This is a genomic window from Variovorax paradoxus (assembly GCA_016806145.1).
Taxonomy (GTDB): Bacteria; Pseudomonadota; Gammaproteobacteria; order Burkholderiales; family Burkholderiaceae_C; genus Variovorax.
Genome location: CP063166.1, coordinates 3,890,796 through 4,006,138 on the forward strand (window position 1 = coordinate 3,890,796; position 115,343 = coordinate 4,006,138).

Consider the following 115,343-nt stretch of genomic DNA (forward strand, 5'->3'; position numbering starts at 1 on the left):
CACCTCGGCGGCCATCTCGAGACGCAGCAGCGCCTCGGCGGCCTCGTCGGCACGTGCGGCCGGCGAAGCGCCGATCGCCTGCGACCAGCTGCTGCGCACCGCGGGCGTGACCGCGCGGCCAAGTTCCTGCACGCTCGGCAGGCGCGCGGCATCGCGTTGTTCCCAGGCGCCGAGCACCTGGGTCAGCGCTTCGCCGTGGGCCTGGGCCGCCAGCTTGCGCAGCGCCATGTCGGCACGCTCGAGCGCCTCGCGCTGGGCGCGGAAGGCGGTGTCGCCCAGGCGCGGACCGCGGTCCTCGCGCGGCGGGTAGTCGCCGAAGCGGCCGCCCGGTGCGCCACGGTCGCCACCGCGATCGCCACGGCCATCGGGGCGCGGACCGCCACGGTCGCCGCCCGGACGGCCAGGGCCGCCGGGACCGCCAGGTCCGCGCCGGTCGCCGAAGCGGCCGCCGCCACGCGTCGCGGGTGCCGCGGGTTCGGACTTGCGGTTGCCCGGACGGTCGTCGCCGCGCACGGCCACCACCGGACGGGGCGCGGGCTTGGGCGGCGCGGCCGGTGCCGGAGGTTCGGCAGCGGCGGCTTCGCCGGCATCGTGCGCTTCGCTGTCGGCGCGCGCCGAGGCGTCGGCGCCATCGGCCGGTGCCACGAGGTCGGCGGCCGGTGCGGATTCATGGGCCGGCACGGCCGCGGGCGAAGCCTCGGCATCGCTGGGCGACGGCGCCTGCTCGGCGCTCTCGCCGAATTCGGCGGCGGCCTGGTCGGGCCCGGCCACCTCGGTCGCGCCGACCGCCGGGCCGTCGCCCGATGCGGTGCGCTGCGGGGCCGGCGCCGGTGCCGGGGGCGGCACCTCGCCGCGCAACGCGGCTTCGAGCTGGGCGATGGCGGCGCGGATCTTCTGCGCGTCGCCGCTGGCATTGGCCGCGTCGAGCGCCTTCGAGGCGTTGAGCACGTGGCGGTCGCGGTCGCTCATCGCGGCGGACGCCTTCTCGCGTTCGGCCGACTTGCGGTTGAAGGCTTCGTCGATGGGCGCGCGGAAGGCGTCCCAGAGCTTCTGTTCCTGACGGCGGTCGAGCGGCACGCCCTGCGCCTCGGCCTGCCAGCGCTGCTGCAGCGCCTTGACGGCGTCGATGCGCAGCACGGGCTGGGCACCGAGCTCGGTGGCTTCGCCGATCATGGCCTGGCGGCGTTCGATGCTGGCCTTCTGCGCGGTTTCGAACGGCGCACGGGCGGCACCGAAGGCTTCGTTCCATTGCGGCTGCAGCTCGGCGAACACCTTCTCGCCCACGTGGCCGGCATCGCGCCAGCGGTCGGCGAACTGGTGCAGCGCGCGGTTGTGCGCCTTCAGGTCGGTGGCGCCCGCGTGTTCGGCGGCCCAGGCCTTGACCTCCTCGATCAGGGCCACGCGCAGCGCGCGGTGTTCGGCCGCGTCGGCGCGCACCTTCTCGAGCCAGGCCTCGACCACCTTGTGGGCCTCGTTGCAGGCCTCGTCGAAACGCTTCCACAGCGCGTGGTTCGGCACGCCGCCCTGGTCGGCCTGCTTCCACTGGTCGCGCAGCGCGCGCAGGGTTTCCTGCATCTTGCGGCCGCCCAGGGCCTGACCCTCGGGGCGCTTGAGCAGGCCTTCGGCCTTGGCCACGAGGTCCTCGCGCACCTTGTCGGCGCTCCAGCGCTGCCAGCCTTCGAGTTCGCCGGCCGCCACCAGCGCGGCATGCACGCGCGCCTCGAGCGGGGCCTCGACCAGCTTGCCGTGTTCCTTCAGCACCGCGCGCAGCGCGGCGGCGGCGCCGGCGCTGGCCTTGCCATGGCCCTCGGCGGTTTCCTGTTCGAGCTTGGCCAGCGCGGCCTGCACGGCGTCCTGCGCGGCGGCACGCACCGCGGGATCGACCTTGGGTGCCGGCGGGCGCGCGGGTGCCGCGGCCTTGGGCGCGACGGCCTCGCCGCGCGCGGCGCGCAGTTCATCGGCCCAGACGGGCACCGGCGGCAGCGGCGCGGCGGCGTCGGCCGCGGCGGCAATGGCCTGCGCCAGCGCGCTGTGGAAGGCATCGGACACCACGAGCAGCTGTGCCTTCGAGGCTTCGAGCTGTGGGGCGAACTTGGCGTCGAGGCTGGTCCAGTTGGCGTCGGCGGCGATGTCCGCGGCCTGCTGTTGCCAGTGCGTCACGTCGGTGCGCAGGGATTCCTCGGCGACCTGGGCATCCTTCCAGCCCTTGGTCGACAGCACCTCGAAGCGCTGCGCCAGCAGCACGGCGGCCTCGCGGTGGACCTGGGCACGGTGCTGCAGGTCCTCGATGCCCTTGATGCGCTCGGCCAGCCGTGCCTTGAGGCCGGCCAGCGGCTCGCGCGACAGCGGCGCGCCGGCCTTGGCGGCATCGCGCTGCCAGGCGAGCGCGTCGGCGATGTTGAGCTTGGACTGGCCCAGCAGCCCCTCGGCCTTCTGGGCCCATTCGGCCGCGATGGCCTCCTGGCCCTTGGCGCGCTTGAGCTCGTCGAGTTTCTCGCGCAGCAGGCGGGCGGCACCCTTGTCGCGGCCGCTCAACTCCTTGAAGACTTCCTGCATCTGCTCGGGTGCCGGGTTGCTCGCGAGCCAGTCGCGGATGCGCGAGGCACGCTCGCCCGAGGTCGGCGCGGTGAAGGCGCCGCCGGTCAGCGAATCGAGGGCCTGAAGGTCGTGTGGCTTGGAAGAATTAGAGGTCACGTGCGCGAGATCGTTGTCTGAAGAGAGAAAGCGAAGGCGCCGGCAGAGGCCGGCGCAGACCGCCATTTTGACCCACTTGCCGCGCGCCGTCGAAATCCACCTTGCGGCGCGGCCCGGCGATGCGGCGAAACGACGCCGGGGCCGGTCGCGCCGCAGGGGGAAACGGTGCCTGCATATATAGCAGTGCACGCTGAAAAACCAAGGGGCGCCGCGCGGCGCCCCCGGGACGGACGCTCAGCGCATCGCGAGCTTGAGTTCGGCGCCCGGCTTCCAGTCGTCGCCGCTGGCCGTGGTGCGCACCGCGCCCAGGAACAGCCGCTCGCTCGTGAGCTTCTGCGACAGCAGGTAGTCGCGCACGGCGGCGCCGCGCTCCACCGCCAGTTGCCGCATCGACTCCTCGTCGACCGGCACGCTCGCGAGCAGCAGTTTCTCCATCTCGTTGAGCGGCAGGTCCTTGGCCAGCCCGACCATGTTGCGCGGCTTGGTGATGTCGGCGCGCTTGTAGACGGCGGTCAGCAGCGCGGGGTACTCGGCGTCGGTGACCGGCGGCACCTCGGTGCCGGCCTGGCCGCCGCGCACGGCGGCGCGGCGCTTCTCGGCCAGGGCCATCTGGCGCAGGCGCTGGCGCTGGTAGGCATCGCGCTCCTTCTCGAGGCTGGCGGTGCCGATCACGGTCATCTCGAGCGTCGGCCGGTCGACCAGCGCCTTCACCACCTTGTCGAGGCTTTCCTTGGCCGAGGCGCTCAGCGCCGAGCTGCCGGGCTCGAAGGTGATGGTGCTCGACTCGCTGCTCCCGCCGCCGCCCAGGCCGCCGGTCAGCAGGCTGAACGGCGCGGTCACGGCCTTCACGATCAGGTTGACCACCGCCTTGAAGATCAGCGGCCCGATGCTGAACTGCGGGTCGTTGAGCGAGCCGCGCAGCGGCAGGTCGACGTCGATCACGCCGTTGCGGTCGGCCAGCAGCGCCACCGCGAGCTTGACCGGCAGGCTGTTGGGCGCGCCGGCGACCTCCTCGCCGAACTGCAGCTGGTTGAGCACCAGCTTGTTGGTGGCGGTGAGCTGGCCATCGGGCGCGATCTTGTAGTTGACGTCCATGCTCATCTTGCCGCGCTCGATGCCGTGGCCGGCGTAGCGCACCGAGTACGGCGACAGCGGCGCGAGGTCGAGGTCGCGCATCTTCGCGGTGATATCGAGCTCGAGCGGCTTGGCCAGCGGATTGAGCTTGCCGGTGATCTCGAGCGCCGCGGTCTGCTGCGCCTTGCCGCGCAGTTCGAGCTCGGCCAGCGCGGGCCGGCCGCCCTGCCCGTTCGGCGGGTTCGACGAGAACGAACTGAGCTTGCCGGTCAGCTCGCTGAGGTCGGCCGAGTAGTTGGGCTTGACGAACAGGTCGGTGAAGTCGATCTTGCCGTTGACCAGGCTCATCGGGCCGAAGTTGATGACCGGCGCCGGGCCGCCCGGCGCGGCGGGCGCGGCCTGGGCCACCGCGGCGGGCGCGGAGGCCGGCGCCGCCGGCGTGGCGGCGCCGCCGACCATCAGCTCGGCCGGCACCGGGGCGCCACCCGTGGGCCGCTCCGGTCCGCGCGTGGTGGTGGTCGTGCCGCCCAGGTTGCGGCGCGAACGGGTCTCGGCCGTCGTGGCCGCGGCGGCCTTGGACTCGGCCTCGCCCTTCTTCGTGAGGCTCAGCAGGTTGAGCTGGCCGCTGGGGTCGATGATGACCCGGGCGAAGAAGTCGGTCAGCGTGGTCTCGCGCACGTCGACGGTGGGCGCGGCGTTGGGCGCCAGGCCGACCTGCAGGCCGCGCAGGCTCAGCGTCTTCCAGCTCAGCAGCTGGTTGTCGCCGCGGTCGAAGCCCGGCGACTGGGTCAGCGAGACGCTGTTGGCGCGGAAGTCGTCGAGCGCGGTGTCGCCCGCGAGCTTGACGGTCATGCCCGCCGGAGCCGTCGCGTAGTTCACGCTGCCGCGGTAGCTGACGAAGGCCCGGCGGATGTCGACGTTGAGCGCGTCGGCGTAGTAGGCCTTGAAGGCATGGGCCGGGAACGAGGCCACCTCGAGCCGGCCCTCGGCGGCCAGCGGCTTGAGCACGATGTGGCCCTTGTAGTCGAAGCGGCCCGGATCGGCGCGGCGGCCCGATCCGATGCGGCCCGACACCTGCAGCGGCGACTTGGTGGCGGTCTCGGGCGCGAGCTTCTCGGCATTGAGCTTGAAGGCCGTGATCTCGACCGCGACCGGCGTGGCGCTGGCCTTGTCGGCATACGAGAGGCTGCCGTTGTCGACCGCGAACGTGCCGACCGTCAGCGCCCAGGGCTTGGTGTTGGCGCCCGGCGGTGCCGATTCGGGCCCGCTGCCGGCCGGCTTGGGCGCCGCCACCTTGGCTTCGGTTTCGGGCTTGCCGCCCGCGGCGGCCGGCGTCTTGAGCCAGCGCTCGAACATCCAGCGCTTCTCGCTGTCGCGCTCGATGCTGACCTTGGGATTGGTGGCGGTGAACGAGCCCACGGCCAGCGTGTGCTTCGCCATGTCGACCTCGGTATCGCGCAGTTCGAAGCGGCCGACGCTCGCGAGCGCGGTCTTGGCCTGGGTCAGCGCGAGGTTGTCGGCCGCCACCCGCTTGGCCTTGAAGCGCAGGTCGGGCGGAGCCCAGGCGATGCCGATCTCGCCGCTGAGCTTGCCGTCGAGCGTGGGCTCGAGGCTGTTGGCCAAGTAGGGCGCGGCCAGCGAGAGCGGCAGCGCCTCGACCTCGGTCTGCACCTCGGCCGCCTTGTCGGTGCCGCTGCCCTTGAACTTGAGCGTGGCGCCGCCGACCTCGGTGCTGCCGCTGAACTGGGCCGGCTTCTCCATCGGCCAGGTGAGGGCCGTGACGTCGAGGCCGAGCGCGCTGACGTCGATCGCCGCGCCGGGCTGCACGGTCTCGTCGCGCCAGCCGATGCGCCCGCCGCTCAGGGCGATCTTGTCGACCTGGACCTTGAGCGCGGGCTTGGGTGCCGCCGCGCCCGCGGCGCCGCTGGCGGCACTGGCGGATGAAGCGGGCGGTGCCGGCGGCTTGGCCGCGACCACCTTCTCGGTCTTGCCCGTGGCCGGATCGCGCGCCATCAGATTGAGCTGGCCCGAGGCATCGCGCGCCACGATCAGCTGCGGGCTCGCCAGCGCGACCTCGCTCAGATGGAACACCGATTCGAGCGGCCGCACGTCGGCCAGCGCGAGCTTGAGCGAGTCGAAGGCCAGCAGGTCGCGCCCGCGCGCGTCGGCGAGCTTGGCGCCGTGCGCCTCGACCGTGCCGGTGACCTTGAGGCCGACCGTGCTGGCCTGCTGGAAGTCGATCTTGAGGTCGGCGTCGAGGCTGCCGGCCTGCAGCTGCACCGGCAGGCCGCCCGGGATGTAGCCCAGGTACGGCGCGAGGTCGAGCCCATTGAACTGCACGTGGGCGTCGGTCTTGCGGCTGGCGGCGAAGGGCGTGGTCAGCGCGGCCGAGTCGAACTTGCTGCCGTTGAGCGCGAAGGCCAGCTTGGGCTCGGTGTTGACCTCGCGTTGCGAGGCCAGGTTGCTGAGGAACGGCACCTTGAGCACGAAGTCGCGCAGTTCATGGCGGCGCTTGACGGTCTGGTCGTCGAAGTCGACCGCGCCCTCGGTGATCGCGATGTTGTAGATGGCGAAGCGCGCGGGCTCGGCCTTGGGGTCGGGCGGCGGGCCGGAGGCCAGTCTGGCGAGGATGTCGTCGATGTCGTACTTGCCGTCGGCCTGGTGGGTCAGCAGGATGGCCGGCGCTTCCACCGTCACCGCGTCGATCACCGGCGCGAGCCGGAACATCGACTGCAGCTCGGCATCGGCATAGATGCGCCGCACCACGACCTGGTTGCCCTTGCCGTCGGCGGTGGCGATGCGCAGGTTGTTGAGCGTGAGCTCGAGCGTCCAGGGCTTGAAGCCGATGCGCTCCACCGTGACCTGGCGGCCCAGCTTCTCGCTGGCGATCCTCTGCAGCTGGCTCTTGGCGATCGGCGGCACCGCCAGCCACGCCAGGACCCAGAGGCCCAGAAGCACGAGCAGTGCCACGATCCCGCGTCGCACCCATTTGTTCTTTCTTAAGCTTTGTATCGAGGCGGCAGCATTCATTCGCGCGAGTGTGCCCCAAACAAGTGGCATGCCAGAAGCAAGAAAGCCCGGCGACGCGACGAATGTCATGTCACCGGGCTTGATGGCGGGCATACGACCCATTGCCATCGTTTCGCTCGACCGGAAGTCGATGGTTCCGGTCGTGCTGGCGGCAAGAGATTGCCGCCGTGGTTCCTCCGCCGTTCGGGCCCCGGCTCGCACCGCGACCGCCTGGCTTCGGAAAGCACCTGAAAACCTCAGGCCCGTTCAGCTTAGGCGGCCCGACGCGGCTTTTCAAACCCGAAATCGCAAGGGATTTCCCTTAAGAAAGACGCGGTCCAAGTGGTCGGTTTGAAACATTTGTTCGACACTTTTAAGAATTAAGACGGAATTCCTTATGCTTGACCGGGTATTTAGCAACGATAGAATCCCGCCTGCTCCGGACGCCCGACGGGACGGAGCCACCCTGTATCCGCTGCCGACTCCCCCCGGCTTGATCAGGCGGCCGCGCACCTTATCCCTCCAGCGCGGAACCTGATTGGTACCAATCCAAGCGCCGCTGCCTCCATCCCACCGCCCTTCCCGGCGCTGCGACAGGTGCCGCACAGAAAGGAAGAGCGATGAACAAGGCGTTTGATGCCACGGCCCGCGGGCTGAGGACCTTCGTGTCCGATGTGGCAGACGGCTTTTTTGAAATCACGCACAACGGTTTCGCCCTGCTGGGCCTGGCCATCGTGTTCGCGGCCCTCGCCCTCGTGGCGCGGCCCGACCTGCGCCATCAAGGCGAGGAACAGCTCATGGGCTGGCTGCAGTCGCGCAAACCCGCGCCCGAAGCCACCGACCTCGAGCCGACCGCGATCGAGCGCACGACGGCCGCGAGCCCCGGCGACCTGCCCAAGCAGCAGGCCGCCGTGGCTTACTGGCTCAGCAAGAAGTACCGCGTCGCGGCCGAGCCGCTGAGCGTGCTCGTGGCCGAGGCCTACAACATCGGCAAGCACACCAAGCTCGACCCGACGCTGATCCTCGCGATCATGGCGGTCGAGTCCAGCTTCAACCCGTTCGCGCAGAGCCAGGTCGGCGCGCAGGGGCTGATGCAGGTCATGACCCGCGTGCACGGCGACAAGTACGAACCGGCCGGCGGCACGCTGACCGCCTTCGACCCCGTGACCAACATGCGGGTCGGCGTGAAGGTGCTGCAGGAATGCATCGCCCGCGCCGGGTCGCTCGAAGGCGGCCTGCGCTACTACGTGGGCGCGGCCAACCTCGAGGACGACGGCGGCTATGCCGGCAAGGTGATGGCCGAGCGCGAACGCCTGCTGCAGGTGGCCAGCGGCCGCGCGCCCTCGCCGTTCGCGCCGACGCCGCCGGTGCTGCGCCCGCAGCCGCTGCCGCTGCCGGTGGTGGCCCCGGCCAAGCCCGACGAGGCGACCGAGCCGGCCAACGGCCCGACGCCGCCGAAGGTGGCGCTGCTGTCGGCCGTGTCCTGAATCTCCTTTCGCCCGCCGCCGGGCCGGCCCGATCCGCTACACTCGAGCGGGTACGCGACTGGCGATAGGCGCGGTGCCGACAAGGCGCCCGCGCTGACGTGGACTACCACTGGGAAGCGTACCGCCCGCGACGTCGCTCCAGACGCGCGGGCGATCAGCCGTTCGCCTGGGCAGCCCTTGTTTGGTTGAAGAACAAGGACCTCGTCTTCAAAGGACTGCCATGTACCAACGCAACAATCTGGTCGAACAGACCGATCCCGAAATCTGGGCTGCCATCCAGGCCGAAAACGCGCGCCAGGAACACCACATCGAGCTGATCGCGAGCGAGAACTACGCCTCGCCGGCCGTCATGGCCGCGCAGGGCTCGCAGCTCACCAACAAGTACGCCGAGGGCTATCCGGGCAAGCGCTACTACGGCGGCTGCGAGCACGTCGACGTGGCCGAGCAGCTGGCCATCGACCGCGTGAAGCAGATCTTCGGCGCCGAAGCGGCCAACGTGCAGCCGCATTGCGGCGCCTCGGCCAACGAGGCCGTGCTGCTGGCCTTCCTCAAGCCCGGCGACACCATCATGGGCATGAGCCTGGCCGAAGGCGGCCACCTGACCCACGGCATGCCGCTCAACATGAGCGGCAAGTGGTTCAACGTGGTGAGCTACGGCCTGGACGCCAACGAAGCCATCGACTACGACGCGATGGAACGCAAGGCGCACGAGCACCAGCCCAAGCTGATCATCGCGGGCGCCTCGGCCTACTCGCTGCGCATCGATTTCGAGCGCTTCGCCAAGGTGGCCAAGGACGTCGGCGCGATCTTCATGGTCGACATCGCCCACTACGCCGGCCTGGTGGCCGCGGGCGTCTACCCGAACCCGGTGCCGCACGCCGACATCGTGACCTCGACCACCCACAAGAGCCTGCGCGGCCCGCGCGGCGGCATCATCCTGATGAAGTCGCAGCACGAGAAGGCGATCAACAGCGCGATCTTCCCCGGCCTGCAAGGCGGCCCGCTGATGCACGTGATCGCGGCCAAGGCGGTGGCCTTCAAGGAAGCGCTGTCGCCCGAGTTCAAGTCCTACCAGCAGCAGGTGGTCAAGAACGCCCAGATCGTGGCCGAAACCCTCACGCAGCGCGGCCTGCGCATCGTGAGCGGACGCACCGAAAGCCACGTGATGCTGGTCGACCTGCGCGCCAAGGGCATCACCGGCAAGGAAGCCGAGGCCGTGCTGGGCAGCGCCCACATGACCATCAACAAGAACGCGATCCCCAACGACCCCGAGAAGCCGATGGTGACCAGCGGCGTGCGTGTCGGCACGCCGGCCATGACCACGCGCGGCTTCAAGGACGAAGAGGCCCGCATCACCGCGAACCTGATCGCCGACGTGCTCGAGAACCCGCGCGATGCCGCGAACATCGACGCCGTGCGCGCCAAGGTCCACGCGCTGACCAGCCGATTCCCGGTCTACCGCTGAGCCCGAAGAAGAAGCCCTGACCGCATGAAATGCCCTTTTTGCGGTCATCTCGAAACGCAGGTCGTGGAGACCCGCGTTTCGGAAGACGCCGACTTCGTGCGCAGGCGCCGCCAGTGCGGTGCCTGCGACAAGCGCTTCACCACCTACGAGCGCCCTGACGTCAATTTCCCGGTCGTGGTGAAGAAGGACGGCAGCCGCGCCGACTTCGACTCGACCAAGGTCCGTGCCTCGATGATGCTGGCGCTGCGCAAGCGCCCGGTGAGCATCGAGCAGATCGACAACGCGCTGCTGCGCATCGAACAGAAGCTGCTCGCCAGCGGCCTGCGCGAAATCGAGTCGACCAAGGTCGGCGAACTCGTGATGCGCGAACTCAAGAAGCTCGACAAGGTGGCCTACGTGCGCTTCGCCTCGGTCTACCGCAGCTTCGAGGACGTGGACGAGTTCAGGCAACTGCTGCGCGACATCTGAGCGGCGGGCGCTACCCGCCGCTGCCGGCTGCTACTCGCCGCCCTTTCCGCACACCCCCGTTCCGCATTCCCCCTTCCGATCGGGGTCGCAACTTCGAGGCCGCCCCGACGCCGAGAGGACGATGGCCGCGCGCCGCCCCGTCTCGGCCCTGAACGCCACGCAGCCCGCGCCGAAACCGGCATTGCGCAGGCGCCGCGAGAAGCCGTTGCCGTCGTAGTGCACGCCTTGCGCCAGCCCGTCGCCCAGTTCCTTGTCGATGGCGACGCCCGGCGGGAGCTGGTCGAAGCGGCGCAGCACGCGTGGCGCGCCTTCGCCGCCGGGATCGACGACGATCGCCCAGCCCCCGTCCCAGCCCGCGCCGCCTTCGGGCAGCACGCCGACCGGCTCGCCGCGCCGGATCGCCTCGATCCGCGCCATCGCGAGCGCGCTCATGAAGGCCTGCGACGCGGCTGCCAGCCGCTGATGCAGCAGCAACGCGCGAAAACCCGGCACGCCCACGGCGGCCAGGATGGCGACGATGGCGATCACGGTCAGCAGCTCGATCAGCGTGAGCCCGCGCGGCCTGCCGCAGCGCTTCATTGCCAGCACCGCGCCCGCTGCGCGCCATCGCAGCCGCGTCCGCCCGTGCTGTCCAGCCACAGGTTGCCGACCGGCGGGTCCGAGAAGCCGGGCTTGAGCCGCGCGGAAAGCCGCAGACAGTCGTCGAGGCTGCGCTGGCCGTCGCAATGCTCGCTGCGCACGAGGTACTTGCCGCCCTGCCCGCTCTCGGCGGAATCGCCCTCGTAGCGCCGGTAACGGCCGTCGACGGTGAAATGGCGCTCCTGCTGCTGCATCTGCGCGAGCAGCGCCGAGCGCGCCTCGGCGCGCCAGCCACGGTGCACCGCATCGACGTACGAGGGAAAGGCGATGGCCGCGAGGATGGCGATGATCGCGAGCGCGATCAGCACCTCGATCAGGCTCCAGCCGAGGGCCGTGCCCGCTCGCTGCACGTGGCGCGCGGTCATGGCCGCGTCCCTTGCGGATCCGGCACCTGCCGCCAGCTGAGACGGCCGGCCCGGCGCGAGACCGTGGCGTCTTCGAGCGGCCGGGTGAGCGACACCGCCTTGCCTTTCATCAGCGTGCCGGGGCTGAGGACCGCGAGCCGCCGGGTCTCGGCGCGCCGCCCCGTCGGATCGGCGGCACCGTAGGCGGCGTCGCCCTGCTGGACCACGAAGGGCGCGCCCGGCAGCCCCGCCTCCGAAGGCACGCAGGTGCCGCCCATCGACAGCCCGGTCATCGCGTCGACGGCGCAACTGCGGCCACCGCCTTCGCCGCAGGCCGCCTGCGGCGGGATCAGCGTGTTGAAGAACAGGCGGCCGTCGGCCAGCACGGAGCGCTCGACCTGCCGCTCGCCCTGCTCGCGCGAGGCCGGCAGGTCGAGGTACCAGCCACGCCGCCGTGTCGTCGTGCGATCGAAGGCGCCGTAGACGAAGGACGGGCCTTCGATGACCGTCAGCCCGCCCTCGACGGATCGCGCCTGCCGCGCCATCAACTGGGTGCGCGCCTCGCCGGCGCGGATCGGCGTGCCCGTGTCCTGCACCGCATACACGGTCTGGAGGCCGCGGCGCGCGGCACCGAGGTCCGCCGGCTCGATGAACTGGCCGGTGCCGAACAGCACGACGCTGCCGCCGCCGGGCCCGAGCCCCACCTCCGGCGGCACCGTGATCGGCTGGCGCCGGCTGCCCGCGCCGCCATCCATCGCGACCATCAGCGGCGCCCCGCCGAAGCCCAGTGCGTTGGCTTCGCTCCACGGCGCATCGCGCTCGAAGTCGAACTTCCAGAGATGGCCCTGGGTATCGCCCGCATAGAGCCAGCGGACCGTTCCGTCGTCGGCCGCATGGTCGCCCGGTGCGCTCGCGAGCGCATTGAGCAAGCTGGCATCGGCGGGCCGGGGCAGCAGGATCTTGTGATAGTCGACGCCGCGCCGCCACGGCGTGCCGGCCGGCTTGTCGAGCGACAGCAGGAACAGCGCGGCACGCTTGTCGGCATTGCGGTTGTTGAAGCCCGAGGGCACGACCGCGAACCAGGCATGGGTGGCCGGGCGCCCCGCGGTCGCCGCCCTGGTACGGAACTTCAGGATGCGCGGCGGCTGCATCAGGTGGCCTATGTCGGGGTCGTCGGCGCTGCCGAATTCCCACAGCACCTTGTCGGCCGAGAAGGCGCGCGGGTCGCTGACATCGAGCGCGAAGACACCGGCCGCGCCCGCGCCGAGGCCGGAGACCAGCACGCTCTTCCACTTGCCGCTGGCCATGCGCGCCTCGGCCACCGTGGGCGTGCCATCGACGTAGGCGCGGTGCGGGCCACCGGCCTGCGCCAGCTGGCCCAGCGCGGGAAACACCAGGCGCGGGACATAGCCGAACAGCTCCTCGCCCGTGCGCGCCGAGAAGGCATGCAGCATGCCGTCGTTGGCGCCCTGATAGACCACGCGCTCGCGCTGGCGGTGTGCATCGAGGAACGCCGGGTAGCCCGCCTCGCGCAAGGCGGGATCAGGCGCGCCGACGTACAGCGGCGCCGCATGCGCGATGTCGCCCATCACCGAGTCGCGCACGCGCAAGCGGCCGCCCGCGAACGAGGCTTCGTTGCGGCGTTCGCCGCGCAAGAAGTTCATGCGGTCGCGGGCCAGGACATCGACCGATGCCGCCGACGCAGGCTCGGCCGCCGGATCGGGGTTCGCGCGCAGCGAGCGCCGCAACGGCTCGTCGAGCGCCTCCCATTCGAAGGGGATGCCGAGGCCGGCGCTCGACAGCGTGAAGATCTTCCGCGACGCCGCTGCACCGGGCTTCTCCATGCGCGCATCGAGCAAGGCACCCGCGTCCCACGACGGCGCGTCGGCCACGCGCAAGGCGCCGGTCTCCGGGTCCACGAACAGGCGAAACGCCTGCAGGGTGCCGGACCAGCGCCGGCTGTCGGAACGCGAGCGATAGACGCTCGCGCCGGCCGCGCCCACCGTGTCCGAGGAGATCGCGGCGGTGGCATTCGCGCCCAGCGACGGCGCGGTGGCACGGCGCAGCACGCCGCGCAACGCCTGCGCCGTCGATCGCGCATCGCTGGCCAGGACGTAGTTGGCCGGCATCGGCTGCCCGTCGCTGTCGAGCCCCTCCGCCCATTCGGCGTTGCCGACCCATGCCGACCTGCCCGCCGTGTCCGGGGCACCGAACAGCGCGGCCGTTCGGAACGGATCGCCATCGCCGTTGCGGTCCACGAATCCGCCGTACTTCGCGGCCAGGTAGAGCGCGCTGCCGCGCTCGCGCTTGCCCACCGACGCGCCGCGGCCGGCATCGAGGTCGATCGCGAAGGTCTGCACGCGCAGATCGGGGTGGTCGCTGCGGACCCGCTGGGTGCGCGCCCAGTAGGCCAGTCCCGCCATGGCGAAGGAGCCAGGGGCCGCGGCGGCGTCTCCATGCTCGAACGCAGCGACAAGGCGAGCCCCGTGCGCGGCGCCGGGCTCGAAGGCCGCGCCCGGCCATGGACGCTCCTCGCGGGCGGCGAGGCCGCCGATGCTCACGATGTGCTGGCGCTGGCAGTTGCCAAGCACCGGATCGGCTGCCGTCGACGGTCTGCCCTGCAGGTAGCGCAGCGATTCGTGGAACAGTTCGCCCGCGGCGCCGAGGCGCGCGTATGCGCCCGAACGTCCGAAGCGATTGACCGCCAGGACGATGCCCTGCGCGGCGCCCGCGCCGCCGTCACGGAACACGCCCGTGCGCGCATCCCACTCGGCCCGCGGGTTCGCGACCCGATCGAAGCGGGCATCGATCTTCTCCGGCCCGATGGACTTCATCGCTTCGCGCGGCAAGCCGCCAAGGCGCACGGGATCGCCGCCGAACACGGCGAAACGCGCGTCGCCCGCATGGATCTGCAAGGCGCCCACGGGTTTGTGATGCCCGCCGGGATGGGCGGCGCACAGATCGCGGCGCGCGACGGCCTCGTCGGCGGTGCAGACCTCGACGCGCGCGAAGTGGAGATCGGCACCGGCCGCCGAGGCGCAGCCACGGTCGGCCTCGGCGCGCATGTCCGTATCGACGACCAGCCGCTCCCCGCAGTTGCGGATGCGCAGCGCACCGCCCGCGCGAAGCCTGCCGCGCGGAACCAGCCACTCGAGACGCCCGCGCACGGTCTTCACGGGAAGCTCGAGACCGGCATCCACCGGCCAGGTCGCGCGCTGCAGCACGGTCCGCTCGGGCGTGTCGACCACGCGGTCGCCGCCGGTCAGCGCCATGCGCAGATGGTCGAGCGGCGATGCCGTGGCCCAGTTCAGCAGATTGCCGCTCCATTGGTCTTCGCAGACGATCTCGCCGCCGGCAAGCGTGGTGGCGGTTTCCGTGCGGCGGAAATAGCCGTCGACGCGCAGGTAGTCGTAGCAGCCCTTCGCATCCCAGTAGCCGCCGTAGACCTTGGTGGGCTCGAAGTCGCCGAGGTACGCCGGTCCCGCGTTCGAGGCCTGGATCGCCAGGTCGATCACGACGTTGGGCTCGGGCTGGCCGGCCAGCGCATGGAGCGGCACGTCGGTCAGCAGCGCGTCGGGCGGCATCGCGGAGGACGCACCGGCCCATGCCGGGCCCTTCGACGTCATGCAGAAAACCAGGGCGATGCACACGATGAATGTTCGAAGCAAGGGCATGGCAGTCCGATCAGGAGGACGAAGAGGAAGCGCCGGCACAGCCGGGACTCGCCGACGGCTTGGCCAGCGTGGTCTGCAGCAGCACGCGCGTCTCCTCGCGCGGTCCGTAGCCGATGGCGGTGACGCGGAAGACATGCGTCGCGGTGGCCGCGCTCGCGCTGTGCAGCACGCCCTGCGCTCCGCCGCCCCGGCTGCGCAGGGCTTCGACGACATAGCGCGGCGCCCGCACCGACAGGCCACCGGCACCGGTGGCATAGACCTGCCCCGTAAAACGGCCATAGGCCACCGACGGCCCGGCATCGGCGTTGAAATCGACCTGCGTCCACGCCGGCTTCGCGCCCACCGGTGCGGCCGCGCAAAGCCCCAGCCGTGCACCGGTGCCGGCGCAATCGGCAACGAAGGCCGAGACATCGCGGCCATCGAACAGGCACAGCCGCCGGGCCGCATGATCGTTGGGCCCGAGCAAGTCGCGCTCGGCATCGAGCAGCGCGGCCTCGGCCGCCTGGAACGCCACCTCGGTGTCGCGGTCGTGGCGCGCGATGCGTTCGCCGAGCAATGCGTTCTGTGCCGCGGCAAGGCCGAGCACCGACACCACGAGCAGCAGCATCAGCACGACGATCAGCGAGAAGCCGCGCGAGGCACGCACGCGCGGGCTCATGGCGCGTCCTCGCGCTGGCTGTTGCGCAGCGCCACCGTGAAGCTCGCGACACGCCGCAGCCGCCCGTCGGCCGCCGGCCGGAAGCGGACCGCCGGGAACTCGGGGCCGAGCGGATGCAACTGCGTCTCCTCGGGCCGGGGCCAGTGACCCGGCCGTGCGCTGCGCGCCACCATCCCGATGCGCAGCGCCACCACCTGGCGCCAGGCCGCATTGCCGAGCGACGACGCGGCCGCCGCCGCATCGAGCTGCGCGGCATCGAGCCACTGCTCGGGCGTGCCGTCGCCATCGAGGTCACGCCCGAACAGCACGCGGAACACCTCGATGCCGCGCGCCAGCGGCTCGGAGCGGAAGCTGCCGCGCCGGTCGCCGCGGTATTTGCAATAGAGCTCGGGCTCCCCGTCGGCCGCCTCGGCGACATGGAAGATGCTCCAGGCCCGATCGGCCGGCGTGGCGGTGCCGGCGCTCGGCGCGGGCTGCGCGAAGCCCATGCAGTCGACCATGGTGCCGTCGGCTTCCGTGGCATCGCCTTCGTCGTCGGTGCGCGAGCTGCCGGCGAAGCGCACCAGCAGCGAATCACTGTCGTTCACGCCGCGGGTGTGGTGCCGCCCGTAGCTTTCGCCGCTGGCGCCGACGCGGGTGTTGCGCGCGCCGACGATGTCGAGGTCGAGGGGATCGTTCCCGGCGGACGTGGCCGCAGCGCCGGTCACGCGATCGGCATAGCCGGCCTGCCGCACCGTGCGCCGCACGACGAAGGCCGCGAAGCGCAGCGACTCCTCCACCGTGCGGGCCTCGGACTCGGCGACGAACAATTGCCGGCTGCCGCCAAAGGCGAGCGTGGCCGCGAGCACGACCACCAGGCCGAGCGCCAGTGCGACCATCAGCTCGACCAGCGAAACGCCGCGCTGCCGCGCGCGGCCTCCGAGCCCGGCATGCTCAGTCACCGCGCGCCCCTTCGCTGGCCGGCTCGGCCATCAGCGGCATCACAAGCCGCGGCGGTGCCGACGCAGCCGCGCGGCGCTGCGCCTCGCTCGCATTGCGCGGCAACCAGCCGAGCTTGACGACCAGCAACGGTCCATCGGCCTCGCAGACCCAGGCATGGGCGCCCGATGCCTCGTTCCATGGATTGCCGTCGAAGCAGACCGTGACGCGCGCGCCCGGCAGGGCCTTCGCGGCGCGGTGCTTCCAGGCCTGCATGTCCCAGTGCGCGAGCGCCTCGGGCTTGCAGGCGACGCCGGCCGCCGCGCAATCGGTGCCGCCGGTCTCGCCCATGGCGGATGCTGCGGTCCAGCTCGCCACGAGGTAGCCATTCGCCGCATCGCGCCGCCCGGCCAAGGCCCGGTTGAGCCGCGTCTTCTCCGACAGCTCGCGCACCAGGTTCAGCGCCGCGCCGAAGTTCGCGGCCTCGCCACTCGCGCGCACCGCCTGCAGCAGCATGGCCGCCGCGCCGAGCAGCCCCAGGCTCAGCAGCGCGATGGACACCAGCACCTCCACGAGCGAGAAGCCCATGCCGGCGCGCGCCGATCGATTCGACATTCCCATATCCGTCCTCCCCCGTTCTCTTCTTGTGTCGCGTGTCTCGCGATCGAGCGGCAAGCGTACGAGCGCTCCGCGCGCAGGCAACGCTCCGTCCATCCGCATTCGCGCGCCGCTCGTATGATCCCGGCGCACCCGTGTCAACTTTTCCTCGCGAAGCCTCCATGCCCTCCCCCGAACACGACGCGCAGCACATGACGAGCGCCCTGCGCCTGGCCGCGTCGGCGCTGCTGATCACCGACCCGAACCCGCGCGTGGGCTGCGTGATCGCCGATGCGCAGGGCCGCGTGCTCGGCCAGGGCCACACGCAGAAGGCCGGCGGCCCGCATGCCGAGGTGATGGCGCTGCGCGATGCGGCGGCACAGGGGCATTCGGTCGCGGGCGCCACCGCCTACGTCACGCTCGAACCCTGCGCCCACCATGGCCGCACCGGTCCGTGCTGCGACGCGCTGATCGCGGCCGGCATCGGCCGCGTGGTCGCCTCGCTCGCCGATCCGAATCCGCTGGTCGCGGGCCAGGGCTTCGAGCGGCTGCGCGCGGCCGGCGTGGCGGTCGAGGTGGGTCCGGGCGCCGAGGAAGCGCGCGAACTCAATATCGGTTTTCTCTCGCGCATGGTCCGCAAGACACCCTGGGTGCGCATGAAGGTCGCGGCTTCGCTCGACGGCCGCACCGGCCTCGCCAACGGCGTGAGCCAATGGATCACGGCCGAGGCCGCGCGCGCCGACGGCCACGCCTGGCGCGCCCGCGCCAGCGCGGTGCTGACGGGCGTCGGCACGGTGCTCGAGGACAACCCGCGCCTCGACGTGCGGCTGGTCGAGACGCCGCGCCAACCGCACCTGGTGATCGTCGACAGCCACCTGCAGACGCCGCCCGACGCTCACCTTTTCATAGCAGGCCGCGCGGTCTGGATCTACGCGGCGGCGCGCGACGAAGCCCGGGCCGCGGCGCTCGAGGCCCGCGGCGCCACGGTCAGCTGCCTGCCGAATGCGCACGGCAAGGTCGACCTGGGGGCGATGCTGCGCGACCTCGCGGCGCGCGGCGTCAACGAGCTGCACGTGGAATCGGGCCACAAGCTCAACGGCTCGCTGCTGCGCGAGGGCTGCGTCGACGAGTTGCTGGTCTACCTCGCGCCCAAGCTGATCGGCAGCGGCCTCGACATCGCGAGCCAGATCCACGCCGACGGACCGCTGGTCTCGCTGGCGGGAGCGCTGCCGCTGGAATTCCGCTCGGCCGACCGGATCGGGCCCGACCTGCGGATCGTGGCGCGCGTGGCCGGCCGGGACGCCTTCTGACGCCGCCCGCGGCGCGCCGGCTGCCGTCCACAGCCGCCCGCCGAGACGCCCGCGCGACCGCGCCGCCGGTCCCGAAGTGCCAGGAAATGCCGCGGGCCTTCCGGACCTGCGAAAATGCGCGGATGTTCACCGGAATCATCACCGGCGTGGGGCGTATCGCCGCCATCCACGACCTCGGCTCCTCCTCCTCCCACGGCAAGAGACTCGGCATCGCGGCGCCCGACGGCTACCTCGACGACGTCGGCCTCGGCGACAGCATCGCGCTCAACGGCGCCTGCATGACCGTCACCAGTTTCGACCCCGCGCAGAGGCTCTTCACCATCGACATCTCGGCCGAGTCGCTCGATAAAACAGCGGGCCTGACCGAGGAAGGTGCGCGCATCAACCTCGAGAAGGCGCTGCGCGCGAGCGACCGCCTCGGCGGCCACATCGTCTCGGGCCACGTCGACGGCATCGGTACCGTGAGCCGCTTCGAGCCCGTGGGCGAGAGCTGGGAGTTGCGCGTGGTCGCGCCGCAGGCGCTGGCGCGCTTCCTGGCCTACAAGGGCTCGATCACCATCAACGGCGTGAGCCTCACGGTCAACACCGTCGCCGACGCGGCCGACGGCAGCAGCGAGATCAGCATCAACCTGATCCCGCACACGGTGCAGAACACCTCGCTGGGCGACCTGCGCGCCGGCTCGCGCGTGAACCTCGAAATCGACACCGTGGCGCGCTACGTGGAGCGCATGCTCCAGGCCGGCGTGCTGCAGCCGGCCCGGCCGGCCACCGACTGATTGACCGACATTCCCCGCATCCAAGGACCCCGCCCCATCATGAACGCATCCGTCACGCCGATCGGCGCCTCGCGCGCCAATCGGACGCCCGCGCCGATCTCCCCGGTGGAGGAGATCGTGGCCGAACTGGCCGCCGGCCGCATGGTCATCCTCGTCGACGAGGAAGACCGCGAGAACGAGGGCGACATCGTGGTCGCCGCCGACCACATCACGCCCGAGGCCATCAACTTCATGGCCCGCCATGCGCGCGGCCTGATCTGCCTCACGCTGTCGCGCGAGATGTGCGAACGCCTGCAGCTGCCGCCGATGGTGGCGCGCAACGGCACCAAGCACGCGACCGCCTTCACGGTCTCGATCGAAGCCGCCGAGGGCGTGACCACCGGCATCTCGGCCGCCGACCGCGCGCGTACCGTGCAGGCCGCCGTGGCGCGCAACGCCGTGGCCGCCGACCTGGTGCAGCCGGGCCACATCTTCCCGCTGCAGGCGGTCGACGGCGGCGTGCTGATGCGCGCCGGCCATACCGAGGCCGGCTGCGACCTCGCCGCCATGGCCGGTTGCTCGCCCGCCTCGGTGATCTGCGAGGTGATGAACGAGGACGGCACGATGGCGCGCCTGCCCGACCTGCAGCTGTTCGCGGCCGAGCATGGCCTCAAGATCGGCACCATCGCGGCGCTGATCGAGCACCGCAGCCGCACCGAATCGCTGATCAAGAAGGTCGGCTGCCGCGAGATCCAGACCGCCTGGGGCGCGTTCACCGCCCATGCCTTCGTCGACCAGCCCAGCGGCGGCGTGCACCTCGCGCTGGTGCGCGGCAAGTGGGCGCCCGAGGACACGGTCGACGTGCGCGTGCACGAGCCGCTGTCGGTGCTCGACGCGCTCGAGGTCAACCGCTCGCTGCACTCGTGGAGCCTGGACGCCAGCCTCTCGCACATCGCGCAGCTCGACCGGGGCGTGGCCGTGCTGCTGAACTGCGGCGAGACGGCGCACGAGCTGCTGGCCCAGTTCGACGGCACCGCGCGCCCCGCGCAGGCGCCCGAGCGCGGCCGCATGGACCTGCGCAGCTACGGCATCGGCGCGCAGATCCTGCGCGAATGCGGCGTGCAGAAGATGAGATTGCTCGGCACGCCGCGGCGCATGCCCAGCATGGCGGCCGGCTACGGCCTCGAGATCGCCGGCTATCTGGCAAAGGACTGAACGACATGCAAGGTGCAAACCAGGGCGCGGCCGACAAGCCGCTGGACGGCAACAGCGGCAAGGGACTGCGCATCGGCATCGTGCAGGCGCGCTTCAATGCCGACATCACCGATGCGCTCGCCCGCGCCTGCCTCGACGAGTTCGCGGCGCTGGGCGTGGCCGCCAACGACATCCACCACGTGCGCGTGCCCGGCGCGCTCGAAGTGCCGGTCGCGCTGCAGGCGCTGGCCGAGCGCGGCGGCTACCACGCGCTGGTCGCGCTGGGCTGCATCATCCGCGGCGAGACCTACCACTTCGAGCTGGTGGCCAACGAATCGGGCGCGAGCGTGAGCCGCGTCGCGCTCGACTACAAGCTGCCCATCGCCAACGCCATCCTCACCACCGAGAACCTCGAGCAGGCCGTCGCCCGCCAGACCGACAAGGGCCGCGACGCGGCCCGCGTGGCGGTCGAAATGGCGCGACTGCTGGCCGACCTTTCATGACCGACGACACCACCCAAGAAGACCAGGGAGGCGCTGCGCCGCAGCGTTCCGCACGACCGGACAAGGCGCGCGCGACGCGCACCGGCCTCACCGCCACCGGCGCGCGCAAGGCCTCGGCCAAGTCCAACCGCACCCGCGCGCGCGAGTTCGCGCTGCAGGCGCTCTACCAGCACCTGGTGGGCCGCAACGAGCCGGCCGCCATCGACAGCTTCACGCGCGACCTCGCCGGCTTCCACAAGGCCGATGCCGCGCACTACGACGCGCTGCTGCACGGCTCGATCGAAGGCGCCGAGCAGCTCGACGCGCTGATCGTGCCGCTGCTCGACCGCAAGCTGGCCGAGATCTCGCCGATCGAGCATGCCGTGATGTGGATCGGCGTCTACGAGTTCCAGCATTGCCTCGACGTGCCGTGGCGCGTGGTGCTCAACGAATGCATCGAGCTCGCCAAGGAGTTCGGCGGCACCGACGGCCACAAGTACGTGAACGCGGTGCTCAACGGCCTCGCGCCCCAGCTGCGTCCGCTCGAGGTCGAGGCCGACCGCGCGACCGGCAAGGCGCGGCCCTGATCCCCTCGCCATCTCCTCTTCCTCCTTCTTCTTTCGCGAAGCACCCCGCATGAGGATTTCGACCCGGGCCGAGCGCATCGAGCCCTTCTACGTGATGGAAGTGGCCAAGGCCGCCGGCAAGCTGGCGCGCGAGGTGGCCCACACCGACCGGCCGATGATCTTCCTGAACATCGGCGAGCCCGACTTCACCGCGCCGCCGCTGGTGCAGGAAGCCGCGGCGCGTGCGGTGCGCGCCGGTGCCACGCAATACACCCAGGCCACCGGCCTCGACCATTTGCGCGAGCGCATCAGCCAGTGGTATCGCGACCGCTTCGGCGTGGACGTGCCGGCGCGCCGCATCGTGGTCACGGCCGGCGCCTCGGCCGCGCTGCAGCTGGCCTGCCTCACGCTGATCGAGGCCGGCGACGAGATCCTGCTGCCCGACCCCAGCTATCCCTGCAACCGCCACTTCGTGAGCGCGGCCGAGGGCAAGGCGGTGCTGATCCCGACCACCGCCGAGGAGCGCTTCCAGCTCAGCGCCGACAAGGTCGAGGCCGCCTGGACCGACAAGACCCGCGGCGTGCTGCTGGCCTCGCCCTCGAACCCGACCGGCACCTCGATCGCGCGCGACGAACTGCGGCGCATCCACGAGGTGGTGAGTTCGCGCGGCGGCATCACGCTGATCGACGAGATCTACCTGGGGCTGTCCTACGACGATGCCTACGGGCAGACGGCGCTCGCGATCGACGACAACGTGATCAGCATCAACAGCTTCAGCAAGTACTTCAACATGACGGGCTGGCGGCTGGGGTGGCTGGTGGTGCCCGATGTTCTGGTGCCTGTGGTGGAGCGGCTGGCGCAAAACCTGTTCATCTGCGCGAGCACGGTGGCGCAGTACGCGGCGCTGGCTTGCTTCGAGCCTGCGAGCATTGCGGAGTACGAGCGGCGTCGCGGCGAATTCAAGGCGCGGCGCGACTGGTTCATTCCGCAGCTCGAGGCGTTGGGGCTACCGGTTCCGGTGGTTCCCGATGGCGCTTTCTACGCCTGGGCCGATTGTTCGGGGCTGGCTGCTCGACTCGGGATTTCGGGGAGCTGGGATTTTGCGTTCGAGGCTATGAAGCGGGCGCATGTGGCTGTGACTCCTGGTCGTGACTTCGGGACTGCGGATACTGCTCGCTTTGTTCGGTTCTCTACGGCCAGTTCGATGGCGCATCTTGAGGAAGCTATTGGTCGGTTGCGTGGTTTGGCTGGATGAGGGGTTCGGCTTTCTGGTTTGACGCTGCTTTTTTGTTAAGGCTGTTGGCCGGGATTTCGCCCCGGCGGGCGAGTCACTTTCTTTTGCTTCGCCAAAAGAAAGTAACCAAAGAAAAGGCGACCCCGCTGTCTGTGTCCCTTCGCTTCGCTACGGGCAACCTGCGGTGCTCGGGGAAAGCGGGGGTCCGCAGAACTCGCTGCGCTGCGCTCCGCTCAGACAGCTGCGGCCCTTATCCCGCTTTCCCCTGCGCTCCTCGGCACAGCCAGAGGGGATTAGGGTCAACGCGCCGTGGCGCGTCCTTGTGTGGGGGGTGCGAGCGCGAAGGCCCCGGGTCTTCTTCCACCGGGGCCGAGCAACGCGAAGGCCCGTTGGGTCTTTGTGGCCGAGCGCAGCGATGGCCCGAATCACTCCCCTCTGGCTGCGCCGAGGAGCGCAGCGTTTCGCGGATAAGGGCTCGCAGCTGTTTGAGCGAAGCGAGTTCTGCGAGACCCCGCGAAACGCGAGCACCGCAGGTTGCCCGTAGCGAAGCGAAGGGTCGCAGACAGTGGGGTCGCCTTTTCTTTGGTTACTTTCTTTTGGCGAGACAAAAGAAAGTGACTGCGCCGCCGGGCGCACATCCCGGCTCCGCACTCCGCAGAGAGCAGACCGCATGAGCACCCAAGACATGACTTACGAGTTCCCCCTACGCGTCTATTGGGAAGACACCGACGCCGGCGGCATCGTCTTCTACGCCAACTACCTCAAGTTCATGGAACGCGGCCGCACCGAATGGCTCCGCTCCCTGGGCGTCGAGCAGCACAAGCTGCGCAACGAAACAGGCGGCCAGTTCGTCGTCAGCGAGACCCAGATCAAGTACCACCGCCCCGCCCGCCTCGACGATCAGCTCATCGTCACCGCCGACCTACGCCAGATGGGCTCCGCCTCACTGATAATCGCGCAGACCGTGCTGCTGAAGCCGGAGCAGGCGGGCGCCACCCCCACCCTCCTGTGCGAAGGCACGATCCGCATCGGCTGGGTCGACGCCGCCAGCCTGCGCCCGGCACGGATTCCGGCGCAGGTTTCGGGAACCCTCGAACGCTATCGCGGCTCCATGACTCAACCCTTCAAGCCATGAATCAAGATCTCTCCATCATCAATCTCCTGCTCCATGCCAGCTTCATGGTGCAAGCGGTCGTGCTCCTCCTGGTGATCGTCTCGATCGCGAGCTGGGCCGCGATCATCCGCAAGTACTTCGCGCTCAAGCGCATGCGCGCGCTCAACGACGACTTCGAACGCGAGTTCTGGTCGGGCACCAGCCTCAACGAGCTGTTCGCCTCGGCCGCGCAGAACGCCAAGTTCGCCGGCCCCATGGAACGCATCTTCGCCTCCGGCATGCGCGAGTACCAGAAGCTGCGCGAACGCCATGTGAGCGACGCCCCCACGCTGCTCGACGGCGCCCGCCGCGCGATGCGCGCGAGCTTCCAGCGCGAGCTCGACGCGGCCGAGCAGAACCTGTCCTTCCTCGCCACCGTGGGTTCGGTCTCGCCCTACGTCGGCCTGTTCGGCACGGTCTGGGGGATCATGCATGCCTTCACCGGCCTGGCCGCGCTGACCCAGGTCACGCTCGCCACCGTGGCACCCGGCATCGCCGAAGCGCTGGTGGCCACCGCCATCGGCCTGTTCGCCGCCATCCCGGCCGTGGTGGGCTACAACCGCTTCGCGCGCGAGATCGACAAGATCGCGATCGCCCTGGAGACCTACATCGAGGAGTTCTCGAACATCCTCCAGCGCAACCTGTCCTCCAACCCGTCCGCGGCGGCCCCGGCGGGCCCCTCGGCCACCAACCGCTGAACCGGAGCGCGCACGCATGCCCGCCGTTTCGTCCCGCGGCCGCGGTCGCCGCACGATCAACGAGATCAACATGGTCCCGTTCATCGACGTGATGCTGGTGCTGCTGATCATCTTCATGGTCACCGCGCCGCTCATCACGCCGAGCGTGATCAACCTGCCCACGGTCGACCGCGCCAACAAGCAGCCCGACAAACCGATCGAGATCGTCATCAAGAGCGACGACGAGGTCCAGGTCAAGAAGGACCCGTCCCAGGGCACCGGCGGCGCCTCGGTGCCGATGACGCAGATCGGCAGCATCGCCAAGGCCGCGCAGAACGGCGACGACCAGCGCCCGGTGGTCATCAGCGCCGACAAGTCGGTCAAGTACGAGACCGTGGTGAAGGCCATGAACCAGCTCAAGCGCGCCGGCATCGAGCGCGTGGGCCTGTCGGTCCAGACCACCAACGCCAAGTAGCGCCAGCCGGACCCGAGAACGCATGTCACTCGCCCTCGATCGCCCCGAGTTCGCGCCGCCGCCGCAGCGCGGCACGCCGCGCGCCGTGGTGCTCGCGCTGATCGCGCACGCGCTGCTGATCGCCGCCCTGACCTGGGGCGTGCGCTGGAAGAGCGAAGGCGACGACGACGCGGTGGAAGCCGAGCTGTGGTCGCCCACGCAGCAGGTGGCCGCGCCGCGCATCGCCAATCCGCCGCCGGCCCCCGCGCCCACGCCCGCGCCGCCGCCTCCCCCGCCCCCGCCGCCTCCTCCGCAGGCCGTGCGACCCGATCCCACGCCGGCGCCCAAGGCGCCCGACATCGCGCTCGAGCGCGAGAAGAAGCTGCGCGAGGAGAAGGAACAGCGCGAGCGCGAGCAGGAACAGCAGCGCCAGCAGGAAAAGAAGCGCCAGGAAGCGCAGGCCAAGAAGGAGAAGGACCAGCTCGAGGCCAAGAAGCGCGAGGAAGACCGCCAGAAGGAACTGCAGCAGCAGAAGCAGGCCGAGCAGCAGAAGCTCGCGGAACAGAAGAAGCGCGACGACGCCAAGAAGCTCGAACAGCAGAAGGCGCAGCTCGACAAGGACCGCCAGGACAACCTGCGCCGCCTGATGGGCCAGGCCGGCTCCACGGCCGAACAGACCACCGGTCCGCGCTCGGGCAAGGGCGCGGGCAGCGGCGGTCCGTCGGCCGGCTACTTCGGCCGCGTGGCCGCGCTGATCAAGCGCAACGTGGTCTTCGATCCGAACTCGATCAGCGACAACCCCGCGGCCGAGATCCAGATCCAGACCTCGCCCGACGGCACCATCGTCGGCACGCCGCGCCTCGTGAAGTCCAGCGGCAATGCCGCCTGGGACGACGCCGCCCTGCGCGCGGTGCAGAAGACCGAGGTGATGCCGCGCGACGTCGACGGCCGCGTGCCCTCGCCGTTCCCGATCATCAGCGTGCGCCCGAAATCGCAGTGATGCAGTGAGGATGCGAGCGGCGCGGTGCTTCGGCCCCGCGCCGCCGCAGTCTTAGCGCCGAATGAGCGCGCGCGCCGGCCCGGAACTCGCGGCCTCCGGCCCCCTCTACCGCCCACAACAACACGGCGGGGAAGAGCGCTCCCTCACAAGAACGATGAAGCCCAACGGACACATCCGGTATGGCAGCAGCCCCCTGCTCGCGAGCAGGACACCGGTCTGGCGCAGCAAGCTCATCGTCGCGGCCGTGGCCTTCGGCTTCCTGCTGCTCGCGGTACGCGCGGCCTACGTGCAGGTCTTCGACAACGACTTCTTCCAGCACCAGGGCGAGGTGCGCTACCTGCGCACGCTCGAGCTGCCGGCCAACCGCGGCCGCATCCTCGACCGCAACGGGCTGATCCTGGCCTCCGACATTCCCGCGCCCAGCATCTGGGCCATTCCCGAGGACATCGAGCGCGGCGATCCCGCGGTGCAGGCGCGGCTGCACGAAGCGGCGCGGCTGCTCGGCATGCCGCAGAAGGACTTCGACAAGAAGCTCGAGGACGAGGACAAGAGCTTCGTCTGGATCCGACGCCAGGTCGACGAGTCGATCGCCAAGCAGGTGGCGGCGCTCGGCATCAAGGGCCTCTACCTGCGCCGCGACTACCGCCGCCAGTACCCCGAGGGCGAGGCCGCGGCCCACCTGGCCGGCTTCACCAACGTCGAGGACATCGGCCAGGAAGGCGTGGAACTGGCCTTCGACAAGGACCTCGCCGGCAAGGCCGGCTCGCGCCATGTGCTGAAGGACCGGCTCGGCCACATCGTCGAGGACACCGAGGACCAGGTGCCGCCGACCGACGGGCGCGACATCCAGCTGAGCATCGACGACCGCGTGCAATCGGTGGCCTACGAGAAGATCCGCGACGCCGTGGTCGCGAACAAGGCCCGCGCCGGCAGCGTGGTGGTGGTCGACGCGCGCACCGGCGAGCTGCTGGCGATGGCCAACTACCCGAGCTACAACCCCAATGACCGGCGCAACCTCAGCGGCGAGCAGCTGCGCAACCGCGCCATGACCGACGTCTTCGAGCCCGGCTCGACCATGAAGCCGATCACCATCGCGACCGCGCTGCAGCTCGGCCGCGTCACGCCCAAGACCATCATCGACACCAACCCGGGCCGCATCACCGTCTCGGGCGCCACCATCCACGACGACGAGAACTTCGGCGTGCTCACGGTCGAGGGCGTGATCCAGAAGTCGAGCAACGTCGGCGCCACCAAAATCTCGCAGCGCATGTCGGCGCAGGAGATGTGGAACTCGCTGACCGCGGTCGGCCTGGGCCAGAAGCCGCAGACCGTGTTCCCGGGCGCGGTGACCGGGCGGCTGCGGCCGTGGAAGTCGTGGCGGCCGATCGAGCAGGCCACCATGTCCTATGGCTACGGCCTGTCGGCCTCGCTGTTCCAGATCGCCCATGCCTACACCGCCTTCGCGCACGACGGCGAGGTGATCCCGGTCAGCCTCTTGAAGAACGACGGCACGCCGCCCACGGGCGTGCAGGTGTTCTCGCCGCTGGTGGCCAGCGAGGTGCGCCAGATGATGCACCTGGCGGCCGCGCCCGGCGGCACCGCGCCGCTGGCTCAGACCATGGGCTATTCGGTCGGCGGCAAGACCGGCACCGCCCACAAGCAGGTCGGCAAGGGCTATGCCTCCGACAAGTACCGCGCCTGGTACACCGGCATGTCGCCGATCGACAAGCCGCGCATCATCGTCGCGGTGATGGTCGACGAGCCCGGCGCCGGCAAGTACTTCGGCGGGCTGGTGGCCGCGCCGGTGTTCAGCCAGGTGGTGCAGGAGACCCTGCGCATCATGAACGTGCTGCCCGACCTCGCGGTCGCGCCGATGGCGCACTGAGGAAGGACGGCGCCGCCACGGTGCTCGTTTAGGATCGTCGGCAACTCTTGTTACCGGCGATCCCGACATGGTCGACTCCTCTCCCGTCGCGCTCGGCGACCTCGTTCCACTGCCCTACCAGCAGGCGCTGGCCACCCACCTGCAGGCGAACGAGCCCGAGGCCTGGCGCTGGGCCGCCTCGGCCGAGGCGCGCGAGGAGCATGCGGTGGCCGTGCGCGCCGAGCTGCTGCGCCAGTCGTACCGGCTCGACGCCGACGCGCATCCGGAGCTGCATGCGCATGCCGCGCTGGTCGCGCGGCGGCTCGGCGTCACGGTGCCGATCACGCTCTACCAGGGCCAGGACGGCGCGATGAACGCCGCCATCCACATGCTGCCGGGCGAGGCCCACATCGTGCTCTCGGGCCCGCTGCTCGAGCGGCTGCAGGGGCCCGAGCTGCAGGCCGTGCTCGGCCACGAACTGGCCCACCACCTGCTGTGGACGCGCGACGAAGGCCGTCACCTGGTGGTCGACCGGCTGCTGCAGGCGACCGCGGCCGATCCGCGCGCCGACGCGAGCCATCTGCAGACCGCGCGGCGCCACAGCCTCTACACCGAGGCTTTCGCCGACCGCGGCGCCTGCGTGGGCTGCGGCGCGCTCGAGCCCGCGGTGAGCGCGCTGGTCAAGGTGCAGACCGGCCTCGCGCAGGTCCATGCCGCGAGCTACCTGCGCCAGGCCGACGAGATCAGCGCCGGGCCCGATGCGGCCACGCGCGGCACCAGCCATCCCGAGGTCTTCGTGCGCGCCCGCGCGCTGCGGCTGTGGAGCGAACGCGATCCGCAGGCCGATGCCTGGCTGGCCGGCGCGCTCGAAGGCCCGCTCGACCTCGGCACGCTCGACGTGCTGGGCCAGGAGCGCGTGGGCGGCCTGACGCGTGCCGTGGTCGCGCGGCTGCTGCGCGAACCCTTCATGCAGTCCGATGCGCTGCTCGCGCATGCGCGGCGCTTCTTCCCGGGCTTCGTGCCCGCGTTGCCGCAGGCCGTCGAGCCGCCACCGCCCGATCCGCTGCCCGCCGGGCTGCACGACTACATGGCCAGCGTGCTGGTCGATTTCGTCGCGGCCGATCCCGAGCTCGACGATGCCGCGCTGGCCGCGGCGCTCGCGCTGGCCGAACCGCTGGGCTGCGCCGCGCCCTTCGAACAGCGGCTCGCGCAGGACCTCAAGCTGGCCAGGCGCACGCTCGCGCGCGTCAAGCGCGACGCCGCCACGGTGCTCGACAAGGCCCGGGCCCAGCACGCACGGAGCGCCACTGCATGACGAGCACCGCACCGCTGTTGCAGTTGCTCGACACCGCCGATGCCCACGGCGGCCTGCAGACCGACGACGTGCTCGCGCTCGCACTGCCGCTGCTGCGCGAGGTCTCGGCGCTGCACGAGCAGGGCCGGGTCGCCGCGCTGGGCCATGCGATGGCCTACCGCGTGAACGAGGTGCCCGCGCTGGAACTGGCCCAGCCCGCGGGCGCCGAGCCGAAACGCAACCCGCAGGCGATCGCGCCGCTCGAACGCCCGGTGGCCTCGGTGCTGCGCGTGGTGAGCGAGGAACGCGTCACCGTCGAGGCCGGCATCGGCGTCGCGCGCGAGAACCTCGAGGTGCTGCCCGAGGCCACGCCCGATACGGTGCCGCGGCGCCCGGCCTACCTGCCCGGCTACGGCGCCTGGGAGCAGCGCTTCGCGCACCACGACGCGCTCAGCGACATGCTGTGCCTGGGCCAGGTGCTCGCCAGCCTGGCCTGCGGACTCGACTTCACGCAGGGCGAGGAGCTCGCGCGCTTCGCCGAGCATCGCGGCAACCTGTTCGAGATCAACCGCCGGCTGCACCCGGTGCTGGCCGCGGTGATCGTCGAGATGACGGCGCTCGACCGCCACGAGCGCGCGCGCGACCTGCCCTCGGTGATCCGCCGCCTCGAGACCTACCGCGACCAGCCGCTGGACCTGGGCCTGGAGCGCCTCGCGAACCCGAAGGACGGCGCGGGCCAGCGGCGCCAGGCGATCCAGCTGCACCTGCGCGACCGGCTGTTCGACCTCTCGCGGCGCAACCGGCTGCTGTACTTCAAGCCCACGCAGGCGCACGTCAACCTCACGGTGGCCAGCGTGCCGCTGGTGGTCGACCTGCAGAGCATCCGCGTCGACCAGCTCTGCGTGTGGGACGGCCGCTTCGCCGCCGAGGTCGCGAGCGGCGACCCGGTGCCGCTCGCGCGCTGGCTGCGCTTCGAGGACCAGCCCTACCTGCCCGGTGCGCTCGACCGCATCCTGCAGGAGGCGCGGCGCGACCGCGCCGAATACGGCCTGTCGCAGCTCTCGCTGGTGATCGCCTTCCTGCGCTGGCACAACCTCAAGGAGGACGCCGACGAGCGCATCGTCTCGCCGCTGCTGATGCTGCCGGTGGAGCTCTCGCGCAAGAAGGGCGTGCGCGACCAGTACCTGCTCGAGGCCGCAGGCCCCGAGGCCCAGGTCAACCCGACCCTGCGCCATCACCTGCGCCAGCTCTACGGCATCGTGCTGCCCGAGAGCATCGACCTGCGCGAGACCTCGATCGAACAGTTCCATGCCGAGCTCGCCGCGCAGATCGCGCGCACCGAGCCCGGCGTGCAGTTGCGGCTGCTGCGGCAACCCGAGATCGCGCTGATCCACCAGCGCGCGCGCCAGCGGCTCGAGCAGTTCAAGCGGCGCGTGCGCGAACGCGCGCCCTCGGCCGTGCCGCTCGCGGCCACCGACTACAGCTATGCGCAGGACGATTTCCGCCCGCGCGGGCTGCAGCTCTTTCATGCCCGCGTGCAGCGCGTGCCGCTGCCGCTGGCCGGCGCGGTGGGCGCGCGGCCGACACCGCGCGCGCCGCAGATGGCGCCGCAGATGGCACCGCAGACCGCGCCCGCCGAGGCCGAGCGCCAGACCTTCGCATTGCGCGAGAACGCCGGCAACCCCTACCAGTGGGACGTGGACCTCACGGCCGTGACGCTCGGCAACTTCAACCACCGCAAGATGTCGCTGGTGCGCGACTACAGCGGGCTGGTCGAATCGGACATGGCGAGCGAGGCCTTCGACCGCGTGTTCTCGCTGCAGCCGCGCCAGGTCGACACCGAGGCGCCCGCGGTGCTGCCGCTGGCCGAGCAATGGCCGGTGGTGCAGGCCGACGCGACCCAGACCGCCGCCGTGGCGCTGGCGCGCACCGGGGCCAGCTACATCATCCAGGGGCCGCCGGGCACCGGCAAGTCGCAGACCATCACCAACCTGATCGCCGACTACGTGGGGCGCGGCCGCCGCGTGCTGTTCGTCTGCGAGAAGCGCGCCGCGATCGACGTGGTGTTCCACCGCCTGCGCCAGCAGGGGCTGGACGAACTGTGCTGCATGATCCACGACTCGCAGGGCGACAAGAAGGCCTTCGTGCAGAACCTGCGCCAGACCTACGAGCACTGGCTCGAGGCGCCCTCCACGCTCGAGGCCGAGGGCGCCGAACGCCAGCGGCTGCTCGACGCGATGGACCTCGACCTGCGCGCGCTCGAGCGCTTCGACGCCGCGATGCGCGAGGTGCCCGCGCACCTGGCCGTCACGCTGCGCGAGCTGGTGGCGCGACTGGTCGCGCTCAAGACCGTCGATCCGAAGCTCACGCCGCTGCAGGCCGAGGCCCTGCCCGACTACGCGGCCTGGCGCCGCCATGCCGAGCTGGCTGCGCGGCTGCACCTTGCCGTCACCGAGAGCCTGGGCGCGCCCACGCTCGCGCAGCATCCGTTCGCGCTGCTCGCGCCCGCGCTGCTGCGCCAGCCCAAGCCGCTGGCCGCGCTGGTCGAAGGCTCGGAACGCGCCGCGGCGCAAAGCGGGGCCTGCCGCGATGCGCTGGTCGAGGCCTGGCCACCGCTGGCCGAGGCCGGCGTGACATGGCACGACGCGCTCGATCTGGTGGCCGATGCGCGCCGCGTCGCGACGCTGGCCGCGCGCGGGCAGCTCGCGCTGCTCGATGCGGCCCATCCCGCGAGCCAGGCGCTGAATGCGGCGCTGGCCGAACGCCGCGGCCTGCAGCAGGCGCTCGACGAGAAGCTGCAGCGCACGGCCCATTGGCGCGACAAGCTCTCGCCCGCCGACACCGAGGCCGGCCTCGCGCAGGCCCGCGCGCAGCAGCACTCGCTGCTGCGCTTCCTCCAACCCTCGTGGTGGCGGCTGTCGGGCGAACTCAAGCGCCGCTACGACTTCGCCGCGCATGCCGTGAGGCCCAAGCCCGCGCAGTTGCTCGAGGAGCTGCTGGCCGAGCACACCGCCCGCGCCGCTCTGCAAAAGCAGGCCGCGCGGCTCGAAGCCGACTACGGCTGCACCGACCCCGAGGCCTACGCGCAGCAGATGCAGGCGCTGCGCGGCCTCGACGATGCCGGCAGCCTGCGCGTCGCTTTCCAGGCCCATCTGCGCAGCGCGCCCGGCGCCGCGCGCGACGTCGAACGCCTGGTCGCCGCGGGCTCACGCTGCGACGCGCTCGATGCGCTGTGGCGCGAGCTGGTCCACGATCCCGCAGCCCTGCCGCTGGCTACGCTCGAAGACCTCGCGCGCACGCTGCGCGACCAGGCCGATGCGCTGCCCGCGGTGCTCGCGCCGCTGCAGGAGCTCGCCGATGCCGACCCGGCCGTGGCCGCCGCGCTGCGCGGCCTGCCGCTCGCGCCCGAGGCGATCGAATTCGCGGTCGCGCGCGAGGGCCTCGAGCGCGTCTACCGCACCGAGCGCTGGCTGCCGCGCTTCGATGCAGCCGCGCTCGCGCGCCATGCGCAGCGCCTGGGCGATGCCGAGCGCCAGTGGCTCGGCCGCAATGCGCGCACCTTGGCCGCCGCCGTGCGCCAGCGCTTCCGCGACCGCGTGCAGAAGAGCGCCCTGCCCGCGAGCCAGCTCGATGCCGACGGCAAGGCGTTCAAGAAGAGCTACAACGCCGGGCGCCGCGAGCTCGAGCACGAGTTCGGCAAGACCATGCGCTACAAGGCGATCCGCGAACTCGCGAGCGGCGAGACCGGCCAGGTGGTGCGCGACATGAAGCCGATCTGGCTCATGAGTCCGCTGTCGGTGTCCGACACGCTGCCGCTCGCGGCCGACCTGTTCGACGTGGTGATCTTCGACGAGGCGAGCCAGATCCCGGTCGAGGAAGCCGTGCCCGCGCTCTATCGCGCGCCGCAGATCATCGTGGTGGGCGACGAGATGCAGCTGCCGCCTACGAGCTTCTTCTCGTCGGGCCGCGATGCCGAGGACCAGACCGTGTCGGTCGAGGACGAGGACAACGAGGGCGACCGCATCGCGGTGGTGCTCGATGCCGACAGCCTGCTGAACCAGGGCGCGCGCAACCTGCCGGCCACCCTGCTGGCCTGGCACTACCGCAGCCGCTACGAGTCGCTGATCGGCTTCTCGAACGCGGCCTTCTACGCGGGCAACCTCTACACCATTCCCGACCGCAGCCTGCCGAGCGAGGAGCGCGCCGAGATCCTGGTGCAGTCGAGCGCCGCCTCGGCCGAGTCGGTGGCCGCGCAGGCCGATGCGCTGCTCTCGCGCGCCATCAGCTTCCACCGCGTGACCGACGCGGTCTACGACAGCCGCCGCAACACCGGCGAGGCGCGCCACATCGCGCAGCTGGTGCGCGAGCTGCTGCGCCGCGGCACCGGGCGCAGCCTCGGCATCGTGGCCTTCTCGGAAGCGCAGCAGGGCGAGATCGAGGCCGAGCTCGACAGCCTCGCCGCGGCCGATGGCGAGTTCGCGGCGCGGCTCGAGGCCGAGTACGTGCGCGAGGAGGACGACCAGTTCTGCGGCCTGTTCATCAAGAACCTCGAGAACGTGCAGGGCGACGAGCGCGACATCATCCTGCTGAGCATCTGCTACGGCCCGAATGCCGAGGGCCGCATGCTGATGAACTTCGGGCCGATCAACCAGCGCGGCGGCGAGAAGCGGCTCAACGTGATCTTCAGCCGCGCGCGCCATCACATGGCGGTGGTCTCGACGATCCGCCACGAGGCGATCACCAACGACCACAACGAAGGTGCCGCGGCGCTGAAGAATTTCCTGCGCTACGCCGAGTGCCTGTCACGCGGCGACGATGCCACAGCCACGCGCGTGCTCGAGGGCATGAACCCGCTGACGCGCGGCGCGGTGCGAGCGGGCCATGTGCGGGCCGACGCGGTGAGCGCGCAGCTCGCGGCCGCGCTGCGCGCGCGCGGCCATGCGGTGGACGAACAAGTGGGCCAGTCGCGCTTTCGCTGCGACCTGGCGATCCGTGCCGCCGGCACGGATTCAGGTGCGGGAGACAGCCACTACGCGCTCGGCATCCTCGTGGACACGGCGGCCCACTACGAGAACCGCAACGTGCTCGAGCGCTATGTCTCGCGCCCGCGGATCCTCGATGCCTTCGGCTGGGAGGTGCGGCAGGTGCTCGCGAAGGACTGGCTGCACGCACCGGAGGCGGTGCTCGACGAGATCGAGCACGCGCTGCTGGCCGGGAAGGGCGCGCTCAGCGCACCACGACCAGCTGCTTGACGTCGAGCTCGGCCTTGTTGCCCACGAGGTCCTTGTCGAACTCGCCGGTGATCTCGACGCGCACCTTGTCGTCGATCCTCACGCCGGTGGGAAAGTACTTGGCGTCGATCTCGACCTTCATGCGGCCGGTGTCGTCGGCGAAGGTGTAGTGCTCGCCGCCGTCGTGCGAGACGATGAAGCCGCGCAGGGTGGCGTGCTGGTCGTCCTTGCCGGTGTCGAGCAATTGCTTGACGGTCATGGCGGGCACCGAGCTGGGGCCCGCGTACTGGGCCAGGCTGCTCAGGGGCAGTGCCAGCGCCAGGGCGGCTGCGGCCAGGAAGGCCTGCTTGATGGATGCGTTGCGGGTGCCGGTGGCGGTCTTGTATGGCATGGCGAATGTTCCTCCTCGAACTGCCGGTTGAAAACGCGCAGGCGCGGGGCCTGCCCCCATGAGAAGGCCCGGCCCGCGAGGAGTTCCCCCGACCCCGTGGGGCTGGAGGTTATTCGTAGATGACCGCGGCCTTGCCCGCCTCGGCCTGCGCGGTCCAGCTCGCGAGCGCCGCATCGGTCGGGAAGAACTTCGCGCGCTCGCCGAGCTGCAGTTCGACCTGGGCGCCGCCACGCGCCATCGACAGGCGCACCGGCAGACCCTGCACCAGCTCGCCATGCTCGCTCTGCTCGGTGCGCGCCGGGAAGTCCTTGAGCAGGCGCGCGATGTCGGGCGCCTTGCCGTTGACCGCCACGCGCAGGAACTTGCCGAAGCGGCAGCGCGCGCTGGCCAGATCCCAGACCTGCTGCACCTGGAAGCGTGCCTCGAAGCCGCCGCGCGCGGGCTGCAGGCGGCCCGAGACGATCACCAGTTCGTCGTCCTTGAGCGTGTTGCGGTTGGCGTTCATCAGCGCCTCGTCGGCGGTGGCGTCGATCGAGTCGGACTTGTCGTCGAGCTTGAAGATCGCGAGCCGGCCGCGCTGGCCGTTGATGACGCGGAAGTCGCTCACGATGCCCGCGATCACCTGCTGGTCGCGGCTGTCGAGCAGGTCGGTGATCTCGCGCTTGCAGAAGCGCCGCACCTCGTGCGAGACCTCGTCGAACAGATGGCCCGAGAGGTAGAAGCCGACCGCGGTCTTCTCGAAGGTCAGGCGTTCCTTCACGCCCCAGGGCGTGGCGTCGACCAGCTCGGGCTCGGCCGTGGCCGAGCCATGCTCGCTGTCGCCGAAGATGTCGACCTGCGCGGCATTGGCCGCGGTCGCGTTGGCGAATTCGAAGGCGCGGTCGACCGAGGCGATCAGCGAGGCGCGGTTCTGCTGGATGGCATCGAAGGCGCCGGCCTTGATCAGCGCCTCGACCGTGCGCTTGTTGATGCGCTGGCGGTCGATGCGCACGCAGAAGTCGTACAGGCTCTTGAACGGACCGCCCTCCTCGCGCGCGCGCACCACGGCCTCGACCGCGAGCTGGCCCGTGCCCTTGACGGCGCCCAGCCCATAGCGGATGACCTTGTCGGTGACCGGCTCGAAGCGGTAGTTGCCGCGGTTCACGTCCGGCGGCTCGAAGGTGAGGCCGAAGTTCTTCTGCGCGTCCTCGAACAGCACCTTGAGCTTGTCGGTGTCGTCCATTTCCACCGTCATGTTGGCGCAGAAGAATTCGGCCGTGTAGTGGACCTTGAGCCAGCCCGTGTGATAGGCCAGCAGCGAGTAGGCGGCAGCGTGCGACTTGTTGAAGCCGTAGCCCGCGAACTTCTCCATCAGGTCGAAGATCTCGTCGGCCTTGTCCTGCGCGATGCCGTGCGTGCTCAGGGCGCCAGCGCGGAATTTCTCGCGGTGCTCGGCCATCTCCTCGAGCTTCTTCTTGCCCATCGCGCGGCGCAGCAGGTCGGCGCCGCCGAGCGAGTAGCCGCCCAGGATCTGCGCGGTCTGCATCACCTGCTCCTGGTAGACCATGATCCCGTAGGTCTCCGAGAGCATCTGGGCCACGGCCGGGTGCGGATACTCCACGTCCTCGCGGCCGTGCTTGCGCGCCACGAAGCTCGGGATCAGGTCCATCGGGCCCGGACGGTACAGCGCGTTGAGCGCGATCAGGTCCTCGAGCCGGGTCGGCCGCGCGTCCTTCAGCATGCCCTGCATGCCGCGCGATTCGAACTGGAACACGGCCTCGGTCTTGCCCTCGGAGAACAGCCGGTAGGTCGGCGCGTCGTTGAGCGGGATGTTCTCGTAGGCGAAGTTCTCGCGGCCCTTGTGCCGCTTCATGATGAACTCGCGCGCGATCTCGAGGATCGTCAGCGTGGCCAGGCCCAGAAAGTCGAACTTCACGAGGCCGATGGCCTCCACGTCGTCCTTGTCGTACTGGCTCACGGCCGAGTCGCTGCCGGGCTGCTGGTAGAGCGGGCAGAAGTCGGTGAGCTTGCCGGGCGCGATCAGCACGCCGCCGGCGTGCATGCCGATGTTGCGGGTCATGCCTTCGAGCTTCTGCGCCAGCTCGACCACGGTCTTGACCTCTTCCTCCTTCTCGAGGCGTTCGGCGAGCTGCGGCTCCATCTCGAGCGCGTAGTTGTTCTTGTCGCCCTCGATCTTCTGCGGCGGCGGGTACTGCAGCGTGACCGACATGCCCGGCTTGTTCGGGATCAGCTTGCTGATGCCGTCGCAGAACATGTAGCTCATGTCGAGCACCCGGCCCACGTCGCGGATGGCCGCGCGCGCGGCCATGGTGCCGAAGGTCGCGATCTGGCTCACGGCGTTGCGGCCGTACTTGTCCTTCACGTAGTCGATCACGCGGTCGCGGTTGCCCTGGCAGAAGTCGATGTCGAAGTCGGGCATCGAGACACGCTCGGGATTCAGGAAGCGTTCGAACAGCAGGTTGTATTCGAGCGGATCGAGGTCGGTGATCTTCAGCGCATAGGCCACCAGCGAGCCCGCGCCCGAGCCCCGGCCCGGACCGACCGGGCAGCCGTTCTGCTTGGCCCAGTTGATGAAGTCGCCCACGATCAGGAAGTAGCCCGGGAACCCCATCTTCAGGATGGTGTTGATCTCGAACTCGAGCCGCTCGACATAGCGCGGCCGCTGCGCATCGCGCTTGGCCGCGTCGGGGAACAGGTGCTCGAGGCGCTTCTCGAGCCCCTCGAACGATTCCTGGCGGAAGAACTCGTCGATCGGCATGCGCACGCCTTCGCTCACGAAGGGCGTGGGGAAGTCGGGCAGCTGCGGCTTGCCGAGCACCAGCGTCAGGCTGCAGCGCTTGGCGATCTCGACCGTGTTGGCCAGCGCGCTCGGGATGTCGGCGAACAGCGCCTGCATCTCGGCGCTGGACTTGAAATACTGCTCGGGCGTGAAGCGGCGCACGCGCCGCGGGTTGCCGAGGATCTCGCCCTCGGAGATGCACACGCGCGCCTCGTGCGCCTCGTAGTCCTCGCGCGTGGCGAACTGCACCGGGTGCGTGGCCACCACCGGCAGCCCCAGCCGCGCGGCCAGTTGCACCGCGGCCAGCACGTGCGGCTCGTCCTCGGGCCGGCCGGCGCGTTGCAGCTCGATGTAGAAGCGGTGCGGGAAGATGCCCGCGAGGCGCAGCGCGAGCTCGGCCGCGCGTTCGCCCTGCCCCGCGGCCAGCGGCGCGCCGAGCGGGCCGGCCTGCGCGCCCGACAGCGCGATCAGCCCGCCCTGCAGTTCCTCCACCCATTCGAGCTTGCAGGCCGCCTGGGCCTGGCCGCGGCCGACGTTCTGCGTCCAAGCGCGTGCCAGCAGCTCCGAGAGGTTGAGGTAGCCCTGCTTGTTCTGCACCAGCAGCACGATGCGCGTGAGCGTCGCCGCATCCTTGCCCATGCCCTCGAGGAAGATCTCGGCGCCGATCACGGGCTTGACGCCCTTGCCGCGCGCTTCCTTGTAGAACTTGATCCCGCCGAACAGGTTGTTGAGATCGGTGATGGCCATCGCGGGCTGCTTGTCGGCAGCGGCGGCCTTGACGACTTCGTCGATGCGGTTGGTGCCGTCGACGACGGAGAACTCGGTGTGCAGGCGCAGGTGAACGAACATCCGGCCATTGTAGGAAGACGGGCCTCCACGATGTGAGTTGGCGCGGCCCCTATTGACACCCGGGCGGCCGACCGTTCGGGAGTGCCCGAGTCAGGAACGGGTCAACCTGCGGCGCCTAGAATTCCCGCCGTGCAAGAGACCCAAGAGATATTGAACATCGCGGCCTACAAGTTCGTGGCCATCGACGACGGCCCCGTGCTGCGAGAACGCCTGCTGGACCACAGCCGCGCGCTCGGGCTGATGGGCACGATCCTGATCGCGCCCGAGGGTATCAACATGTTTCTGGCCGGCGAGCCCGGCGCGATGGCGGACTTCCTGGCCGGCGTGCGCGCCGATGCACGCTTCGCCGACCTCGAGACCAAGGACAGCTGGTCCGCCGCCCAGCCGTTCCGGCGCATGCTGGTTAAGCTCAAGCGCGAGATCATCCGCATGGACCATCCCGCGATCCAGCCCGCGGCCGGCCGCGCGCCGGGCGTGGACGCGCCCACGCTCAAGCGCTGGCTCGACCAGGGCCACGACGACGCGGGCCGCGAGATCGCGCTGCTCGACACGCGCAATGCCTTCGAGGTCGACCACGGCAGCTTCGAGGGCGCGATCGACTGGCGCATCGAGAAGTTCACCGAGTTCCCGCCCGCGCTGCGCGCGCACCGCGCCGAATTCGCGGGCAAGACCGTGGTGAGCTTCTGTACCGGCGGCATCCGCTGCGAGAAGGCCGCGATCCTGATGCGCGAGGAAGGCGTCGACAACGTGCTGCAGCTCGAGGGCGGCATCCTCAAGTACTTCGAGCTGGTGGGCGGCGCCCACTACCGGGGCGACTGCTTCGTGTTCGACGGCCGCGAGGCGCTCGCGCCCGACCTCAGCGCCCGCGCGGCCAAGGCCAGCGCGCGCGCCGCCGAAGACCCCGATCTCCACAAGAAACGATAGGCCGACCGCCCCGCGATGCGCATCCTGCTGGTGGAAGACGAACTGGACATGGCCTCCTGGCTGGTGCGCGCGCTCACGCAGGGCGGCTTCGTCACCGACCATGCGCCCGACGCGCGCACCGCCGAGGCCCTGATGGCCGGCACCGAGTACGACGCGGTGGTGCTCGACCTGCGGCTGCCCGACAAGCACGGCCTCGCGGTGCTGGCCGACATGCGCAACGCCGACGACCGCACGCCGGTGCTGATCCTCACCGCGCAGGGCGCGCTGCAGGACCGGGTGCGCGGCCTGCACCTGGGCGCCGACGATTTCCTCACCAAGCCCTTCGAGCTGGTCGAGCTCGAGGCGCGGCTCACCGCGCTGGTGCGGCGCAGCCGCGGCCGCCAGCATCCGCGGCTGCAGTGCGCCTCGCTGGCCTACGACGGCGAGAGCCACGCCTTCACGCTGCGCGGCACGCTGCTGGCGCTCACGCCGCGCGAGCATGCGGCCCTGAGCGCGCTGCTCATGCGCAGCGGCTCGCCGGTCGGCAAGTCGCAGCTGTTCGGCAAGGTGTTCACCAACGACAGCACCGCCGGGCCCGACGCGATCGAGGTGGTGCTGCACCGGCTGCGGCGCAAGCTCGCCGACAGCGACGTGCGCATCGTCACCGTGCGCGGGCTGGGCTACATGCTCGAAGGCATCGCCGATGGACCCGCACGCGCCGGCACCGTCTCCGTCCCCCACTGACAGCTGGCGCTTCGGCATCCGCGCGCGCCTGCTGGCGCTGCTGCTGCCGGGCATGGTCGCGCTGCTCGCGCTCGACAGCTGGAGCGACTACCAGGCGCTGACCGAGAGCCTGGTGGACGCCTACGACCAGAGCCTGCTCGAGCCCGTGCAGGCGCTGGCCAACGGCATCGTGGTGGCGAGCGACGGCAGCGTGCGCGTGCAGGAGGCGTTCTCGGTGCAGGCGATGTTCGAGTCGACCCACCTGCGCTACAAGTACCTGCACGTGGGCGCGGCGCCGGTGGTGCGGGGCGAGACCGGCACCGAGGAGACGCTGATGGGCGTGCCCGACCTGCCCCCTCCGCCTCCGCGCGGCGGCGGCCCCGAGGGCGCGCCGGTGTTCTACGACGCCACCTACCAGCAGCACCCGGTGCGCGTGGCCGCGCTGCGCCAGACGGTCTACAACACCCACGCGGGCAGCGCCTACACCGTGCTGATCCAGGCCGCCGAAGGCACCGGCCCGCGCCGGCGCGCGCAGGACGAATCGCTGCGCCAGGAGCTGCTGCGCGCCGCGCGCATGGTGGTGGTGATGGCGCTGCTGGTGTGGCTGGGGGTGGCCTGGACCTTGCGCCCGCTCGAGCGGCTGCGCCGGTCGCTGCGCGAACGCGCGCGCGACGACATCCAGCCGCTCGATCCCACCGGCGTGCCGCAGGAGGTGGTGCCGCTGGTCGACGCGGTCAACCACCACATCGGGCGCCATCGCCGCATGGTGGCCGAGCATTCGGAGTTCCTCGCCGATGCCTCGCACCAGCTGCGCACGCCGCTGGGCATCCTGTCGATCCAGGCCGGCTACGCGGTGCGCGAGACCGACCCCGAGCGCATGCGCGAATCGCTGCATGCGATCGTCGCGCAGCTCGCGCGCACGCGGCGCCTGAGCGAACAGCTGCTGGCGCTCGCGCATGCGACGCACGAAGGCGGGACCGAGGCCGCCGCGCCCGGGATCGTCGACCTCAACGCGATCGCGCGCGCCGTGGTGCTGCAGTACCTGCCGCTTGCGCGCGAGCACGACCAGGACCTGGGCTGGGTCGACGCGCGCGGCGACACCGCCACCGAGGGCCTCGCCGCGCCCGACGAGGAAGAGGACGCGGCCTCGCCCGTGATACCGGTGCGCGCCCATGCCGCCGAGCTGCACGAGCTGCTCGCGAACCTGGTGCACAACGCGATCAAGTACACGCCGCGCGGCGGCAACATCACGGTGACGGTGCGCCGCGATGCCTCGCAGGCGCTGGCCGAGGTCTGCGACAGCGGCCCCGGCATCGCGCCCGAGCGGCGCGCCAGCGTGTTCGAGCGCTTCCAGCGCGACCCGGCCTCGCAGGCCCCGGGCGCGCCCGCGATGCAGGGCGCCGGCCTCGGCCTCACCATCGCGCGCGGCTATGCGCGGCGCAACGGCGGCGAGATCGTGCTGGCCAGCGCCGACATGCCCGAGAGCGCCAACGGCGGCGGCCTGCGCGCGATCCTCCGATTGCCGCTCGCCCGTACGTGATAACACGTATTTTGGGCCTCGAAGGCCCTTGCAAGCGTGTTGCGAAAGGGGATTGAAAGCCCCGCTTCCTAGACTGCATTGCTTCAGCCCGAAGGAGACATATGCAGCACAGCACGGGTGGTGGCGCGGCCTCGCAGGCATCGCGCGCCCCATCGACATTCAAGAAAGACTACTACGGCGGAGCCCTGATGGTGATCGTCGGACTGGCCGCCGCCTATGCCGGCTACGGCTACCGCGTCGGCGAACTCGCGCACATGGGACCGGGCTTCTTCCCGGTCGCGCTCGGGCTGCTGCTGGCCTTCATCGGCCTCCTGATGGTGATCTCGGCGCGCGGCCAGCAACCGGCACCCGAGGCCGCCGTCTCGCACGGCCATCCCTCGGGCCTGCCCGACCTGCGCGGCTGCGTCTGCATCGTGCTGGGCATCCTCTCGTTCCTGCTGCTCGGCGAGTACGGCGGGCTGCTACCCGCGACCTTCGCGATCGTGTTCATCTCGGCGCTCGGCGACCGCGACAACACGCTGCGCGAGGCGCTGCTGCTCGCGCTCGCGATGATGGTCATCGCGGTGGTGGTGTTCTGGTGGGCGCTGAGCCTGCAGCTGCCACTGTTCCAGTGGGGAGGCTGAGACCATGATCGGACAATCGCTCCACGACCTCTGGTTCGGCTTCGGCGTCGCGTTCCAGGGCTCCAACCTGCTCTGGTCCTTCTTCGGCGTGCTGGTGGGCAACCTCATCGGCGTGCTGCCCGGCATGGGCGCGCTGCAGGCCATCTCGATCCTGCTGCCGCTCACCTACGTGATGCATCCGGTGCCCGCCATCCTGATGCTGGCCGGCATCTTCTACGGTTCGCAGTACGGCGGCGCGATCGGCGCCATCCTGATGAACATGCCCTCGCATCCGCCGCATGCGGTGACCTGCCTCGACGGCTATCCGATGACCAAGCAGGGCAAGGGTGGCGTGGCGCTCGGCGTGACGATGATCTCCTCGTTCTTCGCCGCCTCGGTGGGCATCGTGGTGATGATCTTCGCCTCGCCGCTGCTGGTGCAGATCGCGTTCAAGTTCGGCCCGACCGAGATCTTCTCGATCATGATGCTGGGCCTGCTCGCGGGCTCGACCATGTCGCGCGGCTCGGCGCTCAAGGGCGTGGCGATGACGGTGTTCGGCCTGCTGTGCGGCGTGGTCGGCACCGACGTCAACAGCGGCAGCTTCCGCTTCGCCTTCGACCTGCCCGAGCTCAGCGACGGCCTCGAGCTGGTCGCGATCTCGATGGGCCTGTTCGGCGTGGCCGACTTCCTGCTCAACGTGAACCGCATGAAGAGCATCGGCGACACCGGCACGCTCAAGCTCAGCGACATGCGCCCGAGCAAGGAAGAGCTCAAGCGCGCCTTCCCCGCGATGATCCGCGGCACCATCGTCGGCACGATCTTCGGCGCGATGCCGGGCACCGGCCCGACCATCACCACCTTCATCGCCTATGCGCTCGAACGCAAGGTGTCGAAGACGCCCGCGGCCTTCGGCACCGGCATGATCGAAGGCGTGGCCGGGCCCGAGGCCTCGGCGCACTCGAAGACGCAGGTCGACTTCATCCCGACCATGAGCCTGGGCATCCCGGGCGACGCGGTGATGGCGCTGATCCTCGGCGCGCTGCTGATCCAGGGCATCCAGCCCGGCCCGCAGCTGATCACCGAGCACCCGGACATCTTCTGGGGCCTGATCGCCAGCTTCTGGATCGGCAACGTGATCCTGGTGGTGCTCAACGTGCCGCTGATCGGCGTCTGGGTGAAGCTCTTGAAGGTGCCCTACAAGTACCTGTTCCCGGCGGCGATGTTCTTCATCGCGGTGGGCGTGTTCAGCACGCAGAACAGCCTGTTCCAGATCTGGGAGGTGCTGGTGTTCGGCATCATCGGCGCGCTGCTGATGTCGCTCGAGTTCTCGGTCGCGCCGATCCTGCTGGGCTTCGTGCTCGGGCCGATGGTGGAGGAGAACTTCCGCCGCGCGCTGCTGCTCTCGCGCGGCGACATGTCGGTGTTCGTCACGCGCCCGATCAGCGGCACCTTCATCGGGCTGTGCGTGCTGCTGCTGATCGGCGTGGGCTACTCGGCCTGGCGCGGCTCGCGGCGCAAGTCGCAGCTGCTGCCCGATGCGCCCGACGGTGCGCCACCGGCCGAAGCGGTGACGCTGGGCAAGTAGTTAGAGGCCTTCGGCGAAGGCCAGCACGCGGCGCCCGTCGGCCTCGGTGTAGACCGCGGCCGGCGTGAGCCCCACATAGCGGCCGCCCTCGTGCGGCCGCGCTTCCACCAGCTGGACGCCCACCACCTCGCCCGACTTCACGTAGCGCGTCTCGATGTAGATGCCGGTCTGGCCGGCCTTGTTGATCGGCAGTTGCGCGACGGCCGCATAGTCCTCGGCCTTGAGCAGCGCGGTGAGGCGGTCCTTCAGGTGGAAGTCGTACCAGGCCTGCTTGTAGACCTGCGACTCGCCGGTCTTCACATGCTTGAGCATCACCAGCAGCTTGCGCTGGAACAGCTTGAGTTCCTTCATCAGGAATTCGAACAGGTCGCCGTATTCGCCCGGGGCCGTTTCCGGAGTCTTCTGAATCGCCATCTCGCCTCGCTCGCTTTCTTCAACGTCGTTGTGGTTGTGGGTCGCGGGGCCGGTGTTCCCTCCCTCGCGGCGGGCGCACTTTACTATCGGACGATGGCATTTCGCGCCGCGTTGCGCGCGAACGATGCAACAGAGTTTCACAAGTGAACCCTATAGTTTTCAGAACCGCGACGCGCGCCGACCTGGCCGCCATCGTCGCCCTGCTCGCCGACGATCCGCTGGGCCGCGAACGCGAGGCCGCGAGCCCCGCGGCCGATGCCATCGATGCGCGCTACCTCGCCGCCTTCGAAGCCATCGCGGCCGATGCCAACCAGCAGCTCGTGGTCGCGACCGAAGGCGACATGGTGGTCGGCACGCTGCAGCTCTCGTTCATTCCGGGCATCGCGCGCCAGGGCGCATGGCGCGGCCAGATCGAGGCCGTGCGCATCGCGTCGCAGCGGCGCGATGCGGGCCTGGGCCAGCGCATGTTCGAGTGGGCGATCGCGCGCTGCCGCGAGCGCGGCTGCGCGCTGGTGCAGCTCACGACCGACAAGCGCCGGCCCGATGCCCATCGCTTCTACGAGAAGCTGGGCTTCGTGGCGAGCCACGAGGGCTACAAGCTCGCGCTGTAGAGAATTCAGGTGGGCGTGCTGCCCGTGTCGGGCTCGCGCACGCCGAAGGGCTTGCCCGGCAGCGGAATGAACTCGGTCTCGCCGGGCACGTGGCCCATGCGTTGCGCGGCCCAGTCCTCACCGGCCTGCAGGATGCGCTCGCGCCGGCTCGAGACGAAGTTCCAGGTGATGTAGCGCGGGCCGTCGAGCGGCTCGCCGCCGATCACCACCAGCCGCACCGGCGCGGTCACCGGCGCCGTGAGGTTGGCGCCCTGCCCGTCGGGCAGCACGGCCATGGTGTGCATCGGCACGGCCACGCCGTCGAGGCCGATGTCGCCGTCGATCGGATAGACCGCGAGCTCGGGCGCCAGCGCGGGCAGCGCGAAGCTCGCGCCGGCCGGCAGCGCGATGTCGAGGTAGACGGTCTGCGAGAAGGTCGTGACCGGCGAGCGTTTGCCGAAGGCCTCGCCCACCAGCACGCGCACGCCCACGCCCTGCTCGAACAGCGCGGGAATCGCATCGGCCGCGGTGTGCTCGAAGGCGGGCTCGACCTCTTCATGGGCCTGCGGCAACGCGGCCCACAACTGCAGGCCGTGATTGACGAAGCTCTCGGCCAGCAGGCGCTCGGGCTTGCGTTCGGAGTGCACGATTCCGCGGCCCGAGGTCATCCAGTTGATGGCGCCCGGCAGGATCTCCTGCACGCTGCCGATGCTGTCGCGATGCATCATCGCGCCCTCGAACAGGTAGGTGACGGTGGCCAGGCCGATGTGCGGATGCGGGCGCACGTCGTGCGAATTGCCCGGCTGCTCGGTGGCCGGGCCGAAATGGTCGAAGAACACGAAGGGCCCGACCGAGCGGCGCACGGCCGCGGGCAGCAGGCGCCGCACGTTGAAGCCGCCCCCCAGGTCCTTGTCATGCGGTTGCAGCAAACGGGTGGTGGGGGTGGCGTCGGTCATCGTGTTCTCTCCGTGGGTGCCCCGGGCCGGGGGCGGCCCGCGCAGGCGGTGGTCAGCCGCGCGATCTTGCCACCGCGGCCACGCGCTCGCCGAAAGACCGCGCGGTCTCGAGGTCACCGCGGGGAATCTCGGCCGGGCTCGCGTCCGAGGGCGACTGCGTCAGCAAGCCGCCGTAGCCGCCGATGTAGTTGGTCGAATCGCGCGTGGCGGCCTTGTTGTTGGTCGGCAGGATGCCCATGCTGACCCAGATGCCGCTGTGCTGCATCGCGAGCGTCCAGAGGTAGGTCAGGGTCGTGACCTTGTCGCCGTTGATGGTGGCGCTGTTGGTGAAGCCCGCGAAGAGCTTGTCCTTCCAGCCCTGCGTGTACCAGACCTTCGACGATGCATCGGCGAATTTCTTGAACTGCCAGCTCACGCCGCCCATGTAGGTGGGGGAGCCCAGGATGATCGCGTCGGCCGCGGCCAGGGTCTCCCAGCCGCCCTCGGGCAGGTTGCCGTCGGCATCGATGGCGAGCAGTTGCGCGCCCGCGCCGTCGGCCACGGCTTGCGCCACGCGCTGGGTATGGCCGTAGCCGGAATGGAAGACGATGACGATGTTGCTCATGTTCGATGGCTCCTTGCGATGGGAATGGATGCGGGGATCAGCGCTTGTCGATGCTGAAGCGGCCGGGACCGAAGGCGGCGAAGGCGAGCAGGCCGCCGGCGATCGCGATGTTCTTGTTGAAGTTGATCTGCTGCGCCATCTTCATCGCGTCGGGCACGGCCCAGTACTTGTGGAAGAACAGCGCGGTCGCGACCGTGAAGATGGCCATGGCGATCGCGGTCCAGCGGGTCTTGAAGCCCAGCAGCAGCGCGATGCCCAGGCCGAGCTCGACCACGATCGCGATCGCCGCCGCCACTTCGGGCAGCGGCAGGCCGGCCGAGGTGATGTAGCCCACGGTGCCGCCGAAGCCCATGAGCTTGCCGATGCCGGCCGGGATGAACAGATAGGCGATCAGGATGCGGCCGATCAGCGCCAGCGTGTCCTGCGCGCCGTTGGGGGTGGTGGTGGTTGTCATGGTTCGAACTCCTCGGTTGTGTTGAATGGAATGAAAGGAACGGGTCGCTAAGAAAAGGCCGGGCCCTCGCCCGGCCGCGGGAACATCAGGCGGCGAGGTCGAACACCAGCACCTCGGCATCCTTGCCGCCGGCCAGCGTCAGCCGCGACTCGCCTTCGAGCAGCGCGGCGTCGCCGCCCGCGAGCTTCTGGCCATTGACTTCGAGCTCGCCGCGCACCAGGTGCACGTAGCCCTTGCGCTTCGGGTCGAGCGCGAGGCTCGCGCTCTCGTCGCCGTCGAGCAGGCCCGCGAACAGGCGCGCATCGGCGTGCACCGTCACCGAGCCGTCGGCGCCGTCGGGCGAGGCCACCAGGCGCAGCTTGCCGCGCTTCTCGGCGGCATCGAAGTTCTTCTGCTCGTAGCCGGGCTCGATGCCGCGCACGTTGGGCTGGATCCAGATCTGCAGGAAGTGCGTGGTCTCGTCGGCCTTGTGGTTGAACTCGCTGTGCATCACGCCGCGGCCGGCGCTCATGCGCTGCACGTCGCCCGGCGGGATCGACTCCACGTTGCCCATGCTGTCCTTGTGCGCCAGCTCGCCCGACAGCACGTAGCTGATGATCTCCATGTCCTTGTGGCCATGGGTGCCGAAGCCGGCGCCGGCGGCCACGCGGTCCTCGTTGATCACGCGCAGATTGCCGAAGCCCATGTGGGCCGGGTCGTAGTAGTTGGCGAAGGAAAAGCTGTGGAACGAGCGCAGCCAGCCGTGGTCGGCATAACCGCGTTCCTGGGATCTACGGACTTGCAACATCTTCGGACTCCTTGGGCCGGACCCGTGGGGATCTTCGGCCTTCTTCGTATGCCGCGCCGGATGCGCAGCGGATGGGAAGAACTTTAGGTCCGCGCCCCCGAGGGAAAAGCGCCGCGCTTTGATGGCATCATTCAAATTTTTTGATCAATGGAGCCGCGACCATGCCCAGCCCCCGCGACGTGCTGACCCCCGATGCGCTCGCCATGCTGCAGACCGTGGCCCACACCGGCAGCTTCGCCGCGGCGGCGCGCGCGCTCGACCTGGTGCCCAGCGCGCTGAGCTACCGCGTGCGCCAGATCGAGGACGCGCTCGACGTGCTGCTGTTCGACCGCAGCGCGCGCCAGGCGAAGCTGACCGAGGCCGGCGCCGAGCTGCTGCGCGAGGCGGCGCGGCTGCTCGGCGAGATCGATGCCGTGGCCAACCGGGTGAGGCGCGTGGCCACCGGCTGGGAGCCGATGCTCACGATCGCGGTCGACAGCGTGATCGCGCGCGATCCGCTGCTCGACCTCGCCACCGCCTTCTTCGCGCTCGAGCCGCCGACCCGCCTGAAGCTGCGCGACGAGACCCTGCTGGGCACCATCGAGGCCCTGACCAGCGGCGAGGCCGACCTCGCGATCGGCGCGGTGCTCGACGCCGCCAGCCTGGCCTTCACCGCCACCGGCCTGCGCAGCCTGCCGCTGGGCGAGTTGCGCTTCATCTACGCGGTGGCGCCGCACCATCCGCTGGCGCGGCTCGAGGAACCGCTGAGCGACGCCGTGCTGCGCCAGTACCGCGCGGTGGCAGCGGCCGACTCGGCGCGCAGCAGTCCCGGCATGACGGTCAACCTAGTCGGCGGACAGGACGTGCTGACCGTGCCGACCATGCAGGCCAAGCTCGCGGCGCAGCTGCACGGCCTGGGCGGCGGCTTCCTGCCCGAGCCGATGGCGCGGCCCTACATCGAGGCCGGCCACCTGGTCGAGCGCCGCACCGAGCGCCAGCCGCCGCTGGGCAGCATGCACTGCGCCTGGCGCGTGCGCGCGGCGGGCAAGCCCGGGCGCGCGCTCGAATGGTGGCTCGCGCAGTTCGAGCACGAGGGCACGCGGCGCGCGCTGCTCGAGCGGCACCGCGGCCGCTGATGCCTCGGGGGCGCGCATCGTCGTTTGCCCCAGGGTGGCTGCGGCGCGCGCGCAGACCGGGTTAGAGTCGGCGCAGCATCCAACCGTCTTCACCTCGTCACAAGAAAAGGGTCCAGCAATGACCACTCGTCCTCGCGCCAAGGCAGACCGCCACCGAAGCCCGGCCCCCTCCCCCGACACAGCCTCCGACACGGCCGCCACCGCGCCGCGCCACTACGCCGTCGTCGGTGCCGGCATGGCCGGCGTGGCCTGCGCGCGCACGCTGGTGCAGGCCGGCCATCGCGTCACGCTGTTCGAGCGCGGCGACGGCGCGGGCGGCCGCATGGCCAGCGTCGACACCGCCTTCGGCCGCTTCGACAGCGGCGCGCAGTACTTCACCGTGCGCGACGCGCGCTTCGCGCAGGCACTCGAGACCGTGCCGGGCCTGTGCCGGCGCTGGAGCGCCAACCTCGTGCGCGTGCTCGATGCCCACGGCCGCGTGGCCGAGGCCGCGCTGCCCTCGCTCGAATCGCACTGGGTGGCCCAGCCCGGCATGGACTCGCTGGTGGCGCAATGGGCCCAACCGCTGGGCGACAGCCTGGTCACCGGCACGCAGGTCACGCGCATCGAGCCCGATGCGCTCGATGCCGCGCGCTGGCAGCTGCGCACCGCCGGTGCCGGCGACTCGCAGCGCGTGTACTCGGGCCTCGACGCGGTGCTGCTCGCGGTGCCGCCCTCGCGCGCCCGCGCGCTGCTCGAGGACGGCAAGCTGTCGCGCAGCATCAGCCGCCAGGTCGAGCCGGTGCGCATCGCGCCGTGCTGGACGCTGATGATCGCCTTCCCGCAGGCCAACCAGCCGACCATGTCGCACCTGGGCCCGCAATGGAACGCCGCGCGCAGCACGCACCACCGCGTGGCCTGGCTGGCGCGCGAATCGTCCAAGCCCGGACGCGAACGCATCGAGCGCTGGACCCTGCAGGCCAGCGCCACCTGGTCGCAGGAACACCTGCGCGACGACGCGCCGCGCATCGAGGCCAAGCTGCTGCGCGCCTTCTCCGAGATCACCGGCATCCATGCCACGCCGGCCCATGCGCAGGCGCTGTGCTGGGCAGAGGCCCAGACCCAGGTACCGGTGGGCCAGAGCCACCTGTGGGACGCCAAGGCGCGCATCGGCGTGGCCGGCGACTGGTGCATCGGCCACCGCGTCGAGGACGCCTTCGTCTCGGGCCTGTCGCTCGCGCTCGCGGCGCTGTAGTTCGCGTGCCGGGGCCGGCCGCGGCCCCTTGCCGTCTTTTCATGCCTCCCGTCGGCCGCTTCGCTCCCTCGCCCACCGGCCCGCTGCACGCGGGCTCGCTGGTCGCCGCGCTCGCGAGCTGGCTCGACGTGCGCGCGCACGGCCCGCGGGCGCGCTGGCTGGTGCGCATCGAGGACGCCGACACCGAGCGCTGCCTGCCGGGCATGGGCGAGCGCATCCTGCGCCAGCTCGCCGACTGCGCGCTGCTGCCCGACGAGGAACCCGTGTGGCAGACCGCGCGCACCGCGCGCTACGAGGCCGCGCTGGCGCGCCTGCGCGAACGCGGCCTCGCCTACCCCTGCGGCTGCTCGCGCAAGGACATCGACGAAGCGCTCGCGCGGCTCGGCCAGCGCCACGAGCGCCATGGCGAGCGCGTCTATCCCGGCACCTGCCGCGACGGCCTGCACGGCAAGCCCGCGCGCGCCTGGCGCTTCGCCACGCAGAAGTTCGAGGCCGCGGCGCCGGGCGAACTCCACTGGACCGACCGCCGCCTCGGCGATCAAGGCCAGGACGTGAGCCGCGAGGTCGGCGACTTCGTGCTGCGCCGTGCCGACGGCCCCTGGGCCTACCAGCTCGCGGTGGTGGTCGACGATGCCGACCAGGGCGTGAGCGACGTGGTGCGCGGCGAGGACCTGGCCGACAACACCGCGCGCCAGATCCTGCTGCAGCGCGCCCTCGGCCTGCCGACGCCGCGCTACTTGCACACGCCGCTGGTGCGCGGCGCCGATGGCCACAAGCTCTCGAAGCAGAACGGCGCGGCGGCCTTCGACACCGCCACGCCCGAGGCCGCGCGCGCCGCGCTCGAGGCGGCCGCGCGCGTGCTCGGCCTGGGCCCCGCTGGCGGTGCCTCGTGCGCCGAGGCGCTGGCCGGCTGGGTGCCCGCATGGCGCGCTCTCTACAATTCGCGGCCGCAATGACCTTTCCCGACACCGTGTCCCACGACCTTCCGCCCGCCGACGACGCAGCGGGCGACAGCCCCCAGCCCCATCCCCTGCACCGCCGCCTCAAGAGCTTCGTGAAGCGCGGCGGCCGCACCACCGACGGCCAGGCACGCGCCTTCGCCGAGCTGGGCCCGCTGTTCCTGCTGCCCTACCGCGAGCAGGCGCTGGACCTGGCCGCGGCCTTCGGCCGCGAGGCGCCGACCGTGCTCGAGATCGGCTTCGGCATGGGCGAGGCCACGGCCCACATCGCCACCGTGCGACCCGGCACCAACTTCCTCTGCTGCGAGGTGCACGAGCCCGGCGTGGGCGCGCTGCTCAAGCGCATCGGCGAGCAGAGCATCCCGAACATCCGCATCTGCGCGCACGACGCCGTCGAGGTGCTCGACCACATGCTGCAGCCCGCCACGCTGGCCGGCGTGCACGTGTTCTTTCCCGATCCCTGGCACAAGAAGCGCCACAACAAGCGCCGGCTGATCCAGGCCGAGTTCGTGACCAAGCTCGCGCAGCACCTGCGCCCCGGCGGCTACATCCACTGCGCCACCGACTGGCAGCCCTATGCCGAGCAGATGCTCGAGGTGCTGTCGGCCGAGCCGCTGCTGCGCAACACCGCCGCCGACTACGCGCCCAAGCCCGACTACCGGCCGCTGACCAAGTTCGAGAACCGCGGCCTCAAGCTGGGCCACGGGGTCTGGGACCTGGTGTTCGAGCGCGCCTGAGCGCGGCGCCCCTTCCTCAGTCTTCGACGACGAAGCGGAACGGCAGCCGCATCGCGCTGCGCAGGCCCTGGCCGTTCGCATCGCGCGCCGGCTCGAAGCGCCAGGCCTCGAGCGACTTCGTCACCGCCTGCGACAGCAGCGGATGCGGTGAGCTGACGATCCGGATCCGATCGGCGCGGCCCTCGGGGCTCACGTCGAAGGCCGCGACCACCGTGCCCGCCACGCCCTGCTCGGCCAGCTGCGAGGGATAGCTCGGGATCGCGCGCTGCAGCACGCGCGCGTCGGACACCGGCGCAGGCCGGCGCGCCGGCGTCGGGTCCGCCATGGGAGGGGGTGCGATCGTGGGCGGCGCGGCGACCTCCAGCGTCGGCGTCCCGGTCCCGCCCGGCGAGAAACCTACCTCCGGCGGCTCCGGCGCCCTGTTCCTGGCCAGGTCGGTGCAACCGGCCACCACGGCACATCCCAGTGCCAGCACGACGATCTTGTTCATGGCGGCGATTCTGCAGTGCGCAAAACTTCCCGCCGGGCATCCAAATTGCTACACTTTTTTACTATTTTGAGCAAAAGGTGTCCGATGAACGACGCACGCAGACAGTGGCTGATGAAGACCGGCGCCCTGCTGACCCTGGGCAGTGCCCTGCCGCGCGCGCCGCAACCAACGCGCGCACCCTGCTGTCGCGCGACAAGGCCGACATGCTGTTCGGCTTCGTCGGCACCGCCAGCAGCAATGCCGGCGCCGAGGTCGCCACCCAGCAGGGCAGCCTGCTGTTCGCGCCCTTCGCGGCCTCGGACACCCTGCGCGGCCCCGCGCATCCCAACGTGTTCCACGTGCGCCCCGGCATGATCGACGAGGCGCTGAAGATCGTGCGCCAGTGCGCCACCGTGGGGCAGACCCGCATCGCGCTGGTCGGCGACGACGATGCGATGGGCAATGCCGGGCTCGCGGCGGTGCAGCAGGCCGTGACCGAACTCAAGCTGCCGCCGCTGGTCGCCACCGCGCTGGTGCCCGCGGGCGGCGGCAAGGCACTCGAGGAGGCGCTCAAGGCGGTGCAGAAGCCCGCGCCGCAGGCCATCGTGCTGGTGTCGCTCTCGGGCACCACGGCCAATGCCATCCGCGCGCTGCGCAAGAGCGGCTACACCGGCAGCTTCATGGCCTTCTCGATCGTGGGCATCGACCCGCTCTACGCCGAGCTCGGCAAGGACATCGGCGGCATCGTGATCTCGCAGGTCGTGCCCTCGCCGCGGCCCTCGGCGATCCCGATCGTCAAGGAGTACCGCGCCGCGGTCGACAACTCCGACCAGGCGCCTTCGTACGAGGGCCTCGAGGGCTTCATCGCCGCCAAGACCGTGGGCGAGGCGGTGCGCCGCGCGGGCCGCGGCTTCACGCCGCAGAGCCTGCAGCGCGTGATGAGCGCGATGACCGACTACGACGTCGGCGGCTTCCGCATCAACCTGCGCCCGGGACTGCGCGACAACGTGCGCAGCATCGACCTGATCAGCATCTCGTCGGACGGCCGCGTGCTGCGCTGAAGCCTCAGGCCAGGTTCGGGTGGTAGCCCACGGGCGAATAGATCACCACCAGCGCCGTCGCCGGTCCCGCGAGCGCATGCCCGCGGTGCGGGATGCGCGCATCGAAATGCAGGGTGTCGCCGGGCTCGAGGATGAACTTGTCGCCGCCGACCTGCCATTCCACGCGGCCCGTGAGCACGTGCATCATCTCCTCGCCCTCGTGCTCGAAGAACACGAACTTGTCGACCTTGTCGGGGAAGGTGAACAGGAAGGGCTGCAGCGCGCGGTCGGTGGTGGCGTCGGTCAGCGCGAAGTAGTCGTAGCCGAAGGCGCTGCCGCCCATCACGGTCGGGCGCTTGTCGGCATGCCGCACCAGGCTCACGCCGCGCCAGCTCTGCTGCGCATGCGCGTTGTCGGTGAGCAGGCTCGCGGCCTCGATGCCCAGCACGCTCGCGATGCGCGCCAGCGAGCCGATCGGCGGCACCTTCTGGCCGCTCTCGATGCGCGAGAGATAGGCCTTGCCGAAGCCGGCCTGCTCGGCCAGCGCCGCGAGCGTGAGGCCGGCCTCGAGGCGCCGCTGCTTGAGGCGCACGCCGAGGTCCACGTGGGCCGGCACCTCGGCGGGGGCCGCTGCAGCGGCAGGAGCGGCGGGGGCCGCCGCGCGCCTGGACGGCCGGGCGGTTTTCTTTGAAGCAACCATGCTCCGAATTTAACGGAACCGGTTTACCGCCCGGCACATCCGGTTGCCCGGATGGTCGGCCCCGCGCGAGAACGACTCAGTTCTTGTCGGCCTCGAAACCCGCCGCGTTGAAGAACACATTGGGCTTGCGGTAGATCGCGAGGATGGTGCAGCCCTCGTCCGAGCGCGTCTCGTGCAGCGAGCCCGGCTGGCGCCAGACGAACTGGCCCGCGCGGCAGATGCCGTCGTGGTCCGAGAACGAACCCTCGAGCACCCAGCTCTGTTCGATCTCGGGATGCCTGTGGAACGGCAGCACCGCGCCCGGCTCCCACTTGAGCAGCACCGTCATCTCGCCCGATGCGTCGTCGCGGTAGAGCACCTTCATCTGGATCTTCGGGAATTGCGAGGGCCGCCATTCGAGCGTGGCGGGATCGACGTAGACGGAACCACCGATGGTGGGCTGCAGCTTGCCGGAGAGGCGTTCCTTGAAGACGGCGGACATGTGTGTGACTCCTGTGGATGGGGTGGTGGGGAATGGGACGTCTCCGCGACGGGTGGCACCAGCTTTGGACCGATGTTTCCCGACGGGCAACTCTTGGAAACGACTTGAACCTCAGCCCGCGAAGCGCAGCCGATTGGCCTCGCGCGCGGCGCCGTATTCCATGATCCGGGCCACCTCGGCCGCGGGCTCGGGGCCGAAGCGCCGCTCGATCAGGTGGAGCGTGGCGTCGATGCACAGCGTGACGCCACCGCCCGTGACCACGCGGCCGTTGTCGACCACGAGCGCGGGCTCGGTGCGGATCGCCGGATGGCGTTGCCGCAGTTCGTCGAGCGGCGAGGTCTCGGGCGGCACCACCTCGAACTTGGTGGTCGCGCGCAGGCCGTCGAGCACGCCGGCCTCGGCAAGGATCATCGCGCCGGTGCAGACCGAGCAGACCAGCGCCGCGGGCGCGACGCGGCGCACGAACGCGAGCACGCGCGCATCCTGCGAGGCGGCGCGCCAGCCGGGCCCGCCGGGCACCAGCAGCACGTCGACCTCGTGCACCTCCTCGAAGCTGCGGCTCGGCAGCACCTGCAGGCCGTTGGCGAGCGTGACCGGCGCGCGGTCGAAGGACACGGTCTCGTAGCCGAGCTCGGGGATCACGCGCCGGGCCATCGAGACCACGCCGATGGCGGCGAGGTCCACGGGTTCGATGCCCTCGTAGAGCAGGAAGGTCATGTGCATTCGCGGGTCTTTCGTTCTGGATGAAAAGTCGTGGGGCGCGCGCTCAGAAGTTGCGCACCGAGTCGTCGCGCGTCTCGTGCGCGAAGAAGGCCGCCACCAGGGTCACGCAGGCCAGGCCGATCAGCATGATCGACACGCCCGCGGTGCCGCCGAGCTTGCCCACCAGCAGGGTGGCGAGGATCGGCGCGAGCCCGCCGCCGAGCGCGGCCGACACCTGGAAGCCGAACGAGGCACCGGTGTAGCGCACGCGCGCACCGAAGAGTTCGGGGAAGTAGGTGGCCTGCGGGCCGAACATCAGGCCGTGGCCGAAGCTCAGCGCCACAGCGGTCGCGGCGATGATGATCCACGGATCGCGCGTGTCGACCAGCCAGAACAGCGGGAACGCGAAGACGATGGTGAAGAGCGTGCCCGCGAAGTAGAACGGGCGACGGCCGATGATGTCCGACAGCCAGCCGAACAGCGGAATCGTCACCACCTCGATCGCCGCCGCGACCATGATCGCGTTGAGCAGCATCTCCTTGGGCAGGCCCAGGTTCTTGGTCGCATAGACCACCATGAACACCGTGAGCATGTAGACCCACGAGACCTCGCAGATCTTCAGGCCGACCGCGATCAGGAAGTTCTTCGGATCGCGGAACACCGCCTCGGCGAAGGGATTGCGCGCGATCTCCTTCTTGGCCTTCATCTCGAGGAACACCGGCGACTCCGACACCCGCGTGCGGATGAAGGCGCCGAGCGCCACCAGCACCACGCTCAGCAGGAAGGGCACGCGCCAGCCCCAGGCCATGAAGTCCTCCTCGGGCAGGGTCGACACCATCGAATAGACGCCGGCCGACAGGATCAGGCCGATCGGGAAACCGACCTGCACCAGGCTGCCGCAGAGCCCGCGCCGCCGCCTGGGCGCATGCTCGAGAACCATCAGCGCCGCCCCGCCCCACTCGCCGCCCAGGCCGATGCCCTGCACGATGCGCAGCACGATCAACAGGATCGGCGCCCAGATGCCGATCTGCTGGTAGGTCGGCAGCAGGCCGATGGCGAAGGTGCCGAGCCCCATGATCGCGAGCGTCAGCAAGAGCATCGACTTGCGGCCCAGCCGGTCGCCGAAGTAGCCGAACACCGCGCCGCCGAAGGGTCGCGCGAAGAAGCCCACGGCCGCGCTGCCAAGCGCGGCCAGCGTGCCCATCAGCGGGTCGTCGGCGGGAAAGAAGATCTTGTTGAAGACCAGCGCGGCGGCGGTGCCGTAGATCAGGAAGTCGTACCACTCGATGATGGTTCCGACCGAACTGGCGAACACGACACGGCTGACTTCGGAGCTGTCGGTCTCGGCCGACCGTCCCTCCTGGGCCAGCGCGGGATTTGCGGGGTGATTCATGGTGGTGGCTCTCCGATGCGAGGTTGATGGCTCTGCTGACGGGGACCGCCCGCCTCGGGGGCGGTGGCGGCGTGGGTTGCCCGTTTTCGTGCACGGGCGGTGAAGCTGGCCGAAGATTAGTTTTGTTTCCCAATGGGAAACATATCGCTTTCCCTGAGAAGCAATATCCACCGTTTCAGGGCTGAATCCTGTAGAGGAGTTGCCCAGTTTTGGTGAATAAGTTTCCCATCGGGCTACTTCTTCGCAAGAGCCATGCCACGGGAGACGGCCATCGGGCAGGCGCGCGCAGGCCGCCGCCCGCGAGCGGAATGCATCGGTTCAAGGAAGGTCCGGGCGGAGCCGCCCGGCGGCTCAGGCCGCGCTGTCGCGCAGCAACTCGGCGAAGCGCTGCTGCACGTAGAGCGCGGTGGCGCCCAGCGGCCGCCCCTGCAGCCACAGCATGCGCACCGACAGCCGCGGCAGCGCCAGCGCGGGGCACGGCAGTTCCTTGAGGGCCTGGCGGTAGCCCTCGTAGTGCGCGATGTTGACGGGCAGCACGGCCCAGCCGAGCTTGTCGGCCACCATCTCGGCCGTGCTGTAGAAGCTGTCGGAGCGCCACACGCGCGGGCTGTAGGCCACCTCGTGCACGTCGTCCGCATGCATCAGCAGCTGCCGGTGGCCGACCAGGTCCTTGCGCCGCACGGTGCGGCCATCGGCGAGCGGATGGTCGACCGCCACGAACACGCCCTGCGGCACGCTGCCGATGCGGCGCAGCTCGAAGCAGGCGCGCGCCGGGCCGCGGTCGAAATGGAAGGCCACGCTCGCACGCTCCTGCTCCACGTAGTCGGCCACCTCGGTGGCGGTGCCGTTGAGCAGCGTGAGCTCGAGGCTCGGGTACTTCACCGAGATCTCTCGCAACAGCGTGGCGATGGCGGTGTAGGGCAGCGCCTCGTCGAAGGCCATCGAGAGCGCGGCCTCGTTGCCGTCGTGCAGCGAGCGCGCGCGCTGGTCGAGCTGCTCGGCCTGGCGCAGCAGCTCGCGCGCCTCGAGCAGCAGCACCTGCCCCGCCTCGGACAGCTGCGCATTGCGCCGCGAGCGGTCGAACAGCGCCACGCCGAGGTCGGCCTCGAGCAGGCCGATGGCGGTGCTCACGGCCGACTGCGCCTTGCCGAGCCGGCGCGCGGCCGCCGAGAACGAACCGCAGTCGGCGGTGGTGACGAACTGGCGCAACTGGTCGACGGTCCACTCCATGGCGCTTGCCTTCTCATCTACTTTTCAGATGGATTTCATCTTTATTCATCCATTCTAGTGAAGCAAGATCGCAGCTCCAGGCGAGGCGATCCCGCCCCCGCCCGGGAAGAAAGAAGTCCGTTCGCATGCCGATCTCCCGTCTCGCGATGCCCCGCATCCCCACCGCTCCCCTCACCCTGAACTGGTGCCACGACCCCGCGCGGGAAGCCGCCATCGCCGCGCTGTTCATGCGCCAGCTGAGCCCGCGCTACATCTCGCATTCCGAGCTGCAGGGCGCGCGCGCCGTCGCGCCCGGCGAATGGCGCCGCGACCTGCCCGACGTGCTGCGCGCCGAACTGCGCGAAACGCTCGCGCTGCCGCCGGCCACGGCCGCTTCGCTGATCGCGACCGCGCATGCCGGCGACGCGCTGGCCGCGATCGCGCTGGTGTCCATCGACGAGGCCCGGCGCGCCGCGCGCGCCTTCGCCACGCTCGACGACCTCGTGGTCGACGCACCGTTCCAGTCGGCCGGCGTCGGCGGCCAGCTGTTCGACTGGGTCTGCGCCGAACTGCGGCAGCGCGGCATCGCGCGCCTGTTCCTCGAGAGCGGCATCGACAACCAGGGCGCGCATCGTTTCTTCGAGGCGCGCGGCTGCATGCCGGTCTCGGTCACGATGCTCAAGGAACTGGAGGCCTGAGCGATGAATACCGTGTTCAGGAAATGGATCACCCTGGTGATCGTCTCGATGGCGCTGCTCTTGATCGTGGTCGACATGACCGTGCTCTACACGGCGCTGCCCACGCTCACGCACGACCTCGCGGCCTCCTCGTCCGAGAAGCTCTGGATCGTCAACGCCTACACGGTGGTGGTGTCGGGCTTCCTGCTCGGCATGGGCGCGCTCGGCGACCGCGTGGGCTACAAGCGCATGTTCCTCGCGGGCCTCGTCGTGTTCGGCGTGGCCTCGCTGTGCGCCGCCTATGCCGGCAGCCCCGGGGCGCTGATCGCGGCGCGCGGCCTGCTCGGCGTGGGCGCCTCGATGATGATGCCGGCCACGCTGGCCATCATCCGGCTCGCGTTCGCGGACGAGCGCGAGCGCGCGGTCGCGATCGGCGTCTGGGCCTCGGTCGCCTCGGGCGGTGCCGCGTTCGGCCCGGTGGTCGGCGGCGTGCTGCTCGAGTACTTCTGGTGGGGCTCCGTGTTCCTCATCAACGTGCCGGTGGTGGTGCTCGCGCTGGTGCTCGGCGCCTGGCTGCTGCCGGCGCGGCGCGCGGGCGCCAGCGTGCACCCGAAGCCCTTCGACGTCGTCGGCTCGGTGCAGGTGTTCGTGGCGCTGGTCTGCCTGGTGCTCGCGATCAAGGAATTCGCCAAGCCCGTGCCCTCGGGCCTCGCGATGGGCATCAGCGCCATCGCGAGCGTGCTGGCCATGGCGCTGTTCGCGCGCCGCCAGCGGCGCAGCGCGAGCCCGCTGGTCGACTTCCGGCTGTTCCGCGACCCGTACTTCTCGGGCGGCGTGATCGCGGCCATCGTGGCTTCGGTGGCGCTGATCGGCGTCGAGCTGGTGTTCAGCCAGCGGCTGCAGCTGGTGAGCGGCCTCTCGCCGCTGCAGGCCGGCCTGACGATCCTGCCGGTGCCGCTCGCCGCCTTCGTGGCGGGGCCGCTCGCGGGCATGCTGCTGCCGCGCACCGGTTCGCGCCCGCTGATCCTTAGCGGCCTGCTGGCCACCGCGCTCTCGCTGTGCGGGCTGGCGCTGGCCGTCGATGCCACGGGCGTGCTCAAGCTCGCGGTGCTGGTGCTGCTGGGCCTGGGCGTGGGCGCGACCATCACGGCGGCCTCGAACGCGATCATGAACAACGCGCCGGCCGAGCATGCGGGCATGGCCGCGTCGATCGAGGAGGTGTCGTACGAACTCGGCGGCGTGCTCGGCATCGCGCTGCTCGGCAGCGTGCTCTCGTCGACCTACACGGCCACGCTGGCCATTCCCGACACGCTGGCGGTGCCGGCCTCGGCGCGCGACGGCATCGATGGCGCGCTGCTCGCGGCCGAGACCTTGCCCGCGCAGATCGGCACGCAGCTCGTGGCACTCGCGCACACGGCCTTCGACCAGGCCTTCTTCGCGGTGATGGCCGTGGCCGTGGCGATCGTCGTCGCGGCGGCCTGTTCGGTGGCGCTGCTGGGCCGGCGCGTTCAGCCGGCGCGCACCAGCTGCTGAAGCGCGTCGAGCGACACCAGCTCGATGCGCCCGTAGCCCAGCGCGACCACGCCCTCGCCCGCCAGCGCATTGAGTTCCTTCGACAGCGTCTGGCGCGTCACGCCGAGCATCATCGCCAGCGCCTCCTGCGGCAGCGCCACGCGCTGGCGCGTCTGCTGCGACTGCGTGGCATCGCCGCGCGCCAGCACCAGCAGGCGGTGCGCGACGCGCGCGCGCAGGCTGCGCAGCGTGGCGTCCTCGGCCAGGCCGTAGAGCATGCGCACGCGCGCGGCCAGCATCGCGGCCATGGCATGGGCGAACACCACGTCGCGCATCAGCTGGCCGAAGGACTGCGGCGAGATCACGAGCAGGTCGAGCGCCTCGAGCGCGGTGGCGTCGTGGGTGCGCGGCGAGCCGTCGATCAGCGTGATCTCGCCGAACCAGTTGCCGGGCTCGAGCACCGCGAGGATCGCCTCGCGGCCGTCCTGCCGCAGCGACGAGATCTTGATGGTGCCCGCGGCCAGCCCGAAGAAGCCGCCATCGGCGATCACCGGATCGCCCTGGCGGAACACCATGGCGCCGCGCCGCAGGTGGATCAGCTCGGCCGCGCCCAGCAGGTTCTCGCGCTGCGCGCGCGGCATGCTCATGAACCAGGGGTTGGACTCCATCGCCGCGCGGTGGGCGGCGGACAGGCGCGGTTTCGTGGGTGCGGGCATGCGGTGTGGCGGTGACGGGAAAAAGGGGGAGGCCGGTGGCACGAGACAAGTCGGCGACAGGCGCGGGCGGGGTTTACCAGCAGCCTCAATTGTCAAATTCTTGACAGTTGAGCGTCAAGCGCAGGTCTACAGTGCCCTCACCCACGAACAAGACCCACCGGAGACGACAACGATGAATGCACGGGCGAGCTTCAAGAGCATGCAGGACAGCACGCGCGAGGACTGGCAACTGATCGGCGGCGAATTCATGCAGTTCACGCGCGGCCTGCCGGAACGCGTGATCAAGCACCTGCAGATCCTCGAGGGCGACTACGGCGGCTTTCCGGTCGACCGCTACACCCACTCGCTGCAGACCGCCACGCGCGCGCTGCGCGACGGCCGCGACGAGGAGTACGTGGTGTGCGCGCTGCTGCACGACATCGGCGACACGCTCGGCACCTTCAACCATCCCGACATCGCCGCCGCGATCCTCAAGCCCTTCGTGAGCGAGGCCAACCACTGGATGGTGCAGAACCACGGCATCTTCCAGGGCCACTACTTCTTCCACCACATCGGCCTGGACCGCGACCTGCGCGACAACTTCAAGGACCATCCCCACTACGAGCGCACGGCCGAGTTCTGCGCGCTCTACGACAACCCGGCCTTCGACCCGAAGGCCGAGACATTGCCGATCGCCGAATTCGAGCCGATGCTGCGGCGCGTGATGGCGCAGCCGAAGCAGAGCATCTACAAGGCGGCGCTGAAGGAGCCGGCTGCGGTTTGATACGCCGTCGAAAGCGGACATCGGGACGCAGAGGACGCGAAGGTTCCGCGAAGAGCGCGAAAAACAAAAAAAATTTTGCTGTCTTCTTTTGCGTCCTTCGCGAAACCTTCGCGCCCTCTGCGTCCGGCTGCCCGAATTCAACAACCTCCCAAGGACATCACCCCATGAATGCCACCACACCAACCGAAGTCCAGAAGCTCGTCTCCGCCGAGGAATGGCAATTGCGCGTCGACCTCGCCGCCTGCTACCGCCTGGTGGCGCTGTACGGCTGGAGCGACCTCGTGTTCACCCACATCAGCGCGCGCGTGCCCGGCCCCGAGCACCACTTCCTGATCAATCCCTACGGCCTGATGTTCGACGAGATCACGGCCTCGAGCCTGGTCAAGGTCGATCAGCAGTGCAACAAGATCATCGACTCGCCCTACCCCGTGAACCCGGCCGGCTTCGTGATCCACAGCGCCGTGCATGCCGCGCGCGAGGACATCCAGTGCGTGCTGCACACGCACACCAAGGCCGGCATCGCCGTCAGCGCGCAGAAGAACGGCGTGCTGCCGATCAGCCAGCAGTCGACCTTCGTGCTGGCCTCGCTGGCCTATCACGACTACGAGGGCGTGGCCTTCCGCGACGACGAGAAGCCGCGGCTGCAAGCCGACATGGGCCACGCCAACTTCCTGATGCTGCGCAACCACGGCCTGCTGACCTGCGGCAAGACCATTGCCGATGCGTTCCTTTCGATGTACACCTTCGAGAACACCTGCCAGATCCAGATCGCGGCCCAGTCGGGCGGCAGCGAACTCACGCAGGTGAACCCGCAGATCATCGAAGGCGTGGGCCAGGCCATGAAGGTGCAAAGCGGCGGCCTCGGCGGCATGTTCGTCTGGCCCTCGCTGATCCGCAAACTCGACCGCATCGACGACAGCTACAAAAACTAAGACGCGTCGATCCCGGTTTCCCAGGCTGCCAGCACCCACGCGACGGGGGCCGGCAGCCATTTTTTTAGATCCAGAAGAACGATTGAGGAGACAAGACCCATGGACGCCACGCTCATCGTGACCCGGTTCCTGTTCGGCGCGCTCGCGCTCGTGATGTTCGGGCTCGGGCTGTCGCTCTCGCTCGACGACTTCCGACGCCTGTTCCGGCATCCGAAGGCCGTGACCATCGCGCTGCTGCTGCAGGTCATCGGCCTGCCGCTGGCCTGCTACGCGATCATCGTGGGCTTCGGGCTCTCGCCGGTGTTCGCGATCGGGCTCATGCTGCTCGCGGCCTCGCCCGGCGGCATCTCGGCCAACCTGTTCTCGCACCTGTTCGGCGGCAACGTGGCCATGAACATCTCGCTCACGGCCGTCAACACGCTGCTGTCGATCGTCACGCTGCCGCTGATCGCCAACTGGGCCATCCACCATTTCGCGCAGAGCGGCCAGGTGGTGCCGCTGCAGACGCGCAAGCTGGTCGAGGTGATCGCCATCGTGCTGATCCCGGTGGCCATCGGCATGTTCGTGGCCTCGCGCCGGCCCGGCTTCGCGGCGCGCATGGAGAAGCCGACCAAGATCTTCAGCGGCGTGGTGCTCGCGGTGGTCACGGTGCTGGCGATCGCGAACGAGTGGAAGACCATGGCCGCCACCTTCGCCGAGATCGGTCTGCCGGTGGTGCTGTTCAACGTGCTGAGCCTGCTCGCGGGCTACTACCTGAGTCGCGCCGCGGGTCTCGAGAAGCCGCTGGCCACCGCCATCAGCTACGAGATCGGCATCCACAACTCCACCCTGGCGATCTTCGTCGCGGTCAGCGTGCTCGGCAGCTTCCAGCTCGCGCTGCCGGCCGCGGTGTATTCGGTGGCGATGTACGTCACCGCCCCGCTGTTCGGATGGTTGCTGCTGCGCCGCGGCGCGAGCGAGGCGGCGCCTGCGCGATGATGCGCGCATGGAACTGAGGCAACTGCGCTACTTCGTCAAGGTCTGCGAACTGCGCAGCATGGGCCGCGCGGCGGTCGAGCTCGGCGTGGTCACCTCGGCGCTGAGCCAGCAGATCAGCCGGCTCGAGAGCGAGCTCGCCACCCGCCTGCTGCAGCGCAGCTCCACCGGCGTGACGCCCACCGATGCCGGCCTGGCCTTCCTGCAGCAGGCCCAGCTCACGCTGCGCCATGCCGACGACGCGGTGCGCGCGGCGCAGCAGGCACGGCTGTCGGGCCACGTGAGCGTGGGCCTCGCGCCCACCACCGCCACCGTGCTCGGCGTGCCGCTGATGCGCGCCATGCAGGAGCGCTATCCCGAGGTGCGGCTGCACATGGTCGAGGCGCTGTCGGGCCATCTCACGACCATGCTGCATGCGCGCCAGCTCGACCTGGCCGTGCTGTTCCAGACCGACACGCCGCGGCGCTGGAGCGTCTCGCCGCTGCTGGCCGAGAAGCTCTTCGTCGTCGCCTCGCCCACGCTCGCCAGGCGCCCCATGGGCACCAAGGTGCGGCTCTCGCAGCTGGCCGAGGTGCCGCTGATCCTGCCGAGCGGCAGCCACGGCCTGCGCGCCACGCTGATGGCGGCCTTCCTGCGCGCGCGCGTGCAGCCGAACATCGTGGCCGAGGTCGACGGCCTCGCGCTGCTGATGGACGCGGTGCGCGCCGGCTACGGCGCCACCGTGCAGCCCGGCGCCGCCACCGCGCGCCACGACCGCGACGACCTCGAGCTCACGCAGATCGCCGATGCCCACGTGGGCCGGCGCAACCTGCTCGTGAGCCTGTCGGACGACGAGCTCTCGCCGGCCGCGCTGGCCACGCGCGTGGTGGTGGCCGACACCGCGCGCAGCCTCGTTCGCGACGGCCGCTGGACGGGTGCAAGTCTTCTCGAAAACTGAACACCCGTTGCCTCATCCGGCCTTTCGCGTGAAGGCCGCGCTGCCTACAGTCTCCTGGATTCCAAGGAGACCCACGAGTGATAGACGTACTGGTTGTCGGCGGCGGCAATGCCGCGCTGTGCGCCGCCCTGATGGCGCGCGAAGCCGGCGCTTCGGTGCTGCTGCTGGAGGCCTCGCCCAAAGAATGGCGCGGCGGCAATTCGCAGCACACCCGCAACCTGCGCTGCATGCACGACGCGCCGCAGGACGTGCTGGTCGATGCCTACCCTGAAGAGGAGTACTGGCAGGACCTGCTGAAGGTGACGGGCGGCCTCACCGACGAGCACCTCGCGCGGCTGGTGATCCGCGCCTCGTCGAACTGCCGCGACTGGATGCGCAGCCACGGCGTGCACTTCCAGCCGCCGCTGTCGGGCGCACTGCACGTGGCGCGCACCAATGCCTTCTTCATGGGCGGCGGCAAGGCGCTGGTCAATGCCTATTTCCGCAGCGCCGAAAGGCTCGGCGTGCAGATCCGCTACGACACGCCCGTGGCCTCGGTCGAGCTCGACGGCGAGCGCTTCGTGGCCGTGCGCACCGAGGCCGGCGAACGCATCGCGGCCAAGAGCTGCGTGCTCGCGGCCGGCGGCTTCGAGTCGAACCGCGAATGGCTGCGCGAGGCCTGGGGCCAGAACGAGCGCGGCGAATGGCCGGCCGACAACTTCCTGATCCGCGGCACGCGCTTCAACCAGGGCGTGCTGCTCAAGCACATGATCGCCGCGGGCGCCGACAGCATCGGCGATCCTTCGCAGGGCCACATGGTCGCCATCGACGCGCGCGCGCCGCTCTACGACGGCGGCATCTGCACGCGCATCGATTGCGTCTCGCTCGGCGTGGTGGTCAACCGCGAAGCCCGGCGCTTCTACGACGAGGGCGAGGACTTCTGGCCCAAGCGCTATGCGATCTGGGGACGGCTGGTGGCGCAGCAACCGGGGCAGATCGCCTGGTCGATCATCGACCAGAAGGCGGTCGGGCGCTTCATGCCGCCGGTGTTCACCGGCACGCAGGCGAACACGCTCGGCGAACTCGCGCAGAAGATCGGCCTGGACGAAGCCACCTTCGTGCGCACCGTGCAGGATTACAACGCCGCCTGCCGCGTCGGCCGCTTCGACCACACCGCGCTCGACGACTGCCACACCGAGGGCCTCGCGCCGGCCAAGACGCACTGGGCGCGCCCGCTCGACACCGCGCCCTTCTATGCCTACCCCGTGCGCCCCGGCATCACCTTCACCTACCTGGGCCTGAAGGTGGACGAGACCGCGGCCGTGCGCTTCGGCGGCCGGCCCAGCCCCAACCTGTTCGTGGCCGGCGAAATGATGGCCGGCAACGTGCTCGGCAAGGGCTACACGGCGGGCGTCGGCATGAGCATCGGCACGGCCTTCGGCCGCATCGCCGGCACGCAGGCAGCGAAGGCCGCCAAGAACATTTCGAAGAATTTCCCGGAGACCTCTCTTGCAGCAGCTCACTGATCTCGTCGCACGCGCGCGTGCCGATGCGGACGGCATCGGCGCCACCCCGTCGCGCGTGATCCCGATCCAGCCCGCCCTTCCGCTGACCGCGCCCGAGGGCGAGGTCGCGCGCATCCTGCAGATCTGCAACGCCTGCCGCTACTGCGAGGGCTTCTGCGCCGTGTTCCCCGCGATGACGCGGCGGCTCGAGTTCGGCAAGGCCGACACGCACTACCTGGCCAACCTCTGCCACAACTGCGGCGCCTGCCTGCATGCCTGCCAGTACGCGCCGCCGCACGAGTTCGCGGTCAACGTGCCGCAGGCCATGGCCCAGGTGCGCATGCAGACCTACCACGACTACGCCTGGCCCGCCGCGATGGGCTCGCTCTACGAGAAGGCCGGGCTCACGGTCGCGCTGGCCCTGGCCGGCGGCCTCGCGCTGTTCCTGGTGCTCGCGGTCGCGATGAGCGGCTCGCTGCTGCACGAGCCGCTGGCCGGCAACTTCTACGCGATCTTCCCGCACAACTTCCTCGCGCTGCTGTTCGGCGCGGTGTCGCTGTTCGTGCTGCTCGCGCTGACGCTGGGCGTGCGGCGCTTCTGGCGCGAGGTCTCGCCCGCCAACGACCCCGGCAACGCGCCGGCCATGGCGGGCGTGCGCGGGCCCGCGAGCGCGGAGGCGGCGCACGACGCGCTGCGCCTGAAGTACCTCGGCGGCGGCCACGGCGAAGGCTGCAACAACGAGGACGACCGCTTCACGCTGTGGCGCCGGCGCTTCCACCACTTCACCTTCTACGGCTTCATGCTGTGCTTCGCCTCGACCTGCGTGGCCACGCTCTACCACTACCTGTTCGACCTGCATGCGCCCTATGCGCTGACCAGCCTGCCGGTGCTGCTGGGCACCGCCGGCGGCATCGGCCTGGTGGTCGGCCCGATCGGCCTCTTGTGGCTCAACCTGCGGCGCGACCCGGCCCATGGCGACGTCGCGCAGCGGCCCATGGACCGCGGCTTCATCGCGCTGCTGCTGCTGACCAGCCTCACCGGCCTGGCGCTGCTGGCCTGGCGCGACACGCGGTTCATGGCGCTGCTGCTGGCCGTGCACCTGGGCGTGGTGATGGCGCTGTTCCTCACGCTGCCCTACGGCAAGTTCGCGCACGGCATCTTCCGCTGCGCAGCGCTCTTGAAGTTCGCGATCGAGAAGCGCCTGCCCAGCCGCCTGCAGCTCGGCGCCGACTGAACCCCCACCCGATATCGAAGAAAGGACCCGTGCGATGACCAACCCTGGCGTGCTCCAGATCCCCTCCATGAAGGACCAGTGCTCCCCCGCCGAATGGCAGGCGCGCATCGACCTCGCCGCCTGCTATCGGCTGGTCGACCTCTACGGCATGTCCGACATGATGGCCAACCACATCTCGTCGCACGTGCCCGGCGAGAAGGGCGCGTTCCTCATCAACCCCTACGGGATGATGTACGAGGAGATCACGGCCTCGAGCCTGATCAAGGTCGACCAGGACGGCAACATCCTGTCCTCGCCCGACTTCGGCGAGCTGAACTACGGCATCAACAAGGCCGGCTACGTGATCCACAGCGCGGTGCATGCCGCGCGGCCCGACGTGGCCTGCGTGATCCACACCCACAGCTGGGCCTCGATGGCGGTGTCCTCCCTCGAATGCGGGCTGCTGCCGCTCACGCAGACCGCGATGCGCTTCCTCAAGATCGGCTACCACGACTACCAGGGCGTGGTGCTCGACACCGCCGAGCAGGCTTCGCTGCTGGAAGACCTGGGCGACAGCGAGGCCGTGATCTTCCGCAACCACGGCGCGCTGGTGGTGGGCCGCAGCGTGGGCGAGGCCTTCAACTGGATGCACCGGCTCGAGCTGGCCTGCCGCGCGCAGATCGGCGCGATGTCGTGCAACACGCCGCTCAAGGCCGTGCCGCAGAGCGTGCTCGAGGAGACCTGGAACAACTACCAGCCCGGCACGCGCCGCCCCTACGGGCTCATGGAATGGCCCGCGCTGCTGCGCAAGCTCGACCGCATGGATCCGGGCTTCCGCGACTGAACCCCCCGCCTCCCCCAGAAGAACCAAGACGACTCCCGATGAAAAGAAGACTGTTCCCCGCCGTGCTGGCGCTGCTCGCCGCGGCCATGGCCGTTCCCGCCTTCGCGCAGAAATTCCCGCAGAAGCCCGTCACGCTGGTCGTGCCCTTCGCGCCCGGCGGCAACCTCGACGTGGTCGCGCGCACGCTCGCGCCCGCGCTCGGCCAGATCCTGGGCCAGTCGGTGATCGTGGACAACCGCGCCGGTGCGGGCGGTGCCATCGGCGCCTCGTACGTGGCACGCGCGCAGCCCGACGGCTACACGCTGCTGGTCAGCACGCCCAATGCGCTGGTGGTGCTGCCGCTGATGACGAAGACCACCTACGCACTCGACAACTTCGCGCCCATCGGCCTCGCCGCCACCACGCCGCTGGTGATCGCGGTGCGCGGCCAGGGCCCGTACAAGGACATCGAGGGCCTGCTCGCGGCCGCGCGCGGCAAGCCCGGCCAGGTCACGGCCGGCCATGCGGGCCCGGGCACCACCAACCACATCGCGCTGCTGCAGCTCGAGCAGGCCGGCAAGCTGAGCCTCAACACCGTGCCCTACAAGGGCTCGGCCCCGGCGCTCACCGACCTGCTGGGCGGCCAGATCGACCTGGTGGTGGACCAGCTCACGAGCTCGGCCGCCCACATCCAGTCGGGCATGCTGCGCGCGGTGGCCGTGATGTCGAAGGAGCGCGACCCCGCGCTGCCGAACGTGCCGACCCTGCGCGAGGCCGGCCTCAAGGACTTCGATGCCACCACCGCCACCGGCCTGCTCGCGCCGGCCGGCACGCCACCCGACGTGGTGCAGGCGCTCAATGCCGCGCTGCGCAAGGCGCTGGCCGACGAGAACGTGAAGCGCCGCCTGATCTCCGTCGGCAGCCCCGGCCAGGCCTCCTCGCCCGAGGAATGGCTCGCGACGCTGAAGAAGGAAGACGCGGGCGCCCGCCTGCTCGCGAAGAGCGGCAAGCTCAAGGTCGACTGAGGAGGCACGCCGCATGACCCGCCCCTGCCTGCCTCCGCACGATGCCTTCGCACCCGTGGCCTTCGCGCCGCCGCCCGGCGCCTGCGACAGCCATGCCCACGTCTTCGGTCCCTACGCACGCTTTCCGCTCGCCGAGGACCGCAGCTACACGCCCGCCGAATACCCGGGCGCGGCCTTCATCGCGCACCTCGACCGGCTCGGCCTCGCGCGCGGCGTGCTGGTGACCGGCAGCGCGAGCGGCACCGACAACGGCGCGGTGCTCGCGGCGCTCTCGCAGTACCCCGAGCGCCTGCGCGGCATCGCCGTGCCGCGCGCCGACACCGGCGATGCAGAACTCGACCGCTGGCATGCGGCGGGCATCCGCGGCGTGCGCTTCAACCTGTTCCAGCGCGACGGCCATGCGGTCTACCGCAACGGCGTGGGCATCGAGGTGCTGGAAGCGCTCGCGCCGCGCCTCGCGGAACGCGGCTGGCATGCGCAGATCTGGATCCACGCACCCGACCTGGTCGAACTCGCGCCGCGCCTGCTGCGCCTGGGCCTGCCACTGGTGATCGACCACATGGGCCGCATGGCGGCCGCGCGCGGCATCGAGGACCCGGGCTTCCGCACGCTGTGCCGGCTGCTGGCCGACGGCAAGGCCTGGACCAAGATCTCGGGCGCCGACCGCAACACCGGCCTGGGCCCGCCCTACGCCGACATCGATCCCTTCGCCGAGGCGCTGCTGCGGGCCAATGCCGAGCGCGTGGTGTGGGGCAGCGACTGGCCGCACATCAATTACTTCGAGGCCGCGCAGGTACCCGACGACGGCGCCCTGCTGAACCTGCTGGCGCGCTGGCTGCCCGACGCGGCGCAGCGCCGGCGCGTGCTGGTCGACAACCCGGCCGCGCTGTACGACTTTCCCCCGCCCGTGTAGAGCCCACCCACCCTCCGAGGATCACAAGAATGAAACGAGACAAGCCCTCCCTCCTGCCGCGACCGCTCCTGGGCCTGGCCGCGGCCCTGCTGCTGGCCGCGGGCCTCGGCGCCGCGCCGCGCGCGCAGGCGCAGGCCGCCTATCCCGCCAAGCCCGTGCGCGTGGTCGTCGCCTTCACCGCGGGCGGCACCACCGACATCCTCGCGCGCGCCGTCACGCAACAGATGTCCGAGAAGCTCGGCCAGCCCTTCGTGATCGACAACAAGCCCGGCGGCGGCGGCAACATCGGCACCGAGTTCGTGGTGCGCGCGCCGGCCGACGGCTACACCCTGATCGTCAACTCGGTGGGCCCGATGGCCGTCAACCAGACGCTCTACAAGAGCCTGCCCTACGACCCGCTGCGCGACCTCGTGCCCGTGGTGCAGATCGCCGACGTGCCCAACGTGCTGGTGGTGAATCCCGAGGTGCCCGCGAAGACGCTCGAGGAGTTCATCGCCTACGCCAAGGCCAACCCCAACAAGCTCAACTACGGCTCGACCGGCATCGGCACCTCCTCGCACCTGTCGAGCTACATGCTCGGCAAGCGCATCGGCGCCGACACGCTGCACGTGCCCTACAAGGGCGCCAACGCGCTCACCGACCTGCTCGCGGGGCGCATCCAGTTCATGTTCGCGACCATTCCCTCGGTGATCCCGCACATCCGCGCGGGCAAGCTGCGCGCGATCGCGGTCAGCAGCCTCAAGCGCTCGCGCTCGCTGCCCGACGTGCCGACCGTGGCCGAGAAGGGCTTTGGCGATTTCTCGGCCGGCTCCTGGTTCGGCTTCTTCGCGCCCAAGGGCACGCCCGCGCCGGTGATCGCGCTGCTCAACAAATCGGTCAACGACGCGCTGCCCTCGCTCGAAGCGCAGATGATCCGCGAGGGCGCCGACCCGGTGGGCGGCACGCCCGAGCAGTTCGGCAAGTTCACGCGGCAGGAGTACGAGAAATGGAAGAGCATCGTTCGCGAGTCGGGCGCAACGGCCGAATGAGCGGGCCGCTGCGCATCCTGATGACGGAAGCCGCCGCGCTTCAGGCCGGCACCGGCCTGGCCGAGGCATTGGCCGGCCGCGCGCACCTGGTGGTGGCCGAGGGCGACGATGCCGACGTGGCCTTCGTCTCGCGCGACGTCACGGGCCTGTCGACCAAGCACGAACTGCTGCCGCATACCCTGCGCTTCCACGATGCGCTGCGCCATGCGCCCTCGCTGCGCTGGGTGCATGCCCATTCCTCGGGCGCCGACCGGCCCGTGTACGGCGAGCTGCGCGCGCGCGGCGTCGAGGTGACGACCTCCTCGGGCGCCAACGCGGGCGTGGTGGTGCAGACCGCGCTGGCCGGCGTGCTGATGCTCGCGCGGCGCTTTCCGCAACTGCTCGCGGCGCAGCGCGAGAAGACCTGGGCGCCGCTCGTGGGCAGCGGGCTGCCGCGCGACCTCGCGGGCCAGACCGCGGTGATCGTGGGCTGGGGACCGATCGGTCAGGGCCTGGGCGCGCTGCTGTCGGCGCTCGGGCTGCGCGTGGTCTCGGTGCGCAGCAGCGCCGACGCAGCGCTCGCGCCCGCCGTCGAGAGCGTGCGCTTCGAGGACATCGGCCGGGTGCTGCCGCGCGCCGACTGGCTGCTGCTCGCCTGCCCGCTGACCGAACGCACGCGCGGGCTCGTCGATGCGGCCGCGCTCGCGCTGCTGCCACCGGGCGCGCGACTCGTGAACGTCGCGCGCGGCGAGGTGGTCGACGAAGCCGCGCTGATCGAGGCGCTGCGCGGCGGCGCGCTCGCGGGCGCCTACCTCGACGTGTTCGCGCACGAGCCGCTGCCCGCCGACTCGCCGCTGTGGTCGCTGCCGAACGTCATCGTCACGCCCCACACCGCCGGCCATTCGGACGGCAACGAGGCGCGCGTGGCCGCCCTCTTCCTCGACAACCTGCGCCGCTGGAACGCCGGCCTGCCGCTGCGCAACCGCGTGGCCTGACCACCCTCTTCACAACAACACCAAGACCCTGCGACCATGAAAAGACAAGCCTTCCTCCGCACCGCCCTCGCGACCCTGCTGCTCGGCGCGGGCACCCTGCCCGCCTTCGCCGCCGACTGGCCGAGCAAGCCCATCACCCTCGTCGTGCCCTTCGTGGCCGGCGGCACCACCGACATCGTCGCGCGCACCGTGGGGCAGAAGCTCTCGGAATCGCTCAAGCAGCCGGTGATCGTCGACAACCGCGGCGGCGCGGGCGGCACCGTGGGCGCGACCATCGCGGCCAAGGCGCCGGCCGACGGCTACACGCTGTTCCTCGCGACCATCGCGCATTCGATCGCGCCGGGCCTCTACAAGAAGCTGGCCTACGACTTCCAGCGCGACTTCGACCCCGTGGCGCTGGTGGCCTCCACGCCCAACGTGCTGATCGTCAACGACAAGGTGCCCGCGAAGACCGTGGCCGAACTCGTGGCCTACATCAAGGCCCATCCCGGCAAGGTCAATTTCGGCTCGGCCGGCAACGGCAGCACCGAGCACATCTCGGGCGAACTGTTCCGCTCGATGACGAAGACCGAGATCGTGCACGTGCCCTACAAGGGTGGCGCGCCGATGATGGCCGACCTGATGGGCGGCCAGATCCAGATGGCGATCGAGACCAGCCCCTCGGCCTCGCCGCACGTCAAGGCCGGCAAGGTGCATGCGCTGGCCGTCACCACCAAGGCGCGTTCGCCCGCCTACCCCGGCGTGCCCACGCTCGACGAGGCCGGCCTCAAGGGCTACGACATGACGACCTGGTTCGCGCTCATGGCGCCGCACGGCACGCCGCCCGAGATCGTGCAGCGGCTCAACACCGAACTCGCGCGCGCGCTGCAGCAACCCGACGTCGTGAAGCGCTTCGAGGAACAGGGCGTGACGGCCGGGAACATGAAGCCCGCCGAGCTCGCGGCCTTCATCGGCAGCGAGACCACCAAGTGGGTCAAGGTGGCGAAGGAGTCGGGCGCGACGGCCGAATAGCCCGGGCCTGCGCGGGCAGGTCGGACATCGCCCTACGGCCAGGGCGGAAACCTGCTTGCGGCCGCGGCGGGCGATGTCTGCAGAATGGAGGGCCATGCATGTCGGAAAAAAAGCCCCGTTCCTCCTTCTGGCCCTCGGCCTCCTCGCCAGCCTCCTCGCCTCCGCCCAGTCTCCCGTCTCGCCCGCCCCGGCCGCCACCGAGCCGCGCATCGAAGCGCTGATCGCGCGCATGACGGTCGAGGAGAAGGTCGGCCAGCTGAGCCTCTACGGCCCGGCCGACACCAACATTCCCGGCAACCCGCAGGCCAACCGGCGCAATGCGCAGCTCGAGGCCGACGAGGTGCGCGCGGGCCGCGTGACCGGCCTCTTCAACAACGAGGGCCTCGTGCGCAAGCGCGAGCTGCAGCGCATCGCGGTCCAGGAATCGCGCCTGGGCATTCCACTGATCTTCGGTGCCGACGTGATCCACGGCTTTCGCACCATCTTCCCGATGCCGCTGGCCGAGGCCGCGAGCTGGGAACCCGCGCTGGCCGAGCGCACCGCGCGCGCGGCGGCGGTCGAGGCCAGCGCCGACGGCTTCCGCTGGACCTTCGCGCCCATGGTCGACATCGCGCGCGATGCGCGCTGGGGCCGCGGCATCGAGGGCGTGGGCGAGGACCCGCTGCTGGCGAGCCGCTTCGCCGCCGCGCGCGTGCGCGGCTTCCAGGGCGACGACCTGTCGCGCGCCGATGCGCTGCTCGCCACGCCCAAGCATTTCGCGGGCTACGGCGCGGCCGAGGGCGGGCTCGACTACAACACCGTCGACATCTCCGAGCGCACGCTGCGCGAGGTCTACCTGCCGCCGTTCCGCGCCGCGCTCGACGCGGGGGCGCTGTCGCTGATGAGCGGCTTCCACGAGATCTCGGGCATTCCCTCGACCGCCAATCCGGCGCTGCTGACCGGCGTGCTGCGCGGCGAGTGGGGCTTCCGCGGCTTCGTGGTGTCGGACTACACGGCCGACGAGGAACTGATCGCGCACGGCTACGCGGCCAACGGCCGCGAGGCCGCGAAGCAGGCCTTCCTCGCGGGCACCGACGTGAGCATGCAGAGCGGCCTCTACATGCGCGAGCTGCCGGGCCTGGTCGCCGCGGGCGAGGTGCCGATGGCGCGGCTCGACGACGCGGTGCGCCGCGTGCTGTACGCCAAGCTCAGGCTCGGCCTGTTCGACCAGCCGATGCGCGGCCTCGACGGCCCGCCGGCCGCGCAGCGCGCCGAGGACCCGGCCTTCATCGCGCTGGCGCGCGAGAGCGCGCGCCGCTCGATCGTGATGCTGAAGAACGAGGGCGCGCTGCTGCCGCTCGCGAAGACCGGCACCAAGGTCGCGCTGATCGGCCCCTTCGCCTCGGGCACACAGGACCTGCTGGGCGCCTGGAGCCTGTTCCCGGGCCAGAGCGCGCCGGTGGGCATCGACCAGGGCCTGCGCGCCGCGCTCGGCGACGCGGCCTCGCTCACGGTCACGCGCGGCTCGAACGTCGAGTCGCTCGTGCCCGGCGGCATCGAGGCCGCGGTGGCCGCGGCACGCCAGGCCGACGTGGTGGTGCTGGCCATCGGCGAGGGCGAACGCATGTCGGGCGAATCGCGCTCGCGCGCCGACATCGGCCTGCCGCTGGTGCAGCAGGCGCTGGCCGAGGCGGTCGCGGCCACCGGCAAGCCGATCGTCGTGCTCCTGAGCAACGGCCGCGCGATGGCGCTGCCGCCCGTGGTGCGAGATGCGCGCGCGATCCTCGTGACCTGGTTCCTCGGCGTGCAGACCGGCCACGCGATCGCCGACGTGCTGTTCGGCGACTTCAATCCCTCGGGCCGGCTGCCGGTGAGCTTTCCGCAGGCAGCGGGACAGGTGCCCTACTACTACGCCCACAAGCGCACCGGCCGGCCGCTGCCGAGCGACGCGCCCGGCACCGCCTTCAAGACGCGCTACATCGAGGCCAGCAACGAGGCGCTCTATCCCTTCGGCTTCGGCCTGGGCTTCGCGCCGGTGCGCTACGACGGCGTCGCGCTCGACAGCGAGCGGCTGTCGATGGCCGACGGCACGCTGCGCGTGCGCGCCACCGTCACCAACACCGGCCAGCGCGAAGCCGAGGAGGTGGTGCAGCTCTACATCGCGCAGCGCACCGCGAGCGTGACGCGGCCGGTGCGCGAGCTCAAGGATTTCCGCAAGCTGCGCATCGCGCCCGGTGCCTCGGTGCAGGTCGAGTTCGCGCTGCGCGCGGCCGACCTGGCCTTCATCGGCCGCGACCTGCGGCCCACGGTGGAGCCCGGCGACTTCGACCTCTGGGTGTCGCCCTCGGCCGTGGGCGGGCTGCACGCGCGCTTCGCGCTGGTTCGCTGAAGCTCAGCCGCGCGGCGGCAGGAACGACAGGTCCACGTGGTAGCGCTTCGGGTTCGCGGGATCGACGTAGACCGCGATCCGGCGCCCGCTCAGGTGCCGCGTGGGATCGAACCAGATGTTGGCGCTGCGGAACTGCCGCAGCTCGCGCCCGAAGCCGGCGCGCGCCTCGACGATGGCGCGGTAGGGATGCCGGCCATTGACCTGGAACGAGGTGTTGAGCTCGACCTCGCGCAGCTCGGCATCGATGCGCTGGCCGTGCTGCAGCAGCCAGGCCGCGCGCTTCGCGTTGCGCTCGCCGACGAACAGGATGCCGCCGCCCACGCCCGTGAACATCAGGCCCAGCAGCGTGAGCAGCCACTTGGCCTCGTTGGGCACCACGATCGCGATGAGCAGCAGGCCCAGTCCGACGGCGATGAAGATCCACTTGAGCAGCGTCAGCGACGTGTTGTGCATGAGGGGTGCGGCGGGTTGAACGGGGCCGCTGCGTTATAGCAGAGCCCCCTGCGCCCGCCGGCACCGTTCTCAGTCGAACACGCCCGTGAGCGCCACGCGCGTCACCACGCCCGAGCTGCTCGCGCCCACGCCGAGCGTGACGCTGTAGCGGCCGTCCTGCGAGGTGTGGCGCAGCGAGCCGCCGATCGCGCTCTCGCTGCGGTAGTTGCCCAGTCCCACGGCATAGCTGATCTTGCCGGGCACCATCGGCGCGGCCTCCATCGCGGCCACGCTGGCGATGCCGGCGTAGGCACGGCGGGCCGTGTCGTCGATCTGGCTCTGCAGGCGGCTGGCCGTGAGGTCGGTGTAGGCCTTGCCGACCGGCAGGCCCTGCGCGGCCACGGTGTCGGTGTAGGCATTGGCCTGGCTCACGCCCTCCTTCACCATGCCCTGCACCTGGCCGACGTTGGTGGCGTCGGTGGGCGCGCTGCCCGGCGCCACGCCGGTGATCTGGCGGTTGCCCAGCGCCACCTCGCCCATCGACGACTGCACGCCGGCCATGCCGATCGCGGTGTAGTTGTCGAGCGCGCCGCGCGTGGTCGCGCTGCCGGCGCCGAGCGCCACGCTGTTCGCATGGTTCACCACGGCGCCGTTGCCGATCGCCACGCCCGAGTCCTCGAAGGCCTGCGCATTGCTGCCGATGGCCAGCGCGTTGTCGGCACTGGCGCGCGCGCCGACGCCGATCGAGGCGGTCTGGTTCGCGCTCACGTAGGCGCCCGAGCCCGAGCCGATCGCGATGTTGTCGTTGCCGCGCACGTGCTGGCCCGCGCTGTTGCCCTGCGCGAGGTTCGAGTTGCCGCTGACCGCCTGGCCCGCCATCGTGCCCGAGGCCACGTTGTTGCTGCCCTGCACGCCGCCGCCCGCGGCCTGGCCGGTGGCGATGTTGTTGTTGCCCGAGACGCCCGCGCCGGCCTGCATGCCCGAGGCCTGGTTGCCCACGCCGGTGACGCCCGCGCCCGAGCCCTGGCCCATCGACAGGTTGTTGCTGCCGTTGACGTTGTTGCCCGCGCCCGTGCCGTAGGCCTGGTTGCCGTTGCCCTTGACGTTGCTGCCGGCGCCGGTGCCGTAGGCCTCGTTGTCGTTGCCGGTCACGTTCTGGCCGGCGTTCTGGCCCGTGGCGTCGTTGCGGCTGCCGGTCACGTTCGAGCCGGCCGCGTAGCCGGTCGAGTTGTTGTAGTCGCCGGTCACGTTCTGGCCCGAGCTGCGGCCCATGGTCTGGTTCCAGCCGCCGTTGACGTTGGTGCCCGCGTAGTAGCCGATCGCCTGGTTGGCGTTCTTGCCCGACACGTTGCTGCCCGCGCCCTCGCCGATGGCCAGGTTCCAGTTGGTGCCGACGTTGTTGCCCGCGCCCTCGCCGAGCGACACGTTGTTGCTGCCCGTCACGTTGCTGCCGGCATTGGTGCCGATGCCGGTGTTGTCGCTGCCCGTGACCTTGCTGCCGGCACCGTTGCCCATGGCGTTGTTGTTGCTGCCGGTCACGGTCATGCCGGCGTTGGTGCCGGTGGCGTTGTTGTCGCTGCCGGTCACGCCGCTGCCGGCATGGAAGCCGGTGGCGTTGTTGTGGTCGCCGGTGACGTTGTCGCCCGCGCTGCGGCCGATCGACTGGTTCCAGCCGCCCTTGACGTTCTGGCCCGACTCGAAGCCGATACCGACGTTGGCATTGCCGCCCGACACGTTGGTGCCGGCGTTGTTGCCGATCGCGAGGTTCCAGTTGGTGCTGACGTTGTTGCCCGCGCCCAGGCCGATCGAGATGTCGCTGGTGCCGGTGACGTTGCTGCCGGCGCCCTGCCCGATGGCCTGGTTGGTGGAACCGGTCACGTTGTTGCCGGCGTTCTGGCCGATGGCCTGGTTGCCGCTGCCGTTGACCGTGTTGCCCGCGCCCTCGCCGATCGCCTGGTTGTTGCTGCCGGTGACGCCGGTGCCGGCACCGGTGCCGATCCCGAGGTTGGCCTTGGCCGGGTCCCAGACCACCGGCACCGTCTGGGCCAGGGCCGGCCCGCAGATCGCGGCCAGGGCCAGCGAGGCGCCGAGCAGGCTCGCGCCGCGCGGCATGCGCTTGTTCTTCTTCATGGTGTTTCTCCTCGTGGGGGTGGAAGCGCGCTCAGGCCCGCAGGTGCATCGCCATCGCGGGGTCGCTCACGGTGGGCTTGCCGGTCTCGACACGGCCCGCGAAGCGGCGCACGGCGTTGCCGGCGGTCACGGTGAAGTCGTACCAGTGGCCGCTGTCCTTGAGCTCCCAGTGCAGCGTGCCCATGTCGCCCTTCGGCGCCTTGAGGGTCCAGGGGCCGTCGGTGCGGTAGGCGTTCGACTGCACCGTCACCTCGCCGTCGATGCTGCCGTTGTTGTGCACCTTCACGTAGACGTTGCCGGCGGCCGGGTCGTAGCAGACCTGGACCTCGGGCCTGAAGGCGGCCGAATTGAAGGCCATCGCGTCGCCGCTGAAGCTGCGCACGAAGCCGTTGGTGCTGTAGACCCAGAGGTCGTACTTGCCGCCGTCGCTGGCGCCGGTGTCCCAGTAGTCCTGCAGCTGCTTGCCGGCTTCGACCGTGTAGCGGCGCGGGATGCGGTCCAGGTGCAGCTTGTCGTAGACGTGGAACACCGCGCCCTGGTCGCCGGTGTTGCTGAAGATCAGCGAGACCAGGCCGCGCGCCTCGACGCGCGCGCTGGTGTGCAGCTCGTAGGGCAGCGCGCGCGAGAAGCGCGTGCCGGTCTCCTGGAACAGCGGCGTGGCGGGCACGGGCGCCTTGGTGATGACGCCGGTGTTGCCCAGCGCCTTCTGCGCCGTGTTGATGGCGGGATAGCCGCTGGTGTCGGGCAGCTTGGGCACCACCGGGTCGTTCGGGCTGACGAAGTCGAAGCAGCTCGTGAGGTCGCCGCAGACCGCGCGGTGCCACGGGCTGATGGCGTCGATCGTGATGTCGAAGCGCTTCTCGAGGAAACGGCCCATCGAGGTGTGGTCGAACACCTGCGAGTTGACCCAGCCGCCCTTGCTCCACGGCGACACCACGTACATCGGCACGCGCGAGCTCAGGCCCCAGGGGCGGATCTTGCCGCTGACGGTGTCGGCGGCGTTGAGGTAGCTGCCGACCGAGGCATCGAAGTACTCGCCATCGAGCGGCACGGTGGACTTGCCCATCAGGTTGCCGTTGGCGTCGTACGAGGGCACGGCGGGCATCGCCAGGTGGTCGAAGAAGCCGTCGTTCTCGTCGAAGGTCACGAACAGCGCCGTCTTGCTCCAGACCGCGGGGTTCGAGGTCAGCGCGCTCAGCACGTCGGAGATGAAGTCGGCCGCGCCGGCCGTGCCCTCGCTGCTGCCCGGGTGTTCGGCCAGCGCCTGCGTGGGCAGCACCCACGAGACCTGCGGCAGGGTGTCGTTCATCACGTCCTGCTTGAGCTGGGCCAGGAAGTTGGTGGCGCCGTCGGCCGCGGCGGGACCGCCGGTCAGGCCGTGCTGGTAGATCGGCGAGCCGGGCTGCGCGGTGCGGAAGCTCTGGAACGCCAGGCAGCCGTTCATGGCGCCGGTCCAGTTGTTGTTCATGTTCTGGTAGATGTGCCAGCTGATGCCGTTCTTCTGCAGCACGTCGGGCAGCGTGTCCCACTTGAACGCGTTGTTGACGTACTTGTAGTTGTAGGCGCCCGTGGTCGCGTTCTTCTGGCCGGTGCCGTCGGCTTCCTGCGGGTTGCCGGCGATCCAGTTCGACGGGCTCGGCCAGCAGCGCGAATTGACGGGTTCCGAGTCGGTGTCGGTGCTGTTGATGCCCTTCTTGCGCAGCTCGGGGTTGAAGTTGGAACCCGACCAGAACACGATGCGGTTGGGATCGGTGCCGGTGAGGATCGAGCAGTGGTAGCCGTCGCAGATCGTGAAGGCATCGGCCAGCGCGAACTGGAACGGGATGTCCTCGCGCAGGTAGTAGCCCATCGCCACCTGGCCCTTGAACTGGATCCAGCGGTCCATCTTCCCCTGCGCCCAGGCGCCCTGCATGTCGGGGAAGTTGTGCGGCGCGCCCGAGCCGATCAGCGCGTTGGCGATCGTGGAGTCGCGGCGGAACGGCTGGATCTCGGGCGTGCCCGCGGTGGTGTTGGACTGGAAGAACACCGACTTGCCGTTGGCCAGCGGCAGCGGGAAGCGGTCGCCGAAGCCGCGCACGCCCTTCAGCGTGCCGAAGTAGTGGTCGAAGCTGCGGTTCTCCTGCATCAGGATGACGATGTGCTTGATGTCCTTGATGGAGCCGGTGTCGACCGCGGCCTCGACCGCGAGGGCCTTGCGGATCACGGGCGGGAGCATGGTGAGGGCCGAGGCCGCGCCGATGGCGCCGGCCGACTTGCGGAAGAAATCGCGACGGGAAGTGGTGTTCATGGGAGATGCTTTCAACGCGGGGGCGAAGGGATGTCTGGACGAAGGCGCGGCCTCAGGGCGCGCACTTGAGGGCGGGCTGGGCCGGCGGCGTGCCGTTGCCGTTGTTGCCATCGCCGGCCGGCGGGGTCTGGCCCGGCGGCAGGATCGGCAGGCCGCCGCCCCCACCACCGCCGCCGCCGCAGGCGGCGAGGCTCAGGCACAGGAGAAGGCCTGCCGCAGCGAGGCCGTACCGGGAAGATGCTGTTTTCATGAGGGTTCCTTTTGGGATCGAGGAGTGTGAGGAGACAAAGGCGCGGCCGAAGCCGCTGCGCGCAGCGGACGAGCCGCGCGACAGTTCGGACAGAAATCGGTGAAGAGGGAGCGGCGCCGCGAACGCGGTGCCCGCGGGGACTCAGGGCTCAGCCATAGCGGCTGCGCAGCCGAGCGGCGATGCGGTCGAGCACCAGCACCGTCAGGAAGATCGCGATCAGGATCGTGCCGACGTGCGCATAGTTGTACATGTCGTAGCGGCCCTTGAGCTCCTGGCCGATGCCGCCCGCGCCGACCAAGCCGACCACGGTGGCCATGCGCACGTTGCGGTCGAGCACGTAGAGCGTGTAGGCGATGAACTGCGGCATCACCTGCGGCAGCACCGCGAAGCGCATCACCTTGAGCTTGCTGGCGCCGATGGCGCGCAGTGCTTCCTGCGGCTTGTCGTCGGCGGTCTCGATGTCCTCGGCGTAGAACTTGCCGAGGAAGCCGGCCGAATGCAGCGCGAGGGCCAGCACGCCGGCGATCGGGCCGAAGCCGTAGGCCAGCACCAGGAACAGCGCGCTCACCAGCTCGGGCACCGCGCGGAACAGGCCGACCACGCTGCGCGCGAGGCCGTAGGCCAGGCGGTTGGGCGCGTAGTTCCTCGCGCTGCACCAGGCCAGCGGCGCGCTCAGCACGATCGCGATCAGCGTAGCCCACACGGCGATCTCGAAGGTCTCGAGCATCTTCACCGCCACGTGCCACAGGTAGCCCAGCGGCTCGATCAGCACCTCGCGGCGCTCGACGCGGTCCTCCATCTGCAGGGTCTCGGGATTCAGCTTCGGTTCGTGCGTCTCGAGCATTTCGACGCGCGAGAACCAGGGCAGCCGGTTGCGGTCGAAGCCCTCGATGCGCGCGACCTCGGTCTGCTCGGAGATCTGCGGCGGGAACAGCGAGCGCGCGATCGAGCCCAGCCCCGAGAGCACCTGCGAGTTGTCACGCAGGCCCACCGCGGCGAGCACGCCCTCGCCGGTCAGCGAGAGCATGCGGCCCATCTCCACGCGCTGGCCCGCGAAGAAGCCCACCACGAGCACCAGCAGCAGCACGACCAGCGTGCGGGTGCCGAAGGGCTGCGGAAGCTCCCAGGCCGAGGCCGGGCGCGACGCGCGCGCCTCGGAAGAGGAGGAAGAGATCGTGTTCATCGCGCGAGCTCCAGGGCACCGGCGTGCAGCGGCAGCGCCGCCTCGGGCTCGCCGGCCAACGGCGGCCGGGCCGCGGGCACGGACGCCGGCGCCGCATCGTCGCGGCCGTAGATCGCATCGAAGACCTGCGGCTGGAACAGCCGCGGCGCGCCGTCGAACACGACCACGCCGCGACGCAGGGCCACGATGCGGTCGGCGAACTCGCAGGCCAGTTCGATCTGGTGCAGGCTGCACAGCACCGTGGTGCCGCGCTCGCGCGCCTGCCGGCGCAGCAGCGACAGCACGTCGTGGCTGGTCTGCGGATCGAGGCTGGCCACCGGCTCGTCGGCCAGCACCAGCGGCGGATCGAGCATGAAGGCGCGCGCGATGCCCACGCGCTGCTGCTGGCCGCCCGAGAGCTCGCTCACGCGGCGCAGCAGGTGCTCCTCGCCCAGGCCCACCGACTCGACCAGTTCGCAGGCCTTGCGCCGCTGCGCGTCGGTGAACAGGCCGAGCAGCGCGCGCCAGGTGCCCAGGGCCGGCAAGGCGCCGGCGAGCACGTTCTCGGCCACGCTCGAGCGCAGCACCAGGTTGAACTGCTGGTGGATCATGCCGATGCGCGGACGCACGCGCGCCAGCGAGCCCGGCGCGATGCGCACCCCCTCGACCCGCACCGTGCCCTGCGTGGGCACGACCAGGCCGTTGGCGGTGCGCAGCAGGGTCGACTTGCCGGCGCCCGAGGCGCCCAGCACCACGCAGAACTGGCCCGCGGGCACCTCAAGCGAGACGCCGCCGAGCGCGCGCGTGCCGTCGGGATGGCGCATGGCGACCGATTCGAACTGCAGCATGGGCGTGCTTCCGGCAGCGGGCTCGGGGGCGTGCGTGCGATCGCCGGCGATCAACGCTCGGCCGCCTTGGCGAGGATGCGGCCCTTGAGGTCGTCGGTCAGCAGGCCCAGCTTCTCCGCGGCGACGTTGAACTCCTCCTCGGAGAACCTGGTGTCGTAGCCGTCGATCTTGCCGCCGCCGTAGCCGCGGATCATGTCGGGCGTGATGCCGGGCGCCTTGTTCACGGTCTGGAAGGCGTCCTTGAGCTTCGTCTTCAGCGCCTCGGGCAGCTTGGAGTTCAGTGCCAGCGGCGGATAGGGAATGGCCATGCTCTTGGCGATCACCTTGATGGTCTTCGGATCGGCCGCGCCCTGCTTGACCGCCTTCTCGTACGAGTCGAACGAGAGCGAGGCCACGTCGACCTGGTCCTGCACCAGCGCGGCCAGGCTGCTGGCGTGGCTGCCGGTCATGCGGATCGCCGACAGGTCCTTGGCCGGGTCCATGCCGGCGTCGAGCAGCATCGCGATCTGGAAGGTGAAGCTCGAGGCCGAGTTCACGTCGCCGAAGGCCACGCGCTTGCCCTTCAGGTCCTTGATCGAGGCGATCGGCGCATTGGCCTTGGCGAACATGCCGGCGTAGTAGACCGAGGCGCCCTTCTCCACGCCCACGGCCAGCAGTTGCGCGCAGCCGCGCTTGTGGGCCTGCACGTACGACACCGGGCCGAAGAAGGCGATGTCGGCGAGCTGGTTGCACATGCCCTCGACCACGGCACCGTACGACTGGCCGACCTTGAGGTCGAAGTTCAGGCCGGTGCTGCGCGTGATGGCGTTGAACACCGGCGCGTAGTCGGCCTTGGTGCCCGACTCGGTGCCGCCGTCGGCCGGAATCAGCAGCACGCGCAGCGGATGCTCGCGCGAGCCGTCGGCGACGGACTGGGCATGGGACGGGAGGGCCAGCAGCGCGCTGAACGAGACGGCGGCGGCGGCGATGGCCAGGAGTTTCTTCATGATCGATTCCTTCGGTTCGGGGGCGTTGCGCGGGCGAGTGCCTCGCTCGGTTGCGTTGAACTTTAGAAGTCGAAGATGACAAGCAAATGAAATAAGCTCATTTGAAAATTAGCAATCGACTGAGCAATGTTCAATACAATCCCGCCGCACGGCCAGCACCCCGCTCCCCGATGGCCCGAACCGGAGATCCATGAAGAACATCGCAACCCAGACCCGGGCGCCGGGAGGCCCCGCGGCAGCGGACCTGGCACCGCTCGCGCAGGCGCGTCACCTGCTGCTCGACCTCGACGGCACGCTGGTGCGCCAGAACGAGGCCATCGACGGCGCGGCCGAACTCCTCGAGCGTTTCGAGGGCCGCTTCGCGATCGTGTCGAACAACTCGACCCACACCGCCCAGGGCCTCGCGCTGCGGCTGCGCCGGCTCGGCCTGCGCGCGCCACCCGAGCGCATCGTGCTGGCCGGCGAGCTCGCCGTGAGCCTGCTCGCGCGCCAGCACCCCACGGCGCGGCTGATGGTGGTGGGCACGCCCGCCCTGCAGCGCCATGCGCGCGCGCTCGGCTTCCGGCTGGTCGCGTCCGAGGCCGAGTTCGTGCTGCTCGCGCTCGACATGCGCTTCAGCCATGCGCGGCTGGGCGCGGTGGCCAACGAGCTGCTGCGCGGCGCGCGGCTGGTGGTCACGAACGCCGACGCCACCCATCCGGGCCCGCACGGCCGCGTGGTGCCCGAGACCGGCTCGCTGCTCGCGGCCGTGCTCACGGCCAGCGGCGTGCAGCCCTGGCGCATCGTCGGCAAGCCCGAGCCGCTGCTGTTCGAGGAAGGCCTGCGCTGCCTGGGCGCCGAGCCCGCGAGCACGGTGGTGATCGGCGACAACCCGGCCACCGATGCCGCGGGCGCCGCGCGGCTGGGCATGGCCTGCCTGCTGGTGGGCACCACGCCCGAGGCGGTGGCGCCCTCGGTCGCCGGCCTGCTGCCGCCGCGCGCCACGGCCGAGGTGACCGTCCTGCCCGCGCGCCCGCCCGAGCGCAGCCGCCTCAGTACCGCTTGAGCGACAGCACGTCGAAGGTCTGGCGCAGCGTGCGCACCGAGGTGTCGTAGTCCGACAGCGCCAGGCAGGCGATCAGCACGTCGATGATCGCGAGCTGCGCGAGGCGGCTGGTCATGGCCTCGGTGCGGAAGTTGGTCTCGCGCGCCATGGTGAACAGCAGCACGTCGGCGAAGGCCTGGATCGGCGACTTGCCGAAGTTGGTGATGCACACGGTCGAGGCGCCGGCCTCCTTGGCCAGCCGCGTCGCGGTCACGGTCTCGTGCGTGCTGCCCGAGTGCGAGATGGTCAGCACCGCCACCCGCGAGTCGGTGAGCGAGGCGCTGATCGCCTGCACGTGCGAATCGACCACCACCTTCGCGTTGAGGCCGATGCGCAGCATGCGGTAGTGCGCGTCCTCGGCGATGGTGGCCGAGCTGCCGATGCCGTAGATCTCGATGCGCTCGGCGTCGCGCAGCAGCTTCACCGCGCGCTCCATCGCACCGGCATCGAGCGTAGCCTGCGTGTCGTGCAGGGTCTGCACGTTGCTCTGGAAGATCTTGCGGATCACCGCATCGGCCGCGTCCTGCGGATCGAGGTCCTCGTGGATGAACTGCACCGGCCGCACGATCTCCTGCGCCAGCGCGATCTTGATCTGCTGGAAGCCGGTGGCGCCGAGGTTCTTGCACAGGCCGACGATGCTGCCCTCGCTCGAGCCGGTGCGCTCGGCCACCTCGCTGACCGACATGTGGACCACCTCGCGCGGGTTCTTCACGATGAAGTCGGCGATGCGCTGGCCCACCGGGCCGAGCGAGGACCAGAGGGTCTCGATGCGCGCGAGCACCGCGAACACCTGGGCGCCGCCGGAGGCATCGGCGGCCGAGGCCTTGCCGTTGGGCGCGGAGGTGACGCTGGTGGACTTGGCGGTGGTGTTGCGCTTCATGGGCGGCGAGCTTACCCGCGCTCGATGGCGGTTTCGCGCATCGCTCAGTCGAGGCCGTGGAAGCTGCTGTCGTCGGGGCCGATGTGCGCGGGCGGCGTCCACGTCGCGTCGCGCATCGAGCGGCTCACGAGCCGGTCCACGCCCAGCAGCGTGGCGAAGATGGCCATGCGCACCGGGATGCCGTTGTCGGTCTGGCGAAAGATCGCCAGCCGCGGGTCGTTGTCGAGGTCGGTGCTCAGGTCGTGCGAGCCCGGGCGGCCGTCGCGCGGCAGCGGATGCATCAGCACCACGTCCTTCCTGCACGCCGCATCGACCAGCGCGCGGTCGATCGCGAAGGCCTGGTCGAAGCCCTCGAGCACCTCGTCGTGCGCGAAGCGCTCCTTCTGGATGCGCGTCGCGTAGACCACGTCGGCGCCGGCCAACGCCTGCGCCGGCGCGGTGGCCGTCTCCACCACGTGGCCGTTGCGGCTCACCAGCTCCACGATCTCCGCCGGCATGGCGAGCTGCGGCGGCGCGACCAGCGTGAACTTCAGGCCGCGGTACAGCGCGAGCAGCTTGATCAGCGAATGCACGGTGCGGCCGTACTTGAGGTCGCCGACCATCGCGACATGCGCGCCGTCGACCAGCTTGCCTAGGCGCGAGAACTCGCGCTGGATGGTGTAGAGGTCGAGCAGCGCCTGGCTCGGATGCTCGCCCGGTCCGTCGCCGCCGTTGATGACCGGCACGTTGGTGGCGCGCGCGAATTCGGCGACCGAACCCTGCTCGGGATGGCGCACCACGATCGCGTCGGCATAGCCGCTGATCACGCGGCTGGTGTCGCGGATCGATTCGCCCTTGGCCATCGAGGAGAAGGTGAAGCCCGTCGTGTCGCAGACCGAGCCGCCGAGCCGGCAGAACGCGGCGCCGAAGCTCACGCGCGTGCGCGTGCTGGCCTCGAAGAACAGGTTGGCGAGCACCGCGCCCTCGAGCACGCGGCTGACCTTGCGGCGGCGCGCGATCGGCTGCATCACGTCGGCGAGCCGGAACAGCTCGTCGATGGCCTCGCGGTCGAACTGGGCCACCGACAGCAGGTGCTGCGCGCCGTCGACATTGAGCGACCGGCGCAGCGCGCCATCCTGTGCGCTCTGCGTATATTCACCGGGACGCCCGCTCGACGCCAGGATCTCGCTCACGAAGCGCCGCGCGACCTCGGGCATGGCCCGGAACTCGTTCGACTCGTCGGGCAACAGCCAGGCGTCGAGCGCCCTTCTGCGGCTGCCGATGCGCTCGGCGAAGGCATCGCGCGTCATGTTGAGCTGACGCATCGCGTCGCGGAGTAGCACTTGCTGCGGGATGTTCATAGGCGTCGAGTTTATACGCAATGCGTATATTTCAACAATCCCGCCCGAATCCTAGCGCCGGGCCGCCTTCACGGGCTTCTTCGCGCCCGGGCGCAGCGCGCGCTGGCGCGTGCCCGCGCCGCGCGCGGGCCCCGCCGGCGCCACGTCGTGCTGGCTCGCGCGCAGCTTGAAGTCGCAGGTCTGCACGGCCAACTCGACGATGCGTGCCAGCGCCGGGCTCGCGTTGTCGCGCCGGTGCACCGCGCTGTAGACCAGCGGCGGCGGCATCGGGTCGCTGCGCACGATGCGCAGCAGGCCGCTGCGGATGTCGGGCCGCACGTAGTCGAGCGCCTGCTGGCTGATGCCGAAGCCACTGATCGTCAGCTCGCGCAGCACCGTCGTGCTGTTGGTCAGCATGACCTTGCCGAAACGGAAGCCGTGCTCGGCGCGCCAGGCCTCGTAGAAGCGGTTCTTCGAGGCGCCCGCGGGCTGCTCGATCACGGGGTAGTCGGCGAACTCGTGTGGCTTCAGCGCGCGCTGCGGAATGCGCAGCCGCGGACTCGCGATCCAGGCCTGGTCGACCTGCCCCACCTTGACCGATTCGAAGGCCTGGCCCCAGAAGGTGCCCGGCATGATCGTCAGGTCGAGCTTGTTGGCCTCGAGCCGCTCGAACAGCGTGAGGCCGGCGTCGACCACCGGCTCGATCGTCACCTGCGGATGCAGCTTCTGCAGCAGCTGGATCAGCCGCGTGAGCCAGGTCATCGCGATCAGCTCCGTCACGCCCACGCGGAAGCTGCCGCGCAGCGTCTTGTCGAGGCTGATGTCGTGCTCGATGCGCTGCCACAGCCGCAGTGCCTCTTCCGCCAGCGGCAGCAGCTCGCGGCCGGCCTGCGCCAGTTCCAGGCCGTGCGAGCTGCGGTGCAGCAAGGGACCGCCGAGCGACTCCTCGAGCTCGGCCAGCCGCTTGGAGATGGCCGACTGCGTGGTGTGCAGCTTCACCGCCGCGGCGCTGAAGCTCTGGAGCCTGGCGCTGAACAGGAAGGCCTCGAGCTGCTTGAAGGTGAAGTTCATGCGGCGGAATGTACGCCCACCACCGGCCAGGAAAAAAAGGAATACCGAGCCACGCCGATTACTCGTTTGTCCCGCGGCGATGGCACTTCGATACTGGCCGCATGCTTCACATCGCACCACGACTGAACCGGATCCAGCCTTCTCCGAGTTCCATGGCCGGCCAGAGGGCGCGCGAGCTGCGCGCGCAGGGCCGGGACATCCTCGGCCTCACCGCCGGCGAGCCCGACTTCGAGACGCCCGAACACATCAAGCAGGCCGCCATCCGCGCGATGGCCGACGGCCAGACGCGCTACACCGACGTCGGCGGCACGCCGGCGCTCAAGGAGGCCATCGCGGCCAAGTTCCTGCGCGAGAACCGGCTGCGCTACGCGCCGGGCGAGATCATCGTCGGCACCGGCGCCAAGCAGGTGATCTTCAATGCGCTGATGTGCACGGTGGCGGCCGGCGACGAGGTCATCGTGCCGGCGCCCTACTGGGTCTCGTACCCCGACATCGCGCGGCTGGCCGGCGGCGTGCCGGTGTTCGTCGACGGCCCGGCCGCCGCGGGCTTCAAGCTGCAGCCCGCCGACCTCGAGCGCGCCATCACCGGCCGCACGCGCTGGCTGATGCTCAACTCGCCGAACAACCCGAGCGGGGCCACCTATACGCGCGCCGAGCTGCTGGCACTGGCCGAGGTGCTGCGGCGCCATCCGCAGGTCTGGGTGCTGACCGACGACATCTACGAGCACCTGGTCTACGGCGACGCACCCTTCGCCACCCTCGCCGAGGTGGCGCCCGACCTGCAGGAACGCACGCTGACGGTGAACGGCGTCTCCAAGGCCTATGCGATGACGGGCTGGCGCATCGGCTACGGCGCCGGGCCCGCGGCGCTGATCAAGGCGATGGTCAAGCTGCAGTCGCAGAGCACCTCGGGACCGAACTCGATCGCGCAGGCGGCCGCCATCGCGGCGCTCACCGGGCCGCAGGACAGCATCGCCACCAACCGCCAGGCCTACCGGGCGCGGCGCGACACGGTGATCGAGGCGCTCAATGCCATCGACGGCATCCGCTGCGAGGTGCCCGACGGCGCCTTCTACGTCTTCGCCTCGTGCAGCGCGCTGTTCGGGCTGCGCACACCGCAGGGCACCACGATCGCCGACAGCGACGACTGGGTGATGCACCTGCTCGACGCGCAGAACCTCGCGGCACTGCAGGGCAGCGCCTATGGCGTGCCGACGCACTTCCGCCTCTCGTTCGCCGCCGGCACGGAACAGCTGCTCGAAGGCTGCCGGCGCATCGCGCGCGCTTGCGCCGAACTCTCGGGCCAACCGCTTCACCAGGAACCGCAATGAAACTCCGCTCCCTCCTCACGCTGCTGCCGGTCGTGGCCGCGGGCACGGCCTGGCTCGGCGCCGCCACCGCGAGCGCGGCCGACACCTTTCCATCGAAGCCCGTGAAGATCCTCGTGGGCTTCTCGCCGGGCGGCTCGAACGACGTGGTGGCGCGGCTGATCGCGCCCAGGCTCGCCGAAGGGCTGGGCCAGCAGGTGCTGATCGACAACCGCCCCGGCGCCGGCGGCAACATCGCGGCCTCGGCCCTGCTCGCCGCGCCGGCCGATGGCCACACGCTGCTGATGTGCACCACGGGCACGCTGTCGATCCAGCCGCATGTGCTGAAAAGCATGCCCTTCGATCCCGAGAAGGACATCGTGCCGGTCACGCAGGTCGTCAATGCACCCTACATGCTGCTGGTCAACGCGAGCCTGCCGGTGAAGAACGTGAAGGAGCTGGTCGCCTACGCGAAGCAGAAGCCCGGCGAGATCAACTTCGCGTCCTCGGGCACGGCCACGGGCGGCCACCTCGCGGGCGAGATGCTCAAGAGCCGCGCGGGCATCGACATCGTGCACGTGGCCTACAAGGGCACGGGCCAGGCCACGACCGACCTGATCGCGGGCCAGGTCTCGATGATCTTCGACCAGCCCGTGAGCTCGATGCAGTACGCGCGCGCCGGCAAGCTGCGCGCGCTCGCGGTGGCCAGTCCGCGCCGGCTCGCGGCCTTTCCCGAGATTCCGACCGTGGCCGAGGCCGGCGTCGCCGAGGTCGAGTCCGTGACCTGGGCCGGCATCTGCGCGGCGAAGAACACGCCGCCGGCCGTGGTCGAACGCCTGCAGCGCGAGATCGCGAAGGTGCTCGCACAGCCCGAGATCGCCAAGCGCCTCACGTCCGATGGACTCGAGCCGGTGGGCAGCACGCCCGAGCAGTTCCGCGCCTTCCTCGCGGCCGACAAGCGCAAGTGGGGCCGCGTGGTGAAGGACGCCGACGTCAAGGCCGAATGAGAGAACACCAGACCATGAACCCGCATCCCGACATCGTTCGCGACTTCGAGCGCGTTGCTCCCGAACTGCTGCGCCGTGCCGCGGCCTTCCAGCCGGCCATCCTCGCCGACGTCGCGGGCCGCCGCGGCGCGCTGCACGGCCGCATCGAGGCCCTGCGCCACCGCATGAAGCTGGTGGGCAGCGCGCTCACGGTGGAGGTGCGGCCCGGCGACAACCTGATGATCCATGCCGCGATCGCGCTCGCGCAGCCGGGCGACGTGCTGGTGATCGACGGCAAGGGCGACCGCAGCGCGGCGCTGATGGGCACGATCATGATGAATGCCTGCCGCCAGGTCGGCATCGCCGGCGTGGTGATCGACGGCGCAGTGCGCGACAGCGTGGAGATCGACGAGATGGACTTCCCGGTGTTCTCGGTGGGCACCAATCCCAACGGCCCGACCAAGCTGGCCTCGGGACGCATCGGGCATCCGGTGTCGGTCGGCGGTGTGGCCGTGCGTGCCGGCGATCTGGTGATCGGCGATGCCGATGGCGTGGTGGTGGTCGAGCGAGAGAAAGTCGACACCCTGCTTCGCGCGGCGCAGAAGAAGGTCGAGGACGAAGCCGCGCGCATCGAAGCCATCAGGCAAGGCCACACGACGGCCAGCTGGCTCGACGCGGCACTGCGCAAGGCGGGCGTGCTCGAGGAAGGCGAGACGCTGGCGTGAGCGGCGCGCTGTCGCACCACGCACGAAGAAAGGGCCCGCAGGCCCTTTCCTCATTCGCTTCTTTCATGCGGCCGATGCTCTCGCACCGGCTTGGCACCGTGGCTCAGAGGCCAGCTTGGCGCGTGAACGACACGCTGGGCTTCTTGTAGGCTTGCGGCACTTCGTCGCGGTAGAACGCGCGGCGGTCGAGGCTTTGCAGCGGGTCGTGGGCCTTGGCAACGGCTTCGGCACGAACGGTTGCGCGGTCGGCGGTCGAGCTGAAGGTTTGCGCACCGGCGGTGGCACCTTCGCTGTAGGCATCGCCGGCACGGGCGGCTGCCACGGCTTGCGATTCGACTTCGGCACGCGAGACCGTGGAGTGCACGGTGTGGACGCCGTCATAGGTTTCGGCATGTGCGCCGGTGGCGGCAAGCAGGGCAACGGCAACGGCAGCGAGGATCTTCGAGGCGGTCATTTGGTATCTCCTTCAGGTTGAACGGTGGTTTGTCCGTGAGGAGAAGTTTGATCCTGTTGGCCCCTTTTGAATCGCCGCAAAAAGAATCACGGCGTTCGCCGTTTCGAAACAATCCAGAAAGTTTTGGGCAAGTTTCACGCATGCGAGCGGGCCGCCGAATCCACCCTCTGCAGAGGGAGATCGGCCGAAAGCACTACTTTCCCGCATCCCTTGCATGCTTACAGCGCATGCATGAAAACTTGCCGAAATCTCAATGCGAGATCATCCACGGCCGCCGCGACGGTGCCGATTTGGCACCGTTCGACGCGGTCACCGTGGCACCGCGGCGCGCGTTCGTCGAGCAGCATCCGCAGCCCGACGGATGCCGCAATCGCGCGTAGTCGCGCGAGCTCGCGGGCTCGTGCCGCGCGCGCTCGTTGGTGGCCATCGCGAGGCGCGTGTCGGCCGCCATGAGCGCGAGCCGCGGCGCGGCCGAAAGCACGCGCGGCGAGGCGCCGCCGCAGTCGGGGCAGGCAGCGGGCTCGTCGCGCAGCGCCGAGGGACGCAGCGCCTCGAACCCGCCGCAGCGTCCGCAGTCGTAGTCGTAGGTGGGCACGCGGCTTCCTTGTTCAATGCCTCAGCGCAGGTCGGGCGACAGCGGCATGTCGATGCTGCCGTCGATCATCTTCACCGGCCCGGCGGCGTTGGGATTGATGTCGAAGTCGAAGATGCCCGTGGGCAGCCACAAGGTGGCGCAGGAGTTGGGCACGTCGACGACGCCGCTGATGTGGCCCTGCACCGGTGCCGTGCCGAGGATCGAGTAGGCCTGCGCGCCCGAGTAGCCGAACTTCTTCAAATACTCGATGGCGTTGAGGCAGGCCTGGCGGTAGGCGACGTTGACGTCGAGGTAGTGCTGCTTGCCGCTCTCGTCGACCGAGATACCCTCGAAGATCAGGTAGTCGTTGTACTGCGGCGTGATGGGGCTGGGCTTGAAGATCGGGTTCTTGATGCCGTACTTGGCCATGCCGCCCTTGATGAGCGAGACCTTCATGTGCACCCAGCCGGCCATCTCGATGGCGCCGCAGAAGGTGATCTCGCCGTCGCCCTGGCTGAAGTGCAGGTCGCCCACGCTGAGGCCCGCGCCGTCGACGTAGACGGGGAAGAACACCTTCGAGCCGCGCGAGAGATCCTTGATGTCGCAGTTGCCGCCATGCTCGCGCGGCGGCACGGTGCGCGCGCCCTCGGCCGCGGCCTTGGCACGGGCCTCGCCGGTCATCTTGCCCATGTGGGCGGTGCCCGCGAACGGCGGATTGGCCAGGCCCGGCACGCGATCGGGGTCGGTGGCGATCAGCGCCTTCTCGCGCTCGTTCCACATGTCGAGCATGGGCTTGTCGGGCAGGCAGCCGATCAGGCCCGGATGGATCAGGCCCGCGAAGTTCACGCCGGGGATGTGGCGCGAACTCGTGAACATGCCCTTGAAGTCCCAGATCGATTTCTGCGCCTCGGGAAAATGATCGGTGAGAAAGCCGCCACCGTTCTTCTTCGAGAAAAATCCGTTGAAGCCCCAGAGGCTGTCCTGCTTGGCGCCGATGTCGAGAAGATCGACCACCAGCAGGTCGCCGGGTTCGGCACCCTTCACGCCCACGGGGCCCGAGAGGTAGTGCACGGTGCTGAGATCGATGTCGCGCACGTCGTCGGCGCTGTCGTTGTTCTTGATGAAGCCGCCGGTCCAGTCGAAGGTCTCGAGAATGAAGTCGTCGCCGGGATTGACCCAGCAGGCCATCGGAATGTCCGGGTGCCAGCGGTTGTGGATCATCTCGTTCTCGGTGGGCGACTTGGTCAGATCGACCTTGATCAGCGTGTCCGTCATTTGCAGTGGCTCCTGGTTGGGGTTGTGGTTAAACAGAGAGATAGGCCTTGATGCGCTCGACATCGGTCTTGTCGCGCGCGGTCTCGTGCACGAGGCGCCCGCCTTCGATCACGAACAGGCGGTCGGCGACATCCATGGCAAAACTCAGCACCTGCTCCGACACGACGATGGTCAGACCGCGCAGCTTTCGGATCTCGTTGAGCGCCTTGGCGATGTCCTTGATGATCGAAGGCTGGATACCCTCGGTGGGCTCGTCGAGCAGCAGCACCTTGGGATCGGTGACGAGGGCACGCGCGATGGCCAGCTGTTGCTGCTGCCCGCCCGAGAGGTTGCCGCCCTTGCGCCGGCGCATGTCCCACAGCACGGGGAAGAGCGCGTAGATCTCCTCGGGGATGCGGCGGGTCTTGGAGTTCTCGAGGCCGGTCTCGATGTTCTCCTCGACGGTCAGGGTCGGGAAGATCATGCGACCCTGGGGCACGTAGGCGATGCCCTTGGCGACGCGCCTGAAACTCTCGTCGCGCGAGACATCCTGTCCCGCCACCTCGATGCGGCCGCTCTTCAAGGGGAGCACGCCCATGAGGCTCTTGAACAGCGTGGTCTTGCCCATGCCGTTTCTGCCCATGATGGCGACGGTCTCGTTGGCCATGCCCTCGAACGAGATGCCATGCAGGGCTTCGCTCTGGCCGTAGGCTACGTGGAGGTTTTCTACCTTGAGGTTGATGTTGCTCATTCCTGGGCCTTTCCTGTGTGTTCTTTTTGAGGGGTGCTGTTGTTCGAGGCACGACGGTTCGGGGCGCGTGCACAGGACAGCGGGTACTTCCCTCCGCGAATGTCCCCCGCCTTCGGCTCCTCCTTTATTTCGCTGCGGGAAGCACCCACTGCCCTGTGCACGGAGGCGCTCGGGTCGTGCCGGCCGATCAACTGCTGCGCGTCTGGCGCGCGCCGGCGGGGTACTCCCCGCAGCGAAATAAAGGAGGAGGCCGAAGGCCGGGGGACATTCGCGGAGGGGAGTACCCCGTCGGCGTGAGCCCGCCCCGAACGAAGAACACAAAACAGGCGCATCAATGCCCCAGATAAACGTCGATGACCTTCGGATCCGCCTGCACCTTCTCCATCGGCCCTTCCGCCAGGATCTTTCCCTGATGCATCACCGTCACCTTGTGAGCGATCTGCTTGACGAAAGCCATGTCGTGCTCGATCACGATCACCGCGCGGTTCTGGCAGATGCGCTTGAGCAGTTCGGCCGTGAGCTCGCGTTCGCGCGCGCTCATGCCCGCGATGGGTTCGTCGAGCATCAGCAACTCGGGCTCCTGCATCAGCAGCATCCCGATCTCGAGCCACTGCTTCTGACCATGGCTCAACAGGCCCGCTTCGGTGTCGAGCCGGTCGGCCAGACCGATCTCCGTCGCCACGGCCTGCACGCGTGCCTTCACTTCGTCGTCGCACTGGAAGGCCAGCGCGCCGAACACCGAGCGGCCCTTGGGAAACGACACCTCGAGGTTCTGGAACACGCTGAGGTTCTCGTAGATCGAGGGGGTCTGGAACTTGCGCCCGATGCCCAGCCGCACGCGCTTGTGCTCGGCCATCTTCGTCAGCTCGGTGTTCTTGAACTTGATGCTGCCGCTGCTCGCGCGCGTCTTGCCGCAGATCAGGTCGAGCAGCGTCGTCTTGCCGGCCCCGTTCGGGCCGATGATCACGCGCAGCTCGTTGCGGTCGATGTAGAGCGTGAGGTCGTCGATGGCCTTGAAGCCGTCGAAGGACACGCTGAGGTCTTCCACGGCGAGCGCGAAGTCGGTGTTGCTCATGGTCGGTCTCCAGTTCAGGCGCGCTGGCTGCCCACGCCTTCGGGCAGCGTGGGTTCGGGTGTTGGCACGACGGGAGTCGCGGCCACCGCCGGCGGCTTGACCGCGGCCTCGCGCAGCGCCTGGCGACGCGACTTCCACCAGGGGCGGATCTTTTCCTCCCACAGGCCCGCCAGGCCCATCGGGAAGGCCATCGTCACGCCGATGAACAGCCCCGCCATCAGGAACAGCCACAGGTCCGGGAAGCTCTCCGAGAACAGCGTCTTGCCCGCGTTCACCAGCAGCGCGCCGTAGACCGCGCCCACCAGGCTCATGCGGCCGCCCACCGCGCAGAAGATCACCATCTCGATCGAGGGAACGATGCCCACGAAGCTCGGCGACATGAAGCCCACCTGCAGCGCGAACATCGCGCCGCCGATGCCCGAGAGCCCGGCCGCCAGGCAGAAGGTGAAGACCTTGAAGTTCGACACGTCGTAGCCCGAGAAACGCACCCGGTCTTCCTTGTCGCGCATCGCCAGCAGCAAGGTGCCGAGCTTGCTGGTCTGGACCCAGCGGCACAGCACGATCGCCGCCACCAGCAGCGCCACGCAGACGTAGTAGAGGATGTACTTCGCGCTGTCGGTGCGCGTGTCCCAGCCCAGCATCGTCTTCAGGTCGGTCATGCCGTTCACCCCGCCGGTGTAGCCCTGCTGGCCGATGATCAGCACCGTGAGGATCAGCGCCACCGCCTGCGTGATGATCGCGAAGTAGACCCCGCCCACGCGGCGCTTGAACATCGCGAAGCTGATCAGCCAGGCCAGCGCCATCGGCACCGCCACCACCAGGATCAAGGTCAGCGGCAGGCTCTTGAACGGCAGCCAGAACGCCGGCAGCGCCGTGATCTGGTTCCAGTCCATGAAGTCGGGAATGCCGGGCGTCGACTGGATCTTTGTCGACACCGGGTCGGAGGCCTCGAGCTTGAGGAACATCGCCATCGCGTAGCCGCCGAGCCCGAAGAACACGCCCTGCCCGAGGCTCAGCACCCCGCCGTAGCCCCACACCATCACCAGCCCTACGGCGACGAAGGCATAGGTGAGGTACTTGCCCACCAGGTTGAGTCGGAAGATGTCGAGCGACAGCGGCAGCACCACCGCGAGCAGCAGCACCAGCAGCAGCAGGCTGCCGAGCTGGTAGCGCTGGATCGAGGCCTTGAGGAAATTCATCGGGAGTTCTCCGGGAAAGCGAAAGTCAGCGACGCACCTTGACGGCGAACAGGCCCTGCGGGCGCATCATCAGAATGAGCACGATCAGCGACAGCGTCAGCACCTTGGCCATCGATCCGGTCATGAAGAACTCCGAGACCGACTGCGTCTGCGCGATGCCGAAGGCCGAGACCACCGTGCCCAGCAGGCTGGCCGCGCCGCCGAAGGTGACGACCAGGAAGGCGTCGACGATGTAGAGCGAGCCCGAGGTCGGCCCGGTCGAGCCGATGGTGGTGAAGGCCGCGCCCGCCACGCCGGCGATGCCGCAGCCGATCGCGAAGGTCAGGCGGTCGGTCTTCTTCGTATCGATGCCGGTGGCGTTGGCCATCACGCGGTTGGCCACCGTGGCGCGCACCCGCAGGCCCCAGCGGCTCCGGTGCAGCGCGATCAGCACGCCGCCTGTGACCAGCGCCGTGAGCACCAGCACGAACATGCCGTTGATCGGGATGTCGAGGCCCTCGTGCGGCGTCCACGAGCCCATCAGCCACTCGGGCAGGGTCGGGCTCACCTCCTTCGGACCGATGAAAGTGCGGAAGATCTGCTGCAGCCCCAGGCTCACGCCCCAGGTCGCGAGCAGCGTGTCGAGCGGCCGCTTGTAGAGATGGCGGATCAGCGCCCATTCGACCAGCCAGCCGACGATAAACGCGAACACGAAGGCCAGCGCGATCGAGATCGGGAAGTAGTACGGCATGAAGGCCGGTGCGAGGTGCTCGGTCACCTGCGCCGCGAGGAAGACCGAGTAGGCCCCGATGGTCATGAACTCGCCGTGCGCCATGTTGATGACACCCATCTGGCCGAAGATGATCGCGAGCCCCAGGCCCATGAGCAGCAGCACCGCGAAGAGGCTCAGCCCCGCGAAGCCCTGCATCAGGCCGATGTTCCACATGTCCGACAGCGTCATGGCGACAGTTCCAGGTGATAGTTGCTCCTTCCCCCTCTGGGGGAAGGTCGGGATGGGGGCATGCGGCGATGGCAATGGGCACGCCGCTTGCCCCCACCCCTGCCCTCCCCCAGAGGGGGAGGGAGAAAGGCAAGAAGGCAGGCCGTTGGGGGATTACTGGTAGCCCTTGGGGAACGGATCCGGCTTGATCAGCTCGGCCGACTCCGCCACCACCTTGAAGGTCCCGTCCGGCTGCCCCTGGCCGATGCGCGCCTTGCTCCACAGGTGATGGTTCGCGTCGAGCTTCACGTAGCCTTCGGGCGCGGTCTTCAGTTCGATGCCCGGCGAGCCGGCCACCACCTTGTCGACGTCGAAGCTGCCGGCCTTCTCGACCGCGGCCTTCCACAGCCACGGGCCGAGGTAGCCGGCCTGCGTCACGTCGCCGATGACCGCGTCCTTGCCGTACTTGGCCTTGAAGGCAGCCACGAACTTCTTGTTGTTCTCGTTGTCGAGCGACTGGAAGTACTTCATCGACGAATAGAAGCCCGCGAAGTTCTCGCCACCCACGCCGGTCATCTCGTCCTCGGTCACGGCCAGGGTCAGCAGGAACTGCTTGTCGCCCGTGATGCCCGCGGCCTTGAGCTGCTTGTAGAAAGCCACGTTCGAGCCGCCCACCACGGCCGCGAAGATGCAGTCGGGCTTGGCGACCTTGATCTTGTTGATCAGCGAGTTGAAGTTGGTGTGGCCCAGCGGGTAGTACTCCTCGCCCTTGACCGAACCCTTCTGGAAGTTCTCGATGTGCTTGCGCGCGATCTTCATCGAGGTGCGCGGCCAGATGTAGTCGGAGCCGACGAGGAAGAAGGTCTTCGCCTTCTTCTCCTTCGCGCCCCAGTCCAGGCCCCAGATGAATCTGCTGCGTCGCTTCCTGGCCCGTGTAGATCACGTTCTTGCTCTGCTCCAGGCCTTCGTAGAAGGTCGGGTAGTACAGGAGGCCGTTCTCCTTCTCGAACACCGGCAGCACGGCCTTGCGCGATGCGCTGGTCCAGCAGCCGAAGACGGCCGCGACCTTGTCGTTGACCAGCAGCTTCTTCGACTTCTCGGCGAAGGTCGGCCAGTCGGAGGCGCCGTCCTCCTTGATGACCTTGATCTTGCGGCCCAGGATGCCGCCCATGGCGTTGATCTGGTCGATCGCGAGCTGCTCGGCCTGGATCGAGCCGGTCTCCGAGATCGCCATCGTGCCGGTGGACGAATGCAGCTGGCCCACCGTCACCTCGGTGTCGGTCACGGCGAGCTTGGTGGTGTTGACCTTGGCCGTGGGGAACTGGCCCTGGCCGAAGCTCAGGCCGCTCAGGCCCATCACGGGCAGCGCGGCGGCGCCTTGCAGCAGGCGGCGGCGACGCAATGCCAGGGCATCGAGGGAAAGATCGGAATCACGCGACATCGAAGAACTCCAGCAGGTTGAGGAAAGTACAGGCCGCGCACCATCGAAGTGCGTCGGACGGTGCGGCTGGCACCATGGCTGGAACTTTAGAAATCACTGGCCGCTGCGCGAATACGTCATTCAACGTAGCGGCACGCGCATCGCCTGCCCGCAGACTCGCGGGACCGACGACGACGCGCGGGGACGCACGGCGGGCACGGAGCGCTTCTTGCAATGCAGCTGCACCATGCCGCCGATCCCCTCGCCGTCGCCGTCTCCACGAGACACCCCGATGCCTTCCGTCAATTCCGTGAGCGGGCAGAAGATCTTCCGCATCCGACGCGACTACAACGCCTGGGTCGCGAACGAGACGCTGGAGGACTACGCGCTGCGCTACACGCCGCGCAGCTTCCGCAAGTGGTCGGAGTTCCGGGTCGCGAACGCGGCCTTCGGCGCCACCTCCTTCCTCGCGCTCGAGGCCATCGGCGGCGCCATCGCGCTGAGCTACGGCTTCTCGAACGCGCTGTGGGCGATTCTGGTGGTGGGGCTGATCACCTTCCTCACCGGTCTGCCGATCTCCTACTACGCCGCGCGCCACGGCGTCGACATGGACCTGCTCACGCGCGGCGCCGGCTTCGGCTACCTGGGCTCCACCCTCACCTCGCTGATCTACGCGAGCTTCACCTTCATCTTCTTCGCGCTCGAGGCCGCCATCCTCGCGCTCGCGCTGCAGATGTACCTCGACTGGCCGCTGTGGCTGCTCTATCTGGTGTCGTCGCTGGTCATCATTCCGCTGGTGGCGCGCGGCATCACGCTGATCTCGGGGCTGCAGCTGTGGACGCAGCCGATCTGGATCGTGCTGTTCGTCTGCCCCTTCGTCGCGGTGCTGTTGAAGAAGCCCGAGCTCTATGCCGACTTCACCGGGCTCGTGGGCCGGGTCTCCAACAGCAGCGGCTTCGATCCGCTGATGTTCGGCGCCGCCGCCACGGTGGCCTTCTCGCTGGTGGTGCAGATCGGCGAGCAGGTCGACTACCTGCGCTTCCTGCCCGAGAAGACGGCCGCCAACCGCGCGCGCTGGTGGACCGCGGTGCTGGTGGCCGGGCCGGGCTGGATCGTGCCGGGCATGCTCAAGATGATGGGCGGCGCCTTCCTGGCCTTCCTCGCGCTGCAGCACGAGATCCCGGCCAACCACGCGATCGAGCCGACGCAGATGTACCTCACGGGCTTCGCCTACGTGCTGCGCGACCCGGCCTGGATCCTCGGCATCACGGTGCTGTTCGTGGTGGTCTCGCAGATGAAGATCAACCTCACGAACGCCTACGCCGGCTCGCTGGCCTGGTCGAACTTCTTCGCGCGGCTCACGCACAGCCATCCGGGCCGCGTGGTGTGGCTGGTGTTCAACGTGGTGATCGCGATCCTGCTGATGGCGCTGGGCGTGTTCGCCGCGCTCGAGCACGTGCTGGGCTTCTACAGCAACATCGCGATCGCCTGGGTCGGCGCGCTGGTGGCCGACCTGGTCATCAACAAGCCGCTGGGCTGGAGCCCGAAGACCATCGAGTTCAAGCGCGCCCACCTCTACGACATCAATCCCGTGGGCCTGGTCGCCACGCTGGTGGCGGCGGCGCTCGCGATGCTGGCCTACTCGGGCGCCATCGGCCAGTGGGCGCGCTCCTTCTCGCCCTTCATCGCGCTGGCCACCGCGCTCGCGGTCTCGCCGCTTTTGGCCTGGCGCACGCGCGGGTGCTACTACCTCGCGCGACGCGACATCGCGCACTGGACGCCGGGGCAGATCGTGAAGTGCTCGGTCTGCGACAACGGCTTCGAATCGGAGGACATGGCCCACTGCCCGGCCTACAGCTCGCCGATCTGCTCGCTGTGCTGCACGCTCGAGTCGCGCTGCCACGACCGCTGCAAGACCGACTCGCGCGCGGCCGAGCAGATGAGCGGCTGGCTGCAGTCGCTGCTGCCGCCGGCGCTGTCGGCGCGGCTCAACTTCCGCGTCGCCCACTACCTGATGGTGGCGGCCTCGCTGGTGGCGCTGCTGGCCACGGTGATGGGCGTGGTCTATGCGCAGGAGGCGATCACCGGCGCCAGCGCCGTCGACCCGCGGCTGCGCGATGCCTTCCTCAAGGTCTTCACCCTGCTGTCGCTGGTGGCGGCGGTGGCGGCCTGGTGGGTGGTGCTGGGCAGCGAGAGCCGGCAGATGGCGCAGGAGGAATCGAACCGCCACAACCACCTGCTCACGGTCGAGATCGAGGCCCACCAGCGCACCGATGCCGCGCTGCAGGCCGCCAAGGAAGCGGCCGAGGCGGCCAACCAGGCCAAGACGCGCTACGTGGCCGGCATGACGCACGAGCTGCGCACGCCGCTCAACAGCATCCTGGGCTACTCGCAGATCCTGCTCAAGGGCGACGCCGCGCTGCCGCCGCGCGAGGCTGTGCAGACCATCCACCGCAGCGGCGAGCACATGCTGGGACTGATCGACGGCCTGCTCGACCTGGCGCGCATCGAGGCCGGCCGGCTGCAGCTCGAGCCGGCACCGCTGGCGCTGCCGGCCTTCCTCGACCAGGTGGTGCACATGGTGCGGCCGCAGGCCGAGAACAAGGGCCTGGCCTTCGTCTACACCCATGCCGGGCGGCTGCCGCCCTGGGTGCATGCCGACGCCAAGTGGCTGCGCCAGATCCTCATCAACCTGCTGACCAACGCCGTGCGCTTCACCGACAGCGGCACCGTCACGCTGCACGTGGACGCGCGCCGCGAGGTGCTGCGCTTCGACGTGATCGACACCGGCATCGGCGTGGCGCCGCAGGACCACCAGCGCATCTTCCTGCCCTTCGAGCGCGGGGCCGCGGGGCGCCGGCGCGGCGAGCCCGGCACCGGGCTGGGCCTCACGATCACCGGGCTGCTGACCTCGCTGATGGGCGGCGAGCTCAAGCTGGCCGACACCTCGTCGGCCGGCAGCACCTTCAGCGTGCGCGTCTACCTGCGCGCGGTGGCCGACCCCGGCCCGCAGGCCAAGGCCGGCGCGCTGCGCCAGCCGGTGTCGGGCTACCTCGGCGAGCGCCGCACGCTGCTGGTGGTGGACGACCAGCCGGTGCAGCGCCAGATGCTGGCCGGCATGCTCGCGCCGCTGGGCTTCGAGGTGCGCGAAGCCGCGAGCGGCACCGAGTGCCTCGACAGCCTGCGCGAGGAGCTGCCCTCGGCGATCCTGCTCGACCTCAGCATGGACGACCTCGACGGCTGGCAGACCGCGAGCCTGGTGCGGGCCTCGGGCTTCGATGCGCTGCCGATCATCATCGTCTCGGCCAACATGTTCGAGAACCAGGCCGAGCGGCTGCGCGCCGCGGGCTGCCAGGCCTTCGTGGGCAAGCCGGTGATCGAGTCGGAACTGATCGCCACGCTCGAGCGCCACCTCGGCCTCGAATGGCTCGATGCCGCCGACGCGCTGCGCCCGCTGGCCGACGAGGAGCTCGCGCCCGTTCGTCCACCCCGGCTGCTGCTCGGCGAGGACGAGCGCGCCGAGCTGATGCGGCTGGTGCAGATGGGCCACGTGCGCGGCCTGCACCAGGCGCTCGACCGGCTGGCCGCCCGCTCGCCGGGCGCGTCCGCCACCTGCACCTGGCTGCGCGGCATGGTCGCGCGCTTCGAACTCGACTCCCTCCGCAAGGCCCTCGCCGAAGATGCTGACACCCTCGCCTCCCCTTCCTGAAGCCGAACGCCCCGTGGTGCTGGTGGTCGACGACGCCCCCAGCAGCCTCGGCATGCTGTGCGACACGCTCGAGGCCAGCGGCTACACCGTGCTGGTGGCGGCCGACGGCGAATCGGCGCTGCAGCGGCTCGCGCTGGTGGTGCCCGACGCCATCCTGCTCGACGGCATGATGCCCGGCCTCTCGGGCTTCGAGACCTGCCGCCGCATCAAGGCCGACGCGGCGCTCGCGCACATCCCGGTGATCTTCATGACCGGCCTCTCGGAAACCGCCGACGTGGTCGAGGGCTTCGAATGCGGCGGCGTCGACTACGTGGTGAAGCCGATCCGCGCGCAGGAGGTGCTGGCGCGCCTGCACACCCATGCGCGCAACGCCCGCATCACGCGCATGGCGCGCGACGCGGTCGACGTGGCCGGCATGGGCGTGGTCTTCGTCGATGCGCGCGGGCGCATCGCCTGGCGCTCGCCGCAGGCCGGCCTGTGGCTGCATGCGCTGGGCGAGGCGCGTGCGCCGGGCCTGCTGCCGCGCGCGCTCGAGGCCGCGCTGGCGCCCGGCGCCACCCTGGGCGTGGTCACCGCGGCCGGCATCCGGCTGTCGGTGCGCAACCTCGGCGCGGCCGCCCTGGGCGAGACCATGCTGCTGTTCGCGGTGCAGCGCGAGGGCGCGGGCGGCGCCTCGTCGGCGCGGCTGGCCGAGGCCGCGCTCACGCCGCGCGAGACCGAGGTGCTGTCGTGGCTCGCCAAGGGCAAGACCAACCGCGACATCGGCGAGATCCTCGGCACCAGCCCGCGCACCGTGAACAAGCACCTCGAGCACATCTTCGAGAAGCTCGGCGTGGAGACCCGCGCGGCCGCGGCGGCACTGGCCAGCGGTCGATTCGACTGACGCGTTCTTTCTCTAGGCGTTGCTGGTCGCGCGCACTTCCTCGATCGTGGTCTGGCCGGCCAGCACCTTCTCGATGCCGTCCTGCCTCAGCGTGCGCATGCCTTCCTTCAGCGCCGCCTGCAGCAGCTCCTCGGCGCGCGCCCCGCTCTGCACCAGCCGGCGCAGTTCCTTCGACACCGTCATCAGCTCGTGCACGCCGACGCGGCCGCGGAAGCCCGTCTTCGCGCAGTGCTCGCAGCCCGCGCCGCTGTGCAGGTGCAGCCGCCCGTCGCGGCCGAAGCGCTGCAGCCAGCCGGCCAGCGTGGCCCGCCGCCGAACGGGGATTTCCTCGGGCGGGAAAGCGTGCAGGTAGTCGGCCAGCAGTTCCTCGATCGCTTCCTCGCTCGCGGGCGCGCTGCGCACGCAGTGGCCGCAGATGCGGCGCACCAGCCGCTGCGCCAGCACCGCGAGCAGCGAGTCGGCGAAGTTGAACGGGTCCATGCCCATGTCAAGCAGGCGCGTCACGGTCTCGGGCGCGCTGTTGGTGTGCAGGGTCGACAGCACCAGGTGGCCGGTCAGCGAAGCCTCGATCGCGGTCTTCGCGGTCTCCTCGTCGCGGATCTCGCCGACCATGATCACGTCGGGATCGGCGCGCACGAAGGCGCGCAGCGCCTTGGCGAAGGTCCAGCCGATGCGCGGATTGATCTGCACCTGGCGCAGCCCGTTCTGCGTGATCTCCACCGGGTCCTCGGCGGTCCAGATCTTGCGCTCGGGCGTGTTGATGTGCATGAGCGCCGAATGCAGCGTGGTGGTCTTGCCCGAGCCCGTGGGGCCCACGCACAGCACCATGCCGTAGGGCCGTTCCACCGCGTACGTCAGGCGCCGCAGGTTGTCGGGCGACAGGCCCAGCGACTGCATCGGCAGCGGCTTGGCCGAGGCCAGGATCCGCATCACCACGTCTTCCAGGCCGTTGTTGGTCGGGATGGTCGCCACGCGCAGCTCGATCTTGTGCTGCGGCGAGTACTTGGCGAAGTTGATCTTGCCGTCCTGCGGGTTGCGCTTCTCGCTGATGTCGAGGTCGCACATGATCTTCACGCGCGCCACGATCGCGTTGCGGTAGCTCGGCGGCAGCTCGAGGTAGGTGTAGAGCAGCCCGTCGCGGCGGAAGCGGATGCGCGTCTTCTCCTGGCCCGGGTAGCTCTCGATGTGGATGTCCGAGGCGCCGTCGCGGTGCGCCTCCTGGATCATGCTGTTGATCATGCGCACCAGCGAGTTGTCCGACTGCTCGATCGGCGACTCCACCGGCGCCGGCGCGGGCCCTTCCTTCTCGAGCGTCTGCAGCAGCTCGGTGGTGCCGGTCAGGTCGAACTCGATCGGGCGCATCGGATCGAGGTGGGCCGCGCCGCCGCCGCCGTCGGCCGCGTCGCCGATCTTCTCGTAGGCCGCGCCCAGCACGCTGTCGAGGTCCAGGCACTGGCCCACGACCGGGATCACCTTCATCTGCGCGACGAACTGCACCTCGTCGATCACCGAATAGCGGCTCGTGGGATCGTCGATCGCGATCACCAGCCGCCCTTCGTGCAGCATCAGCGGCATGACCTGCAGCCGCCGCGCCACCGCATGGCCCACCTTGCGCAACGCCTCGGCCGTCGCCGGAAACACGTGCAGGTTGACCAGCGGATAGCCCATCTTGCGCACCAGCGCGGTCTGCAGCTGGCCATGGCTGACCGCGCCCATGCGCACCAGCGTCTCCCCCAGCGGCACCTGCGGCTCGCGGCGCTGCTGGCGCAGCCCGGCGGCGAGCTGGTCGCCGGTGATCATGCCCAGCGCGACCAGCGCCTCGCCGATCCGCGTGATCGGCATCCGGCTCTGCGCGCCGAGCGCGCGCACGAGCTGCTCGGGCAAGGTGACTTCGGTGAATGACATGGCTTGTTCTTTTCCTGTTGGGTGTGGCGGGCGCGCCGGTGGCGATGCGTTCGCGGCGCGCGGATGCGAGATCGTAGAGCGCCGCGCGAGGGCCCGCCACCCGGCGGGATTGCTGAGTACGCAAGTGTTCAACGAGGCGACGATCCCGCGCCTTCGGCAGCGGCCGGCGCGGAGATATCGAACATGCGGCTGAAGTCGCAACACTCCTGCGAGAGCATGACGATCGAGGAGATCAGCGTGCTGCGCTGGTCGCCCTTGTACATCGCGATGTAGGTCATCTTGGGCGGCGCGGGCGTGCAGGGAATGACCATCAGCGAGCCATTGGCCACCATGGGTGCCAGGCACTCCTCGGGCATGCAGCCGATGCCCAGGCCGGACATGGTCAGGCCCATCATCGCCACCAGGTTGTTCACGATGATCACGTCGGTCGGCTGCACGCCCAGCGACTTCATCCAGCTGTTGTGCGCAGTACCGGCCCCCGACCTGCTGCCCTGCAGCAACAGACGGCGCGATGCCAGCTCATGCAGCCTGAAGCTCCGGTCCGCCTCGACGAAGCCGGGCTTGCACATCCACACGCTCGAGAACGCCCCCACCGCGTGGCTGCGCAGGTGCGCTTCCGCGTACACGTCGGGCACCAGCACCAGGTCGAGCTCGTCGGCCAGCAGCTTGTCTTTCAGGTTGCCGCTCGCGTCCACGTCGGGCTCGATGGTGACCTTGGGGTAGCAGCGCTGGATCGCGTCCACCAGCCGGTGCAGCCATGTCATGGCGGTGAACTCGGTCACGCCGATGCGCACGCGGCGCTCGATGACCTCGGGCCTGCCGATCTGGTCGATGGCCGCGTCGCGGTGTTCGAGCAGCTTCTTCGCCAGCACGAACATCTGCTCGCCCTTTTCCGTGAGACGCGCGGTGCGCTGGGTGCGATCGAAAAGCTCGAGGTCGAAGCCGGCTTCGAGTTCGTGCACGCGCTTGGACACGGCGGAGGTCGAAGTGTGCAACTTGTGTGCGGCCTGCGAGAAGCCGCCCGACTGCACGACCCAGTACAGGGCCTCCAACTGCTTGAACGTCATCATGGTCAGGCAAAACCCTAAACGGTTTCCTTTTTTTCCACAGAATCCTCGGAAAAAATTCGCGTTTTGAAATTTTAGGCAACTTTCACAATCCCGCCATCGAATTGATCCGGGGTCCGTGTCCATGGTTGCTCTCAGTCCCAACGCCCACCTCGGCAACAGCCTGCCGGGCACCTTGTTGGCCCATCGCCTCAACGGCGTCAAACCGTCTCCGAGCATGGCGGCGAAGACGCGCGTCGATGCCCTTCGCGCGGCCGGCCGCCGCATCGTCGACTTCACGATCGGCGAGCCCGACTTCCCGACACCACGCCACATCGTCGAAGGCGGGGTCACGGCCCTGCTGGCCGGACAGACGCGCTACACGGCCTCCAACGGCACGCCGGCCCTGCGCCAGGCGATCACCGACAAGCTGCGGCGGGAGAATTCGCTGGCCTACGAGCCCGGCCACATCGCCGTGGGCAACGGCGCCAAGCACGTCATCTACAACGCCTTCGCCGCCACGCTGAACGAGGGCGACGAGGTGATCGTTCCCGCGCCCTACTGGGTGTCCTACCCCGACATGGTGGCGCTGCATGGCGGCACGCCCGTCGTGGTGCCGTGCAGCGTCGCCGAGGGCTTCAAGCTGACGCCCCGGGCCCTCGAGGCGGCCATCGGCGAGCGCACGCGATGGCTGGTGCTCAACACGCCCAACAACCCGACGGGCGCGGTCTACACGCGCGACGAACTCGCCGCGCTCGGCGCGGTGCTCGAACACCACCCGCGGGTGTGGCTGATGACCGACGAGATCTACGAGCATTTCGTCTACGGTGGCGCCACGCACGTGTCGCCGTTGAACGTGATGCCCGGGCTGGCCGACCGCACGCTGGTGATCAACGGCGTGTCCAAGGCCTATGCGATGACGGGCTGGCGCATCGGCTACGGCGCGGGGCCGGCGCCGCTGATCAAGGCCATCACGATGCTGCTGTCGCAGAGCACCTCGTGCCCGGGTGCCATGAGCCAGGCCGCGGCGGCCATCGCGCTCGACGGGCCCCAGCACACCGTCGCTGAAGCCGCCGCCCTGTTCGAAACGCGCAGGGACCGCATGGTGCAGATGCTGCGGACGCTGCGGGGCTTCGATTGCGCACCGCCCGACGGCGCGTTCTACGTGTTCCCCGGCGTGGCCGGACTGATCGGACGGCACACACCGGCGGGGCAGCGTCTTTGCTCCGATGTCGACGTGGCGCTCTACCTGCTGGAGCGCTCCGGCGTCGCCACGATCGACGGCACTTCGTACGGCATGCCCGGCCATCTGCGCATGTCGTTCGCCACCGGCGTCGATGTCATCGAGCAGGGTGGCGAACTGCTGCGCGCCGCGGTGGCCGAGCTGAGCTGAGCTTCATTCCCTTCACAGACCTTCCAGGAGCAGTCCCATGAGAAAGACCGCATCGACATTGATCGCAGGCGCATGCCTCGCCTTGCTGGCCAACCTGGCGTGCGCGGACCAGCTCGCCGACATCAAGTCCAGGGGCGTGTTCGTGTGCGGCACGCTGGGCACGGCGGAGCCGTTCAGCTTCTCCAATGCGCAGACGCGCGAGGTGGAAGGCTACGACGTGGACTTCTGCAAGGCCCTGGCCAGGTCGCTGGGCGTCAAGCTGGAGCTCAAGCTCATCTCGGTGGCCGCGCGCATCCCCGAACTGCAGCAGGGCCGCGTCGACGCCGTGATCGCCAACCTGGGCTGGAGCGCCGAGCGCGCCGAGCAGATCGCCTTCAGCCAGCAGTACTTCGCCAGCGAGCAGAAGGTGGCCGCCCGCAAGGACAGCGGCTTCACCACGCTGAAGGACCTGAGCGGCAAGCGCGTGAGCGCCGTAAAGGGCTCCAGCTCGGAGCTGCTGGTGCGCAAGGCGATTCCGGGCGCCACCACCATCACCTTCCAGGACCCGCCGAACGCGTTCCTGGCCATGCAGCAGGGCAAGGCGGACGGGTTTGCCGTGTCCGAGCTCAACCTCGTGAAGTTTCGCCAGCAGTCCGAGAGCACCGTGCCCATCGTCGCGCTCGAGCCCTCGCTGGTGCTGGAGCCGTGGGGCATCGGCATGCGCAAGGACGAGGCCGCATTCATCAGGCAGGTGAACGACACGCTGGAGGCCATGGAGAAGTCCGGCGAGGCACGGCGGATCTTCGACAAGTGGCTGGGCACCGGCACGGCCTACAAGATGCAGCGCGGCTTCAGGATCGAGCCCATCAAGGGCTGACGGACGCCATGCAAGAAAGCGCATGCCGTGGGTAGCAAGCTCGATTTTTCCGTGCTGGGGCGCGGCGACTATCCGCAGTGGATATGGCACGGGGTGCTCACCATGTTCGAGCTCACGGCGGCGGCATGGCTGTTCGCCATGGCGCTGGGCACGCTGCTCGCGGTGGTACGCATGTCGGACAGCCGCGTGGCGAAGGCTTGCGTGGCCGGCTATGTGGAGTATCACCAGAACGTGCCGATGCTCGTGCAGGTCTTCCTCTGGTACTTCGGCATGCCGGCGCTGCTGCCGCATGCGGGACAGCAGTGGCTCAACGCGCACGACAGCGAGTTCCTGCTGGCCTTCATCTCCATCGGCCTGTGCATGGCGGCCTATGTGTCCGAAGGCCTGCGCGGCGGCATCCGCTCGATTCCCAAATCGCAGCTGGAGGCCGCGCGCGCCATCGGCCTGTCGTACCTGCAGGCTTCGCGCCTGGTGATGGTTCCGCAGGCGTTGCGCATCGCCCTGCCCACGCTGGTGAGCCACACGGTGCTGCTGTTCAAGAACACCAGCCTCGCCATGACGGTCGGGCTGGCGGAGCTGACCTACGTCACGCGCGAGATCGAAAGCCAGTCGTTCAGGACCGTGGAGGTCTATCTGCTCTCGACGGTGATCTACCTCGGCGTATCGCTGCTGATCATGACGGTCGGCACCGGCCTGGAAAACCGCTACCGCATCCGCGCGAGGTAAGCCATGGACAGCATCCTTTCCATCCTGCGCGAATACGGCATGCTGCTGCTCGTGGGCCAGTACCCGAACGGCCCGCTCGGCGGCCTGGCCATCACGCTGCTGCTCTCCGTGCTCGGCCTGGCACTGGCCTTTCCGTTGGGCGTGGCCATCGCGCTGGCCCGCATGAGCGCCTTCGCCTGCCTGCGGCTTCCCGCACTGGCGGTGATCTACGTGGTGCGCGGCGTGCCGCTGGTCATGTTCATCTTCTGGGTCTACTTCTTCGTTCCGGTGCTGACGGGCCGGACGGTCAGCGGCTTCACGACCATGGTGGTCACGCTGGTGATCTACCAGGCGGCCTACCTGGCCGAGATCGTGCGCGCCGGCATCGAGGGGCTGCCGAGCGGGCAGGCCGAGGCGGCACGTGCCATCGGTTTGAACTACCGCCAGGCCATGACGAAGGTGGTGCTGCCGCAGGCGCTCTACAACATGGTGCCGGCGCTGGTCAGCCAGTTCGTCTCCACCATCAAGGAAACCTCGCTGGGCTACGTGATCAGCGTGAACGAGCTCACCTTCGCGGCCAACCAGATCAACAGCTCCTTGATGACGCAGCCGTTCCAGGTGTATTTCGTGCTCGCGGCCATCTACTTCTGCCTGTGCTTCTCGCTCACCCGGCTGGCCCGCTGGCTGGAGCGCCGCATCGCCGCGCGCCGCGAGGGGGATGCCGCGGCCGCACGCGCCACCGCCTCCGCGGCCATCCCGTCCGTCGCTCCCCAACAGGCCGCATGACCATGTCTTCCAGCAGTACGCCCCTGATCGCCTTCGATCTCGTGAACAAGTGGTATGGCGACTTCCATGCCCTCGACGACATCAGCGCGGAGGTCCGCAAGGGCGAGGTCGTGGTCGTGTGCGGACCTTCGGGCTCGGGCAAGTCCACGCTGATACGCACCGTGAACCGGCTCGAGAACATCCAGGGCGGAACCATCCGCTTCGACGGCAACGACGTGCACGCGCCTTCGATCGACCTGAACCGCTTCCGCAGCCAGGTCGGCTTCGTGTTCCAGAGCTTCAACCTGTTTCCGCACCTGTCGGTGGCGCAGAACATCATGCTCGGCCCGGTCACCGTGCGAAAGCACAAGCGCCCGCAGGCACGCACCCGCGCGCTCGAGCTGCTCGAGCGCGTGGGCCTGGCGTCGAAGGCCGACGCGTTCCCCGGCCAGTTGTCCGGCGGCCAGCAACAGCGCGTGGCGATCGCGCGCGCGCTCGCCATGGATCCGCCGGCCATGCTGTTCGACGAACCCACGAGCGCCCTCGACCCCGAGATGGTGGGCGAGGTGCTGCAGGTGATGAAGTCGCTGGCGCGCGACGGCATGACCATGATGTGCGTGACGCACGAGATGAACTTCGCGCGCGAGGTCGCGGACCGCGTCTGGTTCATGGACCAGGGCCGCATCGTGGAGACGGGTCCGCCGGGCGAGTTCTTCTCGAAGCCCCGCAGCGAGCGGGCGCGGACCTGCGCTCGCACTAGCGGACCCGCCCGCCCGACATCGCATCGAACCGACTTTCAACCTGCCGATTGGTGATATCCATGAACAACGGACTCCGCATCCTCCATCGCCGCCGCGCCGTCGAGCTGGACCTCGCACGCCGCTTCCTCGAGGTTCCAGTGGCCAACGTGAGCGACTGCATGTCGCGCATGACCGCCGGCGGACCGCGGCTGCGACCGATGCACTCGGGAGGACGCATGGCCGGCCCCGCCTTGACGGTCAAGACCCGTCCCGGCGACAACCTGATGATCCACAAGGCACTGCAGCTGGCCACGCCGGGCGACGTGATCGTCGTCGACGGCGCGGGCGACCTGACCAACGCGCTCATCGGGGAGATCATGGTCGGCGAAGCCGTGCACCGGGGCCTCGGCGGATTCATCGTGAATGGCGCCATCCGCGATGCCGGCGCCATCCGCGCGGGCACGCTGCCCGTCTATGCCGCGGGCGTCACGCACCGCGGCCCCTACAAGGACGGCCCCGGCGAGATCAATGTGCCGGTCGCCATCGATGGAATGGTCATCGAGCCCGGCGACCTGGTCATCGGCGACGACGACGGCTTCCTCTGCCTGCCCTACGACGACGTGGCCGAACTGCTGGCCGCGGCGAACAGGAAGCAGCAGATCGAGAACAAGATGGTTGCCGATATCCAGGCCGGCACCTTCGATCGCTCGTGGGTGGATGCCACCCTGACGCGCCTGAACTGCTTCATCGAGCCATGAATCGCGCACCCGACCTCCCCGCCTCGCCGGGGAAGGCCAAGGGCACCATCCTCGTCACGGCACCGAGGATTCACGAAGACGCCATGGCGCTGCTGAGCGAGTACCGGGTGATCCAGACCGGCACGACGGTCAGCGAGGACGAACTGGTCGCGATCTGCGCCAGGGAGGAACCGGTGGCGATCCTCGCGCGCTACGGCATCTTCAACGAGCGCGTGTTCCGTGCCTCGCCACGGCTCAAGGTCATCTCGCGCCATGGCGTCGGCATGGATTCGATCGACATCGCCGCGGCGCAGCGGGTCGGCGTCGCGGTCGAAGCGGCGATCGGCTCCAACAGCCAGGCCGTCGCGGAACACGCGATCGGCCTGATGTTCGCCTGCGCGCGCAAGCTTGCCTGGCTCGACCAAAGGATGAAGCAGGCCCGGTGGGACAAGGAAGGCTATCTCGGCCTCGAGCTGCAGGGCGCGACGCTCGGCGTGATCGGCTGCGGCTCGATCGGTGGCCGTGTCGCGGCCTTCGCGAAGGCGCTCGGCATGAAGGTCCTGGTCTGCGATCCGTATCTCGGCGAGCACCTCCTGCCGGCGGACACGGTGCGGGTCGAGCTCGAGAGCCTGCTGCGGCGCTCGGACGTCGTGTCGCTGCATTGCCCGCTCAACGACGAGACCCGCGGCATGCTCGATGCGTCCAGGCTCGCGCTGCTCAAGGACAAGGCCATCGTCATCAACACCGCGCGCGCGGGCCTCTTCGACGAGGCCGCCATGCAGCAGAAGCTGCGCGACGGAGGCATCAGCCTGGGCCTCGACTGCTTCGTCCAGGAGCCCCTGCCGGCCGACTCCGCATGGCTCGATGTGCCGAACGCCGTGCTGACACCGCACGTGGGCGGCACCACCGACGGCGGCATGCGCGGCATGGGCGTGGGCGCGGCCCGCAACATCCTCAGGCATCTCAAGGAAAAGACGTGATCGAAAGCTTCAAGGCCCCACGGCGCTGGCTCTGCACTTTTTTCGCCGCCATCGGCCTGGCCCATGCCGGCGCCCATGCGGAGCCGGCGTTTCCCCATCGCGCGATCACCCTGATCGTGGGCTGGACCGCCGGCGGGTCGGCCGACAACGTCGCGCGGCTGGTCGCCATGCGTATGTCGAGCGTTCTCGGCCAGCAGGTCATCGTCGACAACCGGGCGGGTGCCGGCGGAAACATCGGCTCCGATCTCGCGGCGCGCTCGAAGGCGGACGGCTACACCATCATGCTCGCGACCGTCGCTTCGCACGGATGGAACTCGGTGCTCTATCCCGGCCTGAACTACAAGCCCATCGAGGACTTCGCGCCGATCGGCCTGATCAACACGTCTCCGAGCACCATGCTCGTTCCCACGGACTCGCCGTACAAGACGGTGCGCGACGTGATCGCGGCCGCGAAGGCGCGGCCCGGAAAGCTCGACTACGGCTCCGCGGGCGTCGGCTCGTCGCAGCACCTGGCGGGTGCGATGTTCAGGAAGATCAGCAACACCGACGTCATGCACATCCCGTTCAAGGGCGTCGCTCCCGCGCTCACCGAACTGATGTCGGGACGTGTCGACTTCGTCATCTCGACGGGCGCCATCCCCTTCATCAAGACAGGCAAGCTTCGCGCGCTGGCCGTGGCGGCGCACCAGCGGCTGCCGGGCTTGCCCGACGTGCCGACCTTCGACGAAGCGGGCGTCCCGGGCTTCTACACCGACAGCTGGTACGGGCTGGTGGCCCCCGCGGGAACGCCTCGGCCGGTGCTGGAGACGCTCAATGCGGCGTTGAACAAGTCATTGCAGGACCCGGAAGTGCAACGGCTCTTCGTCGAGCAAGGCGCGTTCCCGTCCAAGGGCATGACGCCCGATGCCTTCTGGTCCTTCGTGAGGAAGCAGATGCCCGAGGCCGCCGAACAGGTTCGAAATTCGGGCGCGAAGCTCGATTGACCTAGGCTTTGGGCTCCGCGTTCGTGCACACCCGATTGCGCCCGCCCGACTTGGCCACGTACAGCGCCTTGTCGGCGCCGCGCACCAGCTCCTTCGGCTGCGCGGCGCCGGCCTCGGGCCGCAGCGCGTCGACGCCCGCGCTCAGCGTGACGAAACCGTCGGTGGCGCCGGCATGCTCGATCTCGAGCGCGCGCACCGCGGCGCGGATGCGCTCGGCCAGCAGCGCGGCGGCCTCGACGTCGGTGCCCGGCAGCAGCACCGCGAGCTCCTCGCCGCCATAGCGCGCCGCGAGGTCGCGGGGCCGGCGCGCCGCCACGTTGGCGATGGTGCGGCAGATCTTCTGCAGGCACTCGTCGCCGGCCGTGTGGCCATAGATGTCGTTGTACTGCTTGAAGCGGTCCACATCGAGCAGGATCAGCGCCAGCGTGCTGGCGTCGCGCATCGCGCGGCCGAACTCGGTGTCGAGCGTGACGTCGAACTGGCGGCGGTTGGCGAGGCCGGTCAGGCCGTCCTCCATCGCCAGCGTGTTGAGCGTCTTGTTGAGCGCCTCGAGCGCGTCGCGCGCGCGCAGCAGTTCGGCCTCGGTGCGCGTGCGCATCTCGATCTGGCGCACCAGCCCCAGGCCGACGAAGGCGACCACGGCACTGAGCGCGAGCACGCCGCCCGAATGCCAGAAGGTGTCCTTCCACCAGCCGGCGAGGATCTCGTCCTTGGACATCGCCGCGCCCACGAACAGCGGGTAGTGCTCGAGCCGCCGGAAGCTGTTGAGCCGCAGCACGCCGTCCTGCGCCGACTTGATGTAGGCGGTGCCGACCGGCCCGTTCTCCTTGTACGAGGTGAACAGCTGCGAGCCGCGCATGTCGCGCCCCACCATCTCCGGGCCGAAGGGGCGGCGGACCATCATGGTGCCGCTCTCGAGGATCAGCGCCGCGGCGCCGCCCTTGCCGATGTCGAGGCTGTCGTAGAACTTGAGGAAGAAGTCGACGTCGATGCTCGCGAGTGCCACGCCCGCGAAGCTGCCGTCGGCATGGTCGATGCGGCGCGACACCGGGATCAGCAGCTTGCCGTTGGTGCGGCTCTTCACCGGGATGCCGATGTGCGGGCCGCGGTCGGGATGATCGCGGTGGAAGACGAAGTACTCGCGGTCCGCGTTGTTGAGCTTCTGCGGCACCGCCGCGCGCGAGTTGGCGACCCAGTTGCCGTCCTGGTCGTAGACGTGCAGCGCGTCGAGCTGCGGCAGCTCGGCCACCTGCGCGGCCAGCACCCGGCGCAGCCGCTCGACCTGCACCGGCCCCGTGCCCTCCTGCTCGATGCGCTCGACCACGCCGACCAGCACGGTGTCGGCCTGCTTGATCGTGTCGTCGGCCTGCTGCGCCAGCGCGCGCGAGAGATTGGCCGTCGCCACGCCCATCTGCTCGAGCAGCACCGTGCGCGATTCCCAGCTGTGCCAGATGTCGAGCGCCACGAGGGCGAGGCACACGGCGGCCACGAAGGCCATCGTCCGGACGGCAATGGAGAGGCGTTGGAACACGGGAACCCTGGCGGCAGTGAAGGCGGCAGGATTCTCGCCGGTATCGGGCTTTTCGGCGCGCCGGCGGCGCCCCGGTCAGGCAGCGGTCAGGGTGCGAGTCCCGCCGTCTTCACGACCGTTGCGTACTTGCCCGCTTCCTCGGCGACATAGGCACCGAACTGCGCGGCATCGCGCGGATCGGGTTCGGCGCCGATGTCGCGCAGCCGCTGCGCCAGCGCCGGGTCCTCGAGCACCTTGGCCATCGCGGCCGAGAGCTGCTGGCGCAGCGCCGGCGGCAGCTTCGCGGGCGCGAACACGCCGAACCAGGCACTGACCTCGAAGCCCGGCAGCCCGCTCTCGGCCACCGTGGGCACCTCGGGCAGCAGCGGGCTGCGCCGGCTGCCGGTCACGGCCAGCGGCTTGAGCTTGTGGGTGGCGATGTTGGGCAGCGAGGTGGTCTGCAGGTCGAACATCAGCGGCACATGGCCCGCGAGCACGTCGGCCAGCGCCGGCGCGCTGCCCCGGTAGGGCACGTGCAGCAGCTTGAGCTTCGCGGCCGAGGCGAGCATCTCGCCGGCCAGGTGGTTCGAGGTGCCGGGGCCGGCCGATGCGTAGCTGATCGAGCCCGGAGCCTGCCGGGCCGCCGCGAGCAGCTCGGCCACGCTGCCGAAGGGCGCGCCCGGATGGGCCACCAGCACGAACGGGATCGATGCCAGCGCGCTGACCGCCACGAAGTCCTTCACCGGGTCGTAGCCGACCCGGGTCATCGCCGGGTTGATCGCCTGCGAGCTCACCGTGCCGAGCAGCAGCGTGTAGCCGTCGGGTCTGGCTTCGGCGACGAAGCGCGCGCCGATCGCCGTGCCGGCGCCGCCCTTGTTCTCGATCACCACCGGCTGCCCGAGCCGGACCGCCAGCTTCTGCCCCACCGTGCGCGCCAGGATGTCGGCCGAGCCGCCGGCCGGATAGGGCACGACCAGTGTCACCGGACGATCGGGAAAGCCCTGGGCCAGGACCGGCCCGGCGATGCCGGCGGCAACGAGCAGCAGGCCCGCGAGCAGCGTGCGAGGGAGATTCATCGGGGGGACTCCATGTTGGGAACCGCATGGTGCGAACGGGGGCGGCGGTCTGTCCAATACGTTCACTGGCCGGCGTTCATATATGAAATGAATCACCGGGCCGCCGAGGTCCGGCGCCGGCTACAGTGAATCCC

General features: G+C 69.8%; 98 protein-coding genes and 2 pseudogenes (1 of these 100 only partly in view). 56 read left to right on the forward strand and 44 right to left on the reverse strand.

All coding sequences use genetic code 11. From position 1 onward, the window contains the following. Both INQ48_18345 and INQ48_18350 read right to left on the reverse strand, forming a co-directional pair. A protein-coding gene (locus INQ48_18345; protein QRF55369.1) for a DUF349 domain-containing protein crosses the window boundary here: on the reverse strand, window positions 1-2,694 show its 5' portion. Its footprint begins 183 nt before the window's first position; 2,694 of the gene's 2,877 nt are visible here — the first part of the coding sequence; it begins with the start codon at window positions 2,692-2,694; its stop codon lies beyond the left edge, outside the window. 234 nt (window positions 2,695-2,928) lie between these two features. Continuing rightward, window positions 2,929-6,798 (reverse strand): DUF748 domain-containing protein, encoded by a 3,870-nt coding sequence (locus tag INQ48_18350; GenBank protein ID QRF60785.1) that lies wholly within the window; start codon window positions 6,796-6,798, stop codon window positions 2,929-2,931. Between the two features lie 599 nt (window positions 6,799-7,397). On the opposite strand from INQ48_18350, the gene INQ48_18355 reads away from it, so the two are divergent. The 3 genes from INQ48_18355 to nrdR all read left to right on the forward strand — a co-directional run bounded on the left by INQ48_18355 (window position 7,398) and on the right by nrdR (window position 10,197). Further along, window positions 7,398-8,264: a lytic transglycosylase domain-containing protein gene (locus INQ48_18355; GenBank protein ID QRF55370.1), complete on the forward strand. Its 867-nt coding sequence runs from the start codon at window positions 7,398-7,400 to the stop codon at window positions 8,262-8,264. A 220-nt stretch (window positions 8,265-8,484) separates the two neighbouring features. Further along, the gene (locus INQ48_18360; protein QRF55371.1) at window positions 8,485-9,729 is read left to right on the forward strand and encodes a serine hydroxymethyltransferase; all 1,245 of its coding nucleotides are present in this window, start codon (window positions 8,485-8,487) and stop codon (window positions 9,727-9,729) included. Between the two features lie 24 nt (window positions 9,730-9,753). Continuing rightward, window positions 9,754-10,197, forward strand: a complete 444-nt coding sequence (gene nrdR / locus INQ48_18365) for a transcriptional repressor NrdR (protein QRF55372.1) — start codon at window positions 9,754-9,756, stop codon at window positions 10,195-10,197. A 30-nt stretch (window positions 10,198-10,227) separates the two neighbouring features. On the opposite strand, the gene INQ48_18370 is transcribed toward nrdR, so the two are convergent. The 6 genes from INQ48_18370 to pilV are packed head-to-tail and all read right to left on the reverse strand — an operon-like array spanning window position 10,228 to window position 17,045. After that, window positions 10,228-10,776 (reverse strand): GspH/FimT family pseudopilin, encoded by a 549-nt coding sequence (locus INQ48_18370; GenBank protein QRF60786.1) that lies wholly within the window; start codon window positions 10,774-10,776, stop codon window positions 10,228-10,230. After that, window positions 10,773-11,201: a prepilin-type N-terminal cleavage/methylation domain-containing protein gene (locus INQ48_18375; GenBank protein ID QRF60787.1), complete on the reverse strand. Its 429-nt coding sequence runs from the start codon at window positions 11,199-11,201 to the stop codon at window positions 10,773-10,775. The genes INQ48_18370 and INQ48_18375 overlap by 4 nt, the downstream gene beginning before the upstream one ends. After that, window positions 11,198-14,806, reverse strand: coding sequence for a hypothetical protein (locus INQ48_18380; protein ID QRF55373.1), 3,609 nt, complete (start codon window positions 14,804-14,806; stop codon window positions 11,198-11,200). The genes INQ48_18375 and INQ48_18380 overlap by 4 nt, the downstream gene beginning before the upstream one ends. Before the next feature lie 58 nt (window positions 14,807-14,864). Beyond that, entirely contained in the window at window positions 14,865-15,512 is a 648-nt protein-coding gene (locus INQ48_18385) for a pilus assembly protein (protein ID QRF55374.1), read from the reverse strand. Next, window positions 15,509-16,453, reverse strand: a complete 945-nt coding sequence (locus INQ48_18390) for a PilW family protein (protein ID QRF55375.1) — start codon at window positions 16,451-16,453, stop codon at window positions 15,509-15,511. Before INQ48_18390 ends, INQ48_18385 begins: the two co-directional genes overlap by 4 nt. Beyond that, window positions 16,446-17,045, reverse strand: a complete 600-nt coding sequence (gene pilV / locus INQ48_18395) for a type IV pilus modification protein PilV (GenBank protein ID QRF55376.1) — start codon at window positions 17,043-17,045, stop codon at window positions 16,446-16,448. Before pilV ends, INQ48_18390 begins: the two co-directional genes overlap by 8 nt. A gap of 164 nt (window positions 17,046-17,209) precedes the next feature. On the opposite strand from pilV, the gene ribD reads away from it, so the two are divergent. The 13 genes from ribD (at window position 17,210) to INQ48_18460 (ending at window position 34,262) form a co-directional block, all read left to right on the forward strand. Next, on the forward strand, window positions 17,210-18,337 hold the full coding sequence (gene ribD / locus INQ48_18400; GenBank protein QRF55377.1) for a bifunctional diaminohydroxyphosphoribosylaminopyrimidine deaminase/5-amino-6-(5-phosphoribosylamino)uracil reductase RibD: 1,128 nt from the start codon (window positions 17,210-17,212) through the stop codon (window positions 18,335-18,337). 122 nt (window positions 18,338-18,459) lie between these two features. Continuing rightward, entirely contained in the window at window positions 18,460-19,113 is a 654-nt protein-coding gene (locus INQ48_18405; GenBank protein ID QRF55378.1) for a riboflavin synthase, read from the forward strand. Between the two features lie 39 nt (window positions 19,114-19,152). Further along, entirely contained in the window at window positions 19,153-20,307 is a 1,155-nt protein-coding gene (gene ribB, locus INQ48_18410; protein QRF55379.1) for a 3,4-dihydroxy-2-butanone-4-phosphate synthase, read from the forward strand. Window positions 20,308-20,312: 5 nt separating this feature from the next. After that, window positions 20,313-20,789: a 6,7-dimethyl-8-ribityllumazine synthase gene (locus tag INQ48_18415; protein ID QRF55380.1), complete on the forward strand. Its 477-nt coding sequence runs from the start codon at window positions 20,313-20,315 to the stop codon at window positions 20,787-20,789. Continuing rightward, window positions 20,786-21,355, forward strand: coding sequence for a transcription antitermination factor NusB (gene nusB / locus INQ48_18420; GenBank protein ID QRF55381.1), 570 nt, complete (start codon window positions 20,786-20,788; stop codon window positions 21,353-21,355). The genes INQ48_18415 and nusB overlap by 4 nt, the downstream gene beginning before the upstream one ends. Window positions 21,356-21,404: 49 nt before the next feature. After that, the gene (locus INQ48_18425) at window positions 21,405-22,589 is read left to right on the forward strand and encodes a pyridoxal phosphate-dependent aminotransferase (protein ID QRF55382.1); all 1,185 of its coding nucleotides are present in this window, start codon (window positions 21,405-21,407) and stop codon (window positions 22,587-22,589) included. Window positions 22,590-23,253: 664 nt separating this feature from the next. Next, complete coding sequence (gene ybgC, locus INQ48_18430; protein QRF60788.1) at window positions 23,254-23,703, forward strand: tol-pal system-associated acyl-CoA thioesterase; 450 nt, start codon at window positions 23,254-23,256, stop codon at window positions 23,701-23,703. Next, window positions 23,700-24,419 (forward strand): protein TolQ, encoded by a 720-nt coding sequence (tolQ, locus tag INQ48_18435; protein QRF55383.1) that lies wholly within the window; start codon window positions 23,700-23,702, stop codon window positions 24,417-24,419. The genes ybgC and tolQ overlap by 4 nt, the downstream gene beginning before the upstream one ends. A 16-nt stretch (window positions 24,420-24,435) precedes the next feature. After that, entirely contained in the window at window positions 24,436-24,873 is a 438-nt protein-coding gene (locus INQ48_18440) for a biopolymer transporter ExbD (GenBank protein QRF55384.1), read from the forward strand. Between the two features lie 22 nt (window positions 24,874-24,895). Next, window positions 24,896-25,852, forward strand: coding sequence for a cell envelope integrity protein TolA (locus INQ48_18445; GenBank protein ID QRF55385.1), 957 nt, complete (start codon window positions 24,896-24,898; stop codon window positions 25,850-25,852). Between the two features lie 154 nt (window positions 25,853-26,006). Continuing rightward, the gene (locus INQ48_18450) at window positions 26,007-27,737 is read left to right on the forward strand and encodes a penicillin-binding protein 2 (protein QRF55386.1); all 1,731 of its coding nucleotides are present in this window, start codon (window positions 26,007-26,009) and stop codon (window positions 27,735-27,737) included. A gap of 67 nt (window positions 27,738-27,804) precedes the next feature. After that, window positions 27,805-29,031, forward strand: coding sequence for a M48 family metalloprotease (locus INQ48_18455; protein ID QRF55387.1), 1,227 nt, complete (start codon window positions 27,805-27,807; stop codon window positions 29,029-29,031). Further along, window positions 29,028-34,262, forward strand: coding sequence for a DUF4011 domain-containing protein (locus INQ48_18460; protein QRF55388.1), 5,235 nt, complete (start codon window positions 29,028-29,030; stop codon window positions 34,260-34,262). Before INQ48_18455 ends, INQ48_18460 begins: the two co-directional genes overlap by 4 nt. Here the strand turns inward: INQ48_18460 and INQ48_18465 are convergent. Both INQ48_18465 and dnaE read right to left on the reverse strand, forming a co-directional pair. Then, window positions 34,237-34,632, reverse strand: a complete 396-nt coding sequence (locus INQ48_18465) for a NirD/YgiW/YdeI family stress tolerance protein (protein QRF55389.1) — start codon at window positions 34,630-34,632, stop codon at window positions 34,237-34,239. The two genes, INQ48_18460 and INQ48_18465, sit on opposite strands and share 26 nt — an antisense overlap. Before the next feature lie 109 nt (window positions 34,633-34,741). Beyond that, window positions 34,742-38,260 (reverse strand): DNA polymerase III subunit alpha, encoded by a 3,519-nt coding sequence (gene dnaE / locus INQ48_18470; protein ID QRF55390.1) that lies wholly within the window; start codon window positions 38,258-38,260, stop codon window positions 34,742-34,744. A gap of 150 nt (window positions 38,261-38,410) precedes the next feature. Here dnaE and INQ48_18475 point away from each other — a divergent pair, with 150 nt between their 5' ends. The 5 genes from INQ48_18475 (at window position 38,411) to INQ48_18495 (ending at window position 43,613) form a co-directional block, all read left to right on the forward strand. Then, window positions 38,411-39,184 (forward strand): sulfurtransferase, encoded by a 774-nt coding sequence (locus INQ48_18475; protein ID QRF60789.1) that lies wholly within the window; start codon window positions 38,411-38,413, stop codon window positions 39,182-39,184. Between the two features lie 15 nt (window positions 39,185-39,199). Next, on the forward strand, window positions 39,200-39,907 hold the full coding sequence (locus INQ48_18480) for a response regulator (protein ID QRF55391.1): 708 nt from the start codon (window positions 39,200-39,202) through the stop codon (window positions 39,905-39,907). Next, a complete protein-coding gene (locus INQ48_18485; GenBank protein ID QRF55392.1) occupies window positions 39,867-41,426 on the forward strand; it encodes a sensor histidine kinase in 1,560 nt (519 codons plus the stop codon). Before INQ48_18480 ends, INQ48_18485 begins: the two co-directional genes overlap by 41 nt. Window positions 41,427-41,614: 188 nt before the next feature. Next, on the forward strand, window positions 41,615-42,049 hold the full coding sequence (locus INQ48_18490) for a tripartite tricarboxylate transporter TctB family protein (protein ID QRF60790.1): 435 nt from the start codon (window positions 41,615-41,617) through the stop codon (window positions 42,047-42,049). Between the two features lie 4 nt (window positions 42,050-42,053). Then, a complete protein-coding gene (locus tag INQ48_18495) occupies window positions 42,054-43,613 on the forward strand; it encodes a tripartite tricarboxylate transporter permease (protein ID QRF55393.1) in 1,560 nt (519 codons plus the stop codon). On the opposite strand, the gene INQ48_18500 is transcribed toward INQ48_18495, so the two are convergent. Then, window positions 43,614-44,027: a hypothetical protein gene (locus INQ48_18500; protein ID QRF55394.1), complete on the reverse strand. Its 414-nt coding sequence runs from the start codon at window positions 44,025-44,027 to the stop codon at window positions 43,614-43,616. It lies immediately after the preceding gene. Window positions 44,028-44,170: 143 nt separating this feature from the next. On the opposite strand from INQ48_18500, the gene INQ48_18505 reads away from it, so the two are divergent. After that, window positions 44,171-44,638: a GNAT family N-acetyltransferase gene (locus INQ48_18505; protein ID QRF55395.1), complete on the forward strand. Its 468-nt coding sequence runs from the start codon at window positions 44,171-44,173 to the stop codon at window positions 44,636-44,638. Window positions 44,639-44,643: 5 nt separating this feature from the next. On the opposite strand, the gene INQ48_18510 is transcribed toward INQ48_18505, so the two are convergent. The 4 genes from INQ48_18510 to INQ48_18525 all read right to left on the reverse strand — a co-directional run bounded on the left by INQ48_18510 (window position 44,644) and on the right by INQ48_18525 (window position 47,418). Beyond that, complete coding sequence (locus INQ48_18510; protein QRF55396.1) at window positions 44,644-45,573, reverse strand: pirin family protein; 930 nt, start codon at window positions 45,571-45,573, stop codon at window positions 44,644-44,646. Between the two features lie 52 nt (window positions 45,574-45,625). After that, on the reverse strand, window positions 45,626-46,177 hold the full coding sequence (locus INQ48_18515) for a flavodoxin family protein (GenBank protein ID QRF55397.1): 552 nt from the start codon (window positions 46,175-46,177) through the stop codon (window positions 45,626-45,628). Between the two features lie 37 nt (window positions 46,178-46,214). After that, a complete protein-coding gene (locus tag INQ48_18520; GenBank protein QRF55398.1) occupies window positions 46,215-46,631 on the reverse strand; it encodes a DoxX family protein in 417 nt (138 codons plus the stop codon). Window positions 46,632-46,716: 85 nt separating this feature from the next. After that, window positions 46,717-47,418 (reverse strand): pirin family protein, encoded by a 702-nt coding sequence (locus INQ48_18525; GenBank protein ID QRF55399.1) that lies wholly within the window; start codon window positions 47,416-47,418, stop codon window positions 46,717-46,719. 161 nt (window positions 47,419-47,579) lie between these two features. On the opposite strand from INQ48_18525, the gene INQ48_18530 reads away from it, so the two are divergent. The 4 genes from INQ48_18530 (at window position 47,580) to trmB (ending at window position 51,463) form a co-directional block, all read left to right on the forward strand. After that, window positions 47,580-48,533 (forward strand): LysR family transcriptional regulator, encoded by a 954-nt coding sequence (locus tag INQ48_18530; protein ID QRF55400.1) that lies wholly within the window; start codon window positions 47,580-47,582, stop codon window positions 48,531-48,533. Between the two features lie 118 nt (window positions 48,534-48,651). Further along, window positions 48,652-49,767, forward strand: a complete 1,116-nt coding sequence (locus tag INQ48_18535; GenBank protein ID QRF55401.1) for an FAD-dependent oxidoreductase — start codon at window positions 48,652-48,654, stop codon at window positions 49,765-49,767. A gap of 41 nt (window positions 49,768-49,808) precedes the next feature. Beyond that, window positions 49,809-50,723 (forward strand): tRNA glutamyl-Q(34) synthetase GluQRS, encoded by a 915-nt coding sequence (gene gluQRS / locus INQ48_18540; GenBank protein QRF55402.1) that lies wholly within the window; start codon window positions 49,809-49,811, stop codon window positions 50,721-50,723. After that, window positions 50,720-51,463, forward strand: a complete 744-nt coding sequence (gene trmB / locus INQ48_18545) for a tRNA (guanosine(46)-N7)-methyltransferase TrmB (protein QRF55403.1) — start codon at window positions 50,720-50,722, stop codon at window positions 51,461-51,463. Before gluQRS ends, trmB begins: the two co-directional genes overlap by 4 nt. Window positions 51,464-51,479: 16 nt before the next feature. Here trmB and INQ48_18550 read toward each other — a convergent pair whose 3' ends face one another. Beyond that, on the reverse strand, window positions 51,480-51,953 hold the full coding sequence (locus INQ48_18550) for an energy transducer TonB (GenBank protein QRF55404.1): 474 nt from the start codon (window positions 51,951-51,953) through the stop codon (window positions 51,480-51,482). Between the two features lie 155 nt (window positions 51,954-52,108). On the opposite strand from INQ48_18550, the pseudogene INQ48_18555 reads away from it, so the two are divergent. After that, window positions 52,109-52,993: pseudogene (locus INQ48_18555) on the forward strand (ABC transporter substrate-binding protein). Window positions 52,994-52,997: 4 nt separating this feature from the next. Here the strand turns inward: INQ48_18555 and INQ48_18560 are convergent. The 5 genes from INQ48_18560 to INQ48_18580 all read right to left on the reverse strand — a co-directional run bounded on the left by INQ48_18560 (window position 52,998) and on the right by INQ48_18580 (window position 57,478). Beyond that, window positions 52,998-53,588 (reverse strand): helix-turn-helix domain-containing protein, encoded by a 591-nt coding sequence (locus INQ48_18560; GenBank protein ID QRF55405.1) that lies wholly within the window; start codon window positions 53,586-53,588, stop codon window positions 52,998-53,000. 160 nt (window positions 53,589-53,748) lie between these two features. Then, a complete protein-coding gene (locus INQ48_18565) occupies window positions 53,749-54,153 on the reverse strand; it encodes a cupin domain-containing protein (protein ID QRF55406.1) in 405 nt (134 codons plus the stop codon). 111 nt (window positions 54,154-54,264) lie between these two features. Further along, entirely contained in the window at window positions 54,265-54,876 is a 612-nt protein-coding gene (locus tag INQ48_18570; protein QRF55407.1) for a DJ-1/PfpI family protein, read from the reverse strand. Window positions 54,877-54,919: 43 nt separating this feature from the next. Continuing rightward, window positions 54,920-56,248: an MHS family MFS transporter gene (locus INQ48_18575; protein ID QRF55408.1), complete on the reverse strand. Its 1,329-nt coding sequence runs from the start codon at window positions 56,246-56,248 to the stop codon at window positions 54,920-54,922. Window positions 56,249-56,599: 351 nt separating this feature from the next. Beyond that, on the reverse strand, window positions 56,600-57,478 hold the full coding sequence (locus INQ48_18580) for a LysR family transcriptional regulator (protein QRF55409.1): 879 nt from the start codon (window positions 57,476-57,478) through the stop codon (window positions 56,600-56,602). A 125-nt stretch (window positions 57,479-57,603) separates the two neighbouring features. Between INQ48_18580 and INQ48_18585 the strand changes: the two genes are divergently transcribed. Continuing rightward, entirely contained in the window at window positions 57,604-58,155 is a 552-nt protein-coding gene (locus tag INQ48_18585) for a GNAT family N-acetyltransferase (protein QRF55410.1), read from the forward strand. 12 nt (window positions 58,156-58,167) lie between these two features. Beyond that, the gene (locus tag INQ48_18590) at window positions 58,168-59,667 is read left to right on the forward strand and encodes an MFS transporter (protein QRF60791.1); all 1,500 of its coding nucleotides are present in this window, start codon (window positions 58,168-58,170) and stop codon (window positions 59,665-59,667) included. On the opposite strand, the gene INQ48_18595 is transcribed toward INQ48_18590, so the two are convergent. Next, complete coding sequence (locus INQ48_18595) at window positions 59,643-60,362, reverse strand: Crp/Fnr family transcriptional regulator (GenBank protein ID QRF55411.1); 720 nt, start codon at window positions 60,360-60,362, stop codon at window positions 59,643-59,645. The two genes, INQ48_18590 and INQ48_18595, sit on opposite strands and share 25 nt — an antisense overlap. Before the next feature lie 172 nt (window positions 60,363-60,534). Between INQ48_18595 and INQ48_18600 the strand changes: the two genes are divergently transcribed. The 13 genes from INQ48_18600 to INQ48_18660 all read left to right on the forward strand — a co-directional run bounded on the left by INQ48_18600 (window position 60,535) and on the right by INQ48_18660 (window position 74,808). Beyond that, window positions 60,535-61,125: a phosphohydrolase gene (locus tag INQ48_18600; GenBank protein ID QRF55412.1), complete on the forward strand. Its 591-nt coding sequence runs from the start codon at window positions 60,535-60,537 to the stop codon at window positions 61,123-61,125. A gap of 164 nt (window positions 61,126-61,289) precedes the next feature. Then, entirely contained in the window at window positions 61,290-62,057 is a 768-nt protein-coding gene (locus INQ48_18605) for a class II aldolase/adducin family protein (GenBank protein QRF55413.1), read from the forward strand. 99 nt (window positions 62,058-62,156) lie between these two features. Next, a complete protein-coding gene (locus tag INQ48_18610) occupies window positions 62,157-63,035 on the forward strand; it encodes a bile acid:sodium symporter family protein (protein ID QRF55414.1) in 879 nt (292 codons plus the stop codon). Between the two features lie 7 nt (window positions 63,036-63,042). Beyond that, window positions 63,043-63,969, forward strand: coding sequence for a LysR family transcriptional regulator (locus tag INQ48_18615; protein ID QRF55415.1), 927 nt, complete (start codon window positions 63,043-63,045; stop codon window positions 63,967-63,969). A gap of 77 nt (window positions 63,970-64,046) precedes the next feature. Next, a complete protein-coding gene (gene tcuA, locus INQ48_18620) occupies window positions 64,047-65,474 on the forward strand; it encodes an FAD-dependent tricarballylate dehydrogenase TcuA (GenBank protein ID QRF55416.1) in 1,428 nt (475 codons plus the stop codon). 34 nt (window positions 65,475-65,508) lie between these two features. Then, complete coding sequence (tcuB, locus tag INQ48_18625; protein ID QRF60792.1) at window positions 65,509-66,687, forward strand: tricarballylate utilization 4Fe-4S protein TcuB; 1,179 nt, start codon at window positions 65,509-65,511, stop codon at window positions 66,685-66,687. Window positions 66,688-66,721: 34 nt separating this feature from the next. Next, complete coding sequence (locus tag INQ48_18630; protein QRF55417.1) at window positions 66,722-67,510, forward strand: class II aldolase/adducin family protein; 789 nt, start codon at window positions 66,722-66,724, stop codon at window positions 67,508-67,510. Window positions 67,511-67,548: 38 nt separating this feature from the next. Further along, a complete protein-coding gene (locus INQ48_18635; GenBank protein QRF55418.1) occupies window positions 67,549-68,514 on the forward strand; it encodes a tripartite tricarboxylate transporter substrate binding protein in 966 nt (321 codons plus the stop codon). 13 nt (window positions 68,515-68,527) lie between these two features. Continuing rightward, window positions 68,528-69,427 (forward strand): amidohydrolase family protein, encoded by a 900-nt coding sequence (locus tag INQ48_18640; GenBank protein QRF55419.1) that lies wholly within the window; start codon window positions 68,528-68,530, stop codon window positions 69,425-69,427. Window positions 69,428-69,456: 29 nt separating this feature from the next. Then, on the forward strand, window positions 69,457-70,455 hold the full coding sequence (locus tag INQ48_18645; protein QRF55420.1) for a tripartite tricarboxylate transporter substrate binding protein: 999 nt from the start codon (window positions 69,457-69,459) through the stop codon (window positions 70,453-70,455). Beyond that, window positions 70,452-71,429 (forward strand): D-2-hydroxyacid dehydrogenase, encoded by a 978-nt coding sequence (locus INQ48_18650; GenBank protein ID QRF55421.1) that lies wholly within the window; start codon window positions 70,452-70,454, stop codon window positions 71,427-71,429. Before INQ48_18645 ends, INQ48_18650 begins: the two co-directional genes overlap by 4 nt. Window positions 71,430-71,465: 36 nt before the next feature. Continuing rightward, window positions 71,466-72,440 carry a tripartite tricarboxylate transporter substrate binding protein gene (locus INQ48_18655; GenBank protein ID QRF55422.1) on the forward strand — a complete coding sequence of 325 codons (975 nt, stop codon included), beginning with the start codon at window positions 71,466-71,468 and terminating at the stop codon, window positions 72,438-72,440. Between the two features lie 94 nt (window positions 72,441-72,534). Then, window positions 72,535-74,808 carry a glycoside hydrolase family 3 C-terminal domain-containing protein gene (locus tag INQ48_18660; GenBank protein QRF55423.1) on the forward strand — a complete coding sequence of 758 codons (2,274 nt, stop codon included), beginning with the start codon at window positions 72,535-72,537 and terminating at the stop codon, window positions 74,806-74,808. A gap of 3 nt (window positions 74,809-74,811) precedes the next feature. Here INQ48_18660 and INQ48_18665 read toward each other — a convergent pair whose 3' ends face one another. From INQ48_18665 to INQ48_18695, 7 genes are all read right to left on the reverse strand, one after another. Continuing rightward, window positions 74,812-75,261, reverse strand: coding sequence for a DUF3592 domain-containing protein (locus INQ48_18665; GenBank protein QRF55424.1), 450 nt, complete (start codon window positions 75,259-75,261; stop codon window positions 74,812-74,814). A gap of 69 nt (window positions 75,262-75,330) precedes the next feature. Beyond that, window positions 75,331-77,370 carry a hypothetical protein gene (locus tag INQ48_18670; GenBank protein QRF55425.1) on the reverse strand — a complete coding sequence of 680 codons (2,040 nt, stop codon included), beginning with the start codon at window positions 77,368-77,370 and terminating at the stop codon, window positions 75,331-75,333. A 31-nt stretch (window positions 77,371-77,401) separates the two neighbouring features. Next, window positions 77,402-79,657, reverse strand: a complete 2,256-nt coding sequence (locus tag INQ48_18675) for a phospholipase C, phosphocholine-specific (GenBank protein ID QRF55426.1) — start codon at window positions 79,655-79,657, stop codon at window positions 77,402-77,404. Window positions 79,658-79,709: 52 nt separating this feature from the next. Further along, the gene (locus INQ48_18680) at window positions 79,710-79,907 is read right to left on the reverse strand and encodes a hypothetical protein (protein QRF55427.1); all 198 of its coding nucleotides are present in this window, start codon (window positions 79,905-79,907) and stop codon (window positions 79,710-79,712) included. Window positions 79,908-80,055: 148 nt separating this feature from the next. After that, entirely contained in the window at window positions 80,056-81,090 is a 1,035-nt protein-coding gene (phnE, locus tag INQ48_18685; GenBank protein ID QRF55428.1) for a phosphonate ABC transporter, permease protein PhnE, read from the reverse strand. Next, window positions 81,087-81,917, reverse strand: coding sequence for a phosphonate ABC transporter ATP-binding protein (locus INQ48_18690; GenBank protein ID QRF55429.1), 831 nt, complete (start codon window positions 81,915-81,917; stop codon window positions 81,087-81,089). Before INQ48_18690 ends, phnE begins: the two co-directional genes overlap by 4 nt. Window positions 81,918-81,967: 50 nt before the next feature. Further along, window positions 81,968-82,903 (reverse strand): phosphate/phosphite/phosphonate ABC transporter substrate-binding protein, encoded by a 936-nt coding sequence (locus tag INQ48_18695; protein ID QRF55430.1) that lies wholly within the window; start codon window positions 82,901-82,903, stop codon window positions 81,968-81,970. A 190-nt stretch (window positions 82,904-83,093) separates the two neighbouring features. Between INQ48_18695 and INQ48_18700 the strand changes: the two genes are divergently transcribed. Next, a complete protein-coding gene (locus INQ48_18700; protein ID QRF55431.1) occupies window positions 83,094-83,948 on the forward strand; it encodes an HAD-IIA family hydrolase in 855 nt (284 codons plus the stop codon). On the opposite strand, the gene INQ48_18705 is transcribed toward INQ48_18700, so the two are convergent. From INQ48_18705 to INQ48_18715, 3 genes are all read right to left on the reverse strand, one after another. Further along, window positions 83,935-84,768 carry a MurR/RpiR family transcriptional regulator gene (locus INQ48_18705; protein ID QRF60793.1) on the reverse strand — a complete coding sequence of 278 codons (834 nt, stop codon included), beginning with the start codon at window positions 84,766-84,768 and terminating at the stop codon, window positions 83,935-83,937. The two genes, INQ48_18700 and INQ48_18705, sit on opposite strands and share 14 nt — an antisense overlap. A 143-nt stretch (window positions 84,769-84,911) precedes the next feature. Further along, complete coding sequence (locus INQ48_18710) at window positions 84,912-86,207, reverse strand: aspartate carbamoyltransferase (protein ID QRF55432.1); 1,296 nt, start codon at window positions 86,205-86,207, stop codon at window positions 84,912-84,914. Window positions 86,208-86,258: 51 nt separating this feature from the next. After that, the gene (locus INQ48_18715) at window positions 86,259-87,257 is read right to left on the reverse strand and encodes a LysR family transcriptional regulator (protein QRF55433.1); all 999 of its coding nucleotides are present in this window, start codon (window positions 87,255-87,257) and stop codon (window positions 86,259-86,261) included. A gap of 101 nt (window positions 87,258-87,358) precedes the next feature. On the opposite strand from INQ48_18715, the gene INQ48_18720 reads away from it, so the two are divergent. Genes INQ48_18720 through INQ48_18730 form a run of 3 tightly spaced genes read left to right on the forward strand, consistent with a single transcriptional unit; the run spans window position 87,359 to window position 90,275 of the window. Then, the gene (locus INQ48_18720; GenBank protein ID QRF55434.1) at window positions 87,359-88,588 is read left to right on the forward strand and encodes a pyridoxal phosphate-dependent aminotransferase; all 1,230 of its coding nucleotides are present in this window, start codon (window positions 87,359-87,361) and stop codon (window positions 88,586-88,588) included. Further along, on the forward strand, window positions 88,585-89,571 hold the full coding sequence (locus INQ48_18725) for a tripartite tricarboxylate transporter substrate binding protein (GenBank protein ID QRF55435.1): 987 nt from the start codon (window positions 88,585-88,587) through the stop codon (window positions 89,569-89,571). The genes INQ48_18720 and INQ48_18725 overlap by 4 nt, the downstream gene beginning before the upstream one ends. A gap of 14 nt (window positions 89,572-89,585) precedes the next feature. Further along, on the forward strand, window positions 89,586-90,275 hold the full coding sequence (locus INQ48_18730; protein QRF55436.1) for an RraA family protein: 690 nt from the start codon (window positions 89,586-89,588) through the stop codon (window positions 90,273-90,275). 103 nt (window positions 90,276-90,378) lie between these two features. Here the strand turns inward: INQ48_18730 and INQ48_18735 are convergent, their stop codons facing one another. The 8 genes and pseudogenes from INQ48_18735 to urtA form a co-directional block, all read right to left on the reverse strand. Further along, complete coding sequence (locus INQ48_18735; GenBank protein QRF55437.1) at window positions 90,379-90,729, reverse strand: alpha/beta hydrolase; 351 nt, start codon at window positions 90,727-90,729, stop codon at window positions 90,379-90,381. A gap of 250 nt (window positions 90,730-90,979) precedes the next feature. Then, window positions 90,980-91,324 carry a zinc ribbon domain-containing protein gene (locus INQ48_18740; protein ID QRF55438.1) on the reverse strand — a complete coding sequence of 115 codons (345 nt, stop codon included), beginning with the start codon at window positions 91,322-91,324 and terminating at the stop codon, window positions 90,980-90,982. A 21-nt stretch (window positions 91,325-91,345) separates the two neighbouring features. Beyond that, entirely contained in the window at window positions 91,346-92,578 is a 1,233-nt protein-coding gene (locus INQ48_18745) for an acetamidase/formamidase family protein (protein QRF55439.1), read from the reverse strand. 28 nt (window positions 92,579-92,606) lie between these two features. After that, a complete protein-coding gene (urtE, locus tag INQ48_18750; GenBank protein QRF55440.1) occupies window positions 92,607-93,308 on the reverse strand; it encodes an urea ABC transporter ATP-binding subunit UrtE in 702 nt (233 codons plus the stop codon). 331 nt (window positions 93,309-93,639) lie between these two features. Next, entirely contained in the window at window positions 93,640-94,383 is a 744-nt protein-coding gene (gene urtD / locus INQ48_18755) for an urea ABC transporter ATP-binding protein UrtD (GenBank protein ID QRF55441.1), read from the reverse strand. A gap of 14 nt (window positions 94,384-94,397) precedes the next feature. Further along, on the reverse strand, window positions 94,398-95,582 hold the full coding sequence (gene urtC, locus INQ48_18760) for an urea ABC transporter permease subunit UrtC (GenBank protein ID QRF55442.1): 1,185 nt from the start codon (window positions 95,580-95,582) through the stop codon (window positions 94,398-94,400). A 25-nt stretch (window positions 95,583-95,607) separates the two neighbouring features. Then, window positions 95,608-96,522, reverse strand: a complete 915-nt coding sequence (gene urtB, locus INQ48_18765; protein ID QRF55443.1) for an urea ABC transporter permease subunit UrtB — start codon at window positions 96,520-96,522, stop codon at window positions 95,608-95,610. Window positions 96,523-96,675: 153 nt separating this feature from the next. After that, window positions 96,676-97,942, reverse strand: a pseudogene (gene urtA, locus INQ48_18770) (urea ABC transporter substrate-binding protein). Window positions 97,943-98,168: 226 nt separating this feature from the next. Here urtA and INQ48_18775 point away from each other — a divergent pair. Together INQ48_18775 and INQ48_18780 are read left to right on the forward strand one after the other, a co-directional pair. Then, on the forward strand, window positions 98,169-101,630 hold the full coding sequence (locus tag INQ48_18775) for a response regulator (protein QRF55444.1): 3,462 nt from the start codon (window positions 98,169-98,171) through the stop codon (window positions 101,628-101,630). Continuing rightward, the gene (locus INQ48_18780) at window positions 101,602-102,513 is read left to right on the forward strand and encodes a response regulator transcription factor (protein QRF55445.1); all 912 of its coding nucleotides are present in this window, start codon (window positions 101,602-101,604) and stop codon (window positions 102,511-102,513) included. The genes INQ48_18775 and INQ48_18780 overlap by 29 nt, the downstream gene beginning before the upstream one ends. Before the next feature lie 12 nt (window positions 102,514-102,525). Here the strand turns inward: INQ48_18780 and tadA are convergent, their stop codons facing one another. Together tadA and INQ48_18790 are read right to left on the reverse strand one after the other, a co-directional pair. Continuing rightward, entirely contained in the window at window positions 102,526-104,418 is a 1,893-nt protein-coding gene (tadA, locus tag INQ48_18785; GenBank protein ID QRF55446.1) for a Flp pilus assembly complex ATPase component TadA, read from the reverse strand. A gap of 128 nt (window positions 104,419-104,546) precedes the next feature. After that, entirely contained in the window at window positions 104,547-105,485 is a 939-nt protein-coding gene (locus tag INQ48_18790; GenBank protein QRF60794.1) for a LysR family transcriptional regulator, read from the reverse strand. 124 nt (window positions 105,486-105,609) lie between these two features. On the opposite strand from INQ48_18790, the gene INQ48_18795 reads away from it, so the two are divergent. Genes INQ48_18795 through INQ48_18830 form a run of 8 tightly spaced genes read left to right on the forward strand, consistent with a single transcriptional unit; the run spans window position 105,610 to window position 112,623 of the window. Next, on the forward strand, window positions 105,610-106,857 hold the full coding sequence (locus tag INQ48_18795) for a pyridoxal phosphate-dependent aminotransferase (GenBank protein QRF55447.1): 1,248 nt from the start codon (window positions 105,610-105,612) through the stop codon (window positions 106,855-106,857). Window positions 106,858-106,894: 37 nt separating this feature from the next. Continuing rightward, a complete protein-coding gene (locus tag INQ48_18800) occupies window positions 106,895-107,713 on the forward strand; it encodes an ABC transporter substrate-binding protein (protein ID QRF55448.1) in 819 nt (272 codons plus the stop codon). A gap of 27 nt (window positions 107,714-107,740) precedes the next feature. Continuing rightward, window positions 107,741-108,439: an amino acid ABC transporter permease gene (locus INQ48_18805; protein QRF55449.1), complete on the forward strand. Its 699-nt coding sequence runs from the start codon at window positions 107,741-107,743 to the stop codon at window positions 108,437-108,439. Window positions 108,440-108,442: 3 nt separating this feature from the next. After that, window positions 108,443-109,204, forward strand: coding sequence for an amino acid ABC transporter permease (locus INQ48_18810; protein ID QRF55450.1), 762 nt, complete (start codon window positions 108,443-108,445; stop codon window positions 109,202-109,204). Between the two features lie 2 nt (window positions 109,205-109,206). Continuing rightward, entirely contained in the window at window positions 109,207-109,998 is a 792-nt protein-coding gene (locus INQ48_18815; protein ID QRF55451.1) for an amino acid ABC transporter ATP-binding protein, read from the forward strand. A gap of 5 nt (window positions 109,999-110,003) precedes the next feature. Continuing rightward, a complete protein-coding gene (locus tag INQ48_18820) occupies window positions 110,004-110,681 on the forward strand; it encodes an RraA family protein (protein ID QRF55452.1) in 678 nt (225 codons plus the stop codon). Further along, complete coding sequence (locus INQ48_18825) at window positions 110,678-111,640, forward strand: hydroxyacid dehydrogenase (protein QRF55453.1); 963 nt, start codon at window positions 110,678-110,680, stop codon at window positions 111,638-111,640. Before INQ48_18820 ends, INQ48_18825 begins: the two co-directional genes overlap by 4 nt. Then, entirely contained in the window at window positions 111,637-112,623 is a 987-nt protein-coding gene (locus INQ48_18830; protein QRF60973.1) for a tripartite tricarboxylate transporter substrate binding protein, read from the forward strand. Before INQ48_18825 ends, INQ48_18830 begins: the two co-directional genes overlap by 4 nt. A 1-nt stretch (window position 112,624) precedes the next feature. Here the strand turns inward: INQ48_18830 and INQ48_18835 are convergent, their stop codons facing one another. After that, window positions 112,625-114,121 (reverse strand): diguanylate cyclase, encoded by a 1,497-nt coding sequence (locus tag INQ48_18835; GenBank protein ID QRF60795.1) that lies wholly within the window; start codon window positions 114,119-114,121, stop codon window positions 112,625-112,627. 119 nt (window positions 114,122-114,240) lie between these two features. After that, complete coding sequence (locus INQ48_18840; GenBank protein QRF55454.1) at window positions 114,241-115,209, reverse strand: tripartite tricarboxylate transporter substrate binding protein; 969 nt, start codon at window positions 115,207-115,209, stop codon at window positions 114,241-114,243. Window positions 115,210-115,343 lie beyond the last annotated feature (134 nt).

Coding starts and splice junctions, on each gene's coding strand:
- INQ48_18350 (QRF60785.1), bottom strand. CDS start 6,798: ATGAATGCTGCCGCCTCGATACAAAGCTTAAGAAAGAACAAATGGGTG.
- INQ48_18355 (QRF55370.1), top strand. CDS start 7,398: ATGAACAAGGCGTTTGATGCCACGGCCCGCGGGCTGAGGACCTTCGTG.
- INQ48_18360 (QRF55371.1), top strand. CDS start 8,485: ATGTACCAACGCAACAATCTGGTCGAACAGACCGATCCCGAAATCTGG.
- nrdR (QRF55372.1), top strand. CDS start 9,754: ATGAAATGCCCTTTTTGCGGTCATCTCGAAACGCAGGTCGTGGAGACC.
- INQ48_18370 (QRF60786.1), bottom strand. CDS start 10,776: ATGAAGCGCTGCGGCAGGCCGCGCGGGCTCACGCTGATCGAGCTGCTG.
- INQ48_18375 (QRF60787.1), bottom strand. CDS start 11,201: ATGACCGCGCGCCACGTGCAGCGAGCGGGCACGGCCCTCGGCTGGAGC.
- INQ48_18380 (QRF55373.1), bottom strand. CDS start 14,806: ATGACGTCGAAGGGCCCGGCATGGGCCGGTGCGTCCTCCGCGATGCCG.
- INQ48_18385 (QRF55374.1), bottom strand. CDS start 15,512: ATGAGCCCGCGCGTGCGTGCCTCGCGCGGCTTCTCGCTGATCGTCGTG.
- pilV (QRF55376.1), bottom strand. CDS start 17,045: ATGTCGAATCGATCGGCGCGCGCCGGCATGGGCTTCTCGCTCGTGGAG.
- ribD (QRF55377.1), top strand. CDS start 17,210: ATGCCCTCCCCCGAACACGACGCGCAGCACATGACGAGCGCCCTGCGC.
- INQ48_18405 (QRF55378.1), top strand. CDS start 18,460: ATGTTCACCGGAATCATCACCGGCGTGGGGCGTATCGCCGCCATCCAC.
- ribB (QRF55379.1), top strand. CDS start 19,153: ATGAACGCATCCGTCACGCCGATCGGCGCCTCGCGCGCCAATCGGACG.
- INQ48_18415 (QRF55380.1), top strand. CDS start 20,313: ATGCAAGGTGCAAACCAGGGCGCGGCCGACAAGCCGCTGGACGGCAAC.
- nusB (QRF55381.1), top strand. CDS start 20,786: ATGACCGACGACACCACCCAAGAAGACCAGGGAGGCGCTGCGCCGCAG.
- INQ48_18425 (QRF55382.1), top strand. CDS start 21,405: ATGAGGATTTCGACCCGGGCCGAGCGCATCGAGCCCTTCTACGTGATG.
- ybgC (QRF60788.1), top strand. CDS start 23,254: ATGACTTACGAGTTCCCCCTACGCGTCTATTGGGAAGACACCGACGCC.
- tolQ (QRF55383.1), top strand. CDS start 23,700: ATGAATCAAGATCTCTCCATCATCAATCTCCTGCTCCATGCCAGCTTC.
- INQ48_18440 (QRF55384.1), top strand. CDS start 24,436: ATGCCCGCCGTTTCGTCCCGCGGCCGCGGTCGCCGCACGATCAACGAG.
- INQ48_18445 (QRF55385.1), top strand. CDS start 24,896: ATGTCACTCGCCCTCGATCGCCCCGAGTTCGCGCCGCCGCCGCAGCGC.
- INQ48_18450 (QRF55386.1), top strand. CDS start 26,007: ATGAAGCCCAACGGACACATCCGGTATGGCAGCAGCCCCCTGCTCGCG.
- INQ48_18455 (QRF55387.1), top strand. CDS start 27,805: ATGGTCGACTCCTCTCCCGTCGCGCTCGGCGACCTCGTTCCACTGCCC.
- INQ48_18460 (QRF55388.1), top strand. CDS start 29,028: ATGACGAGCACCGCACCGCTGTTGCAGTTGCTCGACACCGCCGATGCC.
- INQ48_18465 (QRF55389.1), bottom strand. CDS start 34,632: ATGCCATACAAGACCGCCACCGGCACCCGCAACGCATCCATCAAGCAG.
- dnaE (QRF55390.1), bottom strand. CDS start 38,260: ATGTTCGTTCACCTGCGCCTGCACACCGAGTTCTCCGTCGTCGACGGC.
- INQ48_18480 (QRF55391.1), top strand. CDS start 39,200: ATGCGCATCCTGCTGGTGGAAGACGAACTGGACATGGCCTCCTGGCTG.
- INQ48_18485 (QRF55392.1), top strand. CDS start 39,867: ATGGACCCGCACGCGCCGGCACCGTCTCCGTCCCCCACTGACAGCTGG.
- INQ48_18490 (QRF60790.1), top strand. CDS start 41,615: ATGGTGATCGTCGGACTGGCCGCCGCCTATGCCGGCTACGGCTACCGC.
- INQ48_18495 (QRF55393.1), top strand. CDS start 42,054: ATGATCGGACAATCGCTCCACGACCTCTGGTTCGGCTTCGGCGTCGCG.
- INQ48_18500 (QRF55394.1), bottom strand. CDS start 44,027: ATGGCGATTCAGAAGACTCCGGAAACGGCCCCGGGCGAATACGGCGAC.
- INQ48_18510 (QRF55396.1), bottom strand. CDS start 45,573: ATGACCGACGCCACCCCCACCACCCGTTTGCTGCAACCGCATGACAAG.
- INQ48_18515 (QRF55397.1), bottom strand. CDS start 46,177: ATGAGCAACATCGTCATCGTCTTCCATTCCGGCTACGGCCATACCCAG.
- INQ48_18520 (QRF55398.1), bottom strand. CDS start 46,631: ATGACAACCACCACCACCCCCAACGGCGCGCAGGACACGCTGGCGCTG.
- INQ48_18525 (QRF55399.1), bottom strand. CDS start 47,418: ATGTTGCAAGTCCGTAGATCCCAGGAACGCGGTTATGCCGACCACGGC.
- INQ48_18530 (QRF55400.1), top strand. CDS start 47,580: ATGCCCAGCCCCCGCGACGTGCTGACCCCCGATGCGCTCGCCATGCTG.
- INQ48_18535 (QRF55401.1), top strand. CDS start 48,652: ATGACCACTCGTCCTCGCGCCAAGGCAGACCGCCACCGAAGCCCGGCC.
- gluQRS (QRF55402.1), top strand. CDS start 49,809: ATGCCTCCCGTCGGCCGCTTCGCTCCCTCGCCCACCGGCCCGCTGCAC.
- trmB (QRF55403.1), top strand. CDS start 50,720: ATGACCTTTCCCGACACCGTGTCCCACGACCTTCCGCCCGCCGACGAC.
- INQ48_18550 (QRF55404.1), bottom strand. CDS start 51,953: ATGAACAAGATCGTCGTGCTGGCACTGGGATGTGCCGTGGTGGCCGGT.
- INQ48_18565 (QRF55406.1), bottom strand. CDS start 54,153: ATGTCCGCCGTCTTCAAGGAACGCCTCTCCGGCAAGCTGCAGCCCACC.
- INQ48_18570 (QRF55407.1), bottom strand. CDS start 54,876: ATGCACATGACCTTCCTGCTCTACGAGGGCATCGAACCCGTGGACCTC.
- INQ48_18575 (QRF55408.1), bottom strand. CDS start 56,248: ATGAATCACCCCGCAAATCCCGCGCTGGCCCAGGAGGGACGGTCGGCC.
- INQ48_18580 (QRF55409.1), bottom strand. CDS start 57,478: ATGGAGTGGACCGTCGACCAGTTGCGCCAGTTCGTCACCACCGCCGAC.
- INQ48_18585 (QRF55410.1), top strand. CDS start 57,604: ATGCCGATCTCCCGTCTCGCGATGCCCCGCATCCCCACCGCTCCCCTC.
- INQ48_18595 (QRF55411.1), bottom strand. CDS start 60,362: ATGCCCGCACCCACGAAACCGCGCCTGTCCGCCGCCCACCGCGCGGCG.
- INQ48_18600 (QRF55412.1), top strand. CDS start 60,535: ATGAATGCACGGGCGAGCTTCAAGAGCATGCAGGACAGCACGCGCGAG.
- INQ48_18605 (QRF55413.1), top strand. CDS start 61,290: ATGAATGCCACCACACCAACCGAAGTCCAGAAGCTCGTCTCCGCCGAG.
- INQ48_18610 (QRF55414.1), top strand. CDS start 62,157: ATGGACGCCACGCTCATCGTGACCCGGTTCCTGTTCGGCGCGCTCGCG.
- INQ48_18615 (QRF55415.1), top strand. CDS start 63,043: ATGGAACTGAGGCAACTGCGCTACTTCGTCAAGGTCTGCGAACTGCGC.
- INQ48_18630 (QRF55417.1), top strand. CDS start 66,722: ATGACCAACCCTGGCGTGCTCCAGATCCCCTCCATGAAGGACCAGTGC.
- INQ48_18635 (QRF55418.1), top strand. CDS start 67,549: ATGAAAAGAAGACTGTTCCCCGCCGTGCTGGCGCTGCTCGCCGCGGCC.
- INQ48_18640 (QRF55419.1), top strand. CDS start 68,528: ATGACCCGCCCCTGCCTGCCTCCGCACGATGCCTTCGCACCCGTGGCC.
- INQ48_18645 (QRF55420.1), top strand. CDS start 69,457: ATGAAACGAGACAAGCCCTCCCTCCTGCCGCGACCGCTCCTGGGCCTG.
- INQ48_18650 (QRF55421.1), top strand. CDS start 70,452: ATGAGCGGGCCGCTGCGCATCCTGATGACGGAAGCCGCCGCGCTTCAG.
- INQ48_18655 (QRF55422.1), top strand. CDS start 71,466: ATGAAAAGACAAGCCTTCCTCCGCACCGCCCTCGCGACCCTGCTGCTC.
- INQ48_18660 (QRF55423.1), top strand. CDS start 72,535: ATGCATGTCGGAAAAAAAGCCCCGTTCCTCCTTCTGGCCCTCGGCCTC.
- INQ48_18665 (QRF55424.1), bottom strand. CDS start 75,261: ATGCACAACACGTCGCTGACGCTGCTCAAGTGGATCTTCATCGCCGTC.
- INQ48_18670 (QRF55425.1), bottom strand. CDS start 77,370: ATGAAGAAGAACAAGCGCATGCCGCGCGGCGCGAGCCTGCTCGGCGCC.
- INQ48_18675 (QRF55426.1), bottom strand. CDS start 79,657: ATGAACACCACTTCCCGTCGCGATTTCTTCCGCAAGTCGGCCGGCGCC.
- INQ48_18680 (QRF55427.1), bottom strand. CDS start 79,907: ATGAAAACAGCATCTTCCCGGTACGGCCTCGCTGCGGCAGGCCTTCTC.
- phnE (QRF55428.1), bottom strand. CDS start 81,090: ATGAACACGATCTCTTCCTCCTCTTCCGAGGCGCGCGCGTCGCGCCCG.
- INQ48_18690 (QRF55429.1), bottom strand. CDS start 81,917: ATGCTGCAGTTCGAATCGGTCGCCATGCGCCATCCCGACGGCACGCGC.
- INQ48_18695 (QRF55430.1), bottom strand. CDS start 82,903: ATGAAGAAACTCCTGGCCATCGCCGCCGCCGCCGTCTCGTTCAGCGCG.
- INQ48_18700 (QRF55431.1), top strand. CDS start 83,094: ATGAAGAACATCGCAACCCAGACCCGGGCGCCGGGAGGCCCCGCGGCA.
- INQ48_18710 (QRF55432.1), bottom strand. CDS start 86,207: ATGAACATCCCGCAGCAAGTGCTACTCCGCGACGCGATGCGTCAGCTC.
- INQ48_18715 (QRF55433.1), bottom strand. CDS start 87,257: ATGAACTTCACCTTCAAGCAGCTCGAGGCCTTCCTGTTCAGCGCCAGG.
- INQ48_18720 (QRF55434.1), top strand. CDS start 87,359: ATGCTTCACATCGCACCACGACTGAACCGGATCCAGCCTTCTCCGAGT.
- INQ48_18725 (QRF55435.1), top strand. CDS start 88,585: ATGAAACTCCGCTCCCTCCTCACGCTGCTGCCGGTCGTGGCCGCGGGC.
- INQ48_18730 (QRF55436.1), top strand. CDS start 89,586: ATGAACCCGCATCCCGACATCGTTCGCGACTTCGAGCGCGTTGCTCCC.
- INQ48_18735 (QRF55437.1), bottom strand. CDS start 90,729: ATGACCGCCTCGAAGATCCTCGCTGCCGTTGCCGTTGCCCTGCTTGCC.
- INQ48_18745 (QRF55439.1), bottom strand. CDS start 92,578: ATGACGGACACGCTGATCAAGGTCGATCTGACCAAGTCGCCCACCGAG.
- urtE (QRF55440.1), bottom strand. CDS start 93,308: ATGAGCAACATCAACCTCAAGGTAGAAAACCTCCACGTAGCCTACGGC.
- urtD (QRF55441.1), bottom strand. CDS start 94,383: ATGAGCAACACCGACTTCGCGCTCGCCGTGGAAGACCTCAGCGTGTCC.
- urtC (QRF55442.1), bottom strand. CDS start 95,582: ATGAATTTCCTCAAGGCCTCGATCCAGCGCTACCAGCTCGGCAGCCTG.
- urtB (QRF55443.1), bottom strand. CDS start 96,522: ATGACGCTGTCGGACATGTGGAACATCGGCCTGATGCAGGGCTTCGCG.
- INQ48_18775 (QRF55444.1), top strand. CDS start 98,169: ATGCCGCCGATCCCCTCGCCGTCGCCGTCTCCACGAGACACCCCGATG.
- INQ48_18780 (QRF55445.1), top strand. CDS start 101,602: ATGCTGACACCCTCGCCTCCCCTTCCTGAAGCCGAACGCCCCGTGGTG.
- tadA (QRF55446.1), bottom strand. CDS start 104,418: ATGTCATTCACCGAAGTCACCTTGCCCGAGCAGCTCGTGCGCGCGCTC.
- INQ48_18790 (QRF60794.1), bottom strand. CDS start 105,485: ATGACGTTCAAGCAGTTGGAGGCCCTGTACTGGGTCGTGCAGTCGGGC.
- INQ48_18795 (QRF55447.1), top strand. CDS start 105,610: ATGGTTGCTCTCAGTCCCAACGCCCACCTCGGCAACAGCCTGCCGGGC.
- INQ48_18800 (QRF55448.1), top strand. CDS start 106,895: ATGAGAAAGACCGCATCGACATTGATCGCAGGCGCATGCCTCGCCTTG.
- INQ48_18810 (QRF55450.1), top strand. CDS start 108,443: ATGGACAGCATCCTTTCCATCCTGCGCGAATACGGCATGCTGCTGCTC.
- INQ48_18815 (QRF55451.1), top strand. CDS start 109,207: ATGTCTTCCAGCAGTACGCCCCTGATCGCCTTCGATCTCGTGAACAAG.
- INQ48_18820 (QRF55452.1), top strand. CDS start 110,004: ATGAACAACGGACTCCGCATCCTCCATCGCCGCCGCGCCGTCGAGCTG.
- INQ48_18825 (QRF55453.1), top strand. CDS start 110,678: ATGAATCGCGCACCCGACCTCCCCGCCTCGCCGGGGAAGGCCAAGGGC.
- INQ48_18835 (QRF60795.1), bottom strand. CDS start 114,121: ATGGCCTTCGTGGCCGCCGTGTGCCTCGCCCTCGTGGCGCTCGACATC.
- INQ48_18840 (QRF55454.1), bottom strand. CDS start 115,209: ATGAATCTCCCTCGCACGCTGCTCGCGGGCCTGCTGCTCGTTGCCGCC.